At 62.9% G+C, this 114,615-nt stretch carries 102 protein-coding genes, 1 tRNA gene and 1 pseudogene (1 of these 104 only partly in view); 57 read left to right on the plus strand and 47 right to left on the minus strand.

The features are described 5' to 3' along the window. Positions 1-93: 93 nt before the first annotated feature. Positions 94-1,293, minus strand: a complete 1,200-nt coding sequence (gene tyrS, locus PIN01S_RS12170) for a tyrosine--tRNA ligase (protein WP_084335941.1) — start codon at positions 1,291-1,293, stop codon at positions 94-96. 191 nt (positions 1,294-1,484) lie between these two features. Here tyrS and PIN01S_RS12175 point away from each other — a divergent pair, with 191 nt between their 5' ends. Both PIN01S_RS12175 and PIN01S_RS12180 read left to right on the plus strand, forming a co-directional pair. After that, positions 1,485-2,918 (plus strand): peptidoglycan DD-metalloendopeptidase family protein, encoded by a 1,434-nt coding sequence (locus tag PIN01S_RS12175; RefSeq protein WP_084335942.1) that lies wholly within the window; start codon positions 1,485-1,487, stop codon positions 2,916-2,918. A 4-nt stretch (positions 2,919-2,922) separates the two neighbouring features. Further along, positions 2,923-4,014: an anhydro-N-acetylmuramic acid kinase gene (locus PIN01S_RS12180; protein ID WP_084335943.1), complete on the plus strand. Its 1,092-nt coding sequence runs from the start codon at positions 2,923-2,925 to the stop codon at positions 4,012-4,014. A 55-nt stretch (positions 4,015-4,069) separates the two neighbouring features. On the opposite strand, the gene erpA is transcribed toward PIN01S_RS12180, so the two are convergent. The 4 genes from erpA to argC all read right to left on the minus strand — a co-directional run bounded on the left by erpA (position 4,070) and on the right by argC (position 6,672). Continuing rightward, on the minus strand, positions 4,070-4,420 hold the full coding sequence (gene erpA / locus PIN01S_RS12185) for an iron-sulfur cluster insertion protein ErpA (protein ID WP_084335944.1): 351 nt from the start codon (positions 4,418-4,420) through the stop codon (positions 4,070-4,072). A 74-nt stretch (positions 4,421-4,494) separates the two neighbouring features. Beyond that, the gene (locus PIN01S_RS12190) at positions 4,495-4,908 is read right to left on the minus strand and encodes a bactofilin family protein (RefSeq protein ID WP_084335945.1); all 414 of its coding nucleotides are present in this window, start codon (positions 4,906-4,908) and stop codon (positions 4,495-4,497) included. 4 nt (positions 4,909-4,912) lie between these two features. After that, the gene (locus tag PIN01S_RS12195) at positions 4,913-5,638 is read right to left on the minus strand and encodes a DUF6776 family protein (protein ID WP_084335946.1); all 726 of its coding nucleotides are present in this window, start codon (positions 5,636-5,638) and stop codon (positions 4,913-4,915) included. Further along, a complete protein-coding gene (gene argC, locus PIN01S_RS12200; RefSeq protein WP_084336119.1) occupies positions 5,638-6,672 on the minus strand; it encodes an N-acetyl-gamma-glutamyl-phosphate reductase in 1,035 nt (344 codons plus the stop codon). The genes PIN01S_RS12195 and argC overlap by 1 nt, the downstream gene beginning before the upstream one ends. A gap of 132 nt (positions 6,673-6,804) precedes the next feature. Here argC and hemJ point away from each other — a divergent pair, with 132 nt between their 5' ends. From hemJ to PIN01S_RS12220, 4 genes are all read left to right on the plus strand, one after another. Beyond that, entirely contained in the window at positions 6,805-7,233 is a 429-nt protein-coding gene (gene hemJ, locus PIN01S_RS12205) for a protoporphyrinogen oxidase HemJ (protein WP_084335947.1), read from the plus strand. 13 nt (positions 7,234-7,246) lie between these two features. After that, positions 7,247-8,227, plus strand: coding sequence for an NAD(P)H-dependent flavin oxidoreductase (locus PIN01S_RS12210; RefSeq protein WP_084335948.1), 981 nt, complete (start codon positions 7,247-7,249; stop codon positions 8,225-8,227). 102 nt (positions 8,228-8,329) lie between these two features. Then, complete coding sequence (locus tag PIN01S_RS12215) at positions 8,330-9,364, plus strand: DUF805 domain-containing protein (protein WP_084335949.1); 1,035 nt, start codon at positions 8,330-8,332, stop codon at positions 9,362-9,364. A 64-nt stretch (positions 9,365-9,428) separates the two neighbouring features. Next, complete coding sequence (locus tag PIN01S_RS12220) at positions 9,429-10,217, plus strand: SDR family NAD(P)-dependent oxidoreductase (RefSeq protein ID WP_084335950.1); 789 nt, start codon at positions 9,429-9,431, stop codon at positions 10,215-10,217. 9 nt (positions 10,218-10,226) lie between these two features. On the opposite strand, the gene PIN01S_RS12225 is transcribed toward PIN01S_RS12220, so the two are convergent. Further along, on the minus strand, positions 10,227-11,708 hold the full coding sequence (locus PIN01S_RS12225; protein WP_084335951.1) for a Ycf46 family AAA ATPase: 1,482 nt from the start codon (positions 11,706-11,708) through the stop codon (positions 10,227-10,229). Between the two features lie 90 nt (positions 11,709-11,798). On the opposite strand from PIN01S_RS12225, the gene PIN01S_RS12230 reads away from it, so the two are divergent. Further along, a complete protein-coding gene (locus PIN01S_RS12230) occupies positions 11,799-12,137 on the plus strand; it encodes a histidine triad nucleotide-binding protein (protein ID WP_084335952.1) in 339 nt (112 codons plus the stop codon). Between the two features lie 100 nt (positions 12,138-12,237). Next, the gene (gene coq7, locus PIN01S_RS12235; protein ID WP_084335953.1) at positions 12,238-12,885 is read left to right on the plus strand and encodes a 2-polyprenyl-3-methyl-6-methoxy-1,4-benzoquinone monooxygenase; all 648 of its coding nucleotides are present in this window, start codon (positions 12,238-12,240) and stop codon (positions 12,883-12,885) included. A 73-nt stretch (positions 12,886-12,958) separates the two neighbouring features. Here coq7 and speD read toward each other — a convergent pair whose 3' ends face one another. Next, positions 12,959-13,753 carry an adenosylmethionine decarboxylase gene (gene speD / locus PIN01S_RS12240; protein WP_084335954.1) on the minus strand — a complete coding sequence of 265 codons (795 nt, stop codon included), beginning with the start codon at positions 13,751-13,753 and terminating at the stop codon, positions 12,959-12,961. A gap of 219 nt (positions 13,754-13,972) precedes the next feature. Next, complete coding sequence (locus tag PIN01S_RS12245) at positions 13,973-14,395, minus strand: OsmC family protein (RefSeq protein WP_084335955.1); 423 nt, start codon at positions 14,393-14,395, stop codon at positions 13,973-13,975. Positions 14,396-14,635: 240 nt separating this feature from the next. On the opposite strand from PIN01S_RS12245, the gene crp reads away from it, so the two are divergent. Next, complete coding sequence (gene crp / locus PIN01S_RS12250; RefSeq protein ID WP_084335956.1) at positions 14,636-15,280, plus strand: cAMP-activated global transcriptional regulator CRP; 645 nt, start codon at positions 14,636-14,638, stop codon at positions 15,278-15,280. Between the two features lie 39 nt (positions 15,281-15,319). Here crp and PIN01S_RS12255 read toward each other — a convergent pair. From PIN01S_RS12255 to PIN01S_RS12320, 14 genes and pseudogenes are all read right to left on the minus strand, one after another. After that, positions 15,320-16,649 (minus strand): annotated as a pseudogene (locus PIN01S_RS12255) (IS4 family transposase). 118 nt (positions 16,650-16,767) lie between these two features. Then, complete coding sequence (gene trpC, locus PIN01S_RS12260) at positions 16,768-17,604, minus strand: indole-3-glycerol phosphate synthase TrpC (RefSeq protein ID WP_084335957.1); 837 nt, start codon at positions 17,602-17,604, stop codon at positions 16,768-16,770. Continuing rightward, positions 17,601-18,647, minus strand: coding sequence for an anthranilate phosphoribosyltransferase (trpD, locus tag PIN01S_RS12265; protein ID WP_084335958.1), 1,047 nt, complete (start codon positions 18,645-18,647; stop codon positions 17,601-17,603). The genes trpC and trpD overlap by 4 nt, the downstream gene beginning before the upstream one ends. Positions 18,648-18,656: 9 nt before the next feature. Further along, complete coding sequence (locus PIN01S_RS12270) at positions 18,657-19,250, minus strand: aminodeoxychorismate/anthranilate synthase component II (protein WP_084335959.1); 594 nt, start codon at positions 19,248-19,250, stop codon at positions 18,657-18,659. Between the two features lie 11 nt (positions 19,251-19,261). Next, positions 19,262-20,743 carry an anthranilate synthase component I gene (gene trpE, locus PIN01S_RS12275; RefSeq protein ID WP_084335960.1) on the minus strand — a complete coding sequence of 494 codons (1,482 nt, stop codon included), beginning with the start codon at positions 20,741-20,743 and terminating at the stop codon, positions 19,262-19,264. A 199-nt stretch (positions 20,744-20,942) separates the two neighbouring features. After that, complete coding sequence (locus tag PIN01S_RS12280) at positions 20,943-21,632, minus strand: phosphoglycolate phosphatase (RefSeq protein WP_084335961.1); 690 nt, start codon at positions 21,630-21,632, stop codon at positions 20,943-20,945. Next, positions 21,629-22,303 carry a ribulose-phosphate 3-epimerase gene (gene rpe, locus PIN01S_RS12285; protein ID WP_084335962.1) on the minus strand — a complete coding sequence of 225 codons (675 nt, stop codon included), beginning with the start codon at positions 22,301-22,303 and terminating at the stop codon, positions 21,629-21,631. Before rpe ends, PIN01S_RS12280 begins: the two co-directional genes overlap by 4 nt. A gap of 72 nt (positions 22,304-22,375) precedes the next feature. After that, complete coding sequence (locus PIN01S_RS12290) at positions 22,376-23,416, minus strand: ABC transporter substrate-binding protein (protein ID WP_084335963.1); 1,041 nt, start codon at positions 23,414-23,416, stop codon at positions 22,376-22,378. 72 nt (positions 23,417-23,488) lie between these two features. Next, positions 23,489-24,316: an ABC transporter permease gene (locus PIN01S_RS12295; protein WP_084335964.1), complete on the minus strand. Its 828-nt coding sequence runs from the start codon at positions 24,314-24,316 to the stop codon at positions 23,489-23,491. 76 nt (positions 24,317-24,392) lie between these two features. Continuing rightward, on the minus strand, positions 24,393-25,640 hold the full coding sequence (locus tag PIN01S_RS12300; protein WP_084335965.1) for an ABC transporter permease: 1,248 nt from the start codon (positions 25,638-25,640) through the stop codon (positions 24,393-24,395). Positions 25,641-25,732: 92 nt separating this feature from the next. After that, a complete protein-coding gene (locus tag PIN01S_RS12305; protein WP_084335966.1) occupies positions 25,733-26,764 on the minus strand; it encodes an ABC transporter substrate-binding protein in 1,032 nt (343 codons plus the stop codon). A 41-nt stretch (positions 26,765-26,805) separates the two neighbouring features. Then, on the minus strand, positions 26,806-27,924 hold the full coding sequence (locus PIN01S_RS12310) for an ABC transporter ATP-binding protein (protein ID WP_084335967.1): 1,119 nt from the start codon (positions 27,922-27,924) through the stop codon (positions 26,806-26,808). Positions 27,925-28,167: 243 nt separating this feature from the next. Then, positions 28,168-28,797 (minus strand): response regulator, encoded by a 630-nt coding sequence (locus PIN01S_RS12315; protein WP_084335968.1) that lies wholly within the window; start codon positions 28,795-28,797, stop codon positions 28,168-28,170. Further along, on the minus strand, positions 28,794-31,190 hold the full coding sequence (locus tag PIN01S_RS12320; RefSeq protein ID WP_084336120.1) for a PAS domain-containing sensor histidine kinase: 2,397 nt from the start codon (positions 31,188-31,190) through the stop codon (positions 28,794-28,796). The genes PIN01S_RS12315 and PIN01S_RS12320 overlap by 4 nt, the downstream gene beginning before the upstream one ends. A gap of 132 nt (positions 31,191-31,322) precedes the next feature. Between PIN01S_RS12320 and PIN01S_RS12325 the strand changes: the two genes are divergently transcribed. Next, the gene (locus PIN01S_RS12325; RefSeq protein WP_084335969.1) at positions 31,323-32,369 is read left to right on the plus strand and encodes an alpha/beta hydrolase family protein; all 1,047 of its coding nucleotides are present in this window, start codon (positions 31,323-31,325) and stop codon (positions 32,367-32,369) included. A gap of 9 nt (positions 32,370-32,378) precedes the next feature. Here PIN01S_RS12325 and PIN01S_RS12330 read toward each other — a convergent pair whose 3' ends face one another. From PIN01S_RS12330 to PIN01S_RS12340, 3 genes are read right to left on the minus strand one after another with little or no spacing between them, the layout of a single operon-like run. Next, a complete protein-coding gene (locus tag PIN01S_RS12330) occupies positions 32,379-33,146 on the minus strand; it encodes a TerB family tellurite resistance protein (protein WP_084335970.1) in 768 nt (255 codons plus the stop codon). After that, on the minus strand, positions 33,147-33,818 hold the full coding sequence (murU, locus tag PIN01S_RS12335; RefSeq protein ID WP_084335971.1) for an N-acetylmuramate alpha-1-phosphate uridylyltransferase MurU: 672 nt from the start codon (positions 33,816-33,818) through the stop codon (positions 33,147-33,149). It abuts the gene before it with no gap. After that, positions 33,815-34,840, minus strand: a complete 1,026-nt coding sequence (locus tag PIN01S_RS12340; protein WP_084335972.1) for an aminoglycoside phosphotransferase family protein — start codon at positions 34,838-34,840, stop codon at positions 33,815-33,817. The genes murU and PIN01S_RS12340 overlap by 4 nt, the downstream gene beginning before the upstream one ends. A 126-nt stretch (positions 34,841-34,966) precedes the next feature. Here PIN01S_RS12340 and PIN01S_RS12345 point away from each other — a divergent pair, with 126 nt between their 5' ends. From PIN01S_RS12345 to PIN01S_RS12400, 12 genes are all read left to right on the plus strand, one after another. After that, positions 34,967-37,732 carry an LPS-assembly protein LptD gene (locus tag PIN01S_RS12345; protein ID WP_084335973.1) on the plus strand — a complete coding sequence of 922 codons (2,766 nt, stop codon included), beginning with the start codon at positions 34,967-34,969 and terminating at the stop codon, positions 37,730-37,732. Further along, positions 37,713-39,020, plus strand: a complete 1,308-nt coding sequence (locus PIN01S_RS12350) for a peptidylprolyl isomerase (protein ID WP_169715827.1) — start codon at positions 37,713-37,715, stop codon at positions 39,018-39,020. The genes PIN01S_RS12345 and PIN01S_RS12350 overlap by 20 nt, the downstream gene beginning before the upstream one ends. After that, entirely contained in the window at positions 39,017-40,006 is a 990-nt protein-coding gene (pdxA, locus tag PIN01S_RS12355; RefSeq protein WP_084335975.1) for a 4-hydroxythreonine-4-phosphate dehydrogenase PdxA, read from the plus strand. The genes PIN01S_RS12350 and pdxA overlap by 4 nt, the downstream gene beginning before the upstream one ends. A 117-nt stretch (positions 40,007-40,123) precedes the next feature. Further along, positions 40,124-40,930, plus strand: coding sequence for a 16S rRNA (adenine(1518)-N(6)/adenine(1519)-N(6))-dimethyltransferase RsmA (gene rsmA / locus PIN01S_RS12360; protein WP_084335976.1), 807 nt, complete (start codon positions 40,124-40,126; stop codon positions 40,928-40,930). Positions 40,931-40,970: 40 nt separating this feature from the next. Beyond that, positions 40,971-41,351, plus strand: a complete 381-nt coding sequence (gene apaG / locus PIN01S_RS12365) for a Co2+/Mg2+ efflux facilitator ApaG/CorD (protein WP_084335977.1) — start codon at positions 40,971-40,973, stop codon at positions 41,349-41,351. After that, the gene (locus PIN01S_RS12370) at positions 41,351-42,172 is read left to right on the plus strand and encodes a symmetrical bis(5'-nucleosyl)-tetraphosphatase (RefSeq protein WP_084335978.1); all 822 of its coding nucleotides are present in this window, start codon (positions 41,351-41,353) and stop codon (positions 42,170-42,172) included. The genes apaG and PIN01S_RS12370 overlap by 1 nt, the downstream gene beginning before the upstream one ends. 47 nt (positions 42,173-42,219) lie before the next feature. After that, on the plus strand, positions 42,220-42,549 hold the full coding sequence (gene glpE / locus PIN01S_RS12375; RefSeq protein ID WP_084335979.1) for a thiosulfate sulfurtransferase GlpE: 330 nt from the start codon (positions 42,220-42,222) through the stop codon (positions 42,547-42,549). A gap of 269 nt (positions 42,550-42,818) precedes the next feature. Continuing rightward, complete coding sequence (locus PIN01S_RS12380; RefSeq protein WP_084335980.1) at positions 42,819-44,741, plus strand: PrkA family serine protein kinase; 1,923 nt, start codon at positions 42,819-42,821, stop codon at positions 44,739-44,741. A gap of 109 nt (positions 44,742-44,850) precedes the next feature. Further along, positions 44,851-46,122, plus strand: coding sequence for a YeaH/YhbH family protein (locus PIN01S_RS12385; protein WP_084335981.1), 1,272 nt, complete (start codon positions 44,851-44,853; stop codon positions 46,120-46,122). Further along, positions 46,119-47,684, plus strand: coding sequence for a SpoVR family protein (locus tag PIN01S_RS12390; RefSeq protein ID WP_084335982.1), 1,566 nt, complete (start codon positions 46,119-46,121; stop codon positions 47,682-47,684). The genes PIN01S_RS12385 and PIN01S_RS12390 overlap by 4 nt, the downstream gene beginning before the upstream one ends. A 61-nt stretch (positions 47,685-47,745) precedes the next feature. Then, positions 47,746-48,255, plus strand: coding sequence for a DUF4136 domain-containing protein (locus PIN01S_RS12395; RefSeq protein ID WP_084335983.1), 510 nt, complete (start codon positions 47,746-47,748; stop codon positions 48,253-48,255). Between the two features lie 62 nt (positions 48,256-48,317). Then, positions 48,318-49,562: a multifunctional CCA addition/repair protein gene (locus tag PIN01S_RS12400; protein WP_084335984.1), complete on the plus strand. Its 1,245-nt coding sequence runs from the start codon at positions 48,318-48,320 to the stop codon at positions 49,560-49,562. Between the two features lie 9 nt (positions 49,563-49,571). On the opposite strand, the gene folK is transcribed toward PIN01S_RS12400, so the two are convergent. Together folK and folB are read right to left on the minus strand one after the other, a co-directional pair. After that, positions 49,572-50,114, minus strand: coding sequence for a 2-amino-4-hydroxy-6-hydroxymethyldihydropteridine diphosphokinase (folK, locus tag PIN01S_RS12405; protein ID WP_084335985.1), 543 nt, complete (start codon positions 50,112-50,114; stop codon positions 49,572-49,574). Continuing rightward, positions 50,105-50,458: a dihydroneopterin aldolase gene (gene folB, locus PIN01S_RS12410; protein ID WP_084335986.1), complete on the minus strand. Its 354-nt coding sequence runs from the start codon at positions 50,456-50,458 to the stop codon at positions 50,105-50,107. The genes folK and folB overlap by 10 nt, the downstream gene beginning before the upstream one ends. A 75-nt stretch (positions 50,459-50,533) precedes the next feature. Between folB and plsY the strand changes: the two genes are divergently transcribed. Next, positions 50,534-51,103, plus strand: a complete 570-nt coding sequence (gene plsY, locus PIN01S_RS12415; protein WP_084335987.1) for a glycerol-3-phosphate 1-O-acyltransferase PlsY — start codon at positions 50,534-50,536, stop codon at positions 51,101-51,103. Positions 51,104-51,118: 15 nt separating this feature from the next. Here the strand turns inward: plsY and tsaD are convergent, their stop codons facing one another. Then, the gene (gene tsaD / locus PIN01S_RS12420) at positions 51,119-52,144 is read right to left on the minus strand and encodes a tRNA (adenosine(37)-N6)-threonylcarbamoyltransferase complex transferase subunit TsaD (protein ID WP_084335988.1); all 1,026 of its coding nucleotides are present in this window, start codon (positions 52,142-52,144) and stop codon (positions 51,119-51,121) included. Positions 52,145-52,348: 204 nt separating this feature from the next. Here tsaD and rpsU point away from each other — a divergent pair, with 204 nt between their 5' ends. The 10 genes from rpsU to PIN01S_RS12470 all read left to right on the plus strand — a co-directional run bounded on the left by rpsU (position 52,349) and on the right by PIN01S_RS12470 (position 68,130). Next, positions 52,349-52,564 (plus strand): 30S ribosomal protein S21, encoded by a 216-nt coding sequence (rpsU, locus tag PIN01S_RS12425; RefSeq protein WP_003085057.1) that lies wholly within the window; start codon positions 52,349-52,351, stop codon positions 52,562-52,564. A gap of 356 nt (positions 52,565-52,920) precedes the next feature. Next, entirely contained in the window at positions 52,921-54,870 is a 1,950-nt protein-coding gene (dnaG, locus tag PIN01S_RS12430) for a DNA primase (protein ID WP_084335989.1), read from the plus strand. A gap of 67 nt (positions 54,871-54,937) precedes the next feature. After that, positions 54,938-56,791, plus strand: a complete 1,854-nt coding sequence (gene rpoD / locus PIN01S_RS12435) for an RNA polymerase sigma factor RpoD (protein ID WP_084335990.1) — start codon at positions 54,938-54,940, stop codon at positions 56,789-56,791. A 150-nt stretch (positions 56,792-56,941) separates the two neighbouring features. Next, positions 56,942-60,676 (plus strand): bifunctional diguanylate cyclase/phosphodiesterase, encoded by a 3,735-nt coding sequence (locus PIN01S_RS12440; RefSeq protein ID WP_084335991.1) that lies wholly within the window; start codon positions 56,942-56,944, stop codon positions 60,674-60,676. A gap of 1,076 nt (positions 60,677-61,752) precedes the next feature. After that, on the plus strand, positions 61,753-63,465 hold the full coding sequence (gene ltrA, locus PIN01S_RS12445) for a group II intron reverse transcriptase/maturase (protein ID WP_084335992.1): 1,713 nt from the start codon (positions 61,753-61,755) through the stop codon (positions 63,463-63,465). A gap of 72 nt (positions 63,466-63,537) precedes the next feature. Continuing rightward, positions 63,538-63,614: transfer RNA gene (locus PIN01S_RS12450), tRNA-Ile, on the plus strand. Between the two features lie 254 nt (positions 63,615-63,868). Next, positions 63,869-64,990, plus strand: a complete 1,122-nt coding sequence (locus tag PIN01S_RS12455; protein ID WP_084336121.1) for a Fic family protein — start codon at positions 63,869-63,871, stop codon at positions 64,988-64,990. Positions 64,991-65,273: 283 nt separating this feature from the next. Further along, positions 65,274-66,158: a sce7726 family protein gene (locus PIN01S_RS12460; protein ID WP_084335993.1), complete on the plus strand. Its 885-nt coding sequence runs from the start codon at positions 65,274-65,276 to the stop codon at positions 66,156-66,158. Positions 66,159-66,163: 5 nt separating this feature from the next. After that, positions 66,164-67,096 carry a sce7725 family protein gene (locus tag PIN01S_RS12465; protein WP_084335994.1) on the plus strand — a complete coding sequence of 311 codons (933 nt, stop codon included), beginning with the start codon at positions 66,164-66,166 and terminating at the stop codon, positions 67,094-67,096. Between the two features lie 8 nt (positions 67,097-67,104). After that, entirely contained in the window at positions 67,105-68,130 is a 1,026-nt protein-coding gene (locus PIN01S_RS12470) for an RES family NAD+ phosphorylase (protein ID WP_084335995.1), read from the plus strand. 28 nt (positions 68,131-68,158) lie between these two features. On the opposite strand, the gene PIN01S_RS12475 is transcribed toward PIN01S_RS12470, so the two are convergent. Continuing rightward, positions 68,159-68,788 (minus strand): hypothetical protein, encoded by a 630-nt coding sequence (locus PIN01S_RS12475; RefSeq protein ID WP_139198597.1) that lies wholly within the window; start codon positions 68,786-68,788, stop codon positions 68,159-68,161. A gap of 25 nt (positions 68,789-68,813) precedes the next feature. Further along, positions 68,814-70,640, minus strand: a complete 1,827-nt coding sequence (locus PIN01S_RS12480; RefSeq protein ID WP_084335997.1) for a retron Ec67 family RNA-directed DNA polymerase/endonuclease — start codon at positions 70,638-70,640, stop codon at positions 68,814-68,816. A gap of 738 nt (positions 70,641-71,378) precedes the next feature. On the opposite strand from PIN01S_RS12480, the gene PIN01S_RS12485 reads away from it, so the two are divergent. Genes PIN01S_RS12485 through PIN01S_RS12500 form a run of 4 tightly spaced genes read left to right on the plus strand, consistent with a single transcriptional unit; the run spans position 71,379 to position 74,843 of the window. Next, the gene (locus PIN01S_RS12485; RefSeq protein ID WP_084335998.1) at positions 71,379-72,500 is read left to right on the plus strand and encodes an ABC transporter permease; all 1,122 of its coding nucleotides are present in this window, start codon (positions 71,379-71,381) and stop codon (positions 72,498-72,500) included. Next, the gene (locus tag PIN01S_RS12490; RefSeq protein WP_084335999.1) at positions 72,500-73,291 is read left to right on the plus strand and encodes an ABC transporter ATP-binding protein; all 792 of its coding nucleotides are present in this window, start codon (positions 72,500-72,502) and stop codon (positions 73,289-73,291) included. The genes PIN01S_RS12485 and PIN01S_RS12490 overlap by 1 nt, the downstream gene beginning before the upstream one ends. Further along, on the plus strand, positions 73,291-74,229 hold the full coding sequence (locus PIN01S_RS12495; RefSeq protein ID WP_084336000.1) for an MlaD family protein: 939 nt from the start codon (positions 73,291-73,293) through the stop codon (positions 74,227-74,229). Before PIN01S_RS12490 ends, PIN01S_RS12495 begins: the two co-directional genes overlap by 1 nt. Continuing rightward, positions 74,226-74,843 carry an ABC-type transport auxiliary lipoprotein family protein gene (locus PIN01S_RS12500; RefSeq protein ID WP_084336001.1) on the plus strand — a complete coding sequence of 206 codons (618 nt, stop codon included), beginning with the start codon at positions 74,226-74,228 and terminating at the stop codon, positions 74,841-74,843. Before PIN01S_RS12495 ends, PIN01S_RS12500 begins: the two co-directional genes overlap by 4 nt. 1 nt (position 74,844) lies before the next feature. On the opposite strand, the gene PIN01S_RS12505 is transcribed toward PIN01S_RS12500, so the two are convergent. Continuing rightward, complete coding sequence (locus PIN01S_RS12505; RefSeq protein ID WP_003450258.1) at positions 74,845-75,003, minus strand: YqaE/Pmp3 family membrane protein; 159 nt, start codon at positions 75,001-75,003, stop codon at positions 74,845-74,847. A 138-nt stretch (positions 75,004-75,141) separates the two neighbouring features. Here PIN01S_RS12505 and PIN01S_RS12510 point away from each other — a divergent pair, with 138 nt between their 5' ends. From PIN01S_RS12510 to PIN01S_RS12525, 4 genes are all read left to right on the plus strand, one after another. After that, complete coding sequence (locus PIN01S_RS12510) at positions 75,142-76,626, plus strand: sigma-54 interaction domain-containing protein (RefSeq protein ID WP_084336002.1); 1,485 nt, start codon at positions 75,142-75,144, stop codon at positions 76,624-76,626. Positions 76,627-77,052: 426 nt separating this feature from the next. Then, a complete protein-coding gene (locus tag PIN01S_RS12515) occupies positions 77,053-78,438 on the plus strand; it encodes a GntP family permease (RefSeq protein WP_084336003.1) in 1,386 nt (461 codons plus the stop codon). Between the two features lie 55 nt (positions 78,439-78,493). Next, positions 78,494-80,062, plus strand: coding sequence for an acyl CoA:acetate/3-ketoacid CoA transferase (locus tag PIN01S_RS12520; RefSeq protein ID WP_084336004.1), 1,569 nt, complete (start codon positions 78,494-78,496; stop codon positions 80,060-80,062). Positions 80,063-80,345: 283 nt separating this feature from the next. Beyond that, the gene (locus PIN01S_RS12525) at positions 80,346-80,906 is read left to right on the plus strand and encodes an NADPH-dependent FMN reductase (protein WP_084336005.1); all 561 of its coding nucleotides are present in this window, start codon (positions 80,346-80,348) and stop codon (positions 80,904-80,906) included. Here the strand turns inward: PIN01S_RS12525 and PIN01S_RS12530 are convergent. Continuing rightward, on the minus strand, positions 80,870-81,964 hold the full coding sequence (locus PIN01S_RS12530; RefSeq protein ID WP_084336006.1) for an NAD(P)H-dependent flavin oxidoreductase: 1,095 nt from the start codon (positions 81,962-81,964) through the stop codon (positions 80,870-80,872). The two genes, PIN01S_RS12525 and PIN01S_RS12530, sit on opposite strands and share 37 nt — an antisense overlap. 86 nt (positions 81,965-82,050) lie before the next feature. Between PIN01S_RS12530 and PIN01S_RS12535 the strand changes: the two genes are divergently transcribed. Beyond that, positions 82,051-82,926 carry a LysR family transcriptional regulator gene (locus PIN01S_RS12535; protein ID WP_084336007.1) on the plus strand — a complete coding sequence of 292 codons (876 nt, stop codon included), beginning with the start codon at positions 82,051-82,053 and terminating at the stop codon, positions 82,924-82,926. 27 nt (positions 82,927-82,953) lie between these two features. Here the strand turns inward: PIN01S_RS12535 and PIN01S_RS12540 are convergent, their stop codons facing one another. Further along, on the minus strand, positions 82,954-83,886 hold the full coding sequence (locus PIN01S_RS12540) for a LysR family transcriptional regulator (RefSeq protein ID WP_084336008.1): 933 nt from the start codon (positions 83,884-83,886) through the stop codon (positions 82,954-82,956). A gap of 165 nt (positions 83,887-84,051) precedes the next feature. Between PIN01S_RS12540 and PIN01S_RS12545 the strand changes: the two genes are divergently transcribed. Beyond that, positions 84,052-84,651, plus strand: a complete 600-nt coding sequence (locus PIN01S_RS12545; RefSeq protein WP_084336009.1) for an NADPH-dependent F420 reductase — start codon at positions 84,052-84,054, stop codon at positions 84,649-84,651. 168 nt (positions 84,652-84,819) lie between these two features. Continuing rightward, positions 84,820-85,569, plus strand: coding sequence for a carbonic anhydrase (locus PIN01S_RS12550; protein ID WP_084336010.1), 750 nt, complete (start codon positions 84,820-84,822; stop codon positions 85,567-85,569). A gap of 127 nt (positions 85,570-85,696) precedes the next feature. On the opposite strand, the gene PIN01S_RS12555 is transcribed toward PIN01S_RS12550, so the two are convergent. Continuing rightward, positions 85,697-86,434, minus strand: a complete 738-nt coding sequence (locus tag PIN01S_RS12555) for an SDR family oxidoreductase (protein WP_084336011.1) — start codon at positions 86,432-86,434, stop codon at positions 85,697-85,699. A gap of 112 nt (positions 86,435-86,546) precedes the next feature. On the opposite strand from PIN01S_RS12555, the gene PIN01S_RS12560 reads away from it, so the two are divergent. Further along, positions 86,547-87,473 (plus strand): LysR family transcriptional regulator, encoded by a 927-nt coding sequence (locus PIN01S_RS12560; protein WP_084336012.1) that lies wholly within the window; start codon positions 86,547-86,549, stop codon positions 87,471-87,473. Positions 87,474-87,506: 33 nt separating this feature from the next. Further along, entirely contained in the window at positions 87,507-87,713 is a 207-nt protein-coding gene (locus PIN01S_RS12565) for a hypothetical protein (RefSeq protein ID WP_084336013.1), read from the plus strand. Here the strand turns inward: PIN01S_RS12565 and PIN01S_RS12570 are convergent, their stop codons facing one another. Then, entirely contained in the window at positions 87,714-88,625 is a 912-nt protein-coding gene (locus tag PIN01S_RS12570) for a LysR substrate-binding domain-containing protein (RefSeq protein ID WP_084336014.1), read from the minus strand. A gap of 102 nt (positions 88,626-88,727) precedes the next feature. Here PIN01S_RS12570 and PIN01S_RS12575 point away from each other — a divergent pair, with 102 nt between their 5' ends. The 3 genes from PIN01S_RS12575 to PIN01S_RS12585 are packed head-to-tail and all read left to right on the plus strand — an operon-like array spanning position 88,728 to position 91,113. Continuing rightward, positions 88,728-89,933, plus strand: a complete 1,206-nt coding sequence (locus PIN01S_RS12575; RefSeq protein WP_084336015.1) for an MFS transporter — start codon at positions 88,728-88,730, stop codon at positions 89,931-89,933. Between the two features lie 24 nt (positions 89,934-89,957). Further along, positions 89,958-90,758, plus strand: a complete 801-nt coding sequence (gene dkgB, locus PIN01S_RS12580) for a 2,5-didehydrogluconate reductase DkgB (protein ID WP_084336016.1) — start codon at positions 89,958-89,960, stop codon at positions 90,756-90,758. 49 nt (positions 90,759-90,807) lie between these two features. Further along, positions 90,808-91,113 carry a putative quinol monooxygenase gene (locus PIN01S_RS12585; protein ID WP_084336017.1) on the plus strand — a complete coding sequence of 102 codons (306 nt, stop codon included), beginning with the start codon at positions 90,808-90,810 and terminating at the stop codon, positions 91,111-91,113. A gap of 56 nt (positions 91,114-91,169) precedes the next feature. Here the strand turns inward: PIN01S_RS12585 and PIN01S_RS12590 are convergent, their stop codons facing one another. After that, positions 91,170-92,648: a hypothetical protein gene (locus tag PIN01S_RS12590; RefSeq protein ID WP_139198596.1), complete on the minus strand. Its 1,479-nt coding sequence runs from the start codon at positions 92,646-92,648 to the stop codon at positions 91,170-91,172. Between the two features lie 225 nt (positions 92,649-92,873). Here PIN01S_RS12590 and PIN01S_RS12595 point away from each other — a divergent pair, with 225 nt between their 5' ends. Further along, entirely contained in the window at positions 92,874-93,716 is an 843-nt protein-coding gene (locus PIN01S_RS12595) for an oxidoreductase (RefSeq protein ID WP_084336018.1), read from the plus strand. A gap of 1,102 nt (positions 93,717-94,818) precedes the next feature. After that, the gene (locus PIN01S_RS12600) at positions 94,819-95,475 is read left to right on the plus strand and encodes an endonuclease (protein WP_084336019.1); all 657 of its coding nucleotides are present in this window, start codon (positions 94,819-94,821) and stop codon (positions 95,473-95,475) included. Positions 95,476-95,535: 60 nt separating this feature from the next. Here PIN01S_RS12600 and PIN01S_RS12605 read toward each other — a convergent pair whose 3' ends face one another. Next, positions 95,536-97,314, minus strand: coding sequence for an acyl-CoA dehydrogenase C-terminal domain-containing protein (locus PIN01S_RS12605; protein WP_084336020.1), 1,779 nt, complete (start codon positions 97,312-97,314; stop codon positions 95,536-95,538). A gap of 252 nt (positions 97,315-97,566) precedes the next feature. On the opposite strand from PIN01S_RS12605, the gene ahpC reads away from it, so the two are divergent. Both ahpC and ahpF read left to right on the plus strand, forming a co-directional pair. After that, positions 97,567-98,130 (plus strand): alkyl hydroperoxide reductase subunit C, encoded by a 564-nt coding sequence (gene ahpC / locus PIN01S_RS12610; RefSeq protein ID WP_084336021.1) that lies wholly within the window; start codon positions 97,567-97,569, stop codon positions 98,128-98,130. A gap of 112 nt (positions 98,131-98,242) precedes the next feature. Continuing rightward, positions 98,243-99,808, plus strand: a complete 1,566-nt coding sequence (gene ahpF / locus PIN01S_RS12615; RefSeq protein WP_084336022.1) for an alkyl hydroperoxide reductase subunit F — start codon at positions 98,243-98,245, stop codon at positions 99,806-99,808. Between the two features lie 396 nt (positions 99,809-100,204). Here ahpF and PIN01S_RS12620 read toward each other — a convergent pair whose 3' ends face one another. From PIN01S_RS12620 to PIN01S_RS12640, 5 genes are all read right to left on the minus strand, one after another. Continuing rightward, complete coding sequence (locus PIN01S_RS12620; RefSeq protein ID WP_084336023.1) at positions 100,205-102,001, minus strand: acyl-CoA dehydrogenase C-terminal domain-containing protein; 1,797 nt, start codon at positions 101,999-102,001, stop codon at positions 100,205-100,207. 114 nt (positions 102,002-102,115) lie between these two features. After that, positions 102,116-103,405, minus strand: a complete 1,290-nt coding sequence (locus PIN01S_RS12625; RefSeq protein ID WP_084336024.1) for a GGDEF domain-containing protein — start codon at positions 103,403-103,405, stop codon at positions 102,116-102,118. Between the two features lie 404 nt (positions 103,406-103,809). After that, on the minus strand, positions 103,810-105,615 hold the full coding sequence (locus tag PIN01S_RS12630) for a phenylacyl-CoA dehydrogenase (RefSeq protein WP_084336025.1): 1,806 nt from the start codon (positions 105,613-105,615) through the stop codon (positions 103,810-103,812). Between the two features lie 169 nt (positions 105,616-105,784). Continuing rightward, positions 105,785-106,405, minus strand: coding sequence for a putative metalloprotease CJM1_0395 family protein (locus PIN01S_RS12635; RefSeq protein ID WP_084336026.1), 621 nt, complete (start codon positions 106,403-106,405; stop codon positions 105,785-105,787). Between the two features lie 50 nt (positions 106,406-106,455). Beyond that, positions 106,456-106,734, minus strand: a complete 279-nt coding sequence (locus PIN01S_RS12640) for a hypothetical protein (protein WP_084336027.1) — start codon at positions 106,732-106,734, stop codon at positions 106,456-106,458. Between the two features lie 193 nt (positions 106,735-106,927). On the opposite strand from PIN01S_RS12640, the gene PIN01S_RS12645 reads away from it, so the two are divergent. Both PIN01S_RS12645 and PIN01S_RS12650 read left to right on the plus strand, forming a co-directional pair. Beyond that, positions 106,928-107,731 carry an SRPBCC family protein gene (locus tag PIN01S_RS12645; RefSeq protein ID WP_084336028.1) on the plus strand — a complete coding sequence of 268 codons (804 nt, stop codon included), beginning with the start codon at positions 106,928-106,930 and terminating at the stop codon, positions 107,729-107,731. After that, positions 107,731-108,900, plus strand: a complete 1,170-nt coding sequence (locus PIN01S_RS12650; RefSeq protein ID WP_084336029.1) for a zinc-dependent alcohol dehydrogenase — start codon at positions 107,731-107,733, stop codon at positions 108,898-108,900. The genes PIN01S_RS12645 and PIN01S_RS12650 overlap by 1 nt, the downstream gene beginning before the upstream one ends. Positions 108,901-108,907: 7 nt before the next feature. On the opposite strand, the gene bioD is transcribed toward PIN01S_RS12650, so the two are convergent. The 5 genes from bioD to bioB form a co-directional block, all read right to left on the minus strand. Beyond that, positions 108,908-109,591 carry a dethiobiotin synthase gene (gene bioD, locus PIN01S_RS12655; protein WP_084336030.1) on the minus strand — a complete coding sequence of 228 codons (684 nt, stop codon included), beginning with the start codon at positions 109,589-109,591 and terminating at the stop codon, positions 108,908-108,910. Beyond that, a complete protein-coding gene (bioC, locus tag PIN01S_RS12660) occupies positions 109,588-110,370 on the minus strand; it encodes a malonyl-ACP O-methyltransferase BioC (RefSeq protein WP_084336031.1) in 783 nt (260 codons plus the stop codon). The genes bioD and bioC overlap by 4 nt, the downstream gene beginning before the upstream one ends. Beyond that, positions 110,363-111,094 (minus strand): alpha/beta fold hydrolase, encoded by a 732-nt coding sequence (locus PIN01S_RS12665; RefSeq protein ID WP_084336032.1) that lies wholly within the window; start codon positions 111,092-111,094, stop codon positions 110,363-110,365. The genes bioC and PIN01S_RS12665 overlap by 8 nt, the downstream gene beginning before the upstream one ends. Continuing rightward, on the minus strand, positions 111,087-112,253 hold the full coding sequence (bioF, locus tag PIN01S_RS12670) for an 8-amino-7-oxononanoate synthase (RefSeq protein ID WP_084336033.1): 1,167 nt from the start codon (positions 112,251-112,253) through the stop codon (positions 111,087-111,089). Before bioF ends, PIN01S_RS12665 begins: the two co-directional genes overlap by 8 nt. An 86-nt stretch (positions 112,254-112,339) precedes the next feature. Continuing rightward, positions 112,340-113,401 carry a biotin synthase BioB gene (bioB, locus tag PIN01S_RS12675; RefSeq protein WP_084336034.1) on the minus strand — a complete coding sequence of 354 codons (1,062 nt, stop codon included), beginning with the start codon at positions 113,399-113,401 and terminating at the stop codon, positions 112,340-112,342. A gap of 78 nt (positions 113,402-113,479) precedes the next feature. On the opposite strand from bioB, the gene PIN01S_RS12680 reads away from it, so the two are divergent. Together PIN01S_RS12680 and PIN01S_RS12685 are read left to right on the plus strand one after the other, a co-directional pair. After that, complete coding sequence (locus PIN01S_RS12680) at positions 113,480-114,217, plus strand: ComFC family protein (RefSeq protein WP_084336035.1); 738 nt, start codon at positions 113,480-113,482, stop codon at positions 114,215-114,217. 93 nt (positions 114,218-114,310) lie between these two features. Beyond that, positions 114,311-114,615, plus strand: partial view of a TOBE domain-containing protein gene (locus PIN01S_RS12685; RefSeq protein WP_084336036.1) — the start only. Its footprint extends 460 nt past the window's final position; only the first 305 of its 765 coding nucleotides appear in the window; its start codon is at positions 114,311-114,313; the stop codon falls past the right edge of the window.

The following is a 114,615-nucleotide window of genomic DNA, read 5'->3' on the forward strand; positions in this document are numbered from 1 at the left end:
CTCAACCCCTTGATTATCAAGAAGTTTTTCATCCAGGCTGCGCCGGAAGTGGCGCGCATTATAGAGCCATTCGAACAACCGTCAACGACTTTTTCACTCTGCCTTCAAGGTCACCCGCGCAAAAGACTTCTTGCCAGCCTGACAGACATGCACCTCACCCAAGCCAAAGACGAAGGAACGATCCACAACAGAACCGTCGACACGCACCCCTCCGACTCCAAGCAGATCACGGGCCATGGCCGCATTTTTCACCAAGCCCGCCTTATTGAGCACAGCCGCAATAGGCATATCCTCAGTCGATGTAATTTCAATTTCCGGCAAATCATCAGGCAGCTCGCCATCCTTCATTCGATTACCTGCCGAACGATGCGCACTCGCCGCAGCCTCCTCTCCATGGAAGCGCGCCACGATTTCCTCGGCAAGCTTGATCTTGATATCCCTCGGATTGGCGCCTTTCTCAACATGAACCTTGAACTCAGCGATTTCATCCATCGAGCGGAAGCTGAGCAGCTCGAAGTAACGCCACATTAATGCATCGGGAATCGATACCAGCTTGCTATACATGACGCCCGGCGCTTCCTGAATGCCAACGTAGTTCCCCAAGGACTTGGACATCTTCTTCACACCGTCCAACCCCTCGAGCAAAGGCATGGTGACGATGCATTGAGACTCCTGGCCGTAGGCACGCTGCAGCTCTCGCCCCATCAGCAGGTTGAACTTCTGATCCGTCCCTCCCAACTCAACGTCAGCCCGCAACGCAACCGAGTCGTACCCTTGAACCAAGGGATAGAGGAATTCATGAATGGCAATCGGCTGATTGCTGGAGTAGCGCTTACTGAAATCATCACGCTCCAGCATCCGAGCCACCGTGTACTGCGAAGCAAGCCGAATGAAATCCGCCGGACGAAGCGCATCCATCCAGGTCGAGTTGAACGCCACTTCGGTCTTGGCCGGATCCAGAATCTTGAACACCTGAGCCTTGTAGGTCTCAGCGTTCTCCAATACCTGCTCACGCGTCAGCGGCGGACGAGTGGCGCTCTTACCGCTGGGGTCGCCAATCATTCCGGTGAAGTCGCCAATCAGGAAGATGACCTGATGACCGAGTTCCTGGAACTGACGCAGCTTATTAATAAGCACCGTGTGCCCGAGGTGCAGGTCCGGCGCCGTCGGGTCGAACCCCGCCTTGATACGCAACGGCTGGCCACGCTTGAGCTTTTCAACCAGCTCGGATTCAACCAGGACCTCTTCCGCACCACGCTTGATCAGCGCGAGCTGCTCTTCAACCGACTTCATACAGGACTCGTTCAACTGCTCGACAGACGAAAGGGAACCAAACATACAAGATCGCTGACCAATTACAAGTTTTGCGCCTGCACAGGCCATCCAGCCGACCCTCTCAGCGCGAGGCAACCCAAGGGTTGCTTCCGAGCGCTTTTGGTTATATTTTATACAGTTATTTCATATTCCAAAAAACACCGGATGCCATGACGTATAAAGCACCCAAAGCTCCGCTCTACCCGAAAAGCCATTTGCTGGCTGCCAGCGGCGTAGCTGCGTTGCTCAGCCTGGCCTTGCTGGTGTTCCCCTCGCGTGAAGTCGAGGCGAAGAAGACCTACCTCTCCCTTGATCTGGACAACGGTTCCGAGCAGGTCATTCAGGAAAAAGACGATCTCCGACCGGAGCTGACCGAGCAGAAAGCGGAAAGCCCTCCGTTTGCCACGACCGAAGGCTCCGCAGAGAACCAGAACAGCGCCGAACAAGACGCGGACAAGGATGACGATACCGAGCAGGCCATTAGCGAAGCAGTTACCGATCCACGTCATAAATCCGTGACCGTGAGCAACGGCGACACGCTTTCCACCGTTTTCGCAAAGGTTGGGCTCCCTGCCACGACAGTTCATGAAGTCCTGAGCAGCGACAAAGAAGCCAAGCAACTGACTCGCCTCAAGGTTGGCCAGATCATCGACTTCACACTGGATGATTCCGGGCAGCTCGAAAACTTGCAGACGAAGCTGAGCGACCTGGAAAGTATCAGCTTGAGCCGGACGGAACAGAGCTATAGCTTCAAGCGCGATCTGACCAAGCCGGACATCCGCCCCACCTACGCCCACGGCGTAATCGACAGTTCGCTTTTCGTAGCAGCCAAGCGGGCCGGTCTGTCTCACAACTTGACCATGGATCTGGCCAATGTATTCGGTTACGACATCGACTTCGCTCTGGACATCCGTCGCGGCGACGAATTCGAAGTGATCTACGAAGAGAAAGTGGTCAACGGCAAGCAAGTCGGTCACGGCAGTATTCTCGCCGCCCGCTTCACCAACCGGGGCAAGACCTACACTGCGGTGCGCTATACCAACAAGCAAGGTACCACCAGCTACTACAACGCCGACGGCAACAGCATGCGCAAGGCGTTCATCCGGACCCCAGTGGATTTCGCCCGGATCAGCTCGCGCTTTTCCAATGGTCGTCGCCACCCGATCCTGAACAAGATTCGCGCTCATAAGGGTGTCGATTACGCTGCACCGCGTGGAACGCCAATCAAGAGCGCCGGTGATGGAAAGGTAATCCTGGCCGGTCGCAAGGGCGGCTATGGCAATACCGTGATCATCCAGCACGGTAATAGCTACCGCACCTTGTACGCTCATATGCAGGGCTTCGCCAAGGGCGTTCGTACCGGTAGCAGCGTCAAGCAGGGGCAAATCATTGGATACATCGGCACTACGGGCCTTTCCACTGGGCCGCACCTGCATTACGAGTTCCAGGTCAACGGCGTCCATGTCGACCCGCTCAGCCAGAAACTGCCCATGGCGGACCCGATTGCCGGCAACGACAAGCAGCGCTTCATGCAGATCAGCAAGCCGCTGATGGCACGCATGGATCAGGAAAAAGCCACCATGCTGGCCCAGAACAAGCGCTGACCATATGCCGCGCTATATAGGGGTGATGTCCGGTACCAGCCTGGACGGACTGGACATTGCCCTGATCGAACAAGCCGATCAAACCACCCTCCTCGCCACTCACTACCTTCCCATGCCAGCAGACTTACGCCGTGAGCTGCTGGCACTCTGCACCTCAGGCTCCGATGAGCTAGCTCGCGCCGCCATAGCCGAACAGCGATGGGTAGGGCTGGCCGCGGAAGGTATCTCGACTTTGCTACAGCAGCAGCGGCTGAAACCGCAGGACATCCGGGCAATTGGCAGCCACGGCCAGACCGTTCGCCACGAGCCAGCACGCGGCTTCACTATCCAGATCGGCAATCCGGCACTGCTCGCGGAACTGAGCGGCATTAGTGTCGTTGCGGACTTCCGCAGCCGGGACGTCGCCGCAGGCGGACAAGGCGCCCCCTTGGTACCCGCTTTCCACGAAGCGCTATTTGGAGGCTCAGATAGCGTTCGTGCCGTATTGAATGTCGGCGGGTTCAGCAACCTGAGCCTGCTGCAGCCTGGGCACTCCGTACGAGGCTTCGATTGCGGCCCGGGTAATGTACTAATGGATGCCTGGATTCACCGGCAGCGGGGAGAGAGCTACGACCGTGACGGCGCCTGGGCAGCCAGTGGGCGAGTCAACGCCCAGTTGCTTACCGCTCTGCTGAAGACCCCGTTCTTCCATACCCAGGGACCTAAAAGTACGGGACGCGAGCTGTTCAATCTTCCTTGGCTGGAAAACCTGCTCGCCAACATGCCCCCCCTTGCACCGGAAGATGTCCAGGCCACACTGCTGGAGCTGACTGTATCAAGCATCGCCGACGCGCTACTGGCTACGCAGCAGAACACCGAAAAGCTGCTGGTATGTGGAGGAGGCGCCCACAACAAGGCACTGATGACCAGACTCGCCGGCCGTCTGCCCGGCTGTGAGGTCAGCAGCACCGCAGAGCATGGCATCCCACCGGATTGGGTAGAAGCCATGGCTTTCGCCTGGCTGGCCCATTGCTGTCTGGAAGGCATTCCTGCCAACCGACCAAGCGTAACCGGCGCCCGGGGCCTGAGAGTACTCGGCGCGATCTACCCCGCCTGACCCCAAATAAAAAACGCCGCGCTAAAGCGCGGCGTTCTGGTCAATTCAATCACCTTCAGATCGAGAAGGATTGTCCACAGCCACAGGTCGTTGCCGCATTCGGGTTGTTGATAACGAAGCGCGAACCTTCCAGCCCTTCCTGGTAATCGACTTCCGCACCGGCGAGATACTGGAAGCTCATGGGATCGACCACCAGGCTGACGCCCTCGCGCTCGACGATGGTATCGTCCTCAGCGATGTCTTCGTCGAATGTGAAACCGTACTGGAAGCCGGAACACCCGCCCCCTGTGACGAAGACACGGAGCTTCAAGCGGGGATTGCCTTCTTCATCGATCAGGCTCTTCACCTTGCTCGCCGCCCCTTGTGTGAACAACAAGGGAGTGGGGGTGAAGGTTTCGACACTCATGCTGCTAGTCTCCCGGCGCGATACGCCATACCACTTTGGCCCGCATTATCCACTTACCCTACAAAAGCGGTCAACTATTGATCAGCTTCGAGGCTCGCAGGCAGCTCCAGTATTCTGGGCGTTCCATCCTTGACGTGGCACAACCGCCCCTCGATCTGGGCTCCCATGGCCATTTCCATCAGACCGTAATGCAGATTACCGCGAACACGGGCACGCGCTCCGAGCTCGAGGTGCTCGCTAGCATAGACGTCTCCGATCACTTCGCCATCCAGGATGACATGGGGTGCCCGAATCTCACCTTGGACCTGCCCCTCGACACTGACACGAACCAGCCCCTCGGTAGCGAGCAAGTTGCCGGACAAGCGCCCATCCACCTGAACCGCGCCTTGGAAACGCATATCGCCGATCAGCTCGGCTCCGGCAGCAATCACACTGGTTCTTCCACTGAACTTCTGGATGTCCGCCTTGGGTTTAGCCTTGTTCCACATAGAGTTATTTATCCTCGTCGATCCACTTGAATGTGCGCTCCAATGGCTGCCGCTGGCCTTTGACCTCAGCGCGCACTTTGACCTGACGGGGTTCGAAGCCCTCAGGCAATTCCAACACCGCGAACCGGCCACCTTCCGGAAACGCCTGGAAATGCTTGAAAGCGAAAGGAATGGCCTTTTCGGCCAACTCGTCGGACAAGTCTGACAGTTCCAGGCTGACATCCTTGCCGTTTTGCAGCCCTTGCACCGTTATGTGCAGTTGCCCCTCCAGTGGTTTGTCATCCTTGCCCACCCGGCTGAGAAGCGCTTTGTAGCGGAATTGCCGGGAATTATCCGTGGTGTGTAACTCAAAGGCACGGATACGCAGCCCTTCTCGACGACTGGCCGGAGCCAGCACCCCTTTATAAAAAGCCAGATCCTGTTGCAGTTTGAAGATTTGCTCTTCGAGCAACTTGATGGTTAGCCGGTTCTGCTCGTTGGCCTGCTGGCCGAGGCGCTCGCCGCTAGCCACCACGGCCAGTCGCTGGCGCAACTGCTCTATATCGTGCTCCTGCTCTGCCAGCCGCATCAGAAGAGCCTGACGCTGATCCAGCGTCTCGCGTACGTCACGAGCCGTCCACCACTGCCCAGCCCAGAAGGCGGCTGGCACGGCGATCAACAATATGAGCAGCGCCAGCCGCAGGAAACGCTCGCGGCGAGGATCGGTGAAGCGGACCTCCCAGCCTGCCATCAGGGCAGTAGAGCAGCGTGGGACAGTCCAAGACGCTCATCGAGCCCGAAGAGAATGTTCATATTCTGTACCGCCTGCCCGGACGCCCCCTTGACCAGGTTATCGATCACCGAAAGCACGACGACCAGATCACCACCCTGCGGCCGATGCACGGCAATCCGGCAGACATTGGCACCACGCACGCTTCTCGTCTCGGGATGGCTGCCCGCCGGCATGACATCGACGAACGGCTCGTTGGCATAGCGCTGCTCGAACAGGCTCTGCAGATCGACCGATTTGTCGGCAACGGTCGCATAGAGGGTGGCATGAATGCCGCGGATCATCGGGGTCAGGTGCGGTACGAAGGTCAGGCCGACGTCGCCCTTCGCAGCACGCCGCAAGCCTTGGCTGATTTCCGGCAGGTGGCGGTGTCCTTTGACTGAATAGGCCATCATGCTCTCACCGGCCTCGCAGAACAGCGAACCCACTTTTGCACCGCGACCGGCACCGCTGACGCCGGACTTGCAGTCGGCGATCAGGTGCGACGTATCGGCCAACCCCGCCTCAAGCAGCGGAATCAGGCCCAACTGGGTTGCAGTGGGATAGCAGCCCGGAACGGCAATGAGCCGGGCATTGCGAATCTGTTCGCGATTGACCTCGGGCAGTCCGTAAACGGCCTCAGGGAGCAGATCCGGGGCGCCGTGCGGCTGGCCATACCACTTCGCCCACTCCTCCGCATCCTGCAAGCGGAAGTCGGCAGACAGATCGATCACCCGCGTCCCGGCATTCAGTAGTTCGCCGGCAAGAGCATGGGCAACGCCATGCGGCGTGGCGAAAAACACCACATCACAGGCGCCCAGCGTGGCCGTGTCCGGGACGCTGAATGCCAAGTCGTCATAATGGCCGCGCAGGTTCGGATACATATCGGCGACTTTCACCCCGGCCTCGGAGCGCGAGGTGATCACCGTCACTTCAGCCTGCGGATGCTGCGCCAGCAGGCGCAGCAGCTCCACTCCGGTATATCCCGTGCCGCCGACGATACCGACCTTGACCATAATGCGCCCCTTGAACGAAACCATTGGAAAGCTGCCGATGATAAAGCTGCTTCGGTCACGGGCCAACAGCCAGGATGACGGTTGACCACCCAGCCTCTACTATCGCGTCACATTGTCGAAGGAAGCTCGCGCATGCTCTACCTGTGGCTCAAAGCCCTGCACATCATCGCCATGGTCTGCTGGTTCGCAGGCCTGTTCTATCTGCCGAGGCTGTTCGTGTATCACGCGATGAGCGAGGACGCCCCCAGCCGGGAGCGTTTCTGCATCATGGAACGCAAACTTTATCGAGGCATCATGATGCCCTCGATGATCGCCACGCTGGTCTTCGGCATCTGGTTGATCAGCCTCAATCCGGGCTATTACTTCAGCCAGGGCTGGCTGCATGCCAAGCTCATCCTGGTCGTCCTGCTGATTGGATATCACCATGTCTGCGGCGCCCAGTTGAAGCGCTTCGCGCGCGGCGAGAACGCCCGCAGCCATGTGTTCTACCGCTGGTTCAACGAAGTACCGGTGCTTTTCCTGCTTGCCATCGTGATCCTGGTAATCGTCCGACCTTTCTGACCCGAGGTGCGCCATGTCGCTTCCCGCTCAGCTCGAACAACACCTACGCCTGCCCTTGGTCGCAGCCCCGATGTTCTTGGTTTCCAATCCGAAACTGGTCCTGGCCTGCTGCGAGCAAGGAATCGTCGGCAGCTTTCCCGCCCTGAACCAACGGGAAAGCAGCGGCTTCAAGGCCTGGCTGGAGGAGATCGAAGCGGACCTGGCGACTCTGCCGCAGGCCGCCCCGTACGCGGTGAACCTGATCGTTCATCAGAGCAACCCACGCTTGCGCGCAGATCTGGAGCTCTGTGTCGAGCACAAGGTGCCCATCGTGATCACCAGTCTCGGCGCGGTAAAGGAAGTAGTGGACGCGGTACACGGCTACGGCGGCTTGGTGTTCCACGACGTCACCACCAGGCGCCATGCGGAAAAAGCCGCCGAAGCCGGAGTCGACGGGTTGATCGCCGTGGCCGCAGGCGCCGGCGGGCATGCCGGAACCTGGAGCCCATTTGCCCTGGTCGCCGAGATTCGCCAGTTCTTCGACAAGACGTTGCTGCTGGCCGGCTGCCTGAACCATGGCCACGAAATCCTCGCCACCCAAGTGCTCGGCGCCGACCTGGCCTATCTCGGCACACGCTTCATCGCCACCCGGGAAAGCAATGCCGAGCTGGCCTACAAGCAGTTGATCCTCGATGCCAAGGCTGCCGACATCGTCCATACGCCAGCGGTATCCGGCGTACCGGCCAGCTTCATGCGCCAGAGCCTGGAAGCTGCCGGTTACGACATGGCCCGTCTGAACGACAAGGGCGATATCAATTACGGTGAGAAGCTCAAACCGCTGAACGATGAGGCCAAGGCCTGGAAAACCGTGTGGTCGGCGGGCCAGGGCGTCGGCGATATCCATGATGTGCCGACCGTAGCGGAATTGGTCGCCCGCCTGGATGCCGAGTACCGGCAGGCGCTGTCCCGTGTGGCACAGTTGTCCGATCGATGGCCGGGCAGCCGGAACCGCTAAAAACAGAGACTCTCTGCACAAAAATTGTGTGATCGGTCGCTTGTCTGGCTACTGACGACCCCATTACGCTGTGCTTCTCATCTCGCCGACAGGGAAGCCCGCATGTCCGAAGCCCGTTACAAGATCGTCTTCAACGGTGAAGTGATGCCTGAAATGGCATTGGATACCGTCAAGGACAATCTCGCCCGCCTGTTCAAGAGCGACCGCGCGAAGATCGACAACCTGTTCAGCGGCAGTGCCGTTGCACTGAAGCGGGACCTTCCCGAAAGCGAGGCCGACAAATATCTGACCGCCCTGCAGCGAGCCGGCGTCAAGGTCCGCAAGGAGCCGGATCAGGCTGCCTCGCTGTCCTTGGTGGAGACCGACGATCATCGCCCCGTCGAGGCCGCCCCATCTACCAGCACAGCCCGGATGAAATGTCCCAAGTGCGGCCATGAGCAACCCCAGGCCGCCGAATGCTCGGCCTGCGGCATCATCATCGAAAAGTACTTGGCCCGTCAGGCGCAGCTCGAAAAGACCGCGCCGGCCGCCTCCCCTTCGCCCTACGCACCACCACAAGCTCAGGTAGGCGAGGAGCTGCCGGAATTCGGAGAGCTCAAGGTCTTCACCACCAATGGACGAATCGGTCGCCTGCGCTATCTGGCCTGGTCGTTGGTCATGACCCTCGCAGCCGCCGGTCTTCTGGGTATCGCTGCCGCCGGATTCGCCATCGCCGATACGGTTGGCATCCTGCTGATGTCGCTGGTGTTCATCGGCCTGTTAGTGGTCAGCGTCCAGATTGGCGTCCAGCGTCTGCACGACATCGGCTGGTCGGGCTGGCTGTTCCTGCTCAACCTGGTACCTATCGTCGGCTCCGTCTTCCCCTTGCTGATGCTGATCATTCCGGGTACTGCCGGCGCTAACCGCTACGGCCCGCCGCAGCCGCCGAACAGCACGGCAGTCAAGGTGCTTGCCTCGCTCTGGTTGGTTCTGCTGGCGCTGATTTTCATTTTCGCGATCGCCGGAGGCCTGGGCATGCTGGAAACCATGACCGGCTTCGGAAGCGATTACGATATGCCCAGCGACTACAGTTACGACCCGGAAGCGGCCGACCCCGCCGCCGCAGCACCGGAATGGGACGCCGCCGAAGAAGAGTGAAGTCCTGCCGTAACTCGAAGCGACCGGCGCGGTCCAACGCCGGTCGTTTCCCGGAGAACCTGCAATGCCCCGCTACGCCCTGATCACCGGAGCCTCCAGCGGCCTGGGACTGGCCCTGGCCGAAGCGCTGGCGCGCCGAGGGCGGAATCTGCTGCTGGTCGCCCGTGCCCGCACTGCATTGGAAAGTGTGGCCTGCGAGTTGACCCAGCGCTTCGGTGTCGAAGTGCTCTTTCGTGTCTGCGACCTGAGCGAGCCCTTGCAGCTCTCCGGGCTGCTGCATGAACTGGAGCAGGGCGAGCGGCAGATCGATCTGCTGGTGAACGACGCCGGACTTGGTGTGTCGGGCCCGTTCATCGAGCAGGACTGGGGACGCCTCCAGGAACAGATCGAAGTGAACGTGCTGGCATTGACCCGTCTCTGCCACGCCTTCGGCCAGAACATGGCCGAGCGCGGCGGCGGCCAGATTCTCAATGTCGCCGCACTCGACGCCTTTCACCCCGGCGCCTGGATGAGCAGCTACCACGCCAGCAAAGCCTACGTGCTGAACTTCTCCGAAGGGCTTCGCGACGAACTGAAGTCCAGGGGCGTGAAGGTGTCGGTCCTCTGTCCCGGCCCCATTCGTACCGCATTCAGGGACAAGGGCGGTATCGCTGCGAATGATCTCTCTACCTGCAAACGAGCGCTCAGTGCGGAAGAGGTCGCACTGGTTGCCGTTCGGGCGCTGGAGAAGAACCAGGCGATCATCGTTCCGGGCTGGCGCAATCGATTGCTGGGCCTGTCGTTTCGACTGGCGCCGCGCTGGCTGGTCAATCGCCTGGCCGCACGGCGCAATCGTCTGGCAATGGCCGGCTGAACATAGCCATCACCCCGCCTCGACCGCCCTTCCCCTGGCCCATGCCCGCAAGGCAGCCAACTGCTCGGCCATCACTACCGACAAGGGAGCGGTACCCTGGATGGCCTGCAGCAAAAGCGCCTGATCCACGCTCTGTTGCCGCGCCTGGCTGGCATACAGGGCGCTGACCACCACCTGTTCGATCTCCGCTCCAGTGAACCCTTCGCTGACTGCCGCCAGCTCGGCCAGATCGAAGGTCTCCGCATCGAGTTCTCGGCGCGCCAGATGAATCCGGAAGATGTCCGCACGTACCGACGGATCCGGCAGATCGACGAAAAACAGCTCATCGAAGCGCCCCTTGCGCACCAGCTCGGGTGGCAGGCGATCGATGGCATTGGCCGTCGCCACCATGAACACCGGCGCCTTTCGCTCGGCCATCCAGGTCAGCAAAGTACCAAGCACCCGCTGACTGACACCGCCATCCTGCTCGCCGGTAGCCAGGCCTTTCTCCACCTCGTCCATCCACAACACGCACGGCGCCATCTGCTCGGCCAGGCGCAAGGCCTCTCGCAGATTGCGCTCGGTCTCGCCGAAGAACTTGTTGTACAGACAGGCGAAATCCAGACGCAGCAATGGCAACCCCCAGAGCCCGGCCACTGCCTTCGCCGCCAGGCTCTTGCCACCACCCTGGACACCGACCAGCAGCACCCCCTTGGGGGCATCCACCGTCTTACCGTCGAGAAATGCGCTCTGCCGCTCGGCCAGCCAGCGCTTGAGATTGGCCAAGCCACCTACGTCAGCAAAACGCGCGGTGTCGTATTCGAAACTCAGCACACCCTCCAGATCCAGCAATTGGAACTTGGTGCGATTGAGTTCCGGCAGGTCTTCCTGGGTGATTGCGCCATCGTCGCAGATCACGTTGCGAGCCAATGCGCGCGCTTCGGCATGGCTGGCACCGCGCAGGTTCTTCACCACCTGCTGCAAGGTCCGATTGTCCGTGCGCACCCGGTTGCCATGATTGCGTTCGCTCCAGCGCGCCGCCTCCTCGCGGACGATCGCCAGCAGCTCTTCTTCCGTTGGCAAGGCCAAGGAGAAACGTGCCGCGTAGCGCTGCACCTCCGCCGGCAGCTTCAAGGCATGGGAAACCAGGACGACCGTGGGCTTGTGTGCCCCATCGGCCATCGCCACCTCCTTGAGCAAACGGACCAGGCGGGGATTGTCGGAAAGAAAAGGATGCAGATCGCACAACACGTACAGGTTGGGTTGCGGATCATGCTTGATCAGCTTGAGTGCGGTCTCGGGCTCGCGCGTATCCCCCTCGCTCTCCATCGCGCCCCCAAAACCGAAGCGCTGCAGCCCCTCGGTAACCGACCAGACATGCAGGCCCAGCCCTCGCTTGACCGCGAGCCCGGTGAGCATTTCCAGCACCCGCGATTCGTCCCAGGACTCGATCACCACCAGCTTGACCTTGGAATCCAGCACCAGGCCCAGATCATGGATATCGTTCTTCACTCTCGCTCCTTGTGATACCGCCCGAGACTGGCCGGGCAACCTTCGCCCCGTTAAACTCGGGGCTTCTGATAACAGACCGGGAGACTGTCCGTGGACTGTCTGTTCTGCAAGATCGTCGCCGGGGAAATCCCCGCGCGCAAGCTCTATGAAGACGAGCAGGTCGTCGCCTTTCATGACATCGGCCCGCAGGCGCCCGTGCACTTCCTCGTCATTCCGAAGAAGCACATCGCGACCCTCAACGACCTGAGCGAAGACGACAAGGCCCTCGCCGGCCACATTCTCTTCACCGCACAACGTCTGGCCAGGGAGCAAGGCTGCGAGGCCGGCTTCCGCCTAGTGATGAACTGCAACGAACAAGGTGGCCAGACGGTCTATCACATTCACATGCATGTCCTCGGCCAACGCCAGATGCACTGGCCGCCGGGCTGACGGCCATGCCATGCGGGACCGGGCTTGCGCATGACCGCGGTCAAGACCGGTCCCGGCGATTCCAGTACACTGCGCCGGCAGAACCCTTGCGGAGGTGCCCATGGCCACCGAACGTCACTACTCCCCTGTCGACCGCCTGCTGCTGCAGGCAGACGCCGCGCTGCGCACCTTGCTGCCTTTCAGCGGCCAGCCCTATCGCCCCTCGCCGGGTATCGTCCAGCCGGACGCCGAACTGAACGAGAGCGACGCCCGCCACGTGGCCGGCCTGATGCGCATCAATCACACGGGGGAAGTCTGTGCCCAGGCCCTCTACCAGGGGCAGGCGCTGACCGCCAAGCTTCCCGAAGTGCGCAGTGCCATGGAACAGGCAGCCGACGAGGAAATCGACCACCTGGCCTGGTGCGAGCAACGGATTCGTGAGCTGGGCAGCCACCCCAGCGTACTCAACCCCCTGTTCTATGGTTTGTCCTTCGGCGTGGGCGCCATGGCAGGATTGATCAGCGACAGAGTAAGCCTGGGTTTCGTCGCCGCCACCGAGGACCAGGTCTGCAAGCATCTGGACGAGCATCTCGACCAGTTGCCTCAGGAAGACCGCAAGTCACGGGCCATTCTCGAACAGATGCGCATCGACGAGGAACAACACTCCACCGCCGCGCTGGAAGCGGGCGGGCTTCGTTTCCCCGCGCCGGTGAAATTCGGCATGACGCTCCTGTCCAAGGTCATGACCAAGAGCACCTACCGGATATAACGCCGCAGCAGCCGGATAAAAAGAAGGGCGCCATGGGCGCCCTTCTTCATTCCATTCGGTACGTGCAACGTCATCAGCGTGGCATGTTCCGCCCGTAGAAGATTTCCAACATCTCGTGCTTCAGGCGCTGGGTGACCTGTTCGCGCTGCTCCGCGGAAAGATTGCTGGCCGCATCGCCGAACAGATAGTTGTCCAGGTCGAAGTCCTTCAACAGCATCTTGGTGTGGAACAGGTTCTCCTGGTACACGTTCACGTCGGTCATCTGGTAGGCCTCGCGCGTGTCCTCGGACAGGTACTTCTGGATCGAATTGATCTCATGATCGATGAAGTGCTTGCGGCCTTCGACGTCACGGGTGAACCCACGAACCCGGTAGTCGACCGTGACGATGTCCGAATCGAACTGGTGGATCAGGTAGTTCAATGCCTTCAGCGGCGAGATCACCCCGCAGGTGGAAACGTCGATATCCACACGGAACGTCGCGATACCGTCCACCGGATGGATTTCCGGATAGGTATGCACGGTGATATGGCTTTTATCCAGATGCGCCAGGATGGTTTCCGGCAGCGGGCCGGGCGATTCCTCGATCTGGCTTTCGGTGGGCGTCACCGGTTGCTCGGAGATCAGGATGGTTACGCTGGCGCCCTGCGGGTCGTAGTCCTGACGGGCAATGTTCAGGATGTTGGCGCCGATGATATCCACGACATCGGTGAGAATCTGGGTCAGACGCTCGGCATCGTATTCTTCGTCGATGTACTGCACGTAGGCCTGAAGGTCCTCCGGCGTCTCGGCGTAACAGATGTCGTAGATGTTGAAGCTCAAGGTCTTCGTCAGGTTGTTGAACCCGTGGAGCTTGAGTTTGCTTTTCACCGTAGGAAACTCTCTGTGTATGCGGCTCTGCCGCGTGATTGAGCATGCCCGTCAGATGCGAACGACGCGTCTGCGTAGGACGGTTAACACCTCTTCGCGTTGGCGATTGTGGTCGTTTGGTCGGAGGCTCGGAGCCCCCTGAAAATGGGGGCGCATTATGCAGAGGAGCGGCGTCCTCCGCCAGAGTTTGCGCCCGTTTTGTGATGGCCGGATGTCGGCTCAGCCCAGTTCGACGATCTCGTAATCGTGGGTGATTTCGACGCCGGCACGCCCCAGCATGATGGAGGCCGAGCAGTATTTCTCCGCCGACAGCTCTACCGCGCGCTTTACTTGGGCTTCCTTGAGGCCGCGACCCTTGACGACGAAGTGCACGTGGATCTTGGTGAACACCTTGGGATCTTCGCTGGCCCGCTCGGCCTCCAGAAACGCCTCGCAGCTTTCCACCGGCTGCCGGGACTTCTTCAGGATGCTCACCACGTCGAAATTGGTACAACCACCCAGGCCGAGCAGCAGCATCTCCATCGGCCGCACCCCGAGGTTGCGTCCACCGTTCTCCGGCGGCCCATCCATGACAACGGCATGGCCGCTACCGGACTCGCCAACGAAAAGGGCCTCGCCAGCCCACTGGATACGTGCTTTCATCGCTGGATTCCGCTATATGAAAAAGGTGCGCTAGCTTATCACAAGGCCCTTCGGGGCCCCTGCGGGACAGCGAAGTGACAAAAAAGTGCCACCCAGGTGTTAGCTGGATCGCAATTTCACATGGACTGAGCAGGCGCGTCTGTTAAGCTGGCGCCGGATTACTGGCACACTTGGCCGGACAACTATAAGAAATTGCCTGTTGGACAAGGGCTTATCCTTTTTATTTTTCGGGACTCGGGCATGGTTGCGATCACCCTTACACCTAAAATCAAGCACCTCGACAAACTCCTCGCGCATTGTCACCGCCGCCGCTACACGGCAAAGAGCACCATCATTTATGCGGGCGATCGATGCGAAACCCTCTACTTCATCATCAAGGGATCGGTCACCATCCTCATCGAGGATGACGACGGTCGCGAGATGATCATCGCCTATCTCAACTCTGGAGATTTCTTCGGTGAGATGGGGCTGTTCGAAAAGGAAGGCTCGGAGAAGGAACGTAGCGCCTGGGTGCGCGCGAAAACCGAGTGCGAAGTGGCGGAACTCAGCTATGCCAAGTTCCGCGAACTGACCCAACAGGACCCGGATATCCTCTACGCACTCGGTAGTCAGATGGCCGAACGCCTGCGCAACACCACGCGCAAGGTCGGCGACCTGGCATTCCTCGACGTCACCGGCCGTGTCGCCCGCACCCTGCTGGACCTGTGCCGGCAGCCGGACGCCATGACCCACCCCGACGGCATGCAGATCAAGATCACCCGCCAGGAAATCGGCCGCATCGTCGGTTGCTCGCGGGAAATGGTCGGTCGTGTTCTGAAAAGCCTCGAGGAGCAGGGGCTGGTACACGTCAAGGGCAAGACCATGGTGGTCTACGGTACCCGCTGACGAGCGCACAAGAAAAAGCCGGCAAATGCCTAATGCCAGTCAGTTAAGCTGACTGGCATTTTTATTTCTGGGCGGATACTTGGAGGGTTTTGGCCTGACCGCTCGGGGGTAACACCGATCCTCCCGCCGATGCGGCAGCACGTAATGCATGGCTGACGCATGCAGTTCTGCCAAGTCTTTGGGGATGTTGCCCGGATGCCGTAGGGAAAGGCCATTGAGTAACCCGAGGATCGCCCAGGTGCAGGCGGTGAAGCTCATTTCGCAGGGGTAGATGCCGGGACAATGGCGACTCATTTCCAGCATCTGGTAGCGCAGCAGGTTGTAGCCCAGCAGTACTCCCCAGAGCTCTTGCTCGATCATTTCCGGCGTCTTGCTGCGCAACATGTAGCGGCTGTCCAGCAGGCTCTGCTTCATCTCCCGGTAGCCCAGTTCGATTTCCCAGCGCTGACTGTACAAGTCGACGATTTCCTCTGACGGGAAGCGCAGGGGATCGGTCATCGAGGTCAGGATCTGGCGCACCTTGCCCTTGACTGTCTTGCTCAGGAGCCGCGCCTGCAGGGTTTCCGGCAGGTCTGGCCATTGCTTTCGCGCCTGCGCCGAGATCGGCAGGCTGACGATGATATCCTGGCGGCCCAGCCGGTGGATGACGTCATAGCGAGCCCCCTTGCGCAGCGGGATCAGCCAGTGACGCTGGGTGCCGGCCTGCTGCCAATGGTGCAACAAGCCCAGGGAGTAGAAGCCGCGGTCGAACAGGGTCAACGAGTGATCGGGTGTACTGGCGACCAGTTGCTCGGCCAGTTTCATTTCGTTGCTGTGGTAACCGCGAAGGCGCTGCTGACCAACAGGTGACTGGTCAATTCCATCTGACACACCATGCGCACCTGTGGAAAACCGGTATCGCCATACTGGTTGGTGGAGCTGGCGTAGCGGTCGCGGTTCTCCTGCGTATCGGGCGTGCGCCAGACCACACCGTCGACACTGAGCAGGCGCAGCCCCATCCAGCTCGGATGATTGGCCGAGGCATGCCAGCGCTGCTGCGTCAGGGCGAACACTTCACGTACCGCCTGGCTGCCCAGGCGCTGGCGTCCTTGAACCACGGCGCTGGGGGCCACCAAGGGGCGCTGTCCGGGTAGCATGATGTCCATCTGGTTGACGACATCCCAGGCCGACATCCGGCGAAACAGGGCATCCCAATCACGCACCAAATCATCGCCTCCAGAGGCAGCCGCCTCTTGCGCAGAGTCGCTACCCCTGCGGTCTCGAAGGCCGACCGGACCAGTTCGGGGTCAAGCAGCTCGCCAAGTCCATCGAGTGCATGGGCGGTGCTGGCGATTTCGTGGGTAAGGGCTAGCGCACGTGAGAGCCGCATAAAAAATCCGATGCCTGAAACAGGCATCGGATTCTGCTTGTAGCTCGCCAGACGTCAAGGCTGGGGCTTAACTGACTGGCATTAGGCAAATGCCGGCTTTTTTCCATTCGAGCCGCCATCAACCCGGATCGGCCCCCATTACCGCGCGCGTTTTCTCCGGGAAGAACAGGCGCTGCAATTCCAGGCCGGGGTTCTCGGCACGCATGAAAGCCTCTCCGACCAAGAAGGCATAGACCTCACTGATTTCCATCAGTTCCACATCGGCCCGATTGAGAATGCCGCTCTCGGTGACCACCAGGCGGTCGCGCGGAATCCGCGGCAGCAGGTCGAGCGTGGTTTCCAGACTGACCTCGAAGGTGTGCAGGTTGCGGTTGTTGATACCTAGCAAGGGGGTATCCAACGTCTTCAGCGCCCGCTCCAGCTCATCGCCATCATGCACTTCGACCAGCACATCCAGACCGACATCCTTGGCGGTGGCCGCCAGTTCCGCCATGCGCACATCGTCCAGGGCGGAGACGATCAACAGGACGCAATCGGCGCCCAAGGCCCGCGACTCGACGATCTGGTAAGGGTCGATCATGAAGTCCTTGCGGATCACCGGCAGGCTGCAGGCCGCACGGGCTTCCTGCAAATAGGCATCGGCACCTTGGAAAAAGTCCACATCGGTCAGCACCGACAGGCAGGTCGCCCCGCCCTCTTGGTAACTCCGGGCGATTTCCGTCGGCACGAAGTTCTCTCGCAATACGCCCTTGCTTGGCGATGCCTTCTTGATCTCGGCAATCACCGCCGGCTGCTTGCGCTTGGCCTGCTCCAGCAGGGCCTGGGCAAAACCACGCGGCGCGTCGGCGTCACGGGCCAGTTGCTCCAGCTCCGCCAACCCCAGGCGCGCCCGGCGTTCGGCCACTTCCTCCGCCTTGCGGGCGATGATTTTCTCCAGAACGGTCGGCAGACTCACGCTTCATTCTCCTGTCGGAACACCGCGGTAAAGGACACCAGCTCTTCCAGCTTCTCGCGTGCCAGGCCGGTGTGCAGCGCATCATGGGCCAACTGTATGCCCTCCTTCAAACTGCTGGCATGGTCCGCGGCATACAGGGCCGCGCCAGCGTTGAGCACGATCATGTCGGCAGCCTTCTGCCCGTTTTCCGTCTTGCGACGGCCGAGCGCATCGCGGATCAGCTCCAGCGATGCCAGCGGCGTCTCTACAGTCAGGCCGATCAGGCTCTGGCTCTTGATGCCGAAATCCTCCGGCTGAATGCTGTATTCGCTAACGACGCCATCCTTCAGCTCGGCGACATGGGTCGGCGCGGCGAGGCTGATCTCGTCCAACCCATCCTGGGCATGCACCACCAACACATGCACGCTGCCGAGCCGCTGCAACACTTCCGCCATCGGCCGGCACAGCGCCTGGCTGAACACCCCGATGACCTGATGCTTGACGCCCGCCGGATTGGTCATCGGGCCGAGCATGTTGAAGAGAGTACGCAGCGCCAGTTCCCGGCGCGGGCCGATGGCATGCTTCATCGCCCCGTGATGGGCCGGCGCGAACATGAAGCCGACCCCGACGGACTCGACGCAACGCGCCACCTGCTCCGGCGTCAAGTTCAGGTAGACACCTGCCGCCTCCAGCAGATCGGCGCTGCCGCTCTTGCCGGAAACTGCGCGATTGCCATGCTTGGCTACCTTGCCGCCCGCCGCCGCTACCACAAAGGCCGCCGCGGTGGAGACGTTGAAGATATTCATGCCGTCGCCGCCGGTGCCGCAGGTGTCCACCAGACGCTCGGCCTGGATGTTCACCGGTGCCGCCAGCTCACGCATCACCTGGGCGGCCCCGACGATTTCGTCGATGGTCTCGCTCTTCATGCGCATGCCCATCAGGAAGGCGCCGATCTGTGCGTCGGTGCACTGCCCGGTCATGATTTCCCGCATCACCGATTGCATTTCCTCGGTGGTCAGGTCCAGTTGGCCGACGATACGGCTCAGCGCGCCCTTGATATCCATCACTGCTCCTTAGCGGCGACCGCCGGTCTGTTTCAGGAAGTTGGCGAACAGCTCATGCCCTTGTTCGGTCAGGATCGATTCGGGATGGAACTGCACGCCTTCGACGTTCAGAGTCTTATGGCGCAGCCCCATGATTTCGTCCACCTCACCGTTCTCAAACTGGGTCCATGCGGTAATTTCCAGACAGTCCGGCAACGTCTCGCGCTTGACCACCAGCGAGTGGTAGCGGGTGACGGTCAAGGGGTTGTTCAGGCCGGCGAAGACGCCCTGGTTCTCATGAAATACCGGGCTGGTCTTGCCGTGCATCACCTGGCGGGCACGCACCACATCGCCGCCGAACGCCTGACCGATGCTCTGGTGCCCCAGGCAGACGCCCAGGATCGGCAATTTGCCGGCGAAGCGCTCGATCACAGCCAGCGAAACACCAGCTTCGGTCGGGGTACAGGGGCCGGGGGAAATGACGATGCGCTCGGGATTCAGCGCCTCGATCTCGGCGACACTCAGCTCGTCGTTGCGGATCACCTTGACGTCCTGGCCCAGTTCGCCCAGGTACTGCACCACGTTGTAGGTGAAAGAGTCGTAGTTATCGATCATCAGCAGCATGGCAGACTCCTTCACTTCGCGGTCTGTTCGGCAAGGGCGACGGCACGGAACATGGCGCGCCGCTTGTTCAGGGTTTCCTCCCACTCCAGCGCGGGCACCGAGTCGGCGACGATACCCGCGCCGGCCTGGACATGGAGTTCGCCGTCCTTGATCACCGCCGTGCGGATGGCGATGGCGGTGTCCATGTTGCCGTTCCAGGCCAGATAGCCGACGGCGCCGCCGTAGACGCCACGCTTGACCGGCTCCAGCTCGTCGATGATTTCCATGGCGCGGATTTTCGGAGCGCCGGACAGCGTACCGGCCGGCAGGATCGCCCGCAGCGCATCCATCGCACTCATGCCCGCCTTCAACTGACCGGTAACGTTGGACACGATGTGCATCACGTTGGAATAGCGCTCGATGACCATTTTCTCGGTCAAGCGGACCGAACCCGTCTCCGAGACCCGGCCGACGTCGTTGCGGCCCAGGTCGATCAGCATCAGGTGCTCGGCCAGTTCCTTGGCATCCGAGAGCAGGTCCTTCTCCAGCGCCACGTCGGCTTCCTCGCTGGCGCCACGCGGGCGGGTACCGGCGATCGGACGGACCGTCACCAGATTGTCCTCGACGCGTACCAGCACTTCCGGCGACGAGCCCACCACGTGGAAATCGCCGAAATTGAAGAAGTACATGTAGGGCGTCGGATTGAAGCAGCGCAGGGCGCGGTAGAGATCGATAGGTGCCGCCTGGAAGGGAATGGACATGCGCTGGGAGATCACCACCTGCATGCAGTCGCCGGCCAGGATGTATTCCTTGATCGCGTCGACCGCCCGCTCGTAGTCCCCCCGGCTGAAGCTGGAACGGAACTCGGGCTCGCAGCCGGCCGGGGCGTTCAGGTCGACCCCGAGCCGTGGCGTAATCGGCCGGCGCAGCCGCTCCAGCAAGTCCTGCAAACGAGCCTGCCCCTGCTCGTAGGCGTTTTCCTCGGCCGGATCGGCGAGGACGATGGCGTGAATCTTCCCGGCCAGGTTGTCGAATACCACCACGGCATCGGAGACCATCAGCAGGATATCCGGTGTCCCCAGCGGATCGGGATTCGGACACTGGGCCAGCTTGGGCTCGACGTAGCGCACGCTGTCATAGCCGAAGTAGCCGACCAGCCCCCCGTTGAAGCGCGGCAGCCCGGGCAGCGTCGGCACGCGATAGCGCGCCTTGAAGGATTCGACGAAGGCCAGCGGATCGGCGCAATCGTCATGCCGCTCCACCTCGACGCCATCGGTCGCGATGCTGACGCGATGCCCATAAGCACGCAGCACGGTGCGGCTGGGCAGGCCAATAATGGAGTAACGGCCCCACTTCTCGCCGCCCTGCACGGATTCCAGCAGGTAGGAGTTCGGCGCGTCGGCCAGTTTCAGGTAGATGGACAGCGGGGTATCGAAATCGGCCAACGTCTCGCAGGCCAAAGGAATGCGGTTATAGCCGGCATCGGCCAGGCGCAGGAATTCTTCGCGGTTCATGGATCAGCCTCGTGGCTTGAGGGTAACGGTCGGGTGCAAACGCGCCGGCGATCCGGCGACAGACGAGATCAGGCGCGCCAGCGCCAACGGGCCAGGGCCTTGATGACCTTCATCCAGAGTTTGCAGGTGACCACCACGATCTGATCTCTCGGCGGGGTTTGAAGACGTCCGGCCACACTAGCGCAGGCGCCGGCCCGAATCAACCGCCCGGCAGCAGCTGGCGCAGATCATCGAGAACCAGCGCCGGATTTTCTTCGGCGATGGGACGGCCATGGTTATAGCCATAGCTCATCGCCACGCAAGGCACGTCCGCCGCCCTGGCCGCCAGCACATCGTTGCGCGAATCGCCGATGAAAAGCGCATCGGCCGACGCTACGCCGGCCTTGTCCAGCACCCAATGCAAGGCCGCCGGATCGGGCTTCTGCTGCGGCAAGGTATCGCCGCCGACGATCCAACGGAAATAGCCGCCGAGCCCTTTCTCCTCCAGCAGCGGCGCGACGAAGCGCTCCGGCTTGTTGGTCACCACGGCCAGGGGAATACCCTGTGCCTTGAGCCAGTCCAGGGTCGGAGGGACGCCGGGATAGACGGTGGTCAAGCAGTGGCTGTCGGCGTAGACCTGCATGAATATCTGCAAGGCCCGCTCGGCTTCGGCGTCGTCGACGTGCTCATGCTGCAACCCACCGGCCAGCGCGCGGCGCACCAACACCCGGGCACCGTTACCGACCCACTCGCGCACCCGCTCCAGCCCCGCCGGCGCCCGGCCGAAATCGGCCAGCATACGGTCGACGGCTGCCGCCAGATCGGGGACGGAATCCATCAGGGTGCCGTCCAGATCGAACATCACCAGGCGCGGCAGGCGCCCGGGAAACAGTTGCGCGAGCCCGTTCATGCCTTGGCCTGGGCCAGCTCGGCGCGCATCGCGTCGATCACCGCCTTGTAGTCGGGTTGGTTGAAGATCGCCGAACCGGCGACGAAGGTATCCGCGCCCGCCTCGGCAATCTCGCGGATGTTCTTCACATTCACGCCGCCATCGATCTCCAGGCGGATGTCGCGCCCCGAGGCGTCGATCAGCGCGCGCGCTTCGCGCAGCTTGCCGAGGGTCCCCGGGATGAATTTCTGCCCGCCGAAGCCGGGGTTCACGCTCATCAGCAGGACCATATCGACCTTGTCCATGACGTACTTGAGCACGTCCAGCGGGGTCGCCGGATTGAATACCAGGCCCGCCTTGGCGCCGCCGTCGCGGATCAGTTGCAGGGAGCGGTCGATGTGCTCGGAGGCTTCCGGGTGGAAGGTGATGTAGCTGGCGCCGGCCTCGATGAAGTCGCCGATGATGCGGTCCACCGGCTTGACCATCAGGTGCGCGTCGATCGGCGCGGTGATGCCGTACTTGCGCAGCGCCGCGCAGACCATCGGGCCGATGGTCAGGTTGGGCACGTAGTGGTTGTCCATCACATCGAAATGGACGATGTCGGCCCCGGCGGCGAGGACCTTGTCCACTTCCTCGCCGAGGCGGGCGAAGTCGGCGGAAAGGATCGACGGAGCAATGGCAAAGGGCTGCATGGCGCACCTCGGGAAATCACGGAGGCGCGCATTGTACCCGAGAGAACCGCCTCGCCGCGCGGACGACCGTCGTCAGGGGCGTGCCAGCCAGCGCTCGAAGCGCTGCTCCAGTTCGTCGCCGTGTTCGATCCAGAACTCCACGCCCATGGGCAATGCCTGCGCCATGTTCGCCGGCGCGGTGGGCAGGCGCGCCACCCGCTCGGGCGCAAGGCCGGCCAGCGCCCCGCTGTTGACCGGCCCGTAGGGAATGCGCTCGGCAAAAACCTGCTGCGTCTCCCGTTGACTGGCGAAGCGGATGAACTGAAGCGCCTCGCGGCTGTTGAAGCTGCCGCTGGGGATAGCCCAGTAATCGAAGTCGTAGATGCTGCCCGGCCATACCAACTGCAGGGCGGCACCCTGGTCCTGGGCCGCGCCGATGCGTCCGCTGTAGGAAGCACTCATCAGCAGACTGCCGTCATTCAAACCCCGGATGGGCTCCTCACCGGCCTGCCACCAGCGGATATACGGCCTGAGCTGATCGAGCTTGTCGAACGCCATGTCCACTCCCTGCCGTGTCGCCAGACGGGCATAGACCTGCTCCGCCGGCACGCCGCTGGCCAGCAGGGCGAACTCCAGGTTGTACTTGGCGCCCTTGCGCAGTCCACGATTACCGGGGAAGCGCTGCACATCCCAGAAATCGGCCCAGCCCTGCGGCGCCTGCGACAATCTCTGACTGTCGTAGGCCAGCACCATCGACCAGACGAACGTGCCCACGCCGCACGGGCGTAGTGCACCGGGAATGAACGCCTGGGTATCGCCCAACTCCTGCGCATCCAGGGGCTGGAACAGGCCCGTCTCGCAACCGCGCACCAGCTCCGGCGCTTCCACCTCGACCACGTCCCAACTGACATGCTGCGCCGCCTGCATGCGCCGCAACTTGTCGAAGTCACCGTTGTAGGAGCCATTGATCACCACCGTGCCGGTGGTCGCCTTGAACGGCTTGTAGAAGGCATCGCGCTGGGCGTCGCGCGTCGCGCCGCCGAACGAGACCACCATCAGTTGCGCGGCGAAACCGGTGCTCGCGGCACCGAGGCAGAGAGCGGCCAGAGTCCAGCGCAGGCTGTGCTTGAGCATCGAATGTCTTCCTTGTAGAGAGGACGGCCGTCCGGGCGCAGCCGTCATGCCGGTGCCTGACAGCCCCGGCGATCAGGCGGGCTGCTGGGTACGCATCTTCTCGCTGCGGCCACGCAGCCATTCGAGGGTCAGCAACAGCAGGACCGAGAAACCGATCAGCAGCGTCGCGGCGGCGGCGATGGTCGGGCTCAGGTTCTCGCGGATACCGCTGAACATTTGCCGCGGCAGGGTCGCCTGTTCGGGGCCGGCGAGGAACAGCGTCACCACCACCTCATCGAACGAGGTGGCGAAGGCAAACAACGCGCCGGAGATCACGCCGGGCGCGATCAGCGGCAGGGTGACCCGGAAGAACGCCGTCAGCGGCGAGGCACCGAGGCTGGCGGCGGCGCGCACCAGATTGTAGTTGAAGCCCTGCAGGGTCGCGGAGACGGTGATGATCACGAAGGGCACGCCGAGCACCGCGTGCACCAGGATCAGCGACAGGTAGCTGTTGCCGAGGCCCAGGGGAGCGAAGAACAGGTAGCTGGCGACACCGATGATCACCACCGGCACCACCATCGGCGAGATCACCAGGCTCATGATCAGCGCCTTGCCGCGAAACTCGCCACGGGTCAGACCGATGGAGGCCAGGGTGCCGAAGACCATCGCCAGCAGGGTCGCGGCCGGCGCGATGATCATGCTGTTCTTCAGCGAACGCATCCATTCCGCCGAGGTGAAGAAGGCCTCGTACCAGCGCAGGGAGAAGCCCTGCAGCGGATAGACCAGGAAGGAGCCGGAGTTGAACGACAGCGGCACGATGACCAGCACCGGCAGCACCAGGAACAGCAGCACCAGCGCGCAGATGCCGCGCAGGGTGTAGAACCAGACCCGCTCGGCGGGCGACATATAGGGGCTCAGCATGGCCTACTTCTCCAAACGCATCGTCTCGGGTCCGTGGACCCTCTAGAAGCCCCGGCGCGCGGCCGAGGCGCGCCGATCAACCCAAGCGCAGCCGGTTGGCGCCGACCAGCCAGCTGTACACCACGTAGAGCACCAGGGTGGCGAACAGCAGCAGCCCGCCGAGGGCCGTGGCCATGCCCCAGTTGATGGTGGTGTTGGTGTAGAAGGCGACGAAGTAACTGATCATCTGGTCGTTCGGGCTGCCCAGCAGCGCCGGGGTGATGTAGTAGCCAATAGACAGGATGAACACCAGCAGGCAACCTGCCCCCACGCCCGCCACGGTCTGCGGGAAGTACACCCGCCAGAAGCTGGCGAACGGGTGGCAGCCCAGGGAGATAGCCGCACGCATGTACGTCGGCGAGATGCCCTTCATCACGCTGTAGATCGGCAGGATCATGAACGGCAGCATGATGTGCACCATAGCGACGTAGACCCCGCTGCGGTTGAACACCAGTTGTAGCGGCTGGTCGATCAGGCCGAGCTTGAGCAAGGCACCGTTGATCAGGCCGCCGGACTGCAGCAGCACGATCCAGGCCGCTACCCGCACCAGGATCGAGGTCCAGAACGGCAGCAGCACCAGGATCATCAGCAGGTTGCTCTGGCGTGTCGGCAGGTTGGCCAGCAGGTACGCCAGCGGATAGGCCAGCACCAGGCAGATCGCGGTGATCACCGCGCCCATCCAGAAGGTGCGGGCAAAGATGTCCAGGTAGATCGCCTGGTCCGGCGTGGCCGGCGCCAGCTCGCCGAGGTCGTCGATCCGATGATCGAGGGCGGCCAGCAGGTAGTACGGGGTAACCGCATGGGTGTTGCGGCGGATCGCCTGCCAATAGGCCGGATCGCCCCAACGCTCGTCGAGCCCTTCCAGCGCTTCTCTGTACGAGGCCGGCTCACTGTCGAACGGCAGCGCCCGCGCGGTCTTGCTCAGCAGGCTGCGATAGCCGGCCAGCTCCATGTTCAGACGCTTGGACAGGTCGCCCAGGGCTTGCTTGGCGCCCTTGGCGCTCAAATCCGTGGCCAGGGCACGGTAAACCGCTTCCGGCGGCAGGGATTTTCCATCCCAGTCGCGGATGGCTTCTACGGTCTGCGGCAGCGCCGTCACCACTTCCGGGTTCTTCACGCTCTTGTAGAGCAACGCGGCGATCGGCACCAGGAAGGTCAAAAGGAGGAAGAGCAGCAGGGGCAGGATCAGCGCCTGCGCCTTGAACCGGTTGAAGCGCTCGGCACGCGCCAGACGCTGCTTCAGGCTGGGGCCGGCGACCTCGTTCAGGGGCACTGCGATGGCCATGGCGAACTCCGCAAGGAGGGCCGCCCGAGGGCGACCCGGAAACTAGGAAATCGGAATCGGCCCTCCCCCTCGCCGGGAGAGGGCCAGCAGGCTTACTTCGCTGCCCAGGCGTTGAAACGCTGTTCCAGTTGCTCGCCGAAGTCGGCCCAGAAGGTCACGTCCATGGCCACCTGGTTGGCGATGTTTTCCGGGGTGGTCGGCATGTCCTTGAGCAGCGCCGGGTCGAGCAGCGAGACCGCCTGCTTGTTGGCCGGACCGTAGGCGATGTTCTCGGAGTAGATCTTCTGCTGCTCGGGCTTCAGGCTGAAGGCAATGAACTTCAGTGCTTCATCCTTGTTCTTCGCGCCCTTCGGAATGGCCCAGGCGTCGAAGTCATAGATGCCGCCGTCCCACACCACCTTCAGGTTGCTTTCCTTCTGCACCGCAGCGATGCGCCCGTTGTAGGCCGAACTCATCACGACGTCGCCGGAGGCGAGGTACTGCGGCGGCTGGGCGCCGGCTTCCCACCACTGGATGTGCGGCTTCAACTCGTCGAGTTTCTTGAAGGCGCGCTCCTGGCCGTCCTTGCTCGCCAGAACCTTGTAGACGTCCTTCGGCGCGACGCCGTCGGCCATCAGGGCGAATTCCAGGGTGTACTTGGCGCCCTTGCGCAGGCCACGCTTGCCGGGGAATTTCTTCACGTCCCAGAAATCGGCCCAACTGGTCGGTGCGGATTGCAGTTTGTCGGCGTTGTAGGCCAGTACGGTGGACCAGACGAAGAAGCCTACGCCACAGAGCTGCGCGGCGCCGGGGACCAGGTTGTCCTTGCCGCCCAGCACGCTGTAGTCCAGCTCTTCGAACATGTCTTCGTCGCAGCCGCGGGAGAGTTCCGGCGACTCCACTTCGACCAGGTCCCAGGTCACGCTGTTGGTGTCGACCATGGCTTTCACCTTGGCCATCTCGCCGTTGTACTCGCCGGCGATGATCTTGTTGCCGGTGGCAGCTTCGAAAGGCTGGTAGTAGGCCTTGGCCTGGGCGTCCTTGTTCGCGCCACCGAAGGAAATGACGGTCAGGTCGGCCGCCAGCAAGGGAGTGGAAGAAGCCATGGCGACGGCCAGGGCGGCGACTTTCAAGCGAAACGACATAGTGTTCTCCTTTCTTGTGTTTGGCAGATTTGGAACGCGAGTCAGTTTGCTGGGAGTGCGTCCAAGGCGCGGACGTGTTCGAGTTGCCAGCCCAGCGGCACAACGTCGCCCACCGCCAACGCCGGATCGAGCTCGGCGATGGGTTGTTTGACGAAGAAGTCGGACTGACCACAGACCTCCAGACGGATGCGCACGTGGTCGCCCAGATAGATGAATTCCGCCACCCTTCCGGAGAAGCGGTTGGTACAGGCGTCGCTGCCGCCATTGAGGCGAACTCGCTCGGGACGGATCGACAGAGTCACCGGATCGCCCGGCTGGCCGACGTTCACCGCCAGCGCCTCGACCTTTTCGCCGCGCGGCAGGCCGATCACACAGCGCTCACCCTCGCGGCTGAGCAACTGTCCACTGAGCCGGTTGTTTTCGCCGATGAAGTTGGCGACGAAGCTGTTCTTCGGGTGTTCGTACAGGTTGCGCGGTGCGTCGATCTGCTGGATTTCGCCCTGGTGGAACACCGCCACGCGGTCAGACATGGTCAGCGCCTCACCCTGGTCGTGGGTGACGTAGACCACAGTGACGCCGAGCCGCTCGTGGAGGTGCTTGATCTCCATCTGCATGTGCTCGCGCAGTTGCTTGTCCAGTGCGCCGAGCGGTTCGTCCATCAGCACCAGCTGGGGTTCGAACACCAGGGCGCGGGCCAAGGCCACGCGCTGCTGCTGGCCACCGGAAAGCTGGGCCGGGTAACGGCCGCCGAAAGCGTCGAGCTGCACCATGGACAGCGCGCGCTTGACCCGCTCGCCGATATCCGGCTTGGCCAGGCCGCGTACCGTCAGGGGAAACGCCAGGTTCTCCGCCACAGTCATGTGCGGGAACAGCGCATAGTTCTGAAACACCATGCCGATGTCGCGCTTGTGCGGCGGCACATTGTTGATGGAGCGGCCAGCGAGGAGGATTTCCCCGGAAGTGGGGGTTTCGAAGCCGGCCAGCATCATCAGGCTGGTGGTCTTGCCGGAACCGGACGGCCCCAGCAGCGTGAGGAATTCGCCTTTGCGAATGTCCAGGTTGAGGTCTTTGACAATGAGCGTCTCGCCGTCGTAGCTCTTCTGCACGCCACGGAAGCTGACCAGCACGTCGCTCGCCCCAGTCGTTGTAGTCCCGACCATCACCGCACCTTGTTGTTATGGTTGCCGTTGTCAATAAGCCTAGATAAGGCGAAACGGCGCGCAAATCGGCGCTGGGGAGAGATTGCTATAGGGGGCTGCGAGAATGTCGTGTAGGGCTCGCCCTACACGCTTGTCGCTTTTGGATAAGTCACCAACACAACCATCGGAGCTGTTGCGACAGACAGGTCGCAAATAGGCAAGTCCGATCGGACGCGGGCTGTAGTCCTCCTTCCGGCGGATGGGTCAGATCAGCTTGTGCTCCACCGCATAGCGCACCAGCTCGGCCACCGAATGAGCGCCCAGCTTCTGCATCAGGCGGGCCTTGTGGGTGCTGACGGTCTTGCTGCTCACCGCCAGGTGCTGGGCGATCTCGTTGACGCCCTCCCCCTGCACCAGCCGCTCGAAGACCGAAAACTCCCGCTCGGACAAGGTGGCATGGGGCGGACGCGAATCGGTCAGGCCGACCTCGAAGACCATGCGGTCGGCCAGCTCCGGATCGATGTAGCGGCCACCCGACGCCACCTTGCGGATCGCGGTGAGGAGCAGGGCCGGGTCGCTGTCCTTGGTCGCATAGCCCGCCGCGCCGATCTTCAGCGCGCGCGCCGCCATCTGCGCCTCATCGTGCATCGACAGCACCAGGATTGCCGGCGGCTGGGTCAGGGCGCGGATGCGCGGAATCGCTTCCAGGCCATTCACGCCCGGCATGGAGATATCCAGCAATACCACCTCGCAAGGGGTCTGCCGCAGGGTCTCCATCAACTGCTCCCCGTTGCAGGCCTCGCCCACCACCTTGAGGTCCTTCGCCATGCCGATGAGTTGCTTGATGCCCTCGCGGACGATGGTGTGATCTTCCGCTACCAGAACCCGGATCACGCGGCTTCCTCCTTATCCAGAAACATGCATACCCGCAGCGTGGTGCCCTCGCCCGGCTGGCTGTCGATGCTCAGCCTACCGCCGAGCATCAGCACCCGCTCGCGCATGCCGACCAACCCGAACGAACTGCCCCGGCGCTCGCTCGGGCTGAACCCGCGCCCATCGTCGCTGATGTACAGGCACAACTCGCCGGCTTCGAGGCTCAGGCGCACCGTCACAGTATGCGCCTCGGCATGCCGGATCACGTTGGTCAGCGCCTCCTGCAGCACGCGGAACAGGCCGATGGCCTTGGCATCCGATAAGGGCGGCACGCTCTCCGGCACCTCCACCAGGCAGGGAATCTGCGTCCGCGCCTCGAAGCGCTGGGCCTGCCATTCGATGGCCGAGGCGATACCGGCATCCAGAATTGGCGGGCGCAGGGCGGTGGCCACGTCGCGCACCAGTTGGAACAACTGCGCGATCAGCCGCTTCATATTGTCCAAGCGCTCGCCCAGGCCGGGATCGAGTTCGGCGTAGGCCAGCTCGCACATCGAGGTCTCCAGCTTGAGCACGGTCAGCACCTGGCCCAGTTCGTCGTGGACCTCGCGGGCGATGCGCGCCTTCTCCTCCTCGCGCACCGTCTCCAGATGCGCCGACAACTCGCGCAACTGCGCACGAGAGTCGGCCAGCTCCAGCTCGATCCGCTTGTTCGCGCTGATATCCCAGACGATGCCATCCCACACCACGCGCCCATTGTCGAAACGCCGGGCGGTGGCCTTGATATCCGCCCAGCGCGGCTCGCCAGCCTGGGTCAGGATGCGGCCCTGCCAGTGCCAGTCGCGCTCTTCGCGCAAAGCCTGTTCCTGGGTGCTTTCGTAGGAAGCCCGGTCGTCCGGGTGGACCAGACTGCGAATGCCGCGATCCGGCTGCAGCAGGGTGCTCGCCGAATATCCGACCAGGCTTTCGCTGCCCTCGCCGATGAAGGCGAACACCACCGAGGCGTCGATGTGCGGCCGTTCCAGACGAAACACCAACCCCGGCACGTTGGCCGCGATACCTGTCAGCCGGGCCTCGCTTTCTTCCAGCGCGGCGCGGGCACGGCGGCGCTCGGTGACGTCGGTGAGAAACACCAGCAGGTACTCGCTTTCGCGAAAGCGCAGGAAGCTCAAGGAGACGTCGGCCGGCAGTTCGCTGCCATCGGCGCGGCGGCACTGCGTCTCGAAACTGAGCGGACCTTCCGCGGCGCGCGCCCGTTTCCACAGCCCCAGCCAGCGATCCATGCTCAGGCTCACCTCGAAGTCGGACAGAGGCCGCTCCAGCAACGCCCCCTGGGCGTAACCGAGCATGTCCTCGGCCGCGCGGTTGGCATAACGCACCCGGCTATCCCAGTTGACCCAGAGGATGCCGACGGTGCTTTCGTCGACGGAGAACTGAGTCAGACGCAGCGCCTCTTCGGCGGCGTCGCGCAGCTCGATGGTATGGCGCGCATCGGCCAACCGGGTCTCCAGCACATGCTGCTGGCGACGCAGCCAGGCGACGATGGCCATGGTCGCCAGCAGCAGCACGGCAAGCAGCAGGCTGAGGTTCTGCCAGAAACCCCTCGACTCGCCGAGGCTCGGATACTTGGGCAGCAACCAGCGCTCGCGCAGGGCTTCCAGCTCTTTCGCCGGCAACGCCCGCAACGCCGCATCCAGGACGGCGGCCAACTGCGGCCAATCGCGGCGGGAGGCGACGCGGAGCAACTGGGGGAAACCGATATCGCCGACCATCCCCAGCCCGGCGAATTCCGGTTCTCGACTCAGGCGGCCGAACTGCGCTTCATCGAGTACCGCATAGCGCACTTCCTGGCGGAGCAGGCTCTGCAAGGCCTGCCGCTCCGACGCGGCCGCCCGCAGGGCCAGGTTCGGATAGTTACCGCGCAAGTAATCGGCCACCGGGCCAGGCATGCGCACCGCCACCGGATCGGTCATGCCGAGCTGCTCCAACTCGACGGCCCCGCCTCCATTGCGCTCACCCACGAGCAAATGCGGTACCCGCATATAGGGATCGGAAAAAAGCCAGAGGCGCAGGCCGGCCGGTGTCTGACTCAGGCCAGGCGCGAGGTCGATGCGCCTGTCGCGGGCGGCGGCTTCGAGCGCGGCCAGATCGTCATAGCGGTACCAGACCAGTTCCACCTGTAACAGCCGGGCGAGACTCTCCATCAGCTCGACATTGGCGCCGGCGAGCTGCTGCAGACGCCGGTCGTACTGCGCATACGGCGCCTGCAACACCACCCCGACACGCAGTTGACGATGTTCCTCCAGCCAGTTGCGCTGGGCCGGATCGAGAGCCAGGGGAGCGGGCGGCGGCGCGGCGAATACCCCGACCGGCAGCAGCCAGGCCAGGAGCAGAACAACGGATAACGGACGGATCATGCAGCACACCGCGCGGCCGGCAGTTCGAAAGAGGGCTGGCATACCTTACTCCAGCCGCCTCGCCCTGGCGAAGCCTGACAAATGCGGAACAGCCGTTTAGGCTGCCAATGTCGTCAAGACAGGAATACATCGATGCCTCGCACCGCTCGCCCCCTCTCCATTCTCTGCCTGGGCCTGTTGCTGCCCTACGCGGCCTTGCATGCCGAGGAGCAGTCCCCGCCGGCGGAGCCGCCTGCCGAGGAAGCCCCCGCCGAACCGCAAGCGACGCAGCGCAGTCCGTTGCCGGAACGCAGCCAGGACGAGGCTGCCGGACTGGAACGCCAGCTACCGCACAAGGAACAGCAGCGTCTGAAAGCCGGCGACGACGATTTCCTCGCACTCTGGCAACCGGCCAATACCGGTACGCCGAAGGGGGTGGTGATCCTGCTCCCCGGCGACTCGGAGAGCGCCGATGCCCCTCAGGCCATCGGTCCGCTGCGACGCAAGTTGCCGGATGCCGGCTGGCACACCCTGAGCCTGACCTTGCCCGACCCGCTGGACGACTTGCCACCACCCCGCCCCGTCGGGCAACCGGTAGAACCGACGGAAAGCGTCGAGGCAGGCGAGGCGACATCGAAGGAAGAAGCCGAGGCCCCCGTCCCGGAGGCGCCAACGAACCCCGCCGAAGCCGGTGGCATGCAGGCCCCGGAAGCGGCCACCGCTCCGGCCGAGACGATACCCACGGAAACCCCGGAGGCTCGTCGACAGGCTCATATGGAAAAGGTATTGGCGCGCATCCAGAGCGGTGTCGACTTCGCCCTGGAACAGAACGCCAGCGAGATCGTGCTGCTCGGCCACGGCACTGGCGCCTACTGGGCAGCCCAGTACCTCGCCGAGCGCAAGCCGGAGCGCATCCAGAACCTGCTGATGGTGGCAGCACGTGTCCCGAGCGGATTCGCGCCGGAGCTGGAGGACCTGGTGCCGGCACTGAAGCTGGCCACCGGCGACTTCTACTACAAGGACCAACCCGCCGACCGCAACGCCGCGGCGCAGCGCATGCAGGCCGGCAAACGCCAGCAGCACCCGGCCTACATTCAGATCGCCATGAAAGCCCTGCCCGGAAATTCGGCTGCGGAACAGGAACAGCTTTACCGGCGCATCAAGGGCTGGCTGATGCTGCACGCCCGGGCCAAGGGATAACGGCGGCTCTCAGCGGAACCCGTGGCGCTCACGGATCAATGCATAAGCATTGTGCAACTCGCGCGTCTTGTCGGTGGCTTCGCGAACCCGCGCCGGGCTCGCCCCAGCGCCGGCCAGCTTGTCCGGATGGTGACGGCTGAGCAGTCGGCGATAGGCCCGCTTGATGGTCTCCGGCTCGCTGTCGGGGCTGACCGACAACAGGCGAAGCGCTTCCAGATAGGCGCTGCCGGCTGTGGCGGGAGGCGCCTTGGGCGATTCGCAGCGCACTTCCAGCGCCTCCACCTCCGGTGTGGTCCACCCCAGCCATTTTCCCCAGAGCAGGATCAATTCCCGCTCACGCGGTCCGATCCGACCATCGGCCGCGGCCATGCGCCAGCAACAGCGCAGGAGCCGTTCCGCCTCCGCACGCTGGCCGCGCAGCCGCCGCAGTGGGGCTCGTAGCCCATCCTCACCGGTCTTGCCCCTGGAAAAGGCTTCGATAGCCGCACGCGTGGCCGTCTCGTTCAGGCCCAGGCGGCGCATCTCAGCCCGCGCCTGCTGGATATGCGCCTCCCTCACACGCCCGTCGCTCTTGGCCAGACGGCCGAGCAGGATAAACAGCAATTCATCCGAACGAGGGGCCGGCGTGCCGCCGAGGCGCTCCCGCAGGCTGGCCCAGGAATCGAGCTGGAGGCGTCGATCCAGGACCTGCCCGAGCAATCCGCCCAGCAAAGCCCCCGGAATGCTGGCCAGGGCCAAACCGACCAGCGCACCGAGCAGAGTGGTCGGCCAGAACAATCAGACCTCCGACGCCAACAGGCGCTCGACGTCGGCCAGCCGCTCGTGGGTGCCCACATCAACCCAGCGCCCGCGGAAGTGCTCGCCGCTCACCAGCCCCTCGCGCATGGCGTCGCGCAGCAGGGGCGCCAGCTTGAAGGCGCTGTCCCGGCAGCCGGCGAACAAGCGCGGGTGCAACACCGCGATGCCACTGTAGGTCAGGCTGGGCTGGCCGGCGATGGCGTCCTCCACCTGGCTGTCGTACAGGCGGAAATCGCCCCCGGCGTGATGAGCCGGATTATCCACCAGTACCAGATGGGCCAAGTCGGTCAGCGGACGGCGCAACGAGGAAAAGTCATAGTCGGTCCAGATATCGCCGTTGACCACCAGGAACGGCTCATCGCCAAGCAACGGCAAGGCGCGGAAAATGCCGCCACCGGTCTCCAGCGGTTCCCCTTCGGCGGAATAGGCGATCTCCAGGCCGAAGCGCGCGCCGTCGCCCAGGTGGTTTTCGATCTGCTCGCCGAGCCAGGCATGGTTGATCACCAACTGGCGAAAACCAGCCGCAGCGAGGTTGCGCAGGTGATACTCGATGAGCGGCACGCCGGCCGCCCGCACCAGGGGCTTGGGGGTATGCAGCGTCAGCGGGCGCAGCCGTTCGCCCTTGCCGGCAGCCAGGATCATCGCCTTCATGGCGACACCGCCTCGGTACGCGGCAGGGAAGCAAGCAACTGCCCCAGCTCGGCCAGCTCGGGCCGGCGCGCGATCACCGCCTCGATATAACGGAAGAAGCGCGGCACGTCGCCGAGGTACTTCGGCTTACCGTCGCGATGGCAGATGCGGGCGAAGATGCCGATCACCTTCAGGTGCCGCTGTACGCCCATCAGATCGCTGGCGCGGTAGAAGGCGTCGAAACTCTCCTGTACCGGTACGCCGGCCTCGGTCGCACGACGCCAGTAACGCAGCAGCCAGTCCTGCACACGCGGCTCAGGCCAACTGAGGAAGGCATCCTTGAACAGGCAGGTGATGTCATAGGTGACCGGCCCGTACACCGCGTCCTGGAAATCCAGGATGCCCGGATTGGGTCGGCTCAGCATCAGATTGCGTGGCATGAAGTCGCGGTGCACGAATACCCGGGGCTGACTCAGAGCGCTCTCGACCAGCAGGTCGCAGACCCGCTGCCAGGCAGCCAGCGTTTCTCCTTCCAGGCTGATGTCCAGATGACGTTGCAGGTACCAGTCGGGGAACAGTTGCAATTCACGCCGCAACAGGGCGTCGTCGTAGCAGGGCAGCCCGGCGTCCAGCGGCAGGCGTTGGAACGCCAGCAAGGCTTTGATGGCATCCTCGAACAGCGCTTCGGCATTGTCCGCATCGATCACGTCGAGGTAAGTCTGCCGCCCCAGATCGTCGAGCAGCAGGAAGCCTCGTTCCAGCTCCGCGGCGAGAATCCGCGGCACATGTACCCCAGAGCCCGCCAGCAGGCCGGCGACCTTGACGAAGGGCGCGCAGTTTTCCTGCGGTGGCGGCGCATCCATGAGAATCAGGCTGCGGGTGCCGTCCTCCCAGCGGAAATAACGGCGAAAACTCGCATCGCTGCTGGCGGGTGTCAGACGGCCGGACGTCACCGCCCCCCACCCTTCGGCGGCGAACAAGGCAGGCAACTGCTGATCCAGCCAGCCGGTCAGTTGCTGGAGGCGTACATCTTCATCACGCATTTACAGGGTCTCCGACGGCGCTAGCCGTTATACGGGTCATGCTTTATTATCCAGCATCTTTTTCAGCCCATCGAGAGGCGTGCGGCCCCCCGGGCCGATGGCGCGCAGGAAGCCCGGACTAACAAGATGGCAGTACATTCTCCCGCGTTTCGTAAGAAATTCCCTCTGCTGGTTACCGGCAGTCTGCTGGCCATGCAGCCCGTAGCCGCTCCCTTTGTTTTCGCTGCCGAGCAATTCGACTGCAAGGCCTCCGCCACCGGCGGCTGGGCCTGCGCACCGAGCGCACCGGCCGCCGCACTGCCGCCACGCCCGGTGCACAGTGCCACTGCCGTCAGCTCCGGCGTCGCCTCCGGCACCGTCCAGGGGAGCAGCGCCCAGCAGCAGGCCGCCGCGCCCACACTGGTCACCGAGAGCAAGGGCAAAGGCCTGGTATCCCGTAGCGCCGACTATAGCCATCTGGACTGGGTCCCGCGCGAAAACCTCACGCCCGCTCAACTGGCGGAAGCCGGTCCTTACTGCGCCGGCGCCTACGTAGAACCGGTCCGTCCAGGCATGGACGATACCACCCCGCTGAACGAAGCACCGATGTACCTCTCGGCCAAGGCCTCGCGCTACGAGCAGGAACAACAGGTCGCGACGCTCGCCGGCGACGTGGTGATGCGCCAGGGCAGCATGCAGGTGGAAGCCGACGAGGCCAACCTGCGCCAGGCGGAAAACCGTGGCGAACTGGTGGGCAATGTCCGCCTGCGCGACAAGGGCACGCTGGTGGTCGGCGACCGCGCCGAACTGCAGTTGGACAACGGCGAAGCCAAGATCGACAACGCCGAATACGTCATCCACCAGGGCCACGTCCGCGGCAGCGCGCTGTATGCCAAGCGCGAGGAAACCGCGATCATCCGGCTCAAGGACGGTACCTACACCCGTTGCGAGCCGGGCAGCAACGCCTGGCACCTGAAGGGCAACAACGTCACCTTGAACCCGGCCACCGGCTTCGGTACCGCGACCAACGTGACCCTGCGGGTGAAGGACGTTCCGGTCTTCTACACCCCCTACATCTATTTCCCGATCGACGACCGCCGCCAGTCCGGCTTCCTGGCGCCAAGCATCAGCACGTCGAGCGACACCGGCCTCTCGTTGAAGACGCCGTACTACTTCAACCTGGCGCCGAACTACGACGCCACCCTCTACCCGACCTACATGGCCAAGCGCGGCCTGCTGATGGAAGGCGAGGTCCGCTACCTGACCAAGAGCAGCGAAGGCCTAGTGGGCGGCGCCTGGCTGGACGACAAGGAGGACGAGCGCAAACTGCAGTCCGAATACGAAGACCAGCGCTGGATGTACACCTGGCAGCACAAGGGTGGCCTGGACTCCCGTCTGCTGACCGAAGTCGACTACACCGACATCAGCGACCCCTATTACTTCCAGGATCTCGACAGCGACCTGGAAATCAGCTCGAACACCTTCGTGAACCAGCGCGGCACGCTGACCTGGCGCGGCGACAACTACATCGCCCGCCTCAATGCGCATGCCTATGAAATGGCCACGGTGACCGACATCACCCCGTACGAGCGCCTTCCGCAAGTCACCTTCAACGGTGCTCTGCCGTTCCAGCCGGGCGGGCTTAACTTCTCCTACGGCACCGAGTTCGTGCGTTTCGACCGCGACCTGCGCAGTGGCAACTTCATCAACGAAGACGGCGTCGCAGAGAGCTGGTACGACAACAATGTCCGCGGCATCGCCCGCGCCAATGGCGATCGTATCCACCTGGAGCCGGGCATCAGCCTGCCGCTGAACTGGACCTGGGGCTTCCTCAAGCCCTCGCTCAAGTACGCCTACACCCAGTACGACCTGACCCTGGACTCCATCGGCAAGAGTCAGATCGCCGGCAACTTCGAAGACTCCCCGGACCGCAGCGTACCGATCTTCGGCCTCGACGGCGGCCTGTACTTCGACCGCGACACCCAGCTGTTCGGCCATTCCTTCCGCCAGACCCTCGAACCGCGTGCGTTCTATCTCTACGTGCCAAAAGAGGATCAGGACGACATCCCGGTGTTCGACACCAGCGAAAGCAGCTTCAGCTATGCCTCGCTGTGGCGTGACAACCGCTTCTCCGGCAAGGACCGCATCGGCGACGAAAACCGTCTGTCCCTGGGCGTGACCAGCCGCTGGATCGAGCCGAACGGCTTCGAGCGCCAGCGCGTCAGCCTCGGCCAAGCCTTCTACTTCGCCGACCGCAAGGTGCAGATGCCGGGCATCGACTACCGCACCCGCGACGACGCGCAGAGCGATGTATCGCCCTACGCCCTGGAATACCTGTACCGCTTCAACCGCGACTGGCGCCTGTCCTCCACCTACAACTGGGACCCGGACAGCCACAGCACCCGCTCCGGCAGCCTGATGTTCCACTACCAGCCGGAAGACAACCCGAACAAGGTGGTCAACGTCGGCTATCGCTACCGCAACGATACCGTGCGCTACGACCAGGCCACCGGTACCTGGAAGTTCGGCGGCGACTTCGGCACACCCGGCAGCGACAACTACATCAAGGACTACTACAAGATCGACCAGCATGACTTTTCGGTCATCTGGCCGCTGGTCCCGCAGTGGAGCGCCATCGCCCGCTGGCAGTTCGACTACAACCGCAGCCGCACCCTGGAAGCCTTCGGTGGTTTCGAATACGACAGCTGCTGCTGGAAACTGCGCCTGATCAACCGCTACTGGGTCGACTACGACGAAAACAGCCTGAACCCGGACCTCAACGAAGAAGCCGACCGCGGCATCTTCCTGCAGATCGTGCTGAAGGGCCTCGGTGGGGTCGTTGGCAACAAGGTAGAGTCTTTCCTCGACCAAGGCATTCAAGGTTACCGTGAACGTGAAGACCAAGCTTTCTGATTGTCTGCGCCCGCTGCTGCTGGGCGCCCTCCTCCTGGGGAACGCAACGCTCAGCACCACGACAACGGCCGAGGTGCGCCCGCTGGACCGGGTCGTGGCCATCGTCGATAACGACGTGATCATGCAGAGCCAACTGGATCAGCGCCTGCACGAGGTGCAGCAGACCATCGCCAAGCGCGGTGCCGCACTGCCGCCCGAGCACGTGCTGAGCCAGCAGGTGCTGGAGCGGCTGATCATCGAGAACATCCAGCTGCAGATCGGCGAACGCTCCGGCATCCGCATCACCGATGAAGAACTGAACCAGGCCATCGGCACCATCGCTCAGCGCAACGGCATGACGGTCGAGCAGTTCCGCGCCGCCCTCGCCCAGGATGGCCTGTCCTTCGCCGATGCCCGCGACCAGGTGCGTCGCGAGATGATCATCAGCCGCGTGCGCCAGCGCCGGGTCGCCGAGCGCATCCAGGTCACCGACCAGGAAGTCCAGAACTTTCTCGCCTCCGATCTCGGCAAGATGCAGCTGTCCGAAGAGTTCCGCCTGGCCAATATCCTGATCCCGGTACCGGACGGTGCCCCGTCGGACACCATCCAGGCTGCCGAACGCCAGGCCCAGGACCTCTACCAGCAGCTCCGCCAGGGAGCCGACTTCGCCCAGCTGGCGATCGCCCGCTCGGCCAGCGAAACCGCCCTGGAAGGCGGCGACATGGGCTGGCGCAAGGCTGCGCAACTGCCGCCGCCGTTCGACAGCATGATCAGCGCCCTGTCGGTCGGCGAAGAGACCGAACCAATGCGCACCCCGGGCGGCTTCATCATCCTCAAGCTGCTCGACAAGCGCGGCGGCGGCACTCAGGTACGGGACGAAGTGCATGTCCGCCACATCCTGATCAAGCCCAGCGAAATCCGTAGCGAAGAAGAGACCCGTCGTCTGGCCGAGCGCCTGTACGAGCGCATCAAGTCCGGTGAGGACTTCGCCGAACTGGCGAAGAGCTTCTCCGAAGACCCGGGCTCGGCACTCAACGGCGGCGATCTCAATTGGATCGATCCGAACGCGTTGGTGCCGGAATTCCGCGAGGTCATGGCCAATACCGCGAGCGGCGAAATCTCCAAGCCGTTCAAGAGCCCCTATGGCTGGCATGTCCTGCAAGTGCTGGGACGCCGCGCCACCGACAGCAGCGAACAGTTCCGCGAGCAACAGGCGATGAACCTGCTGCGTAACCGCAAGTACGACGAAGAACTGCAAGCCTGGTTGCGCCAGATCCGCGACGAGGCCTACGTGGAAGTCAAACTGTGACGCCACGGCGCTTCGCCCTGACGCCCGGCGAGCCGGCCGGCATAGGCCCCGACCTGTGCCTGCTGCTCGCCGGGCAGCCCCACCCTCACCCCCTCATTGCCGTCGCCAGTCTGGACCTGCTCGTGCAGCGGGCCGCCCAGTTGAACCTCTCGGTCCGGCTCTTGCCCGTGACCCCGGATAGCTGGCCCGACGAACCCGCACCCGCCGGCAGCCTGTACGTCTGGGATACACCTCTGCGTACCCCGGCCACTCCCGGGCGACTGGACAGAGCCAACGCCGCCTATGTGCTGGAAACCCTGACCCGGGCCGGCCAAGGCTGCCTGGACGGTCATTTCGCCGGCATGATCACCGCCCCGGTACACAAGGGTGTGATCAACGAGGCGGGCATCGCCTTTTCCGGGCACACCGAATTCCTCGCCGAACTGACCGGCACCGAGCAAGTGGTGATGATGCTAGCCACACGCGGTTTGCGCGTCGCCCTGGTAACTACCCACCTGCCGCTGAAAGATGTCGCCTCGGCCATCACTGCCGAGCGGCTGAGCCGCGTCGCGCGCATTCTGCATGCCGACCTACGCGACAAGTTCGGCATTGCCCGGCCGCGCATCCTGGTTTGTGGCCTCAATCCACACGCCGGAGAAAGCGGTCACCTCGGGCGCGAAGAAATCGAGGTGATCGAGCCCGCTCTGGAAACCCTGCGCCAGGAAGGTCTCGACCTGATCGGCCCGCTGCCGGCGGATACCCTGTTCACCCCGAAATATCTGGAGCATTGCGACGCGGTCCTGGCGATGTACCACGACCAGGGTCTACCGGTGCTCAAGTACAAGGGCTTCGGTGCAGCGGTGAACGTGACCCTCGGTCTGCCCATTGTTCGTACGTCGGTGGACCACGGCACCGCCCTGGATCTCGCCGCGACCGGCAAGGTCGACACCGGCAGCCTCGCCGTGGCACTGGAAACGGCCTACGAAATGACCGGCAGACACCCCTAGGGCAACCAAGAGCCAATCCGGATGCCGGCTGCGGCCTCAACTGATAAGCTGCGCACCTTCTTGTTTTATGCTTCGAGCCGGCCTGATGTGGGCTGCTCGAGGCTTGGAGCCTTCTTCGTGTCCGAGCTATACCAACACCGCGCGCGCAAGCGTTTCGGCCAGAACTTTCTGCACGACGCCGGCGTGATCCATCGGATTCTCCGCTCGATCAATGCTCGCGAGGGGGATCGCCTGGTGGAGATCGGTCCGGGCCAGGGCGCGCTGACCGAAGGGCTGCTGGCCAGCGGCGCCCGTCTCGATGTGATCGAGCTGGACCTCGACCTGATCCCGCTGCTCAAGCTCAAGTTCGGTATTCATCCCGGCTTCACCCTGCACCAGGGCGATGCACTGAAGTTCGACTTCGCCAGCCTCGACGCCTCCCCGCGCAGCCTGCGGGTGGTCGGCAACCTGCCGTACAACATCTCCACGCCACTGATCTTCCATCTGCTGGAACATGCCGGGCTGATCCGTGATATGCATTTCATGCTCCAGAAGGAAGTGGTCGAACGCCTGGCCGCCGAGCCGGGCGGCGGCGACTGGGGCCGCTTGTCGATCATGGTGCAGTATCACTGCCGGGTCGAGCACCTGTTCAACGTCGGACCGGGCGCCTTCAACCCGCCGCCGAAAGTCGATTCGGCCATTGTCCGCCTGGTCCCCCATGAGACGCTGCCGCACCCGGCCAAGGACGTCCGCCAACTCGAGCGGGTGGTCCGCGAGGCGTTCAACCAGCGCCGCAAGACGCTGCGCAATACCTTGAAAGGCCTGCTCGACAAAGATGCCATCGAAGCCGCCGGGGTGGACGGCAGTCTGCGCCCCGAACAACTGGATCTCGCGGCCTTCGTCCGTCTGGCCGATCAGCTGGCCGGGCAGACAAGCCCGGGCTGACCTCCTAGACTCGACTATCCGTTTTCCGAGTTTCATTCGCATGTCCGACCCTCGTTATCAGATCGACATCAGCGTCGTCACCCGCTATCTCCCGGAACAGTCGCAACCGGACCAGAACCGTTTCGCCTTCGCTTACACGGTCACGATCCACAACAGCGGCGAGCTTGCGGCGCAGTTGCTGTCGCGGCATTGGGTCATCACCGATGGCGACGGCCGCATCCAGGAAGTCCGCGGTGCCGGCGTGGTGGGTCAGCAGCCCCGGATCGAGCCGGGCCAGAGCCACACCTACAGCAGCGGGACAGTCATGGCCACCCGCGTCGGCAACATGCACGGCAGCTACCAGATGCTCGCCGACGACGGGAAACGCTTCGAGGCCCCCATCGCCCCGTTCCGCCTCGCCGTACCGGGAGCCCTGCACTGATGGCGCTGTATGCCGTCGGTGACCTGCAGGGTTGCCTGGACCCGCTGAAATGCCTGCTCGACCGGGTGAACTTCGATCCGTCCCGCGACCACCTGTGGCTGGTGGGCGATCTGGTCAACCGTGGCCCGCAATCCCTGGAAGCCCTGCGTTTCCTTTATGCCATGCGCGAGTCGGTGACCTCCGTGCTGGGCAACCATGACCTGCATCTGCTGGCGGTGGCGCACAACATCGAACGCCTGAAGAAAGGCGACACCCTGCGCAAGATTCTCGAAGCCCCGGACCGCGACGACCTGCTCGACTGGCTGCGCCGCCAGAAACTGATGCATTACGATGCCGAACGCGACATCGCCCTGGTGCACGCCGGCATCCCCCCGCAGTGGAGCCTGAAAAAAGCGCTCAGGCGCGCCGCCGAAGTGGAAGAAGTCTTGCTGGATGACGCCCGCCTGCCGCTGTTCCTCGACGGCATGTACGGTAACGAGCCGGCCAAGTGGGACAAGGACCTGCACGGCGTGACTCGCCTGCGGGTCATCACCAACTACTTCACCCGCATGCGCTTCTGCACCGCAGACGGCACCTTGGACCTGAAAAGCAAGGAAGGCGTGGACAGCGCCCCGCCCGGCTATGCCCCCTGGTTCAGCCACCCGAACCGCAAGACCCGCGGCCAAAAGCTGATCTTCGGCCACTGGGCCGCCCTCGAAGGCCGCTGCGACGAACCCGGACTGTTCGCACTGGACACCGGCTGCGTCTGGGGCGGCGCCATGACGCTGCTCGATGTGGACAGCAGCCGGAAGTACCGCTGCGACTGCCCGGCGCAACGATAACGAACGAAGCCGGGCGGCCAGACCGCTCCGGCAGACCGGAGAATTCCATGAGCGATTTCAAACGCATCCCACCGCAACAGGCCCAGGCGCTCCGCGAGCAGGGCGCCGTGGTAGTGGATATCCGCGACCCGCAGAGCTTCGCCAATGGCCACATCGCCGGTTCCCGGCATCTGGACAACCACTCCCTGGCCGACTTCATCGCCCACGCCGACTTCGACCGGCCGCTGATCGTCGCCTGCTACCACGGCAACTCCAGCCAGGGGGCGGCCGCTTACCTCGCCCACCAGGGCTTCGCCGAGGTCTACAGCCTCGACGGCGGCTTCGAACTCTGGCGCGCGACCTACCCCAACGAGACGGCCACAGGCCAGGAAGAATAATTTTTCCCGGCGGCAACCCCTGCCGCCCTTGGCCGGGCCCGCCCGGCAACGCGCTATTCCCCTTCCTTTACCCTTGCGCTTCTCCAGAACGAACTATCCTTAGTCACAGGCCATCCAAAACAGGGAAGCCGGCGTACCGGCAACGGGGCCATCGGTAGCGACCTTTAGGTGTTCTGGGGGATTTTCAAATCGGCCGACTCGTCGGCAGCCTTCCAGCACGCGCTCGACCGACCCCGCGCCGGCTCCTATGCATCGAGCGAGGTGACGTCATGAGTATTTTCAGCCACTTCCAGCAGCGCTTCGAGACGACACGTCAGGAGGAGTATTCCCTTCAGGAGTACCTCGATCTGTGCAAACAGGATCGCAGTGTCTACGCCACGGCCGCCGAGCGCATCCTCATGGCCATCGGCGAGCCTGAGCTGCTGGATACCTCCACCGACTCGCGGTTGTCGCGGATCTTCTCCAACAAGGTGATCCGCCGCTACCCGGCCTTCGCGGACTTCCATGGCATGGAAGAATGCATCGACCAGATCGTCGCGTTCTTCCGCCATGCCGCCCAGGGCCTGGAAGAGAAGAAACAGATTCTTTACCTGCTGGGTCCGGTCGGTGGCGGCAAGTCGTCGCTGGCTGAAAAGCTCAAGCAACTGATCGAGAAGGTCCCTTTCTATGCGATCAAAGGCTCCCCAGTCTTCGAATCGCCGCTGGGCCTGTTCAACGCGGACGAAGACGGCGCCATCCTCGAAGAGGACTACGGCATCCCGCGCCGCTACCTCAACACCATCATGTCGCCCTGGGCGACCAAGCGCCTGACCGAGTTCGGCGGCGACATCAGCCAGTTCCGGGTGGTGAAGCTCTACCCCTCGATCCTCAACCAGATCGCGGTGGCCAAGACCGAGCCGGGCGACGAGAACAACCAGGACATCTCCGCCCTGGTCGGCAAGGTGGATATCCGCAAGCTGGAGGAATTCCCGCAGAACGACGCCGACGCCTATAGCTACTCGGGCGCACTGTGCCGGGCCAACCAGGGCCTGATGGAGTTCGTCGAGATGTTCAAGGCGCCGATCAAGGTCCTGCACCCCTTGCTCACCGCCACCCAGGAAGGCAACTACAACAGCACCGAAGGCCTCGGGGCCATTCCGTTCAGCGGAATCATCCTGGCCCACTCCAACGAATCCGAGTGGCACAGCTTCCGCAACAACAAGAACAACGAGGCCTTCATCGACCGTATCTACATCGTCAAGGTGCCGTACTGCCTGCGCGTCACCGACGAAATCAAGATCTACGACAAGCTGCTGGCCAACAGCTCGCTGTCGAAGGCCCACTGCGCCCCGGATACCCTGCGCATGCTTGCCCAGTTCTCGGTGCTGTCGCGCCTGAAGGAGCCGGACAACTCCAACATCTATTCGAAGATGCGCGTCTACGACGGAGAGAACCTGAAGGACACCGATCCCAAGGCCAAGTCGATCCAGGAATACCGCGACAACGCCGGCGTGGACGAAGGCATGAACGGCCTGTCGACCCGCTTCGCCTTCAAGATCCTGTCCAAGGTATTCAACTTCGACCCGCACGAGATCGCCGCCAACCCGGTGCACCTGCTGTACGTGCTGGAACAGCAGATCGAGCAGGAACAGTTTCCGCCGGAAGTACGCGAGCGCTATCTGCGCTACCTCAAGGAATACCTGGCACCGCGCTATATCGAGTTCATCGGCAAGGAAATCCAGACCGCCTACCTCGAGTCCTACAGCGAGTATGGCCAGAACATCTTCGACCGTTACGTGCTCTACGCCGACTTCTGGATTCAGGACCAGGAATACCGCGACCCGGAAACCGGCGAAATCCTCAACCGCGTCGCCCTCAACGAGGAACTGGAAAAGATCGAGAAACCGGCCGGCATCAGCAACCCGAAGGATTTCCGCAACGAGATCGTCAACTTCGTGCTGCGCGCCCGGGCCAACAACAACGGCAAGAACCCGACCTGGCTCAGCTACGAGAAGCTGCGCGTGGTCATCGAGAAGAAGATGTTCTCGAACACCGAGGATCTCTTGCCGGTGATCAGCTTCAATGCCAAGGCAAGCAAGGAGGATCAGCAGAAGCACAACGACTTCGTCAAGCGCATGGTCGAGCGCGGCTATACGGAGAAGCAAGTCAGGCTGTTGTCCGAGTGGTATCTGCGGGTGCGCAAATCGCAGTAACGCAGCCGCAAGCGACAAGCGGCAGGCGGCAAGCAAGAACGAGTGCGTTCACAGCCTCGCTCTTGCTTGCGGCGTGTGGCTTGTGGCTTGAAGCTGCCACGGAGGGGCTATGAGCTATGTGATCGACCGACGCCTGAACGGCAAGAACAAGAGCACGGTGAACCGCCAGCGCTTCCTGCGGCGGTACCGCGAACACATCAAGAAGGCCGTGGAGGAGGCCGTCAGCCGGCGCTCCATTACCGACATGGAGCACGGCGAGCAGATCAGTATTCCCGGGCGCGACATCGACGAGCCCATTCTTCACCATGGCCGGGGTGGCAAGCAGACTATCGTCCATCCCGGTAACAAGGAATTCACCACTGGCGAGCGCATCCCCCGGCCATCGGGAGGCGGCGGTGGACGAGGCGCCGGCAAGGCGAGCAATACCGGCGAAGGCATGGACGACTTCGTCTTCCAGATCACCCAGGAAGAATTCCTCGATTTCATGTTCGAGGACTTGGAGCTGCCCAACCTGGTCAAGCGGCACCTGACCGGGACCGACACCTTCAAGACCGTGCGTGCCGGGATCAGCAACGAGGGCAACCCCTCGCGGATCAACATCGTCCGCACGCTGCGTTCCGCCCATGCCCGGCGGATCGCTCTGTCCGGTAGCAGCCGTGCCAAGCTGCGCGTGGCGCTGGCGGAGCTGGATCGCCTGAAGTGCGAAGAACCCGACAATATCGGCGACATTCAACGCATGGAATCGGAGATATCCCGCCTGCGTGCACGTATCGAGCGGATTCCCTTCCTCGATACCTTCGACCTCAAGTACAACTTGCTGACCAAGCAGCCGAATCCCAGCTCCAAGGCGGTGATGTTCTGCCTGATGGACGTTTCCGGCTCCATGACCCAGGCGACCAAGGACATCGCCAAGCGCTTCTTCATCCTGCTCTACCTGTTCCTCAAGCGGAACTACGACAAGATCGAAGTGGTGTTCATCCGCCATCACACCAGCGCCCGCGAGGTGGACGAGGAGGAATTCTTCTATTCCCGGGAAACCGGCGGGACCATCGTCTCCAGTGCGCTGAAGCTGATGCAGGAGATCATGGCCGAGCGCTACCCGATCAACGAATGGAACATCTATGCCGCCCAGGCGTCGGACGGCGACAACTGGAATGACGACTCGCCCATCTGTCGCGATATTCTGGTCAAGCAGATCATGCCGTTCGTGCAGTACTACACCTACGTCGAGATCACCCCGCGCGAGCACCAGGCGCTGTGGTTCGAATACGAGCAGGTCCGCGAGGCCTTCGCCGACACCTTTGCCCAGCAGCAGATCGTCTCGGCGGCGGACATCTACCCGGTGTTCCGCGAACTGTTCCAGCGGAGGATGACCACATGAGTCCCCGTGAAAAGAGAAGCCAGCCGCTCTCCACCGGTTCGGAATGGACGTTCGAGCTGATCCGCGCCTACGACCGCGAGATCAGCCGCATCGCTGAACGCTATGCGCTGGATACCTATCCGAACCAGATCGAAGTCATCACCGCCGAACAGATGATGGACGCCTACGCATCGGTCGGGATGCCCATCGGCTATCACCACTGGTCCTACGGCAAGCACTTCCTCAGCACGGAAAAGTCCTACAGCCGTGGGCAGATGGGCCTGGCCTACGAGATCGTGATCAACTCCGATCCCTGCATCGCCTACCTGATGGAAGAAAACACCATGTGCATGCAGGCACTGGTGGTCGCCCACGCCTGCTACGGGCACAACAGCTTCTTCAAGGGCAACTACCTGTTCCGCACCTGGACCGATGCCAGCTCGATCATCGATTACCTGGTGTTCGCCAAGCAGTACATCATGCAGTGCGAGGAACGCCACGGCATCGACGCGGTGGAAGACCTGCTGGATTCCTGCCATGCCCTGATGAACTACGGCGTGGACCGCTACAAACGCCCCTACCCCATCTCTGCCGAAGAAGAGAGGCGGCGGCAGAAGGATCGCGAAGAACATCTGCAGAAGCAGATCAACGACCTGTGGCGCACCATCCCGAAAAGCTCCGGCAAGCACCACGAACGAGACGACAAGCGCTTCCCCGCCGAACCGCAGGAAAACATCCTGTATTTCATCGAGAAGCACGCCCCGCTGCTGGAGCCCTGGCAGCGCGAAGTCGTGCGCATCGTGCGCAAGATCGCCCAGTACTTCTATCCGCAGCGCCAGACGCAGGTGATGAACGAGGGCTGGGCCACCTTCTGGCACTACACCCTGCTCAACGATCTGTACGACGAGGGCCTGGTTACCGACGGCTTCATGATGGAGTTCCTGCAGTACCACACCAGCGTCATCTACCAGCCGGCGTTCGACAGCCCCTACTACAGCGGCATCAACCCCTACACCCTAGGCTTCGCCATGTACCGCGACATCCGCCGCATCTGCGAGGCCCCGACCGAGGAAGACAAGCGCTGGTTCCCGGACATCGCCGGCAGCGACTGGCTGTCCACCCTCAAGTTCGCCATGAAAAGCTTCAAGGACGAGAGCTTCATCCTGCAATTCCTCTCGCCCAAGGTCATCCGCGACCTCAAGCTGTTCAGCATCCTCGACGACGACCAGAAGGACGAGCTGCTGGTATCGGCCATCCACGACGAAAGCGGCTACCGCACGATCCGCGAGTTGCTGGCATCGCAATACAACCTCGGCAACCGCGAACCCAACGTGCAGATCTGGAGCGTCGACCGCCGTGGCGACCGCTCGCTCACCCTGCGTCACCAGCAGCATGATCGCAAACCGCTGGGCGACTCCACCGAAGACGTGCTCAAGCACCTGCACCGGCTGTGGGGCTTCGACGTGCATCTGGAAACCCTGCAGGGCGACCAGGTGGTCGGCGTCCAGCACGTCCCACCCAAGGGCGACCGTGACAACGAGAGCGACTATCCCCGGCTCGACCTGGCGATCCCGCCCATTTGATCGGTTGACCCGCGCCGGATAGCCACGGAGCATGTCGGGAAAGCCCTTCCGAGCCCTGTCCATGCGCCTGTTTCTCGTGCTGTTGCTGTGCCTGGCACTCGCCACCTGCACTCGCCAGTTGCCCCAGGTCCAACTGGTGCAGCCGGCCGCCGAGGACCTGGGCGAGTTGCGGGACTACCGGCTGATCCCGCCTGATCTGGCCGTACAAGGCGAACTGCCGTTCGGCGACGACTACATTCAGCTCGCGACCTTGTTGCGCCAGGGCCTTGCCACTCGCGGCTACCGGGAAAGCCCGACACCACAGATGCACGTCTATTACTGGCTGGCCATGAACGACGCGCCGCTGGAATTCCGGGTCGACGTGCCGCCGCCCGATACCCTCGGCCCTTATCTCGCCATCCATCGCCTGCACGACGAAACCGGCACGCTTCGCGTTCGCCTGACCGATCCCGACGGTCGCTCCCTGTGGGAAGGACTCGTCAGCACCGGCCTGAGCCCCTCCCGGACCAGCTCCGAACGCCTCGAAGCCGCCGTCGAGGCACTGCTCCAGAGCCTGCCGACCGCACGCTGAGCCCATAAACCGCCGCGACGCCCAGTGCCCCAATCGGTATCCTGTGCCGATTGGAGGTAAACATGCAGATCTACAAAGTAGGCGGCGCGGTGCGCGATCGCTTGTTGGGCAGGCCCGTCACCGAAGTCGACTGGGTCGTGGTCGGCGCCAGTGCCGAAGAAATGCAGGCGAAAGGCTTCCGCCCGGTCGGCGCGGACTTCCCGGTCTTCCTGCACCCCGAGACCGGCGATGAATACGCCCTGGCGCGCACCGAGCGAAAAAGCGGACGCGGCTATGGTGGCTTCACGTTCTACGCCAGCCCGGACGTCACCCTGGAAGACGACCTCATCCGCCGCGACCTCACCATCAACGCCATGGCCGAGGACGAGCAGGGCCGGGTCATCGATCCCTATGGCGGGCAGCGCGATCTTCAGGATCGCTTGTTGCGCCACGTTTCCCCCGCCTTCGCCGAAGACCCTCTGCGCGTGCTGCGTGTCGCCCGCTTCGCTGCCCGTTATGCGCCGCTGGGCTTTCGTGTCGCCGACGAGACCCAGGCACTGATGCGCCAGCTCAGCCAATCCGGCGAACTCAAGGACCTGACGGCGGAGCGTGCCTGGAAGGAAATCTCCCGTGCCCTGATGGAGCCACGCCCCGATGTCTTCGTCAGTGTGCTGCACGGATGCGGCGCCCTGGCAGAGTTGCTGCCGGAGGTCGACGCCCTGTTTGGCGTGCCGCAACCGGCCGCCCATCATCCGGAAATCGACACCGGCGACCATGTCCTCCGAGTGCTGCGCCTGTGCGCCGAGCGCGAACTACCGTTGACCGTGCGCTGGGCCTGCCTGCTGCATGACGTCGGAAAAGGCACGACCCCGGAAAACGAGTGGCCCCGCCATATCGGCCACGAGCACAACGGTCGTCCCTTGATCGAGGCGGTGAACGCACGCTGCAAGGCGCCCCGCGACTGCCAGGAACTGGCTGTGCTGGTCGGCGAATACCACACCCATGCCCACCGGGCCCTGGAGTTGCGTCCGAATACCCTGCTGGAGCTACTGCAGCATTTCGATATCTACCGCCGGCCGCAGCGCTTCGAAGAGTTCATCGCCGCCTGTGAAATGGACGCCCGTGGCCGGCGCGGACTGGAGCAGCGCGACTATCCCCAGGCGCTCTATCTGCGAGGCGCAGCGGATGCGGCGCGGGCGGTCTCGGTGAAGCCCTTGCTGGAAAAGGGGCTACAGGGTGCCGAACTGGGCGAGGCCTTGAGGCGGGAGCGCCTGAAAGCGCTCAAGGCCTACAAGGCCAGCCAGAACGGCCAGACGACAGAGGAATAGACGTCAGGTCTATTCCTCCAGGGAGGACGTGGTCTGGAGCAGCGCCTCGGGCGTCAGTTCCCGGCCACGCCAGACGAAGGACACCGGCCATAGACGCTGGTCGATTGAGGCCTCCCGCCACAGCTCGGCGAAGGTCTTGCCGACACCCGGATGGACAGCCTCCGGCATCAGCAAAGCCAGCGGCCAGAGCACGAAGGCGTTCTTCAGCACCTCGGCCCGCGGCAGCACCAACCCATCGAAGTTGCCGACCAGATCGTCGTAGAGCAGGACATCGATATCCAGCGGCAAGCCCTTACGATCCGGGGCATAGCGGCCGTTGTCCGCCTCGATGAACTTCAATCGGCGGTCGAGCTCACCCAAAGGTAGGTCGGTATAGGCCGACACCACGAGATTGATGAAGGGACCGCTCTTGATGCCCACGGCCTGGCTTTCGAACACCGGCGAGCAGCGCAGATCGGTCAGGAACGCCGCCAGGGCATCCAGGCCGGCGGCCAGATGGGCCTCGCGCTCGATGTTGCTGCCGAGCCCGAGCACGACCTGGGTCAGAGACATCCGCGTACGATCTCCACGCCCACACCGCTGGCGGCCGGGACAGCCCCCGGCTTGGTCAATTTGAGATGCAGGCCGGGAATCCCGAACTCTGCCATCAGTACCTCGGCCAGACGCTCGGCGAAGGTCTCCACCAGCAGGAAATGCGCTTCGGTGGCGAAAGCCTGGATGCGCGCCGTCACCGCCGCGTAATCGAGGGCCTTGCTCAAGTCGTCACCGCCGGCGGCCGGCCGGTTGTCCCAGGCCATCGACAGGTCCAGGCGCAGACACTGGCGGATACCGCGTTCCCAGTCATACACACCGATCACGGTGTCGACTTCCAGCCCTTCGATAAACACTCTGTCCAAGTACTGCTCCCCGCGGCACGACAAGGGCGTCATGCCCCGTTAGAATCGGGCGTCACCGCCCTGGAATGGATACCCATGTTCTGGCTGTTGGCGATTCTCGCCTACCTGCTCGGCTCACTGTCCTTCGCCATCCTGCTCAGCCGTCTGATGGGCGGCCCGGACCCGCGCGCCAGTGGCTCGGGCAACCCCGGCGCCACCAACATGCTACGGGTCGCCGGCCGGAAAATGGCCATCCTCACTCTGCTGGGCGACCTGTTCAAGGGGCTGCTCCCCGTGCTGGTCGCACAACAGGCCGGCCTATCCCTGCAACAACAGGCCTGGATCGGCCTGGCCGCAGTGGTGGGCCATCTTTATCCACTGTATTTCCGCTTCCGTGGCGGCAAGGGCGTCGCCACTGCCGCCGGCATGCTGCTCGGTCTCTATCCACCAGCCGCCCTGCTGGCCATCGCCGCCTGGTTGCTGACCTTCGTTCTCACCCGCACCAGCTCCCTCGCCGCGCTCATCGCCACACCGCTGACCCTGCCTTTGCTGGCCTGGCAGCAACCAGCGGCCTTGCTGCCGATGTGTGCGTTGACCGGGCTGATCGTCTGGCGGCACCGGGGCAACCTGCGCGACCTCCTCGCCGGGCGCGAGCGGCACTTCTGAGTCTCTTGGTGGCGATCAGATCGCCGGCAGGCTCTCCATCGGCCAACGGGCCTGCACCCTGATCTCCGGCCCCTCGTGCTGGCCGGCCAGCAGCCGCTGACAGCCCGCGTAGGCAATCATCGCGCCGTTATCGGTACAGAAACGTGGCCTCGCATAGAACACCTGGCCCTTCAACTCGCCGAGCATTTTTTCCAGCGACTGACGCAACGCCTGGTTGGCGCTGACGCCGCCGGCGATCACCAAACGCTTGAGGCCGGTCTGCTTCAAGGCACGACGGCACTTGATGGTGAGAGTCTCCACCACCGCCTGCTGGAAGGCCAGGGCGATGTCGCAACGGGTTTGCTCGCCGTCGTCCCCGGCGTCGCGGCATTGCTGCCAGGTGTTCAAGGCGAAGGTCTTGAGGCCGCTGAAACTGAAATCCAGCCCCGGCCGATCGGTCATCGGCCGCGGGAAGACGAAGCGCCCCGGCGTCCCCTGCTGGGCCAAGCGCGCGATCTCCGGGCCACCGGGATAACCCAGGCCGATCAGCTTGGCGGTCTTGTCGAAGGCCTCGCCGGCGGCATCGTCCACCGACTCGCCGAGCAACTGGTAACGACCGATGCCGTCCACCCGCACCAACTGCGTATGACCACCAGAGACCAGCAGAGCGATAAAAGGAAAGGCCGGCGGCTGCTCTTCCAGCATCGGCGCCAGCAGATGCCCTTCCATATGGTGGACGCCGACGGCCGGGACGCCCCAGGCGAATGCCAGCGCCTGGGCGCAGGAGGCACCGACCAGCAGTGCGCCGACCAGACCGGGACCGGCGGTATAGGCGATGGCATCGATGTCGCCCGACGAACGGCCGGACTCCTCCAGCACCTGGCGGATCAACGGCAGCATGCGTTTCACGTGGTCCCGCGAGGCCAGCTCGGGTACCACACCGCCATAAATACGGTGCAGATCGATCTGGCTGAACAGAGCGTCCGCCAGCAGGCCTTGTTCGCTGTCGTAGAGGGCGACGCCGGTTTCGTCGCAGGAGGTTTCCAACCCCAATACAAGCATGGGTTCGCGCCTTCAGAGGGTGGGCAAATTCGAAGGCGCGCATGATAATCGCCGCCCCGCCGCCGCGACCAGTGGTTTTCGATCAGAGGCTTTGCATTCCGGGCCGCGAGGCGGTAACATCCGCAACCCTTAAAAACCGACGCTCTCCCGTGCCGATTGCCAGGAGCGCGTTCATCACCGGTCAATTGTGAAGGTACGCCCTGGATGCCCGCCGTCAAAGTTAAAGAGAACGAACCCTTCGACGTAGCCCTGCGTCGCTTCAAGCGCTCCTGCGAAAAAGCCGGCGTTCTGGCCGAAGTTCGCAGCCGCGAGTTCTACGAAAAGCCCACTGCAGAGCGCAAGCGCAAAGCGGCCGCCGCCGTCAAGCGTCACGCCAAGAAAGTGCAGCGCGAGCAGCGCCGCCGCGAGCGTCTGTACTAAGTTACAGGCGCTGCCAGTTCTGCCACGCCCGGCCACAAACCGGGCTCCCGGCAAGACTGCACGTATCAGCCCCGCCCGACCGCATCGCCGCAATGCTCATGCATTCGGTCTTCAGACAGCGGTCCCTGTCGCACGGGGCATATATGCCGACTCGAATTCCGAGCAGCATGACTCCAGGCCCGGCGGACCCGCGATCCAGCGACGCCGGTACCTGCTACGATCCAGATAGCTTCTGGTCTTGTCGAAATCGTTAGACCCACGCCAGCACGACGAAGCCTTCGGCAGTATGTGATCGCCCACCTGTCCAGGCGGATGCGGCAGCATTATGCTGGCGACTCGTTGCCACCGAGAACGTCATGGCCGGCCTGATCCCGCAATCCTTCATCGATGACCTGCTGAACCGCACCGACATCGTCGAAGTGGTCAGCTCGCGCATCCAACTGAAGAAGGCCGGCAAGAACTTCACCGCGCGCTGCCCGTTCCACAACGAAAAGACCCCTTCGTTCAGCGTCAGCCCGGACAAACAGTTCTACTACTGCTTCGGCTGCGGCGCAGGCGGCAACGCGCTCGGCTTCATCATGGACCACGACCACCTGGATTTCCCCCAGGCGGTCGAAGAGCTAGCCAAACGCGCCGGCATGGATGTCCCTCGCGAAGAGGGCCGCGGCAACAACAAGCCAAGGCAACCCACCGATTCGCCGCTCTACCCCTTGCTCACGAGCGCCGCCGAGTTCTACCGCCAGGCGCTGAAAAGCCACCCGGCACGCAAGGCCGCCGTGGACTACCTCAAGGGCCGCGGCCTGACCGGCGAGATCGCACGCGACTTCGGCCTCGGCTTCGCGCCCCCTGGCTGGGACAACCTGCTCAAGCACCTGGGCGGCGACGCCCTCCAGCAGAAGACCATGATCGACGCCGGCCTGCTGATCGAGAACGCCGAGACCGGCAAGCGCTACGACCGCTTCCGCGACCGTGTGATCTTCCCGATCCGCGACAGCCGCGGCCGCGTCATCGCCTTCGGCGGCCGGGTGCTCGGCGACGATAAGCCGAAGTACCTGAACTCGCCGGAAACACCGGTCTTCCACAAGGGCCAGGAACTCTACGGCCTCTACGAAGCCCGCAAGAACAACCGCGACCTCGACGAGGTGATGGTGGTCGAGGGCTACATGGACGTCATCGCGCTCGCCCAGCAAGGCCTGCGCAACGCCGTCGCCACCCTCGGCACCGCTACCAGCGAGGAACACGTCAAGCGCCTGTTCCGCCTCGTCCCGAGCATTCTTTTCTGCTTCGACGGCGACCAGGCCGGACGCAAGGCCGCCTGGCGCGCCCTGGAAGCGACCCTGCCGAGCCTGCAGGATGGGCGACGCGCGCGTTTCCTGTTCCTGCCGGAAGGCGAAGACCCGGACAGTCTGGTCCGCGCAGAGGGAACCGACGCCTTCCGCGCCCGCATTCAGCAGCAGTCGCTGCCCCTGGCCGAGTACTTCTTCCAGCAATTGACCGAAGAAGCCGACCCGCGCTCCCTGGAGGGCAAGGCACACCTGGCCACCCTGGCCACGCCGCTGATCGAGCGGATACCGGGAGCCAACCTGCGCGCCCTGATGCGCCAGCGCCTGAAGGAAATCACCGGCCTGAGCGGCGAGCCGGCGCCCCAGCACGCGTCGGCATCCGCCCACCCAGCCGACGAATACGCCCATTTCGGCGACGATGCCTATTACGAGGCCGCTCCCGCCTATGGCGATTACGACGAGCCGTCCTCGCCACAGCCCGCCTTCGAGCGCAAACCGAAAGAAAAGGGAAGCTGGAAAGCAGACGGCAAGAAGTGGAACAAGAAAGGCCAGGGCGATTTCCAGCCCCGCGCTCCGCGAACCGCCGTCAGCGTGGAGCCGCCCAACCTGAGCGCGCTACGCACCCTGCTGCATCATCCTGAGCTGGCGCAGAAGGTCGAAGATGCCAGCCACTTCGCGGCAGAAGACGACACCTATGCCCAGTTGCTGGTCGCCCTGCTGGAAGCCGTGCAGAAGAATCCCCGGATGCGTTCGCTACAGCTCATAGCCCGCTGGCATGGCACCGAGCAAGGCCGTCTGTTGCGCGCCCTGGCGGAAAAGGAATGGCTGATTTCGGCGGACAACCTTGAACAACAGTTTTTCGACACTATAACTAGTCTTGCGGCTCGCCAGCGCGAGCGCAGTCTTGAACATCTGCTTCGCAAGGCACGTCAAAGTGAACTGAGCGCAGAGGAAAAAGACCAGCTGCGCAACCTGCTCAACCGCAACAGTTCTCCCATCTCCCCGACCTCAACTGGCGCGTGAGGTCAATGCTCGGCTATAATGCTCAGCTTGTTTTTAGCCCGCCAGAACCGTCAGTGGATAGGGTGTTATGTCCGGAAAAGCGCAACAGCAGTCTCGCCTTAAAGAGTTGATCAGCCGTGGCCGTGAGCAGGGTTACCTGACTTACGCCGAAGTCAACGACCACCTGCCGGAGGATATTTCCGATCCGGAACAGGTGGAAGATATCATCCGCATGATCAACGACATGGGGATCAACGTATTCGAGAGCGCCCCGGATGCGGATGCCCTGTTGTTGGCCGAAGCCGACACCGACGAGGCCGCCGCGGAAGAAGCCGCTGCCGCCCTGGCCGCGGTGGAAACAGACATCGGTCGCACCACCGACCCGGTCCGCATGTACATGCGTGAAATGGGTACCGTGGAGCTGCTCACTCGCGAAGGCGAGATCGAGATCGCCAAGCGCATCGAAGAAGGCATCCGCGAGGTCATGAGTGCCATCGCGCACTTCCCGGGCACCGTCGGAAGCATCCTCTCCGAATACGAACGCGTCACCCAGGAAGGCGGTCGCCTGTCCGACGTGCTGAGCGGCTATATCGATCCGGATGACGGCACCTTGCCGGCCGAAGAAGTACCCGTCGAGCTGAAGAGCAGCACCGCTGCGGCAGCCGAAGAGCCGGAAGACGACGAAGAAGAAAGCGGCGAAGAATCCAGCGACGAGGATGAAGGCGATGGCGGCCCGGACCCGGAAGTCGCCCGCCAACGCTTCGGCGCCGTCGCCGAGCAGCTCGAGAAAGCCAACAAGGCCCTGAAGAAGCACGGCCGTGGCAGCAAGCAGGCCAACGAGGAACTGCAAGCCCTGGCCGATCTGTTCATGCCGATCAAGCTGGTGCCCAAGCAGTTCGATGCCCTGGTCGAGCGTGTGCGCAGCGCCCTGGAGCGCGTCCGTGCCCAGGAACGCGCGATCATGCAGCTCTGCGTGCGCGACGCCCGCATGCCGCGTGCCGACTTCCTGCGCCAGTTCCCCGGCAACGAAGTCGACCTCGACTGGGCGGACTCCCTGGCCAAGGGCAAGAGCAAGTACGCCGAAGCGATCGCTGCCCTGCAGGATGACATCAAGCGCAACCAGCAGAAGCTGATCGACCTGCAGAACGAAGTCGAGCTCAACATCGCCGAGATCAAGGACATCAACCGCCGCATGTCCATCGGCGAGGCCAAGGCCCGCCGAGCGAAGAAGGAGATGGTCGAGGCCAACCTGCGCCTGGTGATCTCCATCGCCAAGAAGTACACCAACCGCGGCCTGCAATTCCTCGACCTGATCCAGGAAGGCAACATCGGCCTGATGAAGGCGGTGGACAAATTCGAATACCGTCGCGGCTACAAGTTCTCGACCTACGCCACCTGGTGGATTCGCCAGGCGATCACCCGCTCGATCGCCGACCAGGCGCGCACCATTCGTATCCCGGTGCACATGATCGAGACGATCAACAAGCTCAACCGCATCTCCCGCCAGATGTTGCAGGAAATGGGTCGCGAACCGACGCCGGAAGAGCTGGGCGAGCGCATGGAAATGCCTGAGGACAAGATCCGCAAGGTGTTGAAGATCGCCAAGGAACCGATCTCCATGGAAACCCCGATCGGTGACGACGAAGATTCGCACCTGGGCGACTTCATCGAGGACTCCACCATGCAGTCGCCGATCGACGTGGCGACCGTGGAAAGCCTCAAGGAAGCCACCCGCGAAGTACTGGCCGGCCTCACCGCCCGTGAAGCCAAGGTACTGCGCATGCGCTTCGGCATCGACATGAACACCGACCACACCCTCGAGGAAGTCGGCAAGCAGTTCGACGTTACCCGCGAACGTATCCGCCAGATCGAAGCCAAGGCGCTGCGCAAGCTGCGTCACCCGTCGCGCAGCGAGCACCTTCGCTCCTTCCTCGACGAGTGATCGTCGGCGCAGTGCGGTATGAAAAGGCCCGTCCCCTCTGGTGACGGGCCTTTTTTTCGGCCATGGCCAGGCCCGCGATCTACCAATTTGCCACTATCCCCGTCTACACTTCGCTCAATACACCCGCCTGAATCCAAGCAGGGGCCTGCTATGCCAAGAATGCCGGCCATTCTCTTGTCGTGTCTGGCGTTCTGGGCGATGGCCATAAACGCCCTGGAACTCAGCAAAGAAGAACGCGACTGGCTGGCAGCCCATCCCGAATTGCGTCTCGGTATCGATGCCTCCTGGCCACCTTTCGAGTTCCGCGACGAAAAGGGCAACTACCAAGGGCTCGCCGCGGATTACGCCAAGCTGATCGAACAGCGTCTCGACATCCATCTGACGCCTGTGGAGTCGAGCAGTTGGAGCGGCGTACTGGAACAGGCCCGGGCCGGCGAACTGGACCTCCTCCCCGGCGTGATGTCGACGCCGGAGCGTCGCGCGTACCTGACCTTTACCCGTCCCTACCTCGATTTCCCCATTGTCATCCTGGCGCATCGCGATGGTCCCCAGCCGCGCTCGATGGACGATTTGTATGGCCTGAAGATCGCCGTCGTCGCCAACTATGCGCCGCACGAGCTGCTGCGCCACTCCCATCCCGACCTGAGTCTCGTACCGCTGCCGAGCGTCAGCGCCGCCCTGGCGGCACTGGCCAGCCACCAGGCCGATGCCATGGTGAGCGATCTGGCCTCCAGTGCCTGGACCATCCGCGAACTCAAGCTAGAGGGCCTGCAAGTCAGCGGCGAGACGCCCTATCGCTACCAGTTGGCCATGGCCGTACCGAAGCACCACGAAATCCTCGCCGGCATCCTCGACAAGCTCTTCGCCGAATTGGATCAAAGCGAAATCTCCGCCCTCGAAGAGCGCTGGGTGGGCGCCGACCTGGCCCTCCCCAGCCGCTGGCACGACATCCTGCTCTACGGCCTGCCCACTTTCTTCGCGCTATTGGGCGTTCTCGCCATCGTTCTGAACATCAACCGGCGCCTCAGCCGGGAGATGGCCCATCGCAACGCCCTGGAACAACAACTCCGCAGCAGCGAGCGACACTACCGCGGCCTAGTGGAGAGCCTGTCCGCGATTGCCTGGGAAGCCCGGCTGAGCGACCTGACCTACACCTACGTCTCGCCGCATGCGGAGAAGCTGCTCGGCTACCCGCCGGAGGCCTGGATGGAGCCCGGTTTCTGGCTGGATCACCTCCACCCGGACGATGCGCCGATGGTCCTGGAGCACTGCCGGCAGGAGCGCGAAGCCGGGCGCGATCACAGCCTCGACTACCGCATGTACCACGCCGATGGCCGGTTGATCTGGATTCACGATATCGTCACGCTCATCCAGCACGGCGACGCACCCATCCTGCGCGGCCTGATGATCGATATCACCGCCGCCAAGCAGACCGAACAGGCGCTGCGCCTGTCCGAGCAGAAGTTCGCCATGATCTTCCACCATTGCCCGGACATCCTGGTCATCGCCCGGCGTGAGGACGGCCGTCTGCTGGCCGTCAACCGGACCTTCGAGCAGCACATCGGCATCAGCGCCAGCGAGGCGATCGGCAAGACGGCCACCGAGCTGGACATCTGGGGTATCCCCGACATCGGGCCTCGCCTGCTGCAGAGCCTGCAAAGCGAGCAACTGCACAACCTGGAAATGCCCTTTCGCAGCCGCAACGGCCAACTGTTCACCGGTCTGATCTCCGCGCAACCCGTCCAACTCGAGGACGTACCGGCGCTGGTGGTCATCGTGCGCGACATCAGCCAATTGAAAGAAACCCAGCAGCGCCTGCAGACCTCCGAAGAGAAATTCGCCAAGGCTTTCCATTCCTCCCCCGACGGGCTGCTGATCACCCGCCTGAGCGACGGCATGATCTTGGAGGCCAACGAAGGCTTCAGCCGCATCACCGGCTACAGCCTGAAGGAAGCCGCACAGCGCACGACTCTGGAACTGGGCGTCTGGGCCAGCCCGGAAGATCGCCAGCGGATGGTCCGCCAGATCAACGAGCGTGGTCTGCTCCGCGACTTCAAGGCACCCATTCGTACCCGCAGCGGCGACATACGCATCTGCGAATTGTCCGCCCAGGCCATGCCCATCGGCGGCGAGCCCTGCATGCTGACCATCGCCCGCGACGTCACCGAGCAGGAAAAAATGCAGGAGCGTCTGCGCCAGGCCGCCATCGTTTTCGAGAGCACCGCCGAAGGCGTGATGATCACTGACACACAGCAGCGGCTCACCGCGGTCAATCGCGCCTTCAGCGAGATCACCGGCTTCAGCGAGGAAGAGGCCTTGGGCCAATCGCCGCGCATTCTCGCCTCGGGCCAGCACGACATGGCGTTCTACACCGCCATGTGGCAACAACTGGCCGCGCAGGGCCACTGGCAGGGCGAGATCTGGAACCGGAGAAAGAGCGGCGAGCTTTACCCGAGCTGGCTGACCATCAGCGCCGTACAGGCCCCGGATGGCCTGATCACCCACTTCGTCGGAGTCTTCGCCGACATCTCCAGCCTCAAGCACGCCCAGGCCCGGCTCGACTATCAGGCGCACCACGACCCACTCACCGGCCTGCCGAACCGACTGCTGTTCGAAAACCGCCTGCACAGCGCCATCACCGATGCGCAGGACGAAGGCCGGCGCGGCGCCGTGCTCTTCCTCGACCTGGACCGCTTCAAACACATCAACGACAGCCTCGGCCATCCGGTCGGCGACCTGCTGCTGAAAAGCATCGCCCTGCGCCTCAAGGAACAACTGCGGGACATCGACACCGTGGCCCGCCTGGGCGGCGACGAATTCATCATCCTGCTCCCCGGCCTGCAGCAGCCAAGCGACGCCGGGCACGTGGCCGACAAACTGCTTGCCTGCTTCGAAGCGCCCTTCCACACCGCCGACCATGATTTCTTCATCAGCGCCAGCATCGGCATCAGCCTGTTCCCGGAGCACGGCGAAGACGTCGCCACCCTGGTGAAAAATGCCGACGCCGCCATGTACCGCTCCAAGGCCAAGGGCCGTAACCGCGCGGAGTTCTATACCCGCGACCTGACCTTCGAAGCCACCGAACGCGTCGCCCTGGAACACGAACTGCGTCGGGCCCTGGAACGGCAGGAACTGAGCCTCTGCTACCAACCGAAGTTCAGCCTCACCGAACGCCGGCTGGCCGGCGCCGAAGCGCTGATCCGCTGGAACCACCCGATCTACGGCGAAATCCCTCCGGACCGTTTCATTCCACTGGCCGAAGAGAACGGCCTGATCCTGCCGCTGGGCGACTGGGTCCTGCAGGAAGCCTGCCGGCAAATGCGCGCCTGGCAGGACCACCACGCTCCCTTCGGTCCGCTCTCGGTGAACCTCGCCGGCGCACAACTGCGCCAACCGCAACTGCTCGCCCGCATCGAACAACTCTTCGAAGAGTCCGGCCTGGAGCCGGCGCGGCTGCAACTGGAAATCACGGAAAACTTCATCATGAGCCAGACGGAAGAAGCCCTGGCCATCCTCCACCAACTCAAACGCCTGGGCGTACAACTGGCCATCGACGACTTCGGTACCGGCTACTCCTCCTTGAGCTACCTCAAGCGCCTGCCCCTCGACACCCTGAAGATCGACCGCTCCTTCGTCCGCGGCCTGCCCGACGACCCGCACGACGTCGCCATCGCCCGCGCCATCATCGCCCTGGGCCGCAGCATGCAACTCACCGTCATCGCCGAAGGCGTGGAGACCAAGGCCCAGGAACAATTCCTCGCCCTGCAGGGCTGCGAACAGATCCAGGGCTACGTCTTCAGCCGGCCCCTGCCCGCCGACGCATTTGCCAACCGCTTCCTCGAACCGCGCCAGACCGTTGGCGCTGCGGAAACCACCTCGCTATAATCCGCCGGCCTGTGCGACACGCGTAGCGTGTTTCCTCCACCAAGCTGTATGGTCAGCTTGATGGGATTTCCGCAAGGAAATCGAATACTCGGGTACCCATCCCCGGGAAACAAAACCAGCCCGGAAGTCCAATGCCTTCAAGGACTTACCGCTGCGGCGGACGGCATAGCCCATAGATCGTTCAGCTCTCGGCAGCACGATCACAGAGCCAGCTGCACCGGCTTTGGAGAGCATCCTAAGACACCAACCCAAGCGGGGGAGATGATCCCCGCAGGGGTCGCCTCCTGCCAATTTTTAACAGGAGGTAACACTTTTCCGACCAACGGTCATTTGACTGTCTTGGCACGGTCCTTCCTCAGGAGACATAAGCGAAAGCTCTGTCTGTCATTGTCCAACCACGGCTGACACAGCGTGGGAGCGGACCCGTTGTGCGACCAACGGTAGCCTACGATGGCGTGCATCACTGGTAACGGTGGTGTTCGAAGCCCATCTGACAACGTAGCCCCTATCTAGGGTGCAGCCCTTCCGCGAGGCAGGCTGTGGATACTCGGAGCAGTGCCGGGTTGAGGCGCTAGGCTGGCTGGTATGGGCAACACATGTGAACCGCTGATAAACACCGTAAGGATTGACAAGCCAAAGCTGCTGTCAGGCTTGAACCAAAAGGTACGTGGTCGGTTATCCCCGTAGGCTGTGGGGATACGTCGCCATTCAAGACCACCGGTGAAAAGGCGGGTCCTAACCCAGTCGTGTGACAGACAGGGAACGTGGTAAGCCCGTATCGCTGCCCTCTGGGCAGGTGAGCCGTAAGGCGAGCTGTTGGCGGTGCGGGTATGGGATCGCAGAGAAAGCGAATGCCGGGCTGTAATGGTTCGGATAGGGGTTGGAACATTACCCCACGGGAAACCGGGCAGACTTCTGCGTGGTCTACCGTCGCAAACGCTCTGACCGAAACCGTCTCAACTAACCCAGGGTCAGCAACACCGGCCCTTAATAACCTTACCCTGGCGGGTGCACGCTCCCGTCAGGGAGTACGTGCGCCTTTCGCTCGGGTGGTTTCCACTTGAGAGGAAAGAAGCATGAAAGAGCTCAGCCTAAAAGCAGAGTCTGCGCTTTCCGGCAAACCGCAACAGTGGCACGACGTCGATTGGCGGCGCGTCCAGCGGAATGTCCGAGGTATGCAGGTGCGAATTGCGAAGGCTTGTCGGGAAGGCAAATGGCGCAAGGTCAAATCCTTGCAACGGATGCTAACCCGCTCGAAGTCAGCCAGATTCTTGGCTGTACGGAGAGTCACGGAAAATCAGGGGAGCCGGACGACGGGAGTCGATAAGCAACTCTGGGATACACCCAACACAAAATGGGAAGCGGTTGGTCAGTTGAAGACGCGGGGATACAAGGCTCGGCCTTTACGGCGGGTCTATATTCCGAAGTCGGATGGCCGGGAGCGCCCTCTGGGCATTCCGACCATGACGGATCGGGCCATGCAGGCGCTATATTTGCTGGCTCTATCTCCTGTCGCAGAAACCAAGGGCGATCCAAATAGCTACGGCTTCAGGATCGAGCGCTCTACAGCAGATGCGATGGCGCAGTTGTTCGTGTGCCTCTCGGCGAAAGTTTCAGCTCGCTGGGTGCTGGACGCGGACATCGAAGGATTCTTCGACAACATCAACCACGAGTGGCTGATAAGGAACGTCCCTACGGATACACGGGTACTCCGGCAGTGGTTGAAAGCCGGGGTTATCCACCGGGGACAGCTACATGCAACGGACGCGGGTACGCCACAGGGAGGCATCATCTCCCCAACACTGGCAAACCTGGCGCTCGATGGTCTGGAATCGCTCCTCAAGCAGCATCTAGGAGTGACGAGGGCGAAGAAGCTAAAAGTCAACGTGGTGCGTTACGCGGATGACTTCGTAATTACCGGGGCCTCTTTTGAGGTTTTGGAAAAAGAAGTCAAACCATGGATCGAGCATTTCCTGGCGGTACGCGGGTTACGGCTCTCTCCCAAGAAAACTCGTATCGTCCACATAGATGAAGGCTTCAACTTCCTCGGATGGAACTTCCGGAAATACGATGGAACGTTGTTGATCAAGCCGAACAAAAAGAACATCAAAGCGTTCTACGGCAAGATCAAGGAGGTCATCGACACCCACAAGACGAGCAAGCAGGAAGACCTGATCCGACTGCTGAATCCAATCTTGAGGGGATGGGCGCTTTACCATCAGCCAGTAGTAGCCAAACAGGCGTACAGCCGGATGGACAACAGGGTTTTTCTCAAACTCTGGCGTTGGGCGAAAAGGCGGCACCCGAACAAGTCCCTGGAATGGATTCGGAAGAAGTATTTCCGGCCACAAGGGGATAGAGGATGGGTGTTCGCTACCACGGTTCTGGATACCGATGGGACAACTCGGGAGATCGAGCTGTACTCGCTTGCGGGCACACCGATCGAGCGGCACAAGAAGATAAGTGGGGAATACAATCCCTACGACACAGCCATGGAGGCCATGGGCGAAAAGCTGCGGATGGCTCGGATGCTGAATAAGCTGAAGTACCGGAAGCAGATAAGCAGCCTATACGCTAGTCAAAAAGGGCTGTGCGCGCTCTGCAAACAACCGATAACCAGGGAAACCGGGTGGAATGACCACCACATCATATACCGCTCACAAGGCGGTGGTGACTCCCTGGAGAACCGGGTACTATTGCACCCCGATTGCCACCACCAGCTCCACGCACGTGGTCTGTACGTGAGCAAACCGGCCCCCTCGGGGGTTTTGGATAGGCTTGAGCCGTAAGCGCTGAAAAGCGCACGTACGGTTCTTAGGGGGGGAGTCGGTCAGTAATGACCGGCCCCTACCCGACTCTGGGGGCCTGTAGCTCAGTCGGTTAGAGCAGAGGACTCATAATCCTTTGGTCCAGGGTTCGAGTCCCTGCGGGCCCACCACCTTCAAAGCCGCGCACTGCGTAGGCGCATAACAGCGACCTGCTACCACAACATCCCGTTTCTTAGTTCTATGAACTGGATGGCATCTTCTTCTACGAACGAACCTGCTCCGGAACATCATGCGCGACGGACGCATACAGTTCCGCAAGGCGTCGCACGGCTTGATTAGACAATGAGCCGAATAGCTCGCACAATCAGCTCAATAAATGAGCCGAATAACCCCTCTAATCGGCTCACAGATGAGCAAGCGCCCCATGAACGACCCCATCTGGATCTGGCAGCAGCCCGACTGGCCCCAATTCAGCTGGCAAGCCGAACAGCTTGCCCCGCTGCTGCGCGCCTGCACCCAGGCTCAGGGGCGTTTGCTCGGCATGCTCGGTGCTGTTGGTGGTGATACCGAAGTGCAGAGCAGCCTGGATGCCATGCTGCAGAACATTGTCACCTCATCAGCCATCGAGGGTGAACAGCTGAATGTCGGCTCGGTGCGTTCATCACTGGCACGGCGCCTGGGGCTGAACGAAGAAGGCCGCACCACCTCTCGCTCCGAAGGCCTGGCGGAACTGCTACTCGATGCCACCCGCGCACACCAACAACCGCTGGACGAACAGCGACTTTTCACCTGGCACCGTTGGCTATTCCCCAGCGACGGCCAATTGCTAGCTCGGCCACTACACATCGGCGCACTGCGCGGCGAAGAGCCCATGCAGGTGGTTTCCGGTCGCATCGACCAACCGACCGTACATTTCGAAGCGCCTCCGCGAGCAGGACTGGAAGCGCAACTGGCGAACTTTCTCGCCTGGTTCGAGAGCAGCCGCAGCGATGCCAGCCTCGATCCCTTTCTGCGCGCCGGCATTGCCCATTTCTGGTTCGTGACCCTGCACCCATTCGATGACGGCAACGGCCGCCTCACTCGTGCCATCACCGACCAGGCATTAGCTCAGGGCGAGCAGCAGGCCATCCGTTTTTACGCCATGTCAGCTAGCATCCTCTACGACCGTGCCGGTTACTACCGCATCCTCGAAGCCAGCCAGAAAGGCACCCTGGATATCACCGCCTGGCTGCAGTGGTTTCTCGAAACCTTGCTCAAGAGCCTGGAGCAAGCCCTTGCCCGTATAGACCGCGTGCTGGTCAAGGCGCGCTTCTGGCAGGCACACCGCTGCCAAACCCTATCGGCGGAGCAAGTCAAAGTGCTTAACCGCCTGCTCGATGGCTGCGAACGGGGTTTCGAAAACGGTATTAGCGCAGCCCAGTACCAAGCCGTGGCCAAGGTATCCAAAGCAACCGCGACCCGCCATCTGAGCGACCTGCTGGAAAAAGGCTGCATCGAGCGGCTGCCCGGTGGCGGGCGCAGCACCCGTTACCAGATAGCACACTGAGCTCCTGAGCCGAGCCTGTCAGCCCCTGGTGCGTCATTGCGCCGTAGGACAATGTCGCGATTCTCTTGAGGCCAATTGGCTGCCTGACGGACGGTCAGCTCGCGGTCACGTTACGGTTTGTCGCAATGCCCGCTGCTTTCGCCGCCACCTGAACTAGTCTCTTCCGACCCAAGGAGCGCCACAGTTCCGCATTGGAGTGCCAGCCAAGTGTCCCCGTTACGTACGTATAGTCTAGAATTACATACCGCTTTTGGCGTTTAGGTAAGCGGTCTACGGAGGAATCGTGTCACCAAATGCATCACAGCTCTCAGCGCTATCACGGCTGTTTTCCCCTGGCGTTTTCCGTGAAATTTCACAAAAAGGGCAGTCGGCGCTGTTTGCTCGCCTATTCTCGCAGACGGGAATTGTCGGCAGGTCAAACCAAACGGTTGCTGATGCTTTCGATGCAGCGTTTGCAATTCTCCGACGCGCCGGTTACCGAGACGAGTACGTCTATCGCGCTGCGTTGACACAAAATGTTTTACTCGGCACTCATTCTCTCAATAGTGCCAGCATGCTCACCGAGTTCCGTGCGGGGTCTTGCAAAGCCGACTTAGCGATCTTGAACGGAACAGCAACAGTTTATGAAATAAAGTCCGAACGAGACTCCCTTACTCGACTAGAAAACCAAATTAATAACTATAAAAAAGTCTTCGCCAAGATATACGTTATTGCGGGTGAGGCACACGTCAATAGCGTACTGAGCAATACGCCTCTCGATATTGGTGTAATGTGCCTCAACCGCCGAAGCCATATTTCAAAAATTCGCGAGGCTGTTGATAGATCAGAGAGTGTATGCCCCATTACAATCTTCGAGTCACTACGTGCCGACGAAGCCCGCTCTATTCTTAATGATCTTGGCGTAATAGTTCCGGACGTACCGAACACTATACTGCGCAGTACTATGCGCGACTGTTATGCGCAGCTTGCACCAAAAGACGTTCACCACGCGATGGTTCGCACCCTGAAACGCACACGGAGCCTTGCCCCTCTCAGCGAATTTATTGAGAGACTGCCGTTATCGCTACGTCCCATAGCGCTTTCGGTACAAATACGCAACACTGTTCAACAGCAGCGTTTTATTGAAGCCGTAAGCCTCCCTCTCATCAAAGCCATGGACTGGAAATAATCTGAATGTATTATCCATATTTTCGCGGAAAACAATTCGAGCTGATTTCCGTACGTGACAACGCTCCGCTTATGGCTGCATCGAATTTTGCACCTATAATCGAGCCCGTCCGAGAGGCATTGAGCGGCCTTGAGAGATCAATAAAAGCAGTATGCGAAGCAAATGGAAGAGCGATAGTGATCGTTAACCCATATCATGGCGATCATAGAGAAAACGGGGCCGGAATAACGGATTTCATCCGGGAATATATTGATAGCCCTTCGATTGGTGCCGGAATTCTGCTCCGCCAAGATATGGGAATAGCGGAGGCGATGCAGCTTTGCGAACGACACCACCAACATCAGCTGAACTTTATTCATGCAGGGTTCACACATGGGAAGGAGTTGGCACAAGAGCTAGGAGAGAGGCTGACTACCACACGCCAGATTTTTAATGAGAGCCACTGCCAAAAAACTTACCGAAAGCACTTTATCGGAAGCGAGCGCATTCTTCTACGCGACGGATTCAAACGTCGGCGAAATCGAGACTACCCGCCAGTTGAGTTGTTTTCTGATCTTAATGTGACCTTCGAAGAAGAAGGCATGAATGCTTTCGGAGACTTTTCTATTGTCGGGGATGATTATTCCGAATCTGGCGGCCCAGCTTATGCGGTAGCTATCCACCTAACATTCATCGACCCCGATCAAGATGATGCAATGTTTATATATCACTTTGTATCTACAAGCCAAGATACGCCTACTGATCCGGCAGGAAAGTTTGCTGAAGCGCTTGATAAGCTAATTGCAAAATTGGAGTCAGGGAATTCCAAACTATACGAAACAGACGCTCTAAAAGAGTTGCGCTTGCTTCATGCAAAGAGGCATTTCCCTGGATTGGGCTACCTAAAGAAAATCTCGTTAAATCATCACATTGAGACCATGGCCCAATTTTTTAGCTGAGACAATTTATGCCTGCCTACTGCTGCCCTGAGTGCTTTGGTGACCGCGGCTTAAAGCAAAGCATTATTCCGCTGATCTCCAAGACGGTTGGAAGATGTGACTTCTGTGATGCCACCGAGCAGAACCTAGTAGAACCCCAAGCCCTTGCAGAATGGTTTCATCTCTTAATCAGTATTTATGAACCAGATACAAACGGCAAGCTTCTAGTTGAGTGGTTGAAAGAGGATTGGGAACTTTTTTCAAACCCGAAAATGGATATTGCTCATGCGAAAGAATTGCTAGGCGAAATACTTGACGACGGAGATATTGTTCGCCGGAACTTCTCTCCATCTGAGAAGTATAAAAGTGAAGTTCTTGTTAGGTGGGAGACCCTCCGCGACGAGTTAATGTACAAAAATCGCTATTTTTTAGACGAACCTTTAGATACGGATCGCCTTAAAGAACTATTAGATCATCTACCTGCAGACAATTTACCTCAATTATGGTATCGAGCTCGAATACGCACTGGTCAATCCAACTATGATATAAAAGATATGGGCCCACCGCCCAATCGATTAGCATCTCATGGTCGAGCAAATCCGCCTGGCATTCCATATTTGTACGTTGGTTCACAGCCGGACACAGCAGCATCGGAAGTACGGCCTCACACTGGCGAAGTCGCTTGCGTTGCGGAATTCGCTATAACTACCCCTCTTAGAGCGGTTGATCTTCGACATCCCAGAAGACTCGTATCTCCATTTTTGCTAGGGGACGCTAGTGCCATTGGGCAACTGCGCGCAGACATTCCCTTTCTTGAGCGCTTAGGAGAGGAACTAACCAGGCCCGTCCTACCTCAAGGAGCAGCCATTGACTACGTCCCCAGCCAGTACCTTTGTGAATTTATAAAGAAGAGCGGCTATGACGGAGTTATATACCGAAGCTCAGTCAGTGACGGAATGAATTTGGCACTTTTTAACCCCGCCAAGGCAACGGGCGGAAATGTAAGCCTATACAAAATTAAACGAGTATTGGTGGACGTTCAGAGGGAGGGATGAAAATTATATTTTGACACTATCTGCTCCCTCATTGATCCGCCATCAATAAGTATACCGGCTTGTAACCACCCATATACCCAAATGGATGATAGCCACCAATCCCTCTACTCTTCGTAACGATAGATTTAACGGCGCCCAATATTATATCCAGACCGATCCATCCTGCCTCTAGTTCGACAATACGCAGGACTTCTTCGAGGTCGTCAATCACAAGCCTCTCATACGGGCCTTGATATAGAACTGACTCATTCACTGCAATGGTAAAATCTACATCACTGGGCAACGCCTTGGCTAAGTTCACCCAAATAAACCGGTTGCAATGGCCCAGCTCTATTAGATTTTTTGCCAATGGGCAGCCGGCAATCATGGGAATACCTAAGCTATGTCCCACGGCGGCCGCCACAACTATTTCCTGATTAATCTTAACATGAATCAAGCCATCGTCAGCGTTCGAGATCTTAGGACGTCTAGCATAAAGACCTAACACTCTAAATCTCGACTCACGATGTAATCCCCTTGAAAATCTCGACCCCTCACGAGTCATCCATGGATAAATTGGGGTTACGAACGAATACCTCTCTTTCAGTTTTCTGACCAACTCAGGAATAAGCACATACTCTGCAGATCTTTCACAAACATAACTTACTAACTTAGACATAATCTTTGCCACTAGCCAGCAGCCATCACTTGATAGAGTTGTAGTGATCTATGCATTGTACAATCCTATCCAAAATTGGTCTAAACCCTACAAAATCAATATTTCCCTTTTTAGCCAAAACAACCTTCTTAGCAAACACCTCCTTTCCATACTCTTTAGCAGGATCCATCTTATTTGATGGGTTGAATGTTTTTCCGGAGACTATCTCTTTCAATGTGGACCGACTGAACAGATCCTCAATTGCTGTACTTTTTGCTGTACCCAAAGGGGTTAGCACTAGATAAAGATTATGAAGCACATGAATAAAATCCGAATTTCGGCACCCAGCAATCCCGAGTCCCGCCGGATAAACAGCTGCGTTAGTTATTTTACTTTTCAGCAAAACCTCAATGGAGTTAAAGCCTGTATCATTATCTAAAATCACAATAACGGGATTAGCAGGCTTTGGCGCCATATAAAAGTCATAGTGCTTTTCGTATGTTTCTATGAAATCTTTAAGGTAAGAAGACCCACCGTATAACTGAAGAAGAAATCTTGTCCGCTCATTATATTTAAACAGAGAAACCAAAAGCTCATAGGGTTTGGTTGAGGTCTTGGCTCTCGCAAGCTTTGGATATTCAGCGGCGAGTCTATTTATAGCTGATTTTATGTATACGTTGTCAGTCTTCCCCTCACAAAGAATCGTAGGCTTATCGTTACCGTAAAATGCTCGATAATACAAAAATCTGCTAAAAGTTCGCTCCCTACCACTAAGAAGCCCACGAGTATTTAACTTGTGATTAGCCAGCGCATACTCTGGATTCAGCGGATTTTTTTGCCGCAGACGATTATAATAGTCAACCTGATCAATAAAATTCAGACGACCCTCCAACTCAAATATGTTGCCATCCTTGATTTCATCGCCGTCTTTTATAGTGAACTTTCCGGTCCTAAAAAGTAAGTGACACTGAGATTTTACCGTTCGCCAATACTCACACTTCACATTGGGCTTTCTATTCACCACCAGACCAGTAACATCTTGACGAGAATCCTTATACTGAATCCGTGTTTTCTTTTTATTTATCTTCAGCCCCGCCCGAGCAAACTCACCCTTAAGATCATCGCCATATACGTAGCCTTCAGAATCCCACCTTACAAGATTTGAAGGGAAAACCTTTTCTCTCGTAGAGAAAGTTATATCATCTGCATAGCGCGAATACGTGCAAGAATTTTTCCTTGCGAGTGCCGCCAGCCTGATATCCAAGCCATGCGTAATCAGATTAGTTATGACTGGAGAGCAAGGACTCCCTTGCGGCAATTTATTATCGTAGCAAGCAATTTGCGCAATTACAGTGGCGACATCCGGATGAAGACGGAAGTTATTATTTTTTATGAAAAAACCTCTAACCCTTCCAAAATTAAAGCTATCAAAGAAATCCTTTATATCGATATTTAGAACGCTATTCTTATTTAAATGCATCAAAGCGTTTGTAATAATTGATCTCTTACGCACGAAACCATGAGACAACGTTGAGGTATAGACATACTCCACCCGCTTCGCTCTCTTACCATCTGAAAGCCTATCGGTTTTCGCAAACTTTCCTTTTGGCGCGCGCGGCGGCTTTGCTTTATTAATTTCGTCAATGCAATCTTGTAAAAGCGTAGAGAGCGACGACTGAACAGCCTTGAGGCGCTCAGACGGAGAGTTAATTTTTCGTATTCCACCGCTTTTCTTAGTAATATTAAAACTGGTGTACTGCGTAGAAGGTTTCAACACATACAACAGATACGTAAGAGCGGAGGCTTTAACTCCTAAAAGCAGCGCGAGTTCAGGCTTTGTTCGAACTGCCCGAAGAGCATCGACTTTTCTCATTGTGCGGCACTGAGCTGAGGGGGGAAGGGTGGCTTATGGGCACTCCTACGCAAACTGGAGGGACCGTCAAAAGTCGACAAGTCTCATCGGGCAGTCCTTTCGGACATTGTTTTCACTGATCGCGATCCGCGATCCAAAATCTGCCCATAAGCCAAGGACGACGCTATCAAAGCGACATCACTAATTCAAGCCAGATGTTAAAGATCTCATATCTAACGTCTCGGCCATCCCGGTGCCGCTGAAGCAGCGTCCAGACTAACCTGCCCCTTATGCCAAGTTCGCTTGTTCTAATAGCACTTCTTATCGATAAGTCAGACGCTGGGGAAACACCCGCTATGCCCCTCGAGGACGTGGAAGAATCCCCAAATCGGTAAGCGTCCTCGAAAAAACAGTACACTGGAGGTACACTGCCTAGCTTGTGTCACTTTTGGGAAACTTCGCTCAAGCCCAGTAACGACGCTGCTTTCAGCTTATTTTACCTGCGCTGAGCTGCTCACGGTTTTACTGGATTTGCGGCGTTTCGAGGCAACTCATAATCCTTTGATCCCGGGTTCGAGCCCCTACGGCCCCACCATCTTCGAAACCACAAACCGTACGCCCCCCCTGCTTCCCAGATCACCCCCTGATCCGCCCACTACGAACCCCGCCCCCGCAGCTCCCCTGGCCCCACTTCCCCCTCCCCCCAAACCCACCTATGCTCCGGTGGTCAATACAGGGACGGATAAACGAAGGATTCCCATGCAGGCGGGCAACCTGGAGCTACAGACTTCTTCCCGGCCTTTCCGGCTGGCCGTTTCCGGCGATTGGACGCTGGCGCACTATGCCGCGCTGAAGCGGCGGGTCGCGGAGGTGGTGCCGCAGTTGCAGGCGGATAGTCCGGTCAGTCTGGATGCCCTCGGCGCGTTGGATACGGCGGGGGCCGGGTTGTTGGTGGAGTTGCTCGGGCCGGCGCGTGTGCGCGAGGCGGCGGAGGGGTTGCCGGCGGAGCGGGTGGCGTTGCTGCGTACGGTGGCGGCCGCGCTCGATCAGGAGCCGATCCGCGACATTCCCCATCACTACGGCCTGGACGATGTGCTGGCGCATATCGGCCGGACCGTCGAGGCGGTGTGGCGGCAGCAGCGGACGCTGCTCGGCTTCATCGGTCTGACCCTGGAAAGCCTGGCCCGCACCTTGCCGCGCCCGCGCCGTTGGCGGGTGACGTCGCTGGTGGCGCACATCGAGACCAGCGGGCTGGACGCCATTCCCATCGTCGCGCTGCTGACCTTCCTGGTCGGCGCCGTGGTGGCCTTCCTCGGTGCCACGGTGCTGGCCGATTTCGGCGCCAGCATCTATACGGTCGATCTGGTGGCCTTTTCCTTCCTGCGCGAGTTCGGCGTGCTGCTCGCCGCGATCCTCATGGCCGGGCGAACGGCCAGCGCCTTCGCCGCGCAGATCGGTTCGATGAAGTCGAACGAGGAAATCGACGCCATCCGCACCCTCGGCCTCGATCCCATCGAGCTGCTGGTCCTGCCGCGCCTGCTGGCGATGCTACTGGCGCTGCCGATCCTTACCTTCATCGCCATGCTCAGCGGCATCGTCGGCGGTGCGCTGGTGTGCGTGGTCAGCCTGGACATCTCCACCGCCATGTTCCTGTCGATGCTGCACGATCACATCGATGTGCAGCATTTCCTGGTGGGCATGGCCAAGGCGCCGGTGTTCGCCTTCCTCATCGCGGTGATCGGCTGCCTGGAAGGCTTCAAGGTCAGCGGCAGCGCACAGTCGGTGGGCGAACACACCACGTCCAGCGTGGTGCAGTCGATCTTCATGGTCATTCTGCTGGATGCGCTGGCCGCGCTGTTTTTCATGGAGATGGGCTGGTGATGGCCGGCGACGAGGTGCTGATCGAGGTGCGCGGGCTGGTCAACCGTTTCGGCAGCCAGACCGTCCACGACGGGCTCGACCTGGATATCCGCCGTGGCGAGATTCTCGGCGTGGTCGGTGGCTCGGGGACGGGCAAATCGGTGCTGTTGCGCAGCATCGTCGGCCTGCGCCGGCCGAATGCCGGCAGCGTGCGGGTGTTCGGCGAGAACCTGCTGGCGCTGGGCGAGGAGGCCCGCTCACGGATCGAACGGCGCTTTGGCGTGCTGTTCCAGCGCGGGGCGCTGTTCTCTTCGCTCACCGTGCAGGAGAACATCGCGCTGCCGTTGATCGAGCACGCCGGCCTCGGCCGCGACGACGCCGAACATCTGGCCCTGCTGAAGATCGCCCTGACCGGGCTGCCGGCCAGCGCCGCCGAGAAATACCCGGACGCGCTGTCCGGCGGCATGATCAAGCGCGCCGCCCTGGCCCGCGCCCTGGCCCTGGACCCGGAGGTGCTGTTCCTCGACGAACCCACCGCCGGCCTCGACCCCATCGGCGCGGCGGCCTTCGACCGGTTGATCCTGACCCTGCGCGACGCCCTCGGCCTCAGCGTGTTCCTGGTCACCCACGACCTCGACACGCTCTATTCCATCTGCGACCGCGTCGCCGTGCTGGCGAAGAAGCGCGTGCTGGTGGCCGACAGTCTGGAGCGGGTGGCCGCCACCGACGACGACTGGATTCGCGACTATTTCCACGGCCCACGCGGCCGTGCGGCACAGCAGGTTGCCGCCCCCTTGCAGGAGACTCCCTGATGGAAACCCGCGCCCATCACGTGCTGATCGGCCTGTTCACCGTCGTGGCGGTGGGCGGTGCGTTGCTCTTCGCGCTGTGGCTGGCCAAGTCCAGCGTCGACCGCGAATTCGCCTACTACGACGTGATCTTCAACGAAGAGGTCAGCGGCCTGTCGCCCGGCAGCCCGGTGGAGTACAGCGGCATCAAGGTAGGCGACGTCACCCAGCTCAAGCTGGACCCGCAGGACCCGCGCAAGGTGCTGGCGCGCATTCGCGTCTACGGCGGCACGCCGATCAAGCAGGACACCCGCGCCCGCCTGGCCCTGGCCAACATCACCGGCAGCTCGCTGATCCGCATGTACGGCGGCTCGCCGGAAAGCCCGTTGCTGGAGGGCGTGGACGGCAATCCACCGGTGATCGTCGCCGACCCTTCGCCGATCTCCAAGTTGCTGGCCAATGGCGAGGACCTCATCAGCAGCATCAACGAGCTGGTCAACCGCGCCAGCCAACTGTTCTCCCAGGAGAACGCCGACCGCGTCGGGCAGACCCTGGCGAACCTGGAGCAGACCACCGCGGTGTTCGCTGCCCAGCGCGAGGACCTCGGCCAGACCCTGCGCCAGCTCGGCGACCTGGGCCGCGACACCCAGGCCGCGCTGCGCGAGTTCACCCGTCTCGCCCACAACGCCAACGGTCTGCTCGACCAGGAAGGGCGCGGCCTGCTGGCGCGTGCGGAGAAATCCATGGCAGCCCTGGAGCGCTCCACCGAACGCATCGATCTGCTTCTGCAAGGCAACGAGGAGTCGCTCAACGACGGCCTCCAGGGGCTCGGCGACATCGGCCCGGCGGTGGACGAACTGCGCGCCACCCTCTCGTCGCTGCGCAGCGTCACTCGCCGCCTCGAGGAGAACCCGTCCGGCTTCCTCTTCGGTCGCGAAAAAGCCCAGGAATTCCAGCCATGAAGCGTTACCGCCTCCTGTCCCTCGCCCTCTGCGCCACGCTGTCGGCCTGCTCCGTCCTGCCACAGTCGGAACCGTTGCGCATCTACCGGTTGCCGAGCCAACTCGCCCCCGCAACGGCGACCACCCCGGTCGACTGGTCCCTGCGGGTCGGTACGCCGCTGACCAGCCGGGTGCTGGACAGCGCCCGCATCGCCGTCATGCCCGAGGGCGACCGCATCAGCAGCTACCAGGGCGCGCGCTGGAGCGATAGCGCACCGGCGCTGGTACGCGACCGGTTGATCGAAGCCTTCCACGACGATGGCCGGGTACAGCGCCTGAGCAGCGACGAGAACCGCCTCCACGCCGACCTGGAATTGGTCAGCGATCTGCGGGCCTTCCAGAGCGAGTACCGGGACGGCACGCCCCACGTCGTGATCCGCCTGGACGCCCGCCTGGTGCGCAGCGCCAACCAACGCATCGTCGCCAGCCGGCGTTTCGAGGTGAGCGAGGCGAGCCGGGATGTGGCAGTGGAAGAAGTGGTCCGGGCCTTCGGTCGCGCTGCCGATGCCCTCGGCCGGCAGATCGTGGACTGGACCCTGGCACAGGAAGGGGCGGCGACCACCCCCGTGCGCTGATTCAGCGTTTGGCGATGATGTACACGGCGTGCACGATACCGGGGATATAGCCCAGCAGCGTCAGCAAGATGTTCAACCAGAAGGCGCCGGCGAAGCCGACCTGAAGGAAGACGCCGAGCGGCGGCAGCAGAATGGCGATGAGGATACGGATCAGATCCATGCGTGTTCTCCTTGTAAGGGCGCGCCCGGGCGCCGGCCACGCCATTCTACCGACACTCCGCCTCCGAGCGGGTTCCTTGCCGCTGCCCCGCGGCACTATCCATAATCGGCCGCACCTTCATCAGCGAACCCTGCGGACATGGCCATCACACGCGGCGACCTCGACGAGCACGGACTGATCATCGGCGTATCCCCGGAGCGCTTCCGCGCGGTGGCGATGCCGCTGCTGTTCGACCATCTCAACGCTCAGTGCGAGGGCACCATCGCGGTGAACCGGCAGGCGCGGATCGTCTGGATCAACGACAAGTACGCGGCGAAGATCGGCATCCGCGACCCGCGCAGCGTGCTCGGCAAAGAGGTCGAGGAAGTGCTGCCGGCCAGCCAGTTGCGCCGTGTCGTCGAGAGCGGCCAGCCGAGCATGCTCGACCTGATGGCCTTCGGCGACGAGCACTTCGTGGTTACCCGTATTCCGCTGCGCGACGAGGACGGCACCTTGGTCGGCGCCATCGGTTTCGTCCTCTTCGACCGTGCCCAGCACCTCAAGCCGCTGATGCAGCAGTACGCGCAACTGCAGAACCAGTTGGCCGCCACCCAGCGCGAGTTGGTCCGGGCCCGGCGGGCGCGCTACACCATCGCCGGTTTCATCGGTGCCAGCCCGGCCGCCAGCGAAGTGAAGCGCCAGGCCCGCCGCGCCGCCCAGCTCGACGCCACGGTGCTGCTGCGCGGCGAGACCGGCACCGGCAAGGAGCTGTTGGCGCAGGGCATCCACAACCTGTCGCTGCGCGCCAGCGGACCTTTCGTCGCGGTGAACGTGGCGGCGATTCCGGAAACCCTGGTGGAGGCCGAGCTGTTCGGCACCGCGCCGGGCGCCTTCACCGGCGCCGACCGTAAGGCGCGCATCGGCAAGTTCGAGGTGGCCAACGGCGGCACCCTGTTCCTCGACGAGATCGGCGACCTGCCCCTCGGCCTGCAGGCCAAGCTGCTGCGGGTTTTGCAAGAGCAGGAGGTGGAGCCGCTCGGCTCCAACCAGGTGAAGCCGCTCAACGTGCGCGTGATCGCCGCCACCCATGTCGACCTGGAAGCGCGGGTGGCCGCCGGCGAATTCCGCGACGATCTCTACTACCGCCTGAACGTCCTTGCCTTGCGCGTGCCGCCCCTGCGCGAGCGCCGCGAGGACATCCCGGCCCTGGTGGAACACCTGCTGGACGACATCGCCAGCCGTTCCGGCCAACCTTGCCCGGAACTCGCCGACGATGCCCTGGACTGGCTGGCGACACGCTCCTGGCCGGGCAACGTGCGGCAATTGCGCAACCTGCTGGAGCGGGCGCAACTGGAGGCGGACAGCAGCCCCTTGAGCGCAGCCGTCCTGCAACGCCTGCTGGCCGAACAGGATGCCGGGACGAGCCTCAGTCCATCGATTTCGGAAGCACCGCTCCCTCCGCCCGTGGAGCCGCCCACCGAGGTGCAACCTCTGGCCGAAACCCTCGCTGCCGCCGAGCGCGCCGCCCTCCAGGCCGCCCTCGCCGCCTGCAACGGCAACCGCCGCCGCGCCGCCGAACGCCTCGGCATCGCCCGCGCCAGCCTGTACAACAAGCTGCAACAGCATGGGCTCAGCGAGCGGTGAGTCCCCTTTTCCGGATTATGCTTCGTTCATCCGGGCCACGATTCATTCGCCCGGCGGAGCCCTGCCACACACCAGAGCGGGCGAATAAATTCGCCCCTACACCAGAGTTCGGCATACCGCTAGCCGTATCCTGAATAAGCCCCAGCGCAATCCGGGGCCGCGTTCGGACCTACCGCGTCCATGATGCTGGACATGCTCATCGCTCATTTTGTCCAAGAAAATGGACATGCCCAAATTCCAGACATGTCTTTCGCGCCATTCAAATCCGGCTTTAATTCGCTGTAACCGCTCTACACCGGCCCTTCACGGTCCATCGTGGAAACTGGCACACCTTTCGCTCTCTGACCTATAACGGGCGCTGCCAGCCCGAGTGAAACCGGCCGCTCGAACGGCCGCTCCGACAACAACAACAAGAAGGAACTGCCCATGGGCACCCTTGGAATCCTGATCTCCCTCGCATTGCTGATGTACCTCGCCTACCGGGGCATCAACGTGCTGATCCTGGCCCCGCTGCTGGCCCTGCTGGCGCTGTTGTTCTCCGGCGAGGCGGCCATGCTGCTGCCGACCTACACGCAAGTGTTCATGAAGGCCATGGGCGGCTATGTCATCCAGTTCTTCCCGCTGTTCCTGCTCGGTGCGCTGTTCGGCAAGCTGATGGACGACTCCGGCTCGGCCCGCGCCATCGCCCACGGCATCGTCGCCAAGGTCGGCAGCCAGCGCGCCATCCTGGCCATCGTGCTGGCCTGCGGCATCCTCACCTACGGCGGTGTCTCGCTGTTCGTGGTGGCCTTCGCGGTCTACCCGATCGGCGCCGCGCTGTTCCGCGAGGCGGGCATTCCCAAGCGGCTGATCCCCGGCGCCATCGCCCTCGGCTCCTTCACCTTCACCATGACCGCCCTGCCCGGCACCCCGGCGATCCAGAACGCCATTCCCAACCCCTTCTTCGGAACCGACGCCTTCGCCGCGCCGGGCCTGGGGCTGATCGCCGGGTTGATCATGTTCGGCCTCGGCACCTGGTGGCTGAGCGCCCAGGCGCGCAAGCTGATGGCCGCCGGCGAAGGCTACGGCACCCACCGCGACGAACCGGAATCCCAGGACGGCCTGCCGATTCCCGGCTTCTGGCTGGCGCTGCTGCCGATCGTCCTGGTGATCGTGCTCAACTTCATCATGGCCAAGCTGTTCCTGCCGACCCTGGACACCAGCTACCTGGCCAAACCGGAATACGGTGGCCTGCAGGACGCCAAGTCGCTGATCGGCATCTGGGCCATCATCGTCGCCCTCACGGCGGCTTGCCTGCTGCTCATCGGGATGCACTGGAAGCGCTGGCTGGACCTGAAGAAGAGCATCAACGAAGGTGCCTTCGGCTCCATGCTGCCGATCCTCAACACCGCCTCGGAGGTCGGCTACGGCACGGTGATCGCTTCGCTGGCCGGCTTCATCGTGATTCGCGATTTCGTCCTCGGCGTGTCGTCCAATCCGCTGATCTCCGAAGCGGTGGCGGTGAACATCCTGGCCGGCATCACCGGCTCGGCATCGGGCGGTATGTCCATCGCCCTGAAGACCCTCGGCGAGCAGTACCTGGCCCTGGGCACCGCCGCCGGTATCAGCCCCGAGCTGCTGCACCGGGTTGCCGCCATGGCCTCCGGCTGCATGGATACCCTGCCGCACAACGGCGCGGTGATCTCGCTGCTGGCCATCTGCAAGCTCACCCACCGCGAGTCGTACAAATTCATCTTCGTCAACACCGTGGCCTTCCCGCTGCTAGCGCTGGTCGTCGTCATCACGCTGGGCACGCTGTTCGGCAGCTTCTGACGTCACGCGCGGCGCTCGCCGCCGCGCCGATCCATCCGTTTTCCGAGAGCGCAACATGAGCAAAGTCACCCGCGCCGCCGTAGCCGTCGCGCAGATTCCCGATGGCGCCAACCTGGCCACCGGCGGCTTCGTCGGCATCGGTTTCGCCGAAGAGCTGGCCATCGCCCTGGAGCAGCGCTTCCTCACCGAAGGCGCGCCGCGCGACCTGACCCTGGTCTACGCCGCCGGCCAGGGCGACGGCAAGGGGCGCGGGCTCAACCACCTGGCGCACGAAGGCCTGGTGCGGCGGGTGATCGGCGGCCACTGGGGGTTGGTGCCCGGCCTGCAGAAACTCGCCGTGGACAACCGCATCGAGGCCTACAACCTGCCACAGGGGGTGATCTCCCAGCTGTTCCGCGACATCGCCGCGGGCAAGCCGGGGCAACTGTCGAAGATCGGCCTCGGCACCTTCGTCGATCCGCAGTTCGGCGGCGGCAAGCTGAACGCGAAGACCACTGCCGATCTGGTCCGGCGCCTGCCCATCGACGGCGAGGACTACCTGTTCTACAGCGCCTTTCCGATCCACGTGGCGCTGATCCGCGCCACCAGCGCCGACCCGGACGGCAACCTGTCCATGGAACGCGAGGCGCTGACCATCGAGAGCCTGGCCATCGCCATGGCAGCGAAGAACTCCGGTGGCCGGGTGATCGCCCAGGTCGAACGCATCGTCGAACGCGGCTCGCTGAACCCGCGCGAAGTGAAGATTCCCGGCATTCTCGTCGACTACGTGGTGGTGGCCGAGCCGCAGAACCACCAGCAGACCTTCGCCACCGCCTACAACCCGGCGTTCGCCGCCGAGGTCCGCGTGCCGGTGGACAGTCTCCGGCCGATGCCGCTGGACGTGCGCAAGGTGATCGCCCGCCGCGCCGCCCGGGAGCTGAAGCCCGGCGCCGTGGTGAACCTCGGCATCGGCATGCCCGAGGGCGTCGCCTCGGTGGCCGCCGAGGAAGGCGTGATCGACCTGCTCACCCTCACCGCCGAGCCCGGCGTGATTGGCGGCGTGCCGGCTTCCGGCCTGGACTTCGGCGCGGCGAGTAACCACAGCGCACTGATCGACCAGCCCTATCAGTTCGACTTCTACGACGGCGGCGGCCTGGACCTGGCCTTCCTCGGCCTGGCCCAGGCGGATGCGGCCGGCAACCTCAACGTCTCCCGCTTCGGCAGCCGCCTGGCCGGCGCCGGCGGCTTCATCAACATCAGCCAGAGCGCCAAGGAAGTAGTGTTCGTCGGCACCTTCAGCGCGGGCGCCCAGGACATCCGGGTGGTCGACGGCCAGTTGCGCATCCATCAGGACGGCGCACTGCGCAAGTTCGTCCACACCGTGGAGCACCGCACCTTCTCCGGCAAGCTCGCCGCCGAACGCGGCCAGCCGGTGCTGTACATCACCGAGCGCTGCGTGTTCCGCCTCACGGGCGAAGGGCTGGAGCTGGTCGAGATTGCCCCCGGCGTGGACCTGGAGCGAGACATCCTGGCGCGCATGGACTTCCGCCCGCTGGTCCGCGAGCCGAAGGAAATGGACCGTGCCCTGTTCCTCCCCGAACCCACCGGCCTGCGTCTCCACCTGACCGGCCGCCCCGTTGCGTGACGGCCGGGCCGCCTTGGCCCGGTTGTTTTTTTCAGCCTGCGTGGGCGAATGAATTCGCCCTAAAGATTGAGTGCAAGCCGGCCCCGCTTCTGTAGGAGCCAGCTCTGCTGGCGAAGTTTTTGCGCCGCTTATTCGCGAGCAGAGCTCGCTCCTACACAGGCAATACTGACTTGTAGGGGCAAATTCATTCGCCCAATGGAGCCCGGCCATCGCTACGGCGGGCGAACTATAGTTATCCGCTCCAGTCTTCAGGCTTCTACCCGTCCCGAAAGAAGGAGCATCCATGAGCAAGGTCTACAAGGTCGCGGTCATCGTCGGCAGCCTGCGCAAGGCGTCCATCAACCGCAAACTGGCCAATGCGCTGGTCGGGCTGGCGCCGTCCTCGCTGAATATGGAAATCGTCGAGATCGGCGAGTTGCCGTTGTACAACGAGGATATCGACGTCACCCCGCCACCCGCGTCCTACACCGCCTTCCGCGACAAGCTGAAGGCCGCCGATGCCTTCCTCTTCGTCACCCCGGAGTACAACCGCTCGATGCCGGCACCGATGAAGAACGCCATCGATGTCGGCTCGCGCCCCTATGGACAGAGCCACTTCACCGGCAAGCCGGGGGCGGTGCTCAGCGCCTCGCCAGGAGCCATCGGCGGCTTCGGTGCCAACCATCACCTGCGCCAGTCCATGGTGTTCCTCGACGTGCGCATGATGCAGCAACCCGAGGCTTACCTCGGCGGTGCGGCCGGCTTCTTCGACGAAGCCGGCAACCTTACCGATGGCATCAAACCGTTCCTGGAGAAGTTCGTCGGTGCCTATGCCGACTGGGTGGCGCTGCACGCCGGCCGCTGAGTCGCCTCGCGCAGCTCCGTCATCAGCGTCTGTACCAGTTCTGCCGCAGGCAGCTCCCGTGCCAACGGCGCACCCTGCCCGGCCCATTGCACGGCGAAATCGCCATTGCCCTGGGCCGTGGCGGCGGCGACCAGGGCCTTGGCCGCGTCGTAGGCGATGGGGTAGCCCGGCAGCGGCGGCGCGTTCGGATCGTCGACCGTCTCGAACAGGCGATTCGGCAACCCGCGCGCGGCACGCCCGGATATCCCGGCGGTCACCTGGGTACGCTGGCCGCGCTCGCCCTTGAGCGCCGCGCGAAAAGCGGCGTTGGCGGCAGACTCCGGGCAACCGATGAAGGCTGTACCAAGCTGTCCGGCTTCGGCCCCCAGCGCGAAAACAGCGGCCAGACCGGCGCCATCCATCAACCCACCCGCCGCGATCACCGGCTGCCGGCAGCGGCTGGACAGCAGGCGCACCAGGGCGAAGGTGCCGATCCGCGCATCGCCCCGTTCGGGCTCGAACACCCCGCGGTGGCCGCCCGCTTCGTAGCCCTGGGCTACCACCGCGTCGATTCCCGCCGCCTCGACCTGCTCCGCCTCGGCCAGGGTGGTGGCGCTGGCCAACAGGCGAACCCCGGCCGCGCGCAGCGCATCGATCCACTCCTGGCGCGGCAGGCCGAAATGGAAGCTCACCACAGCAGGGCGCTCGGCCAGCAGCATCTCCAGCATCGCCTCGTCCTCGACGAAACTCTTGTAGATCTCCGTCAGCCCCGTCGGCGGTTCGGCACCGAACTCGGCGAACACCGGGCGCAAATGCGCCAGCCATGCGGCCTCACGGGCCGGGTCGGCCTGAGCCGGGCGATGGCAGAACAGATTGACGTTGAATGGCTTGCCGGTGAGTGCGCGGGTCGCCGCGATCATCGCGCGCGCCTGCTCCGGCGTGCTGGCGCCGATGCCAATGGAACCCAGCGCCCCGGCATTGCTGACCGCCGCAGCCAGCGCCGGCGTGGACACGCCCACCATCGGCGCCTGGATGATGGGATGCTCGATACCGAGCAGACGAGTGAGGCGAGTGGCCATGCTGAATCCTTCCAAGTGATGCGACTTGACCAGGTTATCTCAAGAAAAGATGATCGTTACAAATACATTCTTGAATTGAGATAGAAATGGACCTCACCACCCTGGAAATCTTCCGCCTGGTTGCCCTGGAGAACAGCATCACCCGTGCCGCCCAACGCCTGCAGCGGGTGCAGTCGAACGTCACCACGCGCATCCAGCAACTGGAAGAGGAGCTGGGCGTTGCGCTGTTCCTGCGTGACGGCAAGCGCATGGCCCTGACCGAGCAGGGCCGCACATTCCTCGACTACGCCGAGCGCCTGCTGTCGCTGGCCGACGAAGCGCGCCAAGCGATGCACCCCGACCACCCCGGCGGACGACTGCGCCTGGGCAGCATGGAAAGCACCGCCGCGACACATCTACCACGGCCGTTGGCGGCGTTTCACGGCGAATGCCCCGAAGTCACGTTGGAAGTGAGCACCGGCACCAGCGCCGCACTGATCGACGGCGTGCTCGCACGACGGCTGGATTGCGCGCTCGTGGCGCTGCCGGAGAACCTGGACGCCGCAGCGCTGCCGGGACACGGCCTGCAAGGCGACGCGGTGTTCCGGGAGGAGTTGCTGCTGGTCCTGCCGCCCGGTCACCCCGTCGTGGAAAGCCCGGCGCAGTTGCGCGTGCAAACCCTCGCCGGCTTCGCCAAGGGCTGCACCTACCGCCAGATAGGCGAGCAATGGCTGACCGCCGAGGGCACCCCGCCCGGTTTCCGCGTCCAGGAAGTCGGCTCCTACCACGCCATCCTCGCCTGCGTCGCGGCCGGCACCTGCAGCGGCGTGCTGCCACGCTCGATACTCGACTTGCAGCGCGACCCGGCGCCGGTCGTCACTCACTCGCTTCGCGAGATCGACACCTGGCTAGTGTGGCGCGACGGCTACGCCACAGCGGCGTTCCAGCGTTTCCGTGGATTGCTTGGCCGAAACGGAGCGTAGAAGCGGCTCGTTGCGACGCAGCGATCGTCAGATTGCCTGGTCCGCGCGGAACGCCTGCGCCAGCCCGAGCGCACGAAAGCGCTCACTGAGATGATCGATGAAAGCCCTCGTCTTCGCCGGCAACAGCCGGCCACTGGCGAAGTAGAGCGAAATCGGCCCGGCGTCGGCATACCACTCCGGTAACACCCGTACCAACGCTCCGCTACGCAGATGGGGCAGCACATCAGGGACCGCCAGCAGCCCTACACCAAGACCGAGCAGCACGCTGCGGCACAGTGCTGCCGGATCGTTCACCCGCATCCTGGCGCGAAACTCCACCGGCATTTCCCGGCCGTCCCCATGACGCAGCTGCCATTGCCGTACTCGGCCAGTGCGCATCGAGCGCATGGCAATGCCGTCCCATGCCGCCAGATCGGAAGGATCGAGCGGCAACAGGCGGCCCTGCAGATAGGCGGGCGAGGCCACCGCAACGATATGCAGACGGGTCAGCTCCCGTGCGACCACACCCGGCGTCAGTTCGAAGCCACCGCCGATTGCCACGTCGAAACCTTCGGCGATCAGGTCCACGGGACGATTATCGAATTGCCATTCCAGCTCCACCGCCGGGAAACGCGCACAGAACGCCGGCATCAACGGCAGCAGATGGTCACGGCCGAACGCGGGCGCCGCACTGATCCGTAACACACCGGAAGGCTCGCTGACCGTGCCGGCCAGCTCGGCAATGGCCACCTGAATGCTTTCCAGCCCCCCGCTGACCGAACCGAGGAAGCGCTCTCCAGCTTCCGTGAGCGTGAGACGCCGGGTGCTGCGCTGGAACAGGCGTACACCGAGGTTACGCTCCAATTGGGCGACATTGCGGCTGACCGCAGCAGGGGTGAGGCCGAGCCGGCGAGCGGCGGCGGAAAAACTGCCGAGTTCGGCACTGCGAACGAAGGATTCCAGATTGGCCAGGGTTTCCATGACGGAGCGTCTTCAACTATCGATTGAAAGTGATTCTAGCCATTACCTGCTACCGAAGGATAAGTCGAACACCGATAGTGACTTCACCTGACAACGCAACCCGAGATTACCCCTATGTCCACTCCCCTTTCCCAATCCATCGACAACCCGCTCCAAGGAGACACCATGACCCTTTCCATTATCGGCGCCGGTGCCATCGGCACGGCCATTGCCCAACGCCTGGCCGCTGCCGGCCTCGACTTCAGCATTGCCAACAGCCGGGGGCCGGAAAGCCTGACCGCCTTGGTCCGCGACCTGGGACCACATGCCAGCGCAGTCACCACTCGCGAAGCCGCCCAGGCCGATATCGTCTTCCTGGCGGTTAACTGGTCGAGATTGCCGGAAGCCCTGAAAGACCTTGGTCCCTGGGATGGGCGCATCATCATCGATGCCAACAATGCCATCGAGGCGCCCAGTTTCACCGCGGTGGACCTCGGCAACCGCGCCTCCAGCGAAGTGGTGTCGGACCTGGTGCCCGGCGCGCGGGTGGTGAAAGCCTTCAACCATTTGCAGGCAGCGCTGCTCGCCAGCGATCCGCAGACCGAAGGCGGCCGCCGCGTACTGTTCTACTCCGGTGACGATACCCGGGCGAAAGCCGAGGTCGGCAAGCTGATCGAGCGCCTCGGTTTTGCCGGTATCGATCTCGGCACCCTGGCCGGCGGTGGCCGCCTGGCACAATTCCCGGGCGGTCCGTTGCCAGTGCATAACCTGGTGCGCTTCGGCTGAAACCAACATCCCACGACCACTTATTCCAACAACCGCCAACCACGTCACACTTGACTTGCTTCGGACCTCTCGGAGACAGCAAGCCCACCCCCCGCATGATCTTGTGCGTCAAGCCGCCGCACCCCGGCGGCCATGACGGCAGTCCATTGGCAATACGAGAGAAACGCCATGAGAAGATTTCTGCTGGGGGCGGTGAGCGCCCTGTCCGTTTCCGTCGCGCTGGCCGCCGAGCCGACGCCGCCGACGCACTGGAGCTACCAGGGTGAAAACGGCCCGGACCATTGGGCCCAGATGGATCCGGGCTTCAGCACCTGTGCACTTGGCAAGATGCAGTCGCCGATCGACATCCGTAACGCTGTGAAGGCCGACCTTCCGGAAATCCAGTTCGACTACACCGCCGGCCCGGCCGAAGTGGTGAACAACGGCCACACCATCCAGGTCACCCTGCCCAAGTCCGGTAGCATCGATATCGGCGGCTCCCGCTACGAGCTGCTGCAGTTCCACTTCCATACGCCGAGCGAAGAGAAGGTCGCCGGCATGGCCTTCCCGATGGTCGCGCACTTCGTGCACAAGAGTGCCGACGGTCAACTGGCGGTCGTCGCCGTGCTGATCAAGGAAGGCCACGAGAACCCGGGCCTGGCCAAGGTGCTCGCCGCCCTTCCGACGAAGGAAGGCGAATCCCATCCGCTGGAAGTCCAGCTGAACCCGGCCGACATCCTGCCACCGCAGCATGGCTACTACGCCTTCACCGGCTCGCTCACCACCCCGCCGTGCAGCGAGAACGTGCGCTGGCAGGTGCTCAAGCAGCCTATCGAGCTGTCCCACAAGCAGATTGTCTCGTTCCAGCATCTCTACCCGATGAATGCGCGTCCGACCCAGCCGCTGAACGGCCGCAAGATCGAGGAAAGCCATACCTGATGTACGCCGGGGCAGCGCCCCGGTCCTGGCTGTTTTTCCATAACCAGCGGGTGCAGCTTCCCCTATTGCCCGCTGGTTTTTTTTGCGGATCGCATGGGATTCCTTCCTCGGTACCCAGGGCGGCCGATCAAGCGAAGCCACCGTTGGCACGGAGCACCTGGGAGTTGATCCACCCCCCGTCCGGGCCGGCGAGGAAGGCCACCGCTCCCGCGATTTCCTCCACGGTGCCGAGTCGTTCCAACGGAGGGAGCAGGCGAATCTGCTCGACCTGCTCGGCACTTTTACCCTGTAGAAACAACTCGGTGGGAACCGGGCCAGGCGCGACGGCATTGACGGTGATGTCGCGGCCACGCAGTTCGTTCGCCAACACATGGACCAGCCCTTCGACACCCGCCTTGGAGGCGATGTAGGGGCCGTAGCAGGGAAACGCCTTGGCAATCACGCTGGTGGACAGGGCGATGATCCGTCCGCCGCGCTCGACATGACGGGCCGCCTGGCCGAGCACGATGAAGGCGCCGCGCAGATTGGTGCGGATGACCCGGTCGAAACCTTCCAGATCCAGGTCGGCGATTTTCAGATACGGCATGGAACCGGCGCTGTTGACCACCACGTCGATATGTCCGAAGGCTTCCTGGGTGGCGGCGAATAGGCTTTCCATGTCGGCTGGCTCGGCGACGTCGCCCTGCACCGCGATAGCGCGACCGCCGCGCTCGACGATAAGGGCAACCACCTCGTTGGCGGCCTCGCGGTTACCGGCGTAATTGACGGCCACGGCAAAGCCATCCTCCGCCAGACGCAGGGCGATGGCGCGCCCAATGCCGCGGGAGGCGCCGGTGACGAGAGCGGTTCGGTGAGAAACGTGCATGACGGAAACTCCAAAAGAGGGGATGACGGAGACAGTTTCCGCAGGGTCATCGATTGGATAAATCCGTAAGAATTGCCAAGACTGTTCAACAACAGTCAACAAAGGCATCGTCATGGATCGGCTGGATACGCTGAAGCTCTTCACCCGCATCATCGAATTGGGCAGTTTCACCCAAGCCGCTGGTGCCCTGGACATTCCCCGCGCCACCGCCACCCATGCCATCAAGCAATTGGAAGCGCGCCTCGGCGCCCGCCTGCTGGAGCGCACCACCCGCCAGGTGCGGCCAACCTTCGATGGCCAGGCATTCTACGAACGCTGCCGGCATGTCCTCCGTGAACTGGAGGACGCCGAGTCGGCGCTCAGCACAGCGGCCAGCGATCCGCGCGGTACGCTGCGCCTGGACCTTCACGGTAGCCACGCGACACTGATCATCCTGCCGCGCATCGCCGAATTTCATGCGCGCTACCCGCATATCGAGCTGGTAATCAGTAGCGGCGACCGGCTGGTGGACCTCGTTCGCGAGGGCATCGACTGCGTGGTGCGCGCCGGTAATCCACGCGACTCGTCGCTGGTGGCCAGGCGCTTGGCGTTGATGCCGGAAGTGGTCTGCGCCAGCCCGAACTACCTGGCTCGCCACGGTACGCCGCGGCATCCGGAGGAGTTGGCCACACACCAGGCGGTGGGCTTTTTCTCCAGCCAGCAGGATATTCGCTATCCGTTCACGTTCCAGATCGATGGACAGACACGGGAGTACGACCTGGGCGGCTGGATGCGCGTCAACGACGCGGAAAGCTACGTCGCCTGCGCCCTGAGCGGTTGCGGGTTGATCCAGTTGCCGCGCTTTCATGTCGAAGGCCATCTGCGCGCCGGACGGCTGGTGGAAGTCCTCGCCGACTGGCCGGCCCCCGGTCTGCCGGTCTCGGTGCTCTATCCCTACCATCGCCAGCTCTCGCCACGGGTGAAGGTATTCGTCGACTGGGCCAGCGGCCTCTATGCGGAACACTTCTCTGGCGAACGCTCGCCGCCGACAGGGGCCTAACCCGTAGGCCCTTGGGAAAATGACGAGGTGTCCATGCTTATTCACAACCTGTCCTGCCTGGAGCACCGGGACGACCGGTTCCATCTCGCCTGGCTGGCCGACGAGTCGCCGCTGAACGACCTCGATCAGGCCGAGAGCGAAGACCAGCAGGAAGCCCCCGACCTCGACGAAGAGGCGTTGGAAAACCTGGAAGAACTGCCCCCGCCGCCCGATCCGATCCCCGAGCCGGGGCCGATGTGATCAGGGCCGGCGCGCATTCCACGGCTGTGCGGCGAGGTGTTCGCCAAGATAGTCGAGGAAACAGGCGATGCGCGAGGCAAGCGCGGTGTTGCGGTAGTACACCGCGTGGATTGGCTGGCACACGTCCAGCGTTTCGCCTGCCAGCACCTGGACCAGCCCCCCGTCGGCACGGTCGCGGGCGGTCATAAAGTCGGACAGGCAGACCAGCCCCTCCCCGGCCAGCGCCAGTTGGCGCAGGGTCTCTCCGCTGGACGCCTGCAGTGTCGGCGTCACCGCCAGGCCGTCGCCATGGGCGTGGCGCAGCGGCCACTGGTTCAGGCTCTCCGGCTGGGTGAAGCCGAGCAGGCTGTGCCCGGCCAGCTCGTCCACATTGGCCGGCGCCCCTCGCGCCGACAGGTAGGCCGGGCTGGCCAGCACACGCAGGCGGCTGGCACCAAGCGCACGGGCGTGCAGGCTGGAGTCGCGCAGCGTGCCGATGCGAATCGCCAGGTCGGTACGCTGCTCGATCAGGTCGATGATCTGGTCGCTGGTGTGCAGCTCCAGCTCGATGTCCGGATAACGCAGGCGGAAGCCGCCCACCAGTGGCACCAACACGTGCAGCATGAACGGCGAGGCGGCGTTGACCCGCAGGCGCCCGGACGGGCTCTGGCGCCGTACCGCCATCTGCTCTTCCGCCTCCTCGACGCTGGCGAGAATCCGCCGGGCCTGGGCAAGGAACGCCTCGCCCTCCTCGGTCAACTCCAGGCGGCGGGTGGTGCGCCGCAGCAAGGTGACTTCGAGCTTGTCCTCCAGGCGGCCGATAGCCCGGCTGATGCCGGAGGCGGTCTGCCCCAGTTGTTCGGAGGCGGCGGTGATGGAGCCACTGTCGACCACCGTGGTGAAGGCCTGCAATTCATCCAGCGTCGTTTTCATTCATTCATGACTCGCAAGCAAATATCCTTGGCGTGAGACCCGGTTTTTCCGCATGAGTCTGGCGTACAGACTGCGCGCCATCAATCACCGGAGCCTCATCCCATGCCCATTGCCTTGCTCGCGCTCACCCTGAGCGCCTTCGCCATCGGCACGACGGAGTTCGTCATCGTCGGCCTGATCCCCACCATCGCCAGCAACCTCGGCGTCAGCCTGCCGTCGGCCGGCCTGCTGGTCAGTCTCTATGCCCTCGGCGTGGCGGTCGGCGCGCCCTTGCTCACCGCACTCACCGGCCGCGTGCCGCGCAAGCGCCTGCTGTTGGCGCTGATGGCCCTGTTCACCCTCGGTAACCTGCTGGCCTGGCAGGCGCCCGGCTACGAATCGCTGATCCTGGCGCGCATCGTCACCGGCCTCGCCCACGGGGTGTTCTTCTCCATCGGCTCGACCATCGCCACCGGCCTGGTTTCCAAGGAGAAGGCCGCCAGTGCCATCGCCATCATGTTCACCGGCCTCACCGTGGCCCTGGTCACCGGCGTGCCACTGGGTACCTTCATCGGTCAGCAGTTCGGCTGGCGCGAGACCTTCCTGGCGGTGTCGGCACTGGGCGTGATCGCCTTTCTCGGCAGCCTGGTCTTCGTCCCGGCGGATATCCCGCACAGCAAGCCGGCATCGCTGCTGCAACAGCTCCGGGTGTTGAAGACCCCGCGCCTGCTGCTGGTCTACGCGATGACTGCGATCGGCTACGGCGGCTCCTTCATCGCCTTCACCTTCCTCGCCCCGATCCTGCAGGAGATCACCGGGTTCAGCGCCGGCTCCGTGGGCCTGGTGCTGCTGGTGTATGGCGTCTCGGTGGCGGTGGGCAACCTCTGGGGCGGCAAGCTGGCCGACCGCCGCGGTCCCATCGGCGCATTGCTGATCATCTTCGCCCTGCTCGCGGCGGTGCTGTTCGTCTTCACCTTCACCGCCGCCACGCCCTGGCTGGCGCTGGCCACGGTACTGGTGTGGGGCGCGGTGGCGTTCGGCAACGTGCCGGGCCTGCAGGTCTATGTGGTGCGCCAGGCGGAACACCACACACCGGGGGCGGTGGACGTCGCCTCGGGTTTGAACATCGCGGCCTTCAACCTGGGTATCGCCGGCGGCGCCTGGATCGGGGGACATATCGTCGCCTCCCTGGGTCTGATCCATACCGCCTGGATTGGCGCCCTGGTGGTGCTGGTGGCACTGGCGCTGACCGCCTGGAGCGGCCGCCTCGACCGCAACGGCCCGGCGCCCGCCCATTCCGCTGAAACGGCATTCGCCGCCGGCCACTGACTTTTTCAATCACGGAGACAACGCATGAGTATTCCCGCATTCGGCCTCGGCACCTTCCGCCTCAAGGGCCTGCAGGTGATCGATTCGGTCCGCATGGGCCTGGAGCTGGGCTACCGCCACATCGATACCGCACAGATCTACGAGAACGAGGCCGACGTTGGCCAGGCCATCGCCGAGAGCGATGTGCCGCGCGACGAGCTGTTCGTCACCACCAAGGTCTGGACCGCCAACCTCGGTCGCGACCGGCTGATTCCCAGCCTCGAGGAAAGCCTCGCCAAGCTGCGCCTGGAGCAGGTCGACCTGACGCTGATCCACTGGCCGTCGCCCGGCGACGAACTGGACGTGGCCGACTACCTTGGCAGCCTGCTGGAAGCCAGGCGCCAGGGCCTGACCCGGTCGATCGGCGTTTCCAACTTCACCATCGCCCATCTGCAACGGGCCATCGACACCGTGGGTGCCGACGAGATCGCCACCAACCAGGTGGAAATCCACCCCTTCCTGCAGAACCATGCCCTGGTGGACTTCGCCCGCCGCCACGGCATCCACCTGACCGCCTATATGCCGCTGGCCTATGGCAAGGTGCTGCACGATCCGCTGCTCCAGGGCATCGCCGCCCGTCACGATGCCACGCCGGCCCAGGTGGCCCTGGCCTGGCTGCTGCAACAGGGCTTCGCGGTGATTCCGTCGTCCACCCGCCGGGAGAATCTCGCCAGCAACCTGGAGGCCCAGCGGCTGCGCTTGTCCGACGAAGACATGGCCGCCATCGCCGGGCTGGACCGCAACGAGCGCATCGCCAATCCCGGCTTCGCGCCGAACTGGGACTGATCGCCTGCTACGCTGCGACGACTTTGCCGCTCTGCTCGAGGAGAATCCGATGATCCATGTGATTGCCGACATCAGAACTGCACCCGGAGCACGGCCGCGTGTCCTCCAGGCGTTCGCCGCCATCACCCCGCTCGTGCGTGCCGAGGCCGGCTGCCTCGGTTACACCGCAACCCTGGACGCCGACACCAACCTGCCACGCCAAACCAGGGACGACACCAGCATCCTGATGGTGGAGCGCTGGGAAAGTCTGGAACACCTGAAGGCCCACCTCGAAGCGCCCCACATGCTGGCCTATCGCGAGCAGGTAGCCGCAGACGTGGTCGACGTCAGTCTGCGGGTGCTGACGGAAGCCTGATCGGGGAGAGCGCTGAACGTACGAGACCGCGCCAGCACGCGCTGGCGCGGTTGCGTTCACACGTTGCGTTCGGCGGCATTCAGCGGAGGTTGCCGGTGGTGCTGATCCTCTTCCTCCCTGATCTCCAGCACGACGTGATCGCCCGTTTCGTTGGGGCCCGAAGATGGTTGGCCTCCCCCTTCCATCGTCTCCAGCTCGGTGTCGTCATGCGGCTCGCTGGGCAGTGGTTGCGAACCGGATGGGCTACCGTGCAGACGGTTGGCCGCCTGGTCGAGCAGCGAGCCCGCTTTCTGCTGGATGAGACTGGCCGCCTTGTCGAACACCGGCCCGCCCAGAACAGCGGCTGTCGTCCAGACTCCAAACACCGGAGCCGAAACGGCGGTGTTCACCGCCTGACCGATGGCCGCGGTACCGACGGCGCCGATCCCGGCCTTTTTCGCCGCTTCGGTCGCGGCGGCCTTCGCTGCCACGGCGCCCGCGAAGCCGCCCCCCAGGATACCTACGCTGAGGGTCAGGTTGGTGGCCGTGCCCAGGTTGCGGATCGACGACAGCGTTTCGGTCGTCGCGTCCACCGGAATCTGGAGAAGACGCTTTCCCCCATTGATCAGAGGGTCCTTCCACGGATTGACATCCTTCAATGCCGTGTATTGCGCCTCCCAATCCTGGCGGCCCAGCAGGTATTCGGGGCCGACCCGGTGATTCTGCTCGCTCACGGCGTTGAGCCCCGCATAAGAGGCAACACCTGCCGCCACGCCTCCCGCGGCACTCATCCAGGAATCCAGCTCCGCTGCTCCCTTTTCCGATAGTTTGTCCGCCCCGACGGCCGCCGTGCCGATACGCAGCACGTTGCGCAGGCTGTAGGTCTGGAAGGCCACGGTCACCTCGGTGGCAGTCCGCCCCAATCCGGGCTCCCTGGCCTTGGCGGCATCGGCCATCACCGCTTCCAGTTGCTCCGGTTTCGCTGTCAGCCATTGGGTATCGCTGGTGGCCTTTTTCAGCAACCCGCTCCCACCACCGACCGTATCGACAGCCCCCGAGAACAGGCCGGCGATGAAACCGATCATTTGAGGTGTTTTGGCGAAGGCTGTGAGACCGGGCACCGTATCGATCAAGCGTGAAGCAATTGCGAAGGGGACCGAGCGCACTGCCCCTACCACCCCCTGGGACAGACGATCCAACTTCTGCCCCTTGGCCAACGTGGCCTCGACGCTTTCCGGCGTCTCGCCCATCTCGTTCAGGCGAATCGCCCGCTGGTCGATCAGTTGTTCGAACGCCTGCCTGTTCTGCCCGGTGATGTGCGGTTCGAAGATCTGGTGCAGCTTGCCCCGCAGCGCGACGGCATTCGGTGAATGCTCCGGAGCCTCTACGCCAATGACGGTATTCACCCAACGGGTCGAGCCCATATAGGTCGCACCGGTGCTCGACGGAGCATTCGACCGGCCGGAAACATTCCCTCCATCGGGGTCGTGATCGGAGCGGAAGGAATCTCCCAGCAGGGAGAGTGGGCTTTGGTTACCAGAGTTACCTATATGCATGATGGCTCCTTGGGAAGACTCGTTCGAAAGACGACCGGACTCGAGTCTCCCCAGGTGGATCCCAAGTCATATTCGGTTTTTATTTGGGTGGCATAAAGATGGATAGCGGTTCCAGGCTCGGCAGGATCGTGCAAGCGCTCGGCAGCATCGTGGTAATGGTCGAAGGGGCTTTCTCCCTAGCATCTCCTCGACCCGGGAATCCTCCCGGCACACGGAGAAACGATCATGAGCAAGACCTGGTTCATTACCGGCGCCTCGCGCGGCATCGGCGCGGAAATCGCGAAAGCGGCCCTGTCCGCCGGCGACAACGTCGTTGCCACGGGGCGCAACCGCGAGCAGTTGGAGAAGACCTACGCCGCCTACCGCGAGCGCGTGCTGGCCGTCGAACTGGACGTGTCCCTGGAGCCCCAGGCGGAAGCGGCGGTGGCCGCCGCCCTGGCGCGTTTCGGCAGGATCGATGTAGTGGTAAACAATGCCGGCTACGGCCAGATGGGTGGTTTCGAAGAGATCGATGCCCAGGCTATCGAGAACCAATTCGCCACCAACCTGTTCGGTGCCTTCCATGTCACCCGCGCAGTACTGCCGATCATGCGTCGCCAGCGCGCCGGGCATATTTTCAACCTGTCGTCGGTAGGCGGCATGCTCGGCTTCGCCGGTGCCTCGGTGTACTGCGCGACTAAATTCGCGCTGGAGGGCTTCTCCGAATCCCTGGCCTTGGAAGTGGCGGACTTCGGTATCCGCGTCACCCTCGTCGAGCCCGGTTTCTTCCGGACCGACTTCCTCGACGGCAGCTCGGTGCGCTACGGCAACCGCCCGGTCGATGACGCCGACTACGCCAGCCGCTCGGCGCAGTGGCGCGAGACCTATGAAGCGCACAACCACCGCCAGGCCGGCGACCCGGCGAAACTGGGCCAGGCCCTGGTGCGCCTCGCTGGCGAGGCGAATCCGCCGCTGCGTTACGCGGCCGGCTCCGATGCCCTGCACGGCATCCTCGGCAAGCTGGAGCAGGTTCGCGGCGAGATGGAACAGTGGAGCGAGTTGTCGCGCTCGACGGATGGGGCGTTCTGAACCGGGCGAATAAATTCGCCCCTACAACGGAGGCCACGTCTTGCCTTTGTAGGAGCGAGCTCTGCTCGCGAAGGGACTCGCACCGGCGATTCGCCAGCAGAGCTGGCTCCTACAAAAATCGCAGCCGTCGCGAATGAATTTGCTCCCACAATGGAGCGCTTGTAGGGCACCTCTAAAAACTACCTGCGTTGTCATCACTGCGTTAAAAACAAGCTCGAATGCGAGCCCAGTCAAAATGCTCATTTACAGCCCGTAAACTGCGCTTTTTCGCTTGTTTTTGTGGGGCCGCCGAGGCCTTGTGCTGACTGCCTCGTCTACGTTTTTAGAGGTGTCCTGTAGGGGCGAATTCATTCGCCCATCCCACCCTGTTGGACTCCCGTCACCAGGGCAAGGGATTCAGCAGATAGGCCGCCATGTAGGCGGCGATCAGAAGAACGCTGGCGATCTCGATGAGGGTTCTGTGCATTTCTATGGCGTCCTTGCCGGGTCTCGGCGGGTCAGACGGCTCTTCCCGCTCCGACCCTCTGAAAAGCAACTTGTTCCGTCTCAATAGCCGGTGTCACTGAGCGCGGCGTTGCGCCGGCCTGCTTGAACAGACTCATTTTCTGAGCGTAGTAGTGCTCCTCCCCCGCCGCCTCTTTGAACACTGCGATTATCCGCAAGGTGAGGTGAGGATAGAGAGAATGATGGATGTGCTTATGGGGGAATGGTATCGGCTCGCTTACCCTGGCCGCTTTCCGCGTTATTCATGACAACTTTGCGAACGAGCCAGGCGAACCAGAACAAGCGCCCGGAAATTCCTGGCGGAAAAAGAAAAACCCCGCAGTGCGGGGCTTTGCAGACTGAATCCTGACATCCGTGATCGAGCCGCCTCCCTGGCGGAAATCCTCGTATCCCTGTGCGTTCTGGGCGCTTCCTGCGCGACGTCCATGGGAAGAAGATTAATGGGACGTTCAATGGACCGGTAGAAGCGATAAGCGGCACCTTGTGTAAGCTTTTTCCTACACAGCGCCAACCAGACCGGAAGTCAGGCTTATTTTGTGACATAGGTCTTGTTAGACTGATTTTTGTCCTACAAGAAAACCAAGACACCAGGCAAACCATGCGAGCAGTTGCGATTGCCCTCTTCTGTCTGACGACCTGCGCCTCCCCCGTCTTTGCCGGCGGCCAGACCCGCAACGCGGATCATAAGGCCGTCATCGACCAGGCGTTCTGGAAAGCACTCTATGGCGCGGGCGGCAACACGCTTTACTGCGGCAAACCCTTCTCCGAGGAAAGCAGCCAGCTCGCCGCCAGCCCGCTGTACAGCACCCGCCAGATCAAGAGTGCCCTGCGTTGCATCACCGACAACCAGTGCAGCGTGGTCAACCCACAATACCCCTACATGCTCGCCGACCTGCACAACCTCTACCCGGCCCTGAGCCGGGTGGAGCTGGCGCGGCGCAATGCCCAGTTCGGCGAACTGGACGACAGCGTGCCGAGCAAATTCGCCGACATCGACTGCGACCTGAAAGCCACCTTCCAACTGGTGGAACCCCGCGATGCCGCCAAGGGCAACATCGCTCGGGCGATCTTCTACATGCACCGGGAATACCACCTGCCCGTCCCGGGCCCGGTGCAGATATACAAGGCCTGGCACCGCCTCGATCCGCCCGATGACGACGAGCGCCGGCGCAACGACCAGATCGAGGTCCTGCAAGGCACCCGCAATCCCTTCATCGACAATCCGGCGTCGGTGGATGAACTGATTCCGGATTGATTCCGGTAGATAGAAAAAGCCCCGCGATTCTGCGGGGCTTTTTTCGTTACGGCAGCAGGATCAGAACTGCGCGGCATCCAGCAGATAGAGCGACTCGCTGCCCGCACGCACCGACGCAGTCAGCGAGTGGATGCGCGGCAGCAGGCGGGCGAAGTAGAAGCGCGCCGTGCCCAGCTTGCTGGCGTAGAAGTCGTCCTGCCCTTCCTTGCCCAGCGCGGTCCGTGCCATCAACGCCCACATGTAGGCATAGGCGGTGTAGCCGAACACGTGGAGGTATTCCACCGACGCAGCGCCGATCTCGTTGGGGTTGTTCTTGGCGCGGTCGAGTACCCAGGCGGTCAGGTCGTCGAGGTTTTCCACGGCGGCCTTCAGCGGGCCGGTGAACTCGGCCAGCTCGCTACTCGCGGAAGCGATGAATGCCTTGATCTCCGAGGAGAAGTGCTTGTAGAACTCGCCGCCGCTACCCACCACCTTACGGCCGATCAGGTCAAGCGCCTGAATGCCGTTGGTGCCTTCGTAGATCTGGGTGATGCGCACATCGCGCACCAGTTGCTCCTGGCCCCACTCACGGATGAAGCCGTGGCCGCCGAACACCTGCTGGCCATGCACCGTGGTTTCCAGGCCGACGTCGGTGAGGAAGGCCTTGGCGACCGGCGTGAGCAACGCGACCAAGTCTTCCGCACGCTTGCGCACGCTCGGGTCTTCGCTGTACTTGGCGGTATCCAGCTGCATCGCCACGTAGGTGGAGAACGCGCGACCACCTTCGTTCAACGCCTTCATGGTCAGCAGCATGCGCCGCACGTCGGGGTGGACGATGATCGGATCGGCGGCCTTGTCCTTGGCCACGGGACCAGTCGGCGCGCGGCTCTGAATACGCTCGCGGGCGTACTCGATGGCGCTCTGGTAGGAACGCTCGCCGGCGGCCAACCCCTGGATGCCGACGCCCAGGCGCTCATAGTTCATCATGGTGAACATCGCCGCCAGGCCCTTGTTCACTTCGCCGACCAGCCAGCCGGTGGCGCCGTCGAAGTTCATCACGCAGGTGGCCGAGGCCTTGATGCCCATCTTGTGCTCGATCGAGCCGCAGGCGACGGCGTTGCGCTCGCCCAGGCTGCCGTCGGCGTTGACCATCACCTTCGGCACCAGGAACAGGGAGATACCCTTCGGACCGGCCGGCGCGTCCGGCAGCTTGGCCAGCACCAGATGGATGATGTTCTCGGTCAGGTCGTGCTCGCCGCCGGTGATGAAAATCTTGGTGCCGGTGACCTTGTAGGACCCGTCGGCCTGGGGCTCGGCCTTGGTGCGGATGATGCCGAGGTCGGTGCCGGCATGCGGCTCGGTCAGGCACATCGAACCGGCCCAGACACCGGAATACATGTTCGGCAGGTACTTGTCCTTCAGCTCGTCGCTGGCGTGGGCGTTGATCGCCAGGCAGGCGCCGGCGGTGAGCATCGGATAGAGGCCGAAGGACAGGTTGGCCGAATTGACCATTTCCTCGACCTGGGCGCCGATCACCTTGGGCATGCCCATGCCGCCGTAGACCGGGTTGCCGCCGACCCCGACCCAGCCGCCCTCGGCGTAGGTGCGGTAAGCCTCGACGAAACCGGCCGGGGTGGTCACGGCGCCGTCTTTCCACTGGCAGCCTTCTTCGTCGCCGCTGCGGTTCAGCGGGGCGATGGTGCCGCCGGTGACCTTGCCGGCTTCTTCGAGAATGGCGGAGGCGGTGTCTTCGTCGACCACTTCGGCGATGCCGGGCAGCTCGTTCCAGAGCTTGGCCACTTCGAAAACTTCATTGAGGACGAAGCGCATATCGCGCAGGGGCGCTTTGTAGTCAGCCATGGGAAGAAAACCTCGCGTGACTCAACGAAAGAGGCCGGGAAAAGCGGCCGTTGAACGGGAAGCCAGTGTAACCGAACAACACTTTAGACACATAGAGTCTTTTAGTGACCACAAGCAAATAATCAGTCACGCAATCGAACCCTGTTCCTATTGAGACAGGCAATCGATCCCATGGCTTCAATCAATTAAAAATTCGCCGGCCCTATCGGTAGTCTTTGCGGTGTTTCCTTCACATCCCATCGAGGAGTTCACATGTCCCTGATCAACACCGAAGTCAAACCGTTCAAGGCCACCGCCTACCACAACGGCCAGTTCGTCGAAGTCACCGAAGCCAGCCTGAAGGGCAAGTGGTCCGTGATCTTCTTCTACCCGGCCGACTTCACCTTCGTCTGCCCGACCGAACTGGGCGACCTGGCCGACAACTACGCCGAGTTCCAGAAGCTGGGCGTCGAAATCTACGGCGTGTCCACCGACACCCATTTCACCCACAAGGCCTGGCACGACACTTCCGACACCATCGGCAAAATCCAGTACCCGCTGGTTGGCGACCCGACCTGGGTCCTGTCGCGCAACTTCGACGTGCTGATCGAAGAAGCCGGCCTGGCTGACCGTGGCACCTTCGTCATCGATCCGGAAGGCAAGATCCAGATCGTCGAAATCAACGCCGGCGGCATCGGCCGTGACGCGTCCGAGCTGCTGCGCAAGGTCAAGGCTGCCCAATACGTCGCCGCCCACCCGGGTGAAGTCTGCCCGGCCAAGTGGAAGGAAGGCGACGCCACCCTGGCGCCCTCGCTCGACCTCGTCGGCAAGATCTGACGACCCGCTTCACGCCTGAGGGAGCGCAACCCGCTTCCCTCCGTGCCCGACGCCCGGGTGCGATCCGCCCGGGCGTTCTTTTCTCCGAATTCTGTAATGGGTACCGCCAATCATGTTGGACGCCACGCTTAAAACTCAGTTGAAGGCCTATCTCGAGAAGGTCACCCAGCCGTTCGAGATCGTCGCGTCCCTCGATGACAGCGACAAATCCCGTGAACTGCTGGCGCTGTTGAACGACATCGTCGGCCTGAGCGACAAAATCGCTCTGCGGACCGACGGCAGCGACACCCGCCGGCCGTCGTTCTCCCTCAACCACCCGGACGGGAATATCAGCCTGCACTTCGCCGGCATCCCCATGGGGCACGAATTCACTTCGCTGGTGCTGGCCCTGCTGCAAGTCGGCGGCCATCCTTCGAAGACCGCCGCCGATGTGATCGAGCAGATCAAGAACATCGAAGGCGAATTCAACTTCGAAACCTATTTCTCGCTGTCCTGCCAGAACTGCCCGGACGTGGTCCAGGCGCTGAACCTGATGGCCGTGATCAACCCGAACATCCGCCACGTCGCCATCGACGGCGCGCTGTTCCAGGACGAAGTCGAGCAACGCCAGATCATGTCGGTGCCGAGCATCTACCTGAACGGTCAACCGTTCGGCCAGGGCCGCATGGGCGTGGAAGAAATCCTTGCCAAGATCGACACCGGCGCCGCCGCCCGCGATGCCGAGAAGCTCAGCGCCAAGCAGGCATTCGACGTGCTGGTGGTCGGCGGTGGCCCGGCCGGCGCTTCCGCCGCCATCTATGCCGCCCGCAAGGGCATCCGCACCGGCGTGGCCGCCGAGCGTTTCGGCGGCCAGGTGCTGGACACCATGGCCATCGAGAACTTCATCTCCATCCAGGAAACCGAAGGCCCGAAACTGGCCCGCGCCCTGGAAGAGCACGTCAAGCAGTACGACGTGGACATCATGAACCTGCAACGCGCCGACAAGTTGATCCCGGCGACGCAGGCTGGCCAGTTGCACGAAGTCCGCTTCACCAGCGGCGCCTCGCTCAAGGCCAAGACCGTGATCCTCGCCACCGGCGCCCGCTGGCGCGAGATGAACGTCCCCGGCGAGCAGGAATACCGCGGCCGTGGCGTCGCCTACTGCCCGCACTGCGACGGCCCACTGTTCAAGGGCAAGCGCGTGGCGGTGATCGGCGGCGGCAACTCCGGCGTGGAAGCGGCCATCGACCTGGCCGGCATCGTCGCCCAGGTGACGCTGATCGAGTTCGACAGCCAGTTGCGCGCCGATGCCGTGCTGCAGCGCAAGCTGTTCAGCCTGCCCAACGTCACCGTGGTCACCAGCGCTCTGACCAGCGAAGTGAAGGGCGACGGCCAGAAGGTCACCGGCCTGGTCTACAAGGATCGCAACTCCAGCGAGTTCCACTCGCTCGATCTGGAAGGCATCTTCGTGCAGATCGGCCTGGTGCCGAACACCGACTGGCTGAAGGGCACCGTGGAGCTGTCGCCGCGCGGCGAGATCGTGGTCGACTCCCGTGGCCAGACCTCGCTGCCCGGCATCTTCGCCGCGGGTGACGTGACGACCGTGCCGTACAAGCAGATCGTCATCGCCGTGGGCGAAGGCGCCAAGGCTTCGCTGGGGGCGTTCGATCATCTGATCCGGACGTCTGCGCCGGCCTGATAGCCAGGCTTGAGAAAGAAGAAAGGCGCCACTTGTGGCGCTTTTTTTCATATAACTGGCAACTGAAATGGCTTTTAGTGCACGGAGTGTCAGGCGCGAACGAGTCCCCTTCAGGAGGCCGAGTGGAGGCACTGCGTAGGGGGACGAGCGGCAGGGATGCCGCAAGAGGCACATTGGGCCAGGGATGGCCCATGTACGCCGGCCCCCGGAGCAGTGCCGGAGCGAGGGAAGTCGAGCGGAGCGATGACGGGGACGCCTAGTTCCGGATGATGGGGTGCGCTTTCTTTTGCTTACTTTTCTTTGCGCAAACAAAGAAAAGTAAGGCGCCGGGGGGCGCAACCAGTCGTATCGGAATACGCAGGAAATGAGGGTAGCACTCAACTGCTCCCCTCTCCCTCAGAGCATGAAATGCTCCGCCTCCAGCCTCATCAGGCACTCACTCCCCGCCTCCACTGCCGCTCGATGCGACGCCGTGCGCGGCAGCAATCGCTTGAAGTAGAAGTCGCAGGTGGCCAGCTTGGCCTGGTAGAACGCCGCTTCGCCCTCGCCCGCGTCCAGCTTCTGCCGGGCGACCACGGCCATGCGCAGCCAGAAGTAGGCCAGGGTCACGTAGCCGGCATACATCAGGTAGTCCACCGATGCCGCACCGACTTCGTCCGGGTTCTTCATCGCTGCCTGGCCGATCTTCAGGGTCAGCTCGCCCCACTCCTTGTTCAACGCCGCCAGCTCGGCGACCTGGGCCTTGAGTTGCGGGTGCTCGGCCTGGGCTTCGCAGAACTTATGGATCAGTTTGGTGAAGCCGCGCAGCAACTTGCCCTGGCTGCCTAGCACCTTGCGGCCGAGCAGGTCGAGGGCCTGGATGCCATTGGTGCCTTCGTAGATCGGGGCGATTCGGCAGTCGCGTACCAGTTGCTCCATGCCCCACTCGCGGATGTAGCCGTGGCCGCCGAAGACCTGCATGCCGAGGTTGGTGGCTTCCAGTCCGGTATCGGTCATGAAGGCCTTGCAGATCGGCGTCAGGAAGGCCAGCAGGTTCTCCGCTTCCTCGCGCTCCGCAGCGTCCTCGCTGAGGTGGGCGACGTCGAGCAGTTGCGCGGTGAAGTAAGCCAGGGCGCGGTTGCCTTCGTTGAAGGCTTTCATGGTCAGCAGCATACGCCGCACGTCGGGGTGGACGATGATCGGGTCGGCCGGTTTGTCCGGTGCCTTCGGTCCGGTCAGGGCGCGCATCTGCAAACGGTCGTTGGCATAGCGAACCGCGCCCTGGTAGCTCGCTTCGCCGAGGCAGAGCCCCTGCATGCCGGTGCCCAGGCGGGCATGGTTCATCATGGTGAACATGCAGTTGAGGCCCTTGTTCGGCTCACCGATCAGGAAGCCGGTGGCCTCGTCGAAGTTCATCACACAGGTGGCCGAGGCCTTGATGCCCATCTTGTGCTCGATGGAGCCGCAGGACAGTGCGTTGCGCTCGCCCACGCCGCCGTCGGCATTCGGTAGGAACTTCGGCACGATGAACAGCGAGATGCCCTTGGTCCCGGCCGGCGCGTCAGGCAGCTTGGCCAACACCAGGTGAACGATGTTCTCGCTCATGTCGTGCTCGCCGGCGGAGATGAATATCTTGGTGCCGGAAATTGCGTAGCTACCATCGGCACGGGGCACGGCGCGGGTCTTGATGATGCCGAGGTCGGTGCCGCAGTGCGGCTCGGTCAGGCACATGGTGCCGGTCCAGCGACCCTCGGTCATGCGGGTCAGGTAGGTCTGCTTCTGCTCTTCACTGCCGTGGGCATGGATCGCCGACATGGCGCCGTGGGTCAGGCCGGGATACATCGCCCAGGATTGATTGCTGGAGGCAACCATCTCGCTGAGGATCAGGCCGAGTGAATGCGGCAGCCCCTGGCCGCCGTAGGCCGCATCGGCCGACAAGCCCATCCAGCCGCCCTCGGCGTACTGGGCGAAGGCTTCCTTGAAGCCCTTCGGGGTGGTCACCACACCGTTGTCGAACCGGCATTCCTCTTCGTCTCCGGACCGGTTCAGCGGCGCCAGCACCTGTTCGCAGAACTTCGCCCCTTCTTCGAGAATCGCGCCGACCATGTCCGGCGTCGCATCGCTGGCACCCAGCGCCGCGTAGCGCGCGGGGAAATCGAAGACTTCATCGAGCAGGAAGCGCATGTCGCGCAGCGGGGCCTTGTACTCGGGCATGGACGGTTCTCCTTGGCAGGGGCGCGAATCGCGCGATCCGGCCACGCTATGCCCACCCACCTGGAGGAACAACGACATTGCGCCGGCTGAATGCAGGGCCATAAACGCCTGCCGCTACTCCGCGCCGGCCACCCGCACGGCACCGCGCCGGTTCTGGCCATGGGCTCGCACGCAGTTGCGGCCCGCGCTCTTGGCGCTGTAGAGCGCCTGGTCGGCAGCCTTGATCACTTCTTCCGGGCTGCGTTGCTCCTGCTGGCGCTCGGCCACGCCGAAACTCATCGTCACCGACACACTGGTAGCCGTGGCCGCACCGCGACGCTGGCGGCCCTGGCGATCGTTCTTCGGTCGGCTGCCTTTGTCGCGCAATTGCAGTTGGTAGTTCTCCACCGCCTGGCGCACGGCCTCCAGGTGTGGCAGGCACTCCTCCAGCGTCTTGCCGGAGAACACCAGGGTGAATTCCTCGCCGCCATAGCGATACGCACGCCCGCCTCCGCGCACCTTGCGCAACTGACTGGCGACCAGGCGCAGGACCTGATCGCCGACATCGTGGCCGTGGGTGTCGTTGAAGCGCTTGAAGTGATCGACGTCGGCCATGGCGATCACATAGTTGCGCCCGAGCCGCTGCAGCCGCTCGTTCAGGGCACGACGGCCGGGCAGTCCGGTGAGCTCGTCGCGGAACGCCATGTGATAGGCCTCATGGGCTACCGCTGCGACCAGTACCAGCATGACCTGGCTGCTCATCACGTTCAGCCCGTGCGGCAGGAGAAAGACATGGGGCAGCATCCACAGCAGACCGAGCAGGCCGAGCAGTTGCGCCGCATGCAGGGGTCGCGGTTGCCGCAGGTACTGCACCAGCAGCAGGATAAAGGCCAGTGCGAACAGCGGATAGGCCAGTTGCACCAGACTCATCCAGTCGCCATGCAGGCTCGGCCAACGCACCTCGGCCACCCAGGCGAGCAGCGCACCGGGGTAACGCTGGGCCAGCCCTACCGCCACCGCCCCCACGGCCAGCAGCACGGCGCCGCGGGCAATCAGGTCCTGCGCCAGGTGGGTACGCTCCTGCCAGGCGGCATAGAGCCCATACAGGAGTGGCAACAGCAGACTGGCCAGATGAAACACCAGCGCGGCATCGTCGCGGATCTTGCCGGTGGCACGGTAATGGTCGACCTGGGTGTCGAGCAGGTAATAGCCCAGGTAGATCACCACCAGCAGGAACAACTCGCGCTGGCGGCCATACACCAGGCAAAGCGCACCGCCGAGCAATAACAACAGAGTCGGCAGCACATTGAACAGGGACGTGAAGAACTCGCTGAGCGCCGGAAGCCGGGCAATCAGCCACCCGGCAGCGAGCAGCAGCACCGTCGGCAGGAAATGGGTCAGGCGCACCGCAGCGAAGCGAGGCAAGAGAGGCTCCGAGCTGGCGGAAACAGGCGAAAAGCCAGCATTTTGCCAGCTTTTCTAAGGTTAGTGCATGCCGGAGCGCCCGCCAATCGCCCCGGACGACCCGTCGGTCAGCCTGTGAAAATACCGCAGGATCGAATCCTTCGCCGAGCGAACGGGTTTCACCCCACCCAATGCCCGCTTTCGTAGAAGCCAGCTCTGCTGGCGAAGCTTTGGTGCAGCCCAGTTCGCGAGCAGAGCTCGCTCCTACAAAAGGCAAGGCCAGCCTCTGTAGGGGCGAATTTATTCGCCCAGCGATGCATCGCTCAAGCGAATACCTGCATCAACTCAAAGACAAAATCCCCCAAAGAAAAAATGCCGCGTACCCAAAGGTACGCGGCATCTTTCGAACCGATGCAGACGAAGGCTTAGAAGCCCAGAGCGAAATGCTCTTCGTCCATCTCCATCAGGTTGTCGGCGCCAGACAGCATGGCTTCGACGTGGGTGCGGGTACGCGGCAGGATGCGCTTGAAGTAGAAGCGCGCGGTCTGCAGCTTGGCGGTGTAGAAGGCGGCATCGCCTTCGCCGGCGGCCAGCTTCTCGGCAGCCAGGCGTGCCATGTCGGCCCAGAAGTAGGCCAGGCAGGCGTAGCCGGAGTACATCAGGTAGTCCACCGAGGCGGCACCGACTTCCTCGCGGTCCTTCATGGCGGCCATGCCGATCTTCATGGTCAGCTCGCCCCACTCCTTGTTCAGCTTGGCCAGCGGCTCGACGAACTCCTTGACGGACGCGTTGCCTTCGTTGGCCTGGCAGAACTTGTGAACGATCTTGGTGAAGCCCTTCAGCGCCTCGCCCTGGGTCATCAGGACCTTGCGGCCCAGCAGGTCGAGGGCCTGAACGCCGGTGGTGCCTTCGTACATCATGGAGATGCGGCAGTCGCGCAGGTTCTGCTCCATGCCCCACTCACTGATGAAACCGTGGCCACCGTAGATCTGCATGCCGTGGGAAGCGGATTCGAAGCCCACTTCGGTCATGAAGGCCTTGGCGATCGGCGTCAGGAAGGCCAACAGGGAGTCGGCGGCCTTGCGCTGCTCCTCGTCCTGGCTGTATTTGACGATGTCCACCTGCTTGGCGGTGAAGTAAACCATGGCGCGGTTGCCTTCGGCGAAGGCCTTCATGGTCAGCAGCATGCGGCGCACGTCCGGATGCACGATGATCGGGTCGGCGGGCTTCTCGGGCGCCTTCGGGCCGGTCAGAGAACGCATCTGCAGACGCTCGCGGGCGTACTTGATGCCGCCCTGGAACGCCACTTCGGCGTGGGCCAGGCCTTGCAGCGCGGTGCCCAGGCGAGCGGTGTTCATGAAGGTGAACATGCAGTTCAGGCCCTTGTTCGCCGGGCCGATCAGGAAGCCGGTGGCGCCGTCGAAGTTCATCACGCAGGTAGCGTTGCCGTGGATACCCATCTTGTGCTCGATGGAACCGCAGGACACGGCGTTGCGCTCGCCTACGCCGCCGTCGGCGTTCGGCAGGAACTTCGGCACGATGAACAGGGAAATACCCTTGGTGCCGGCCGGTGCGTCGGGCAGGCGGGCCAGGACGATATGGACGATGTTGTCGGCCATGTCGTGCTCACCGGCGGAGATGAAGATCTTGGTGCCGGTGACTTTGTAGGTGCCGTCGGCCTGGGGCTCGGCCTTGGTGCGCAGCATGCCCAGGTCGGTACCGCAGTGCGGCTCGGTCAGGCACATGGTGCCGGTCCATTCGCCGGATACCAGCTTGGTCAGGTAGGTGTGCTTCTGCTCGTCGGTGCCGTGGGCGGACAGGGTGTTCATCGCGCCGTGGGACAAGCCGGGGTACATGCCCCAGGACCAGTTGGCGGAACCGACCATCTCGCTGATGGCCAGGCCGAGGGATTCCGGCAGGCCCTGGCCACCGTGGTCGACGTCATGGGCCAGGCTCGGCCAGCCGCCTTCGACGAACTGCTTGTATGCCTCTTTGAAGCCGGTCGGGGTCTTCACGCCGGATTCGCTCCAGGTGCAGCCCTCGGTGTCACCCACACGGTTCAGCGGAGCGATCACCTGCTCACAGAACTTGGCGCCTTCCTCGAGAATGGCGTTGACCATGTCCGGGGTCGCATCTTGGCAAGCCGGCAGGCTCTGATAGTGCGCTTCGTAGCCGAGCAGCTCGTCGCGTACGAAACGAATATCACGCAAGGGGGCCTTGTACTCAGGCATAGCGGTAAACCTCTGCGGTGGATTCCTAGTTATCAGGGGGACCGGGTTTCCGGTCGCTTGCGGGATCGATTCCCGGCCGCTCGAGAGCCGGTATGCGGCCCAGCGGTCAAACAGGCGTTTGAAACATACGTTTACGCCAACCCCTTGTCAAGCACTGGCAGCGTGCCGCCTACGCGTACAGATCGACCACCGATGCGACGGACCCGTCGTCCTGGAGACGCCGGTATAGATCCAGCTTAGGCCCGCTCCCGGCTGCCTGCTGGCTTGGTTCGGCTTCCTTCTCCGCTGTCTCTTCGGCGCTTGCACTCGCGCTTTCCTCGCGCTGTTGCACCGCCAGTTCGAGGCGGGCTTGCATCGCCTGGACCTGCGCTTCGGCGGCAATCTGCAAATCCTGGGCGGAAGGTTCGGCCGGGGCCAACGCGGCCCGCTGGACGACCTCCATCTTGCGCAGTGTCGCCGCCGGATCGCCGGGCACCGGAGCGGTATCGATGCCTACTTCACCGCCGACGGCATAGAGTCGCCCATCCGGGCCGCGCGAGTAGGTGTAGCTCGGCGCCCCGGCATATCCGCCACCGGCAGCCGCATGCGCCTGCTCGTGGGCGCGAACTTCGCGGTCGCGCTGGATCAATTCATCCAGGGCAGCGAGACGTAGGCGCTCTTCCGAGGAGCCGGCTGGCGAGCGCTCGGTGCGGGAGGGATCATCGGCAGTCGCCGGCGAGGACGTTTCAGGACGGAAACCGGCGCGGGAGGCCGAGGGAGGAAAGGACGTGGAGGCCGGCGGGATGTTCACGCGGTTGCTCCTTGGCCCGCCCTAGCGGCGGACCAGGATGACAAGACGCCTCAGGCGTGGGTATCGATCAACGTACCGAGCACTTCGTCGGCCGTCTCGATCACCTTGGCGCCCGCCTGCGCCTGGGTTTCGCCGACCCGCAGTTCGACCAGGCTGGTGGCGAGGTCGGCCGACGTTCTGTCGGTCGCCTGGGCCGGCGGCGTGGGTGCGGGCTGCTGGACGGGAGGCAGGGTTCCGGCAGCGATCTCCGCTGCGGCCCGGTCGGCACGTTGCTGGCCGGCCTGGAAGGCATTCACCCCTGCGCTGAGGACATTGCTCGATATCTGCATGGGACATGGCTCCTGGGATTCCCGCTTATTGAAGCAGACGACAGGCCTTGGTTGTAGGAAGAAACGATTATGGCAAAACGCCTTTATATAGCCGAGTGAGCGTTTGCCTGGCTTTGTCCGTTGATCCAACCGTCCTGAACGAACTGCGCAAGCCGGCAGTCAGCTGGAAAGTGACCGTTTTCAGGAGGCCGCCGTGAACCACGATCATCCCACTCTCGTCTCGACCCGCCATCCCGTCGGGGGCTCCGACCAACCCAATGTCCAGGGCCTGGAACGCATCGCCTCGCTCGTCACTGGCGGCGTGCTGCTGGGCCATGGCTTGCGCAGCAGCGGATTGGGCGGCTGGCTGCAAGTCCTGCTGGGCGGGCTGGCCCTCGCCCGGGGCACGACGGGGCGTTGCCCGGCCAAGCGAGCACTGACCCCGACGCCGCTGGAAAGCGAACTGGCGGAAGAAAACCGCTGGAGCAGCGCGAAAACCCTGTCGCGCAGCATCACCATCGACAAGCCACGCACCGAGCTGTATCGCTTCTGGCGCGATTTCAGCAACCTGTCGCGCTTCATGACCTTCATCGAGCGCGTCGAGGTGCTGGCCAGCGATCGCGCCCACTGGGTCGCCCGCCTGCCCATGGGCAAGACCCTGGAATGGACCACCCGCCTCACCGAGGATCGCCCCGACGAGCTGCTCGCCTGGATGTCCGAACCGGACGCGCCGATCCGCAACCTCGGCTGGGTCAGCTTCCGCGACGCCCCCCAGGGCAAGGGAACGGAAATCAAGGCGGTGATCGCCTACGAACCGCCCGCCGGCAAGTTGGGCTATGCCCTGGCACAAACGCTGGATCTGCTGCCGACCATGAAGGCCGCCCAGGACCTGCGCCGGCTCAAGCAGCTGATGGAAACCGGCGAGATCGCCACCAACAGCACCCGCCCCGCCACCGTGCGTCGACCGGTCGAACCCTCCCCGACAGTCTTCCATCACGGCTCCACGGGGGTGCACTGATGCGCGCACTGACCTGGCAAGCCCCCAACCGGCTGAGCGTCGAAACGCTTCCCGACCCGGGAATCGTCAATCCCAAGGACGCCATCCTCAAGGTGGTCATGTCCTCGGTCTGCGGCTCCGACCTGCACCTGCTGGATGGCTACGTGCCGACCATGCACCCAGGCGACGTGCTCGGCCACGAATTCCTCGGCGAGGTGGTGGAGACCGGCGCGGCGGTCACCGGCCTCAAGAAGGGCGACCGGGCAATCGCCATATCCATCATCGGCTGCGGCGAGTGCGGCTATTGCAGCGAGGGCCATTTCAACTGCTGCGATAACTCCAACCCCAACGGCCAGCAGACCGAACTGGCCTACGGCTATAGCTGCGCCGGCATCTTCGGCTACAGCCACGCCTTCGGCGGCTATGCCGGCAGCCACGCGACCTATGTACGCGTGCCCTATGCCGACGTGAACCTGTTCAAGGTGCCGGACGGGGTGAGCAACGAGCAGGCGGTGTTCGTCTCCGATGCCGCGCCGACCGGCTACTTCGGTGCCGACCGGGCGGACATCCAGCGCGGCGACACCGTGGCCGTGTGGGGCTGCGGAGGCGTCGGCCAGATGGCGATCCGCAGCGCCTACCTGCTGGGTGCCGAGCGGGTCATCGCCATCGACCGCTTCGCCGATCGGCTGAGGTTGGCGGAAGAAAAGGCCGGCGCCATCCCCCTCGACTACACCCGCACCGACGTACATGAAGCCCTGCTGGAGCTGACCGGCGGGCGCGGGCCGGATCGCTGCATCGACTGTGTCGGCATGGAAGCCCACGGCACCGGCATCGAGCAGGTCTACGACAAAGCCAAGCAGCAGCTACGCCTGCATACCGAGCGCGGCGCGGCACTGCGCCAGGCGATCCGTGCCTGCCGCAAAAACGGGACGGTATCGGTACTCGGGGTCTACGGTGGCCTGCTGGACAAGTTCCCCATGGGCGCCATCGTCAACAAGGCACTGACCCTGCGCTCCGGCCAGCAGGCGGGGCAGCGCTATGTGCCGCGTCTGTTCGAGCACATCCAGAAAGGCGAGCTGGACCCGTCCTATCTGCTGACCCACCCGATGGACCTGGAGCAGGGCCCGGAGGGCTATCACCTGTTCAAGCAGAAGGCGCAGAACTGCATGCGGGCGGTGTTCCTGCCCTGAACCCGTCTCAGCCGAGCAACGGGCGCAGATCGAGATGTGCCGCCACCGCCACCGGCGTCGCCAGGCCGAGACGCGGTACGCGGCCCAGGCAGGGAGCGGGCAGGCGCTCGGCCAGGGTGGCGAGATTCTCGTCGAGGCGCGACGTCTGCGGGTCGACGATATTGGCCACCCAGCCGGCCAGCCTCAGGCCGTCGCGGGCGATGGCCTCGGCGGTGAGCACGGCGTGGTTGATACAACCCAGGCGCACCCCGACCACCAGGATCACCGGTAGGTCGAGGGCAATGGGCAGATCGGACAGGGTGGCCGATCCCGCCAGCGGCACACGCCAACCACCGGCCCCTTCCACCAAGGTGAAGTCGGCGCCCTTGGCGAGAATGGCGCGTACCGGTTCGGCCAAGGCGGATACGTCCAGTTTCACGCCGACTTCGTGGGCCGCCAGGTGCGGTGCGATAGCCGGCGCGAAGGCCAGCGGGTTCACCTCTTCGTAGCGCAGCGGCACGCTGCATTCGCCGAGCAGGGCCAGGGCGTCGTCGTTGCGCAGGCCATCAGCCGTCATCGCACATCCGGAAGCCACCGGCTTGGCCGCCGCGGTGGACAAGCCAGCCAGCCGCGCCGCATGCAGCAATCCGGCGGCAATGGTGGTCTTGCCGATTTCCGTGTCGGTGCCGGTAACGAAAAAAGCCAGACTCATTTCTGCAGCACTCCGTAGACCACTTGGTAGGTGGCCGGCAGTCCCTCGGGCTGGCGGAAGCGCTCGTAGGCGTCGATCAGGGCGAGGATGCGCGCCCGTCCGGTCAGGCCGCCGGGGCGCCCGGGGTTGAGGTTGTGCGCGCCCAAGGCCTTGAGTTCTTGGGTCAGGCTGCGCAGGTCGGGGAAATGCAGCGTTTCCGGCCGTTGCTCAACCCCGAGTAGGCGCAGTCCGCTGTCTTCGGCGAGCTGCCGGTAATCCTCGAAGCGGCGGAAGCGGTTCACATGGACGAACCCGTCCACCGCCTGCCAACTGTCGCGCAGCTCCTGCAAGGTGCCGACGCACAGGCTGCTGAAGGCGAATACGCCGCCTGGCCGCAGCACCCGACGCGCTTCGCCGAGCACGGCAGCGAAATCCGCGCACCACTGCACCGCCAGGCTGGAGAAGATCAGGTCCAGCGATGCCTCGCGCAACGGCAGGCGTTCGGCATCGCCCGCGACGAAACGCCGGGCTCCGCCCAGCGGGCGCGCATGACGCAGCATGCCCTCGGCGATGTCCAGGGCGATACCTTCCGCTACGGGGAATCGTTCGGCCAGGAGTCGCGAGAAATGTCCGGTGCCGCTGCCCAGGTCCAGCCAGCGCTCGGGAACGAAGCCTTCCGGCAGTCGACCCAGCAACGCACTCCCCACCGCGCGCTGGAGGGCGGCCACGCTGTCGTAGCTGGCCGCCGCCCGCGAGAAAGACGCAGCCACCTGGCGCTTGTCCGGTAGGCCGTCAGTCATCGCCCGCCTCGTGCAGGAAAGCCTGGATCGACGCCGCCACTTCGTGGGGCCGCTCCAGTGGGAAAGCATGGCTGGCGTCTTCGATCAGCCCGATCTCGACGTCACCCAGCAGTGCCAGCAGAGCGCTGGCGGCCTCGGCCGGGATCAGGGCGTCGGCACCGCCGAACAGGTGCAACTGCGGTCCGCGGAAGACATGCAGGGCCTGGCGGGTATCCAGGGCGGCAAGCACGTCGAGCCCTGCCAGCAGAACGTCCGGCGAGACGCTCGGTGCCCCCAGCACCAGTTGTCGGGCCAGCGCGCGGGCTTCTCCCGCCCCCTGGCTGCACAACAGGCCGAAGCGCTTGAGTGTCGTACCGGCATCGGCCGCGCAACCGGCGCGGAACGCCGTGAAAGTGTCTTCCGCCATCGCACTCGGCCAGTCGGGTCGGGCGACGAAGCAGGCATTGCTGGCCAAGGTCAGCAGGCCGCAGCAGCGCTCCCCGCGCCGTGCCGCCAGCTCGGCGGCGAGCATGCCGCCCAGTGACCAGCCACCGAGCCAGCAATCCATTGGCAGACTCGCATCCAGTTCGTCGAGCCAGTCCTGCGGATCGCCGCTATCCAGCAACGGCAGGGGTTCGATGCCCACCTTGAGCGCCGGATCGAGCCCCCGCAGCGCGGCCGCCAACAGCTCCAGCGGCGCGCAGCCCAGCGCCCAGCCCGGTAGTAGGATCAGCCGGTCACGCATCGCGCACCTCCGGCCAGCAAGCAGCCAGGGCTTCGAGCAAGCGCTCCAGTTGCGCCTCGCTGTGAGCGGCGGACAGCGTCACGCGCAGGCGCGCGCTGCCGGCCGGTACGGTGGGCGGGCGGATGGCGCCGACCAGGATGCCGCGCGCCTTGAGCAGTGCGGACAGCTTCATGGCCCGCTCGCTGTCGCCGATCAGGATCGGCTGGATCGGCGTCGGGCTGTCCATCAGGGCCAGGCCGATCGCTTCGGCGCCTTCGCGGAAGCGGGCGATCAAGCGCGCCAGATGCTCGCGGCGCCAGCCTTCGCTGCGCAGCAGCTCCAGGCTCTTGAGGGTGGCACAGGCCACCGCCGGCGGCTGGCTGGTGGTGTAGATGTACGGACGGGCGAACTGGATCAACGTCTCGATCAGCTCTTCGCTGCCGGCCACGAAGGCCCCGGCGGTGCCGAACGCCTTGCCCAGGGTGCCGACCAGCACTTGCACGTCATCCAGCCCCAGCCCGAACTGTTCGACGATGCCGCCGCCATTCGCGCCCAGGGGGCCGAAGCCATGGGCATCGTCCACCATCACCCAGGCGCCCTTGGCTTTCGCCACGGTGCAGAGGTTCGGCAGGTCGGCCAGGTCGCCATCCATGCTGAACACTCCGTCGGTCACCACCAGGGTATTGCCGGTGGCTTTTTCCAGGCGGCTGGCAAGGCTCGCGGCATCGTTATGCAGATAGCGCGAGAAGCGCGCCCCGGAGAGCAGGCCGGCGTCCAGCAGCGAGGCGTGGTTCAAGCGGTCCTCGAGCACCGTATCGCCCTGCCCCACCAGCGCCGTGACGGCAGCGAGGTTGGCCATGTAGCCGGTAGAAAACAGCAGCGCTCGGGGCCGTCCGGTGAATTCGGCGAGGGCCTCCTCCAGCGCATGATGCGGGCCGCTGTGGCCAATCACCAGGTGCGAAGCGCCACCGCCGACACCCCATTGTTCGGCGCCACGCTGCAAGGCGCGAATCACCTCGGGGTGGTTGGCCAACCCCAGGTAATCGTTGGAACAGAAGGCCAGCAGCGGCTGCCCGTCGACCACCACCTCAGGGCCCTGGGGGCTGTCGAGCAGCGGACGCTGGCGATAGAGATGGGCCGCGCGGCGTTCGGCGAGGCGGGATTGCAGATCGAAAGACATCACGAAGCTCCAAGCGGCAAGCCATGTGTAGGGGCGAATTCATTCGCCCGAGGGGCAACCCAGGCGAATGAATTCGCCCCTACAGGTCAGGCGGATGCCGCGTTGTAGAACAGCTCGCTGTTCTTCTGCTCGACCAGGGCCTGTTCGATAGCTGCCTGGTGCACTTCGTCGGCGTGTTCTTCGCGCTCTTCCGGCTTGATGCCGAGGCGGGCGAACAGGGCCATGTCCTTGTCCGCCTGGGGGTTGGCGGTGGTCAGCAGCTTCTCGCCGTAGAAAATCGAGTTGGCGCCGGCGAAGAAGGCCAGGGCCTGCATCTGCTCGTTCATCTGCTCGCGGCCGGCGGACAGGCGCACGTGGGATTTCGGCATCATGATCCGTGCCACGGCCAGGGTGCGGATGAAGTCGAACGGATCGACGTCCTTCTCCTGCTCCAGCGGCGTGCCCTTGACCTTCACCAGCATGTTGATCGGCACCGACTCCGGGTGCTCCGGCAGGTTGGCGAGCTGGATCAGCAGGCCGGCGCGGTCGTCCAGCGACTCGCCCATGCCGAGGATGCCGCCGGAGCAGATCTTCATCCCCGCCTCGCGCACGTAGGCCAGGGTTTGCAGGCGCTCGCCGTAGGTGCGGGTGGTGATGATGTTGCCGTAGAACTCCGGCGAGGTATCGAGGTTGTGGTTGTAGTAGTCGAGGCCGGCCTCAGCCAGCGCGCGGGTCTGCTCCTGGTCGAGCTTGCCCAGGGTCATGCAGGTTTCCAGGCCCATGGCCTTCACGCCTTTGACCATCTGCAGCACGTAGGGCATGTCCTTGGCGGACGGGTGCTTCCAAGCGGCGCCCATGCAGAAGCGGGTGGAGCCGATGGCCTTGGCTTCGGCGGCGGCCTTGAGGACCTTCTCCACCTCCATCAGCTTCTCTTTCTCCAACCCGGTGTTGTAGTGGCCGGACTGCGGGCAGTACTTGCAGTCCTCCGGGCAGGCGCCGGTCTTGATCGACAGCAGGGTCGAGACTTGTACGCGGTTCGGGTCGAAGTGGGCGCGGTGCACTGTCTGGGCCTGAAACAGCAAATCGTTGAAGGGCTGTTCGAACAGGGCCTTGACCTCGGCGAGGGTCCAATCGTGACGCAGTTCGGAAGCGGCGGCGGTGGCGCTCATCGATGATTCCTTATGGGTGGCAAGCGCCTGTACAGTGGCAGGCGCGACACGGATGTCCGGCATATTTAGGGAAGCCCTATGCGCTGTCAACCAGAGAGCAAGCGCCAGGTTTACATCTGGACAAAAAATAAACAATCTTGCCTGCTATGCGACGAGCCAGCCGACGAACATCTGCCGCTCTGCACAGCCTGCGAAGCCGACCTGCCCTGGCTCGGCGGGCATTGCGACCTCTGCGCCCTACCGTTGCCCGGCACGGGACTGGTCTGCGGCGAATGCCTGAAGCACCCGCCCAGCTTCAGCCGGGTCGAAGTGCCCTGGCGCTACGCTTTCCCAGTGGACAGTCTGGTCACCCGCTTCAAGCATCAGGCGAAGTGGCCGTTGGGACGTCTGCTCGCCGGGCTCCTGTCACATCATCTGCAACATGCCTTCGATGAGGGCCTACCGCGCCCGGCTGCCTTGCTGCCGGTCCCTCTGGCCAGCAAGCGTCTGCGCCGGCGCGGTTTCAACCAGGCGGCGATGCTCGCCCGCTGGCTCGGCCGCAGCCTGGAACTGCCAGTGGACGAACGCACCTTGCTGCGTCCGCATGACACGCCGGCCCAACAGGAACTGGACGCCGCCGCCCGTCGACGCAACCTGCGCAAGGCGTTTACCCTGTCGCCCGGTGCCGACGTCGCGGGGCGCCATCTGGCGTTGGTCGACGATGTGCTGACCACCGGCGCCACCGCCGAAGCCCTGGCGCGCCTGCTGAAGAAGGCCGGCGCGGCGCGCGTGGATGTCTATTGCCTGGCGCGCACGCCTCGGCCGGGAGAAGGCTGAGACTGCGGCGTTTCGCCCCGCCGCGCTGGCTTGACTTCATGTTCAGCCTCTCGCAGCATCAACCGCTATATACGAAACCATATAGCGACACCGATGAGCACGCTCTCCTCCCTCGCCCAACACGTAGTACGCCGGCCGCAGCGTATCGCCCTGTTGCAGCAGATCGCCGAGCAGGGTTCGATCACCCGCGCCGCCAAAGCCGCCGGGCTGAGCTACAAGGCGGCCTGGGACGCCATCGACGAGCTGAACAACCTGGCCGGCACGCCCCTGGTGGAGCGCAGCGTCGGCGGCCGAGGTGGTGGCGGCGCGCGGTTGTCCGCTGACGGGCAGCGCTTGCTGGCGCTCTACCAACGCCTGGAAAGCCTCCAGGCCCAGGTGCTGCAAGCCGCCGAGGACAG

It is taken from the genome of Pseudomonas indica NBRC 103045, from assembly GCF_002091635.1.
Classification (GTDB): Bacteria; Pseudomonadota; Gammaproteobacteria; order Pseudomonadales; family Pseudomonadaceae; genus Pseudomonas_M; species Pseudomonas_M indica.

Coding starts and splice junctions, on each gene's coding strand:
- PIN01S_RS12310 (WP_084335967.1), bottom strand. CDS start 27,924: ATGGTCGGGACTACAACGACTGGGGCGAGCGACGTGCTGGTCAGCTTC.
- PIN01S_RS12570 (WP_084336014.1), bottom strand. CDS start 88,625: ATGAAAACGACGCTGGATGAATTGCAGGCCTTCACCACGGTGGTCGAC.
- trpE (WP_084335960.1), bottom strand. CDS start 20,743: ATGAACCGCGAAGAATTCCTGCGCCTGGCCGATGCCGGCTATAACCGC.
- PIN01S_RS12455 (WP_084336121.1), top strand. CDS start 63,869: ATGAACGACCCCATCTGGATCTGGCAGCAGCCCGACTGGCCCCAATTC.
- argC (WP_084336119.1), bottom strand. CDS start 6,672: ATGGTCAAGGTCGGTATCGTCGGCGGCACGGGATATACCGGAGTGGAG.
- tyrS (WP_084335941.1), bottom strand. CDS start 1,293: ATGAAGTCGGTTGAAGAGCAGCTCGCGCTGATCAAGCGTGGTGCGGAA.
- PIN01S_RS12495 (WP_084336000.1), top strand. CDS start 73,291: ATGGAAACCCGCGCCCATCACGTGCTGATCGGCCTGTTCACCGTCGTG.
- PIN01S_RS12395 (WP_084335983.1), top strand. CDS start 47,746: ATGCGCCTGTTTCTCGTGCTGTTGCTGTGCCTGGCACTCGCCACCTGC.
- PIN01S_RS12180 (WP_084335943.1), top strand. CDS start 2,923: ATGCCGCGCTATATAGGGGTGATGTCCGGTACCAGCCTGGACGGACTG.
- PIN01S_RS12475 (WP_139198597.1), bottom strand. CDS start 68,788: ATGTCTAAGTTAGTAAGTTATGTTTGTGAAAGATCTGCAGAGTATGTG.
- PIN01S_RS12490 (WP_084335999.1), top strand. CDS start 72,500: ATGGCCGGCGACGAGGTGCTGATCGAGGTGCGCGGGCTGGTCAACCGT.
- hemJ (WP_084335947.1), top strand. CDS start 6,805: ATGCTCTACCTGTGGCTCAAAGCCCTGCACATCATCGCCATGGTCTGC.
- PIN01S_RS12555 (WP_084336011.1), bottom strand. CDS start 86,434: ATGCACGTTTCTCACCGAACCGCTCTCGTCACCGGCGCCTCCCGCGGC.
- ltrA (WP_084335992.1), top strand. CDS start 61,753: ATGAAAGAGCTCAGCCTAAAAGCAGAGTCTGCGCTTTCCGGCAAACCG.
- PIN01S_RS12380 (WP_084335980.1), top strand. CDS start 42,819: ATGAGTATTTTCAGCCACTTCCAGCAGCGCTTCGAGACGACACGTCAG.
- rpe (WP_084335962.1), bottom strand. CDS start 22,303: ATGCAGCCCTTTGCCATTGCTCCGTCGATCCTTTCCGCCGACTTCGCC.
- PIN01S_RS12345 (WP_084335973.1), top strand. CDS start 34,967: ATGGCAGTACATTCTCCCGCGTTTCGTAAGAAATTCCCTCTGCTGGTT.
- apaG (WP_084335977.1), top strand. CDS start 40,971: ATGTCCGACCCTCGTTATCAGATCGACATCAGCGTCGTCACCCGCTAT.
- crp (WP_084335956.1), top strand. CDS start 14,636: ATGGTTGCGATCACCCTTACACCTAAAATCAAGCACCTCGACAAACTC.
- PIN01S_RS12650 (WP_084336029.1), top strand. CDS start 107,731: ATGCGCGCACTGACCTGGCAAGCCCCCAACCGGCTGAGCGTCGAAACG.
- PIN01S_RS12550 (WP_084336010.1), top strand. CDS start 84,820: ATGAGAAGATTTCTGCTGGGGGCGGTGAGCGCCCTGTCCGTTTCCGTC.
- PIN01S_RS12175 (WP_084335942.1), top strand. CDS start 1,485: ATGACGTATAAAGCACCCAAAGCTCCGCTCTACCCGAAAAGCCATTTG.
- PIN01S_RS12540 (WP_084336008.1), bottom strand. CDS start 83,886: ATGGAAACCCTGGCCAATCTGGAATCCTTCGTTCGCAGTGCCGAACTC.
- PIN01S_RS12620 (WP_084336023.1), bottom strand. CDS start 102,001: ATGCCCGAGTACAAGGCCCCGCTGCGCGACATGCGCTTCCTGCTCGAT.
- rpsU (WP_003085057.1), top strand. CDS start 52,349: ATGCCCGCCGTCAAAGTTAAAGAGAACGAACCCTTCGACGTAGCCCTG.
- PIN01S_RS12535 (WP_084336007.1), top strand. CDS start 82,051: ATGGACCTCACCACCCTGGAAATCTTCCGCCTGGTTGCCCTGGAGAAC.
- PIN01S_RS12480 (WP_084335997.1), bottom strand. CDS start 70,640: ATGAGAAAAGTCGATGCTCTTCGGGCAGTTCGAACAAAGCCTGAACTC.
- PIN01S_RS12385 (WP_084335981.1), top strand. CDS start 44,851: ATGAGCTATGTGATCGACCGACGCCTGAACGGCAAGAACAAGAGCACG.
- PIN01S_RS12220 (WP_084335950.1), top strand. CDS start 9,429: ATGCCCCGCTACGCCCTGATCACCGGAGCCTCCAGCGGCCTGGGACTG.
- PIN01S_RS12630 (WP_084336025.1), bottom strand. CDS start 105,615: ATGCCTGAGTACAAGGCCCCCTTGCGTGATATTCGTTTCGTACGCGAC.
- murU (WP_084335971.1), bottom strand. CDS start 33,818: ATGAAGGCGATGATCCTGGCTGCCGGCAAGGGCGAACGGCTGCGCCCG.
- dnaG (WP_084335989.1), top strand. CDS start 52,921: ATGGCCGGCCTGATCCCGCAATCCTTCATCGATGACCTGCTGAACCGC.
- glpE (WP_084335979.1), top strand. CDS start 42,220: ATGAGCGATTTCAAACGCATCCCACCGCAACAGGCCCAGGCGCTCCGC.
- PIN01S_RS12295 (WP_084335964.1), bottom strand. CDS start 24,316: ATGCTGAGCCCCTATATGTCGCCCGCCGAGCGGGTCTGGTTCTACACC.
- PIN01S_RS12640 (WP_084336027.1), bottom strand. CDS start 106,734: ATGCAGATATCGAGCAATGTCCTCAGCGCAGGGGTGAATGCCTTCCAG.
- PIN01S_RS12515 (WP_084336003.1), top strand. CDS start 77,053: ATGGGCACCCTTGGAATCCTGATCTCCCTCGCATTGCTGATGTACCTC.
- PIN01S_RS12215 (WP_084335949.1), top strand. CDS start 8,330: ATGTCCGAAGCCCGTTACAAGATCGTCTTCAACGGTGAAGTGATGCCT.
- PIN01S_RS12575 (WP_084336015.1), top strand. CDS start 88,728: ATGCCCATTGCCTTGCTCGCGCTCACCCTGAGCGCCTTCGCCATCGGC.
- PIN01S_RS12325 (WP_084335969.1), top strand. CDS start 31,323: ATGCCTCGCACCGCTCGCCCCCTCTCCATTCTCTGCCTGGGCCTGTTG.
- dkgB (WP_084336016.1), top strand. CDS start 89,958: ATGAGTATTCCCGCATTCGGCCTCGGCACCTTCCGCCTCAAGGGCCTG.
- PIN01S_RS12565 (WP_084336013.1), top strand. CDS start 87,507: ATGCTTATTCACAACCTGTCCTGCCTGGAGCACCGGGACGACCGGTTC.
- PIN01S_RS12390 (WP_084335982.1), top strand. CDS start 46,119: ATGAGTCCCCGTGAAAAGAGAAGCCAGCCGCTCTCCACCGGTTCGGAA.
- PIN01S_RS12520 (WP_084336004.1), top strand. CDS start 78,494: ATGAGCAAAGTCACCCGCGCCGCCGTAGCCGTCGCGCAGATTCCCGAT.
- tsaD (WP_084335988.1), bottom strand. CDS start 52,144: ATGCTTGTATTGGGGTTGGAAACCTCCTGCGACGAAACCGGCGTCGCC.
- PIN01S_RS12300 (WP_084335965.1), bottom strand. CDS start 25,640: ATGGCCATCGCAGTGCCCCTGAACGAGGTCGCCGGCCCCAGCCTGAAG.
- PIN01S_RS12590 (WP_139198596.1), bottom strand. CDS start 92,648: ATGCATATAGGTAACTCTGGTAACCAAAGCCCACTCTCCCTGCTGGGA.
- PIN01S_RS12320 (WP_084336120.1), bottom strand. CDS start 31,190: ATGATCCGTCCGTTATCCGTTGTTCTGCTCCTGGCCTGGCTGCTGCCG.
- PIN01S_RS12585 (WP_084336017.1), top strand. CDS start 90,808: ATGATCCATGTGATTGCCGACATCAGAACTGCACCCGGAGCACGGCCG.
- trpD (WP_084335958.1), bottom strand. CDS start 18,647: ATGGATATCAAGGGCGCGCTGAGCCGTATCGTCGGCCAACTGGACCTG.
- bioD (WP_084336030.1), bottom strand. CDS start 109,591: ATGAGTCTGGCTTTTTTCGTTACCGGCACCGACACGGAAATCGGCAAG.
- PIN01S_RS12525 (WP_084336005.1), top strand. CDS start 80,346: ATGAGCAAGGTCTACAAGGTCGCGGTCATCGTCGGCAGCCTGCGCAAG.
- PIN01S_RS12245 (WP_084335955.1), bottom strand. CDS start 14,395: ATGAAAGCACGTATCCAGTGGGCTGGCGAGGCCCTTTTCGTTGGCGAG.
- PIN01S_RS12195 (WP_084335946.1), bottom strand. CDS start 5,638: ATGGCAGGCTGGGAGGTCCGCTTCACCGATCCTCGCCGCGAGCGTTTC.
- PIN01S_RS12400 (WP_084335984.1), top strand. CDS start 48,318: ATGCAGATCTACAAAGTAGGCGGCGCGGTGCGCGATCGCTTGTTGGGC.
- bioC (WP_084336031.1), bottom strand. CDS start 110,370: ATGACTGACGGCCTACCGGACAAGCGCCAGGTGGCTGCGTCTTTCTCG.
- PIN01S_RS12190 (WP_084335945.1), bottom strand. CDS start 4,908: ATGTGGAACAAGGCTAAACCCAAGGCGGACATCCAGAAGTTCAGTGGA.
- PIN01S_RS12665 (WP_084336032.1), bottom strand. CDS start 111,094: ATGCGTGACCGGCTGATCCTACTACCGGGCTGGGCGCTGGGCTGCGCG.
- coq7 (WP_084335953.1), top strand. CDS start 12,238: ATGGCCACCGAACGTCACTACTCCCCTGTCGACCGCCTGCTGCTGCAG.
- PIN01S_RS12545 (WP_084336009.1), top strand. CDS start 84,052: ATGACCCTTTCCATTATCGGCGCCGGTGCCATCGGCACGGCCATTGCC.
- PIN01S_RS12605 (WP_084336020.1), bottom strand. CDS start 97,314: ATGGCTGACTACAAAGCGCCCCTGCGCGATATGCGCTTCGTCCTCAAT.
- PIN01S_RS12560 (WP_084336012.1), top strand. CDS start 86,547: ATGGATCGGCTGGATACGCTGAAGCTCTTCACCCGCATCATCGAATTG.
- PIN01S_RS12270 (WP_084335959.1), bottom strand. CDS start 19,250: ATGCTGCTGATGATCGATAACTACGACTCTTTCACCTACAACGTGGTG.
- PIN01S_RS12470 (WP_084335995.1), top strand. CDS start 67,105: ATGCCTGCCTACTGCTGCCCTGAGTGCTTTGGTGACCGCGGCTTAAAG.
- PIN01S_RS12370 (WP_084335978.1), top strand. CDS start 41,351: ATGGCGCTGTATGCCGTCGGTGACCTGCAGGGTTGCCTGGACCCGCTG.
- PIN01S_RS12505 (WP_003450258.1), bottom strand. CDS start 75,003: ATGGATCTGATCCGTATCCTCATCGCCATTCTGCTGCCGCCGCTCGGC.
- PIN01S_RS12500 (WP_084336001.1), top strand. CDS start 74,226: ATGAAGCGTTACCGCCTCCTGTCCCTCGCCCTCTGCGCCACGCTGTCG.
- PIN01S_RS12340 (WP_084335972.1), bottom strand. CDS start 34,840: ATGCGTGATGAAGATGTACGCCTCCAGCAACTGACCGGCTGGCTGGAT.
- ahpF (WP_084336022.1), top strand. CDS start 98,243: ATGTTGGACGCCACGCTTAAAACTCAGTTGAAGGCCTATCTCGAGAAG.
- PIN01S_RS12680 (WP_084336035.1), top strand. CDS start 113,480: ATGCGCTGTCAACCAGAGAGCAAGCGCCAGGTTTACATCTGGACAAAA.
- rpoD (WP_084335990.1), top strand. CDS start 54,938: ATGTCCGGAAAAGCGCAACAGCAGTCTCGCCTTAAAGAGTTGATCAGC.
- PIN01S_RS12440 (WP_084335991.1), top strand. CDS start 56,942: ATGCCAAGAATGCCGGCCATTCTCTTGTCGTGTCTGGCGTTCTGGGCG.
- PIN01S_RS12280 (WP_084335961.1), bottom strand. CDS start 21,632: ATGAACGGGCTCGCGCAACTGTTTCCCGGGCGCCTGCCGCGCCTGGTG.
- erpA (WP_084335944.1), bottom strand. CDS start 4,420: ATGAGTGTCGAAACCTTCACCCCCACTCCCTTGTTGTTCACACAAGGG.
- PIN01S_RS12530 (WP_084336006.1), bottom strand. CDS start 81,964: ATGGCCACTCGCCTCACTCGTCTGCTCGGTATCGAGCATCCCATCATC.
- PIN01S_RS12305 (WP_084335966.1), bottom strand. CDS start 26,764: ATGTCGTTTCGCTTGAAAGTCGCCGCCCTGGCCGTCGCCATGGCTTCT.
- PIN01S_RS12290 (WP_084335963.1), bottom strand. CDS start 23,416: ATGCTCAAGCACAGCCTGCGCTGGACTCTGGCCGCTCTCTGCCTCGGT.
- PIN01S_RS12465 (WP_084335994.1), top strand. CDS start 66,164: ATGTATTATCCATATTTTCGCGGAAAACAATTCGAGCTGATTTCCGTA.
- bioF (WP_084336033.1), bottom strand. CDS start 112,253: ATGTCTTTCGATCTGCAATCCCGCCTCGCCGAACGCCGCGCGGCCCAT.
- bioB (WP_084336034.1), bottom strand. CDS start 113,401: ATGAGCGCCACCGCCGCCGCTTCCGAACTGCGTCACGATTGGACCCTC.
- PIN01S_RS12485 (WP_084335998.1), top strand. CDS start 71,379: ATGCAGGCGGGCAACCTGGAGCTACAGACTTCTTCCCGGCCTTTCCGG.
- plsY (WP_084335987.1), top strand. CDS start 50,534: ATGTTCTGGCTGTTGGCGATTCTCGCCTACCTGCTCGGCTCACTGTCC.
- folK (WP_084335985.1), bottom strand. CDS start 50,114: ATGTCTCTGACCCAGGTCGTGCTCGGGCTCGGCAGCAACATCGAGCGC.
- PIN01S_RS12600 (WP_084336019.1), top strand. CDS start 94,819: ATGCGAGCAGTTGCGATTGCCCTCTTCTGTCTGACGACCTGCGCCTCC.
- PIN01S_RS12510 (WP_084336002.1), top strand. CDS start 75,142: ATGGCCATCACACGCGGCGACCTCGACGAGCACGGACTGATCATCGGC.
- PIN01S_RS12210 (WP_084335948.1), top strand. CDS start 7,247: ATGTCGCTTCCCGCTCAGCTCGAACAACACCTACGCCTGCCCTTGGTC.
- PIN01S_RS12595 (WP_084336018.1), top strand. CDS start 92,874: ATGAGCAAGACCTGGTTCATTACCGGCGCCTCGCGCGGCATCGGCGCG.
- ahpC (WP_084336021.1), top strand. CDS start 97,567: ATGTCCCTGATCAACACCGAAGTCAAACCGTTCAAGGCCACCGCCTAC.